The following is a 111,558-nucleotide window of genomic DNA, read 5'->3' as shown; positions in this document are numbered from 1 at the left end:
TCAAACTCTCCATAAAAGTTAAGTTTAAATCTTGTATTGCTCAAAAAACTAATAATTGACGTTTACTTCATGTTTTGTTTAGTTTTCAAAGTTCATTTTGTCGTCCGTATCTCTTGGCGACTTCTATATAATAACAAATCTAACAACCCTGGTCAATAGTTTTTATAAAATAATTTCAAAAAAAAAAATAAAACATTACACTTCATTAAAATTCCCTTCAACTCAAGCATTTATCCTCCTATCTAAAGTAGTACATAATGGAGATATACTAATCAAAATAGTAATAATAAAACCGTAATCTAATAGTAGAAAGTATTTCCGGTGCTTACTCCATTTAACTGGATTGTGTTATAAGTTAACTTAAAATCTTAATACTGTACCATAAGTGAAAATATCAACCAATTTGATTAGCTCCAAAATGATCTAATGCTAAGCCACATTAGGGCGATGGATATTTTGAAATCTCTTTTTTGTTTTTTAAATTAGGTGTACACTCAAGCACTCATTTTGTATATGAAAGGATCCATAATTCTTCCACCCGATTCTCAATGATTAACACATCAGTATACAATTTTAAAAAAAAAAGAGAGAACCTACTTGTTCTCTCTTTACTAGTCACTACTATATTATTCTTCTGTTGTTTCAATATCATCTTCGTTTTCTAGAGTCGTTAATTCAGCTTCATTTTCAGCTTCTTCATCAATTTCCTCTTCTTCTTTCGCAGCAATCGCTACAGTCGCAACATGACCTTCATGATCAAGTTTTATTAATTTAACACCTTGAGTAACTCGACCTAAGCGAGAAATTTGTTCAATTGGCATACGGATCATTACACCAGACTCAGTTATTAACATTAAATCTTGTTCGTCACTTACACATTTTAATGAAATCATTTTACCGTTTTTATCCGTAACATTAAGCGTTTTTAAACCTTTACCACCACGGCTTTGAATTCGGTATTCTTCCTGTGCAGTTCGCTTACCATAACCTAGTTCCGTAACAACAAGAATATCTAAGTGTTCTTCAACAACTTCCATTCCAACAACATAATCATCATCAGAAAGTGTAATTGCTTTAACACCCGTTGCCGTTCTTCCCATTGATCTAACATCATCTTCATTAAAACGGATCATCATACCTTTTGAAGTACCGACAACAATATCTTTTGTTCCGTCAGTTAAACGTACCGATATTACGTCATCATCTTCTTTTAAATTAATTGCAATTAATCCGTTAGTGCGAATGTTTGCAAAGGCAGATAAAGGTACACGTTTTGCGATTCCTTGTTTTGTTGTAAAGAATAGGTACCAATTCTCTAAAAATTCACTTACTGGAATAATAGCATTAATATTTTCATCTCGATCGATTTCTAGTAAGTTTACGATAGGTAATCCTTTAGCTGTACGACTATACTCTGGAATCTCGTAACCTTTTGAACGGTATACTTTTCCCTTATTCGTAAAGAATAAAATTGTATCATGTGTTGAAGGTGTTAGTAAGTGTTCTAAGAAGTCATCATTATTAGTACCCATCCCTTGAATACCACGTCCACCTCTACGTTGTGATCGATAAGTAGAAACTGGAAGACGTTTAATATATCCATTATGAGTTAAACTTACAATGATATTCTCCACTGGTATTAAGTCTTCATCTTCAATGATTTCAAGTCCACCAGGAACAATTGCTGTTCTTCGTTTATCATTATACTGCTCTTTTAGCTGAGTTAATTCTTCTCGAATTATTTCAAGAACTCTTTCCTCATCCGCAAGAATTGCTCTTAATTCTGCAATTAACTTGATTAGCTCTTGGTATTCTTCTTCAATTTTTTCGCGCTCTAAACCTGTTAAACGTTGTAACCTCATATCTAAAATTGCTTGTGCTTGCTTTTCAGATAAATTAAAAGTTTCCATTAAACCATTTTTAGCGATTTCTCCTGTTTGAGAAGCTCTAATTAAGCTAATTACCTCATCTAAATGGTCTAAAGCAACCTTCAAACCTTCTAAAATATGTGCACGCGCTTCTGCTTTTTCTAACTCAAACTTTGTTCTACGTTTAATAACAACAATTTGATGGTCTAAATAGTGTTTTAAACAGCTCTTTAGGGATAGAACTTTTGGTTCACCATTTACAAGTGCTAATAAATTAATACCAAAACTTGTTTGAAGTGCAGTTTGTTTATATAGATTATTTAAAAGTACATTTGCGTTCGCGTCTCTTCTAACTTCAATGACAACACGCATACCATTTCGATCAGATTCATCGCGTAAATCAGTAATACCTTCTATTTTCTTATCTCGAACTAGTTCAGCAATTCGTTCAACAAGCTTAGCTTTATTTACTTGATATGGTAACTCTGTAACAATAATTGTTTGTCTACCATTTGCTTTTTCTTCAATTTCAACTTTTGCCCTAATAATGATAGAGCCTTTACCAGTTTCATAGGCCTTGCGGATACCGCTTTTACCTAGAATCATACCTGATGTAGGAAAATCTGGCCCCTGAATATATTCCATTAATTCTTGTGTAGTGATTTCTGGCTCTTTACTTAATGCAAGAACACCATCAATTATTTCACCTAATTGGTGCGGAGGAATATTTGTGGCCATACCAACCGCTATACCCGTTGCTCCGTTTACTAACAAGTTAGGGAATCGTGCAGGAAGAACGATTGGCTCTCTTTCTGAACCATCGTAGTTATCTTGAAAATCAATCGTGTTTTTATTAATATCACGAATCAATTCCATCGAAATTTTAGACATTCTAGCTTCTGTATAACGCATTGCCGCCGCCGCGTCTCCATCAACTGATCCAAAATTCCCATGGCCATCTACTAACATATATCTGAAGTTAAAGTCCTGAGCCATACGTACCATTGTTTCATATACAGCAGAGTCACCATGCGGGTGATACTTACCAATTACTTCACCAACGATACGCGCTGACTTTTTATAGGCTTTATCAGCTGTCATACCTAAATCATTCATTGCATATAAAATTCTTCTATGTACAGGCTTAAGGCCGTCTCGTACATCTGGTAACGCTCGAGAAACAATTACACTCATTGCATAATCTAGGAAGGAATTACGCATTTCATGACTAATATTTATTTCTTTAATTTGTTGATTTTCACTCAACATCGGCACCTCCCTTTAGTTTCCGTATCTACCTGAGAAAAGGAGCATAAAGCTCCTTACAAATACTTATTAAATATCTAAATTCTTTACATACTTAGCGTTATCTTGAATAAAGTTACGTCTTGGCTCTACTTTTTCACCCATTAATGTTTCAAACGTTTCATCCGCTTCGATCGCATCTTGAAGGTTAACTTGTAGTAACGTTCTAGTTTCTGGATTCATTGTAGTTTCCCATAACTGTTCAGGGTTCATTTCACCTAGACCTTTATATCGTTGGATAACAGGTTTTGGTACTGCATTTAAAGTCGACATAATTTCATCCATTTGTCGATCATTATAAGCATATTGTATTTTTTTCCCTTGCTGGATCTTATATAAAGGTGGTTGAGCAATATAAATATAACCACTTTCAATGATTTGACGCATATAACGATATAAGAACGTTAACAATAATGTACGGATGTGGGCACCATCTACATCAGCATCCGTCATCAATATAATTTTATGATATCGTGCTTTCTCGATATCGAAATCATCACCGATTCCAGTACCAAAAGCAGTAATCATTGAACGAACCTCGTTATTTGATAAAATTTTATCAAGTCGAGCCTTTTCTACATTAATAATTTTTCCACGTAAAGGAAGAATTGCTTGGAAGTGACGGTCTCGTCCTTGTTTAGCACTTCCACCCGCTGAATCACCCTCAACGATATAAATTTCGCTAATAGAAGAATCTTTTGAAGAACAATCAGCTAATTTCCCAGGTAAACTTGATACTTCTAAAGCACTTTTTCTTCTTGTTAATTCACGAGCCTTTTTAGCAGCAACTCGAGCCCTAGCCGCCATTAAACCTTTTTCAACTATTTTTTTAGCCTCTGTCGGATTCTCTAATAAAAACTTTTCAAGCTTTTCTCCAAAAACTTGCTCTGTAATCGTACGAACTTCACTATTACCCAACTTAGTTTTTGTTTGTCCCTCAAACTGTGGATCTGGATGTTTAATAGAAACGATCGCCGTTAATCCCTCACGTACATCCTCACCCGATAAGTTGCTATCTTGATCCTTAATTAAACCATTCTTACGACCATAATCATTAATAACACGAGTTAAAGCTGTTTTAAACCCAACCTCGTGCGTACCACCTTCGTGTGTATTAATATTATTCGTGAATGAGTAAATATTACTTGTATAGCTTTCGTTATATTGAAGTGCAATTTCTACACTAATTCCATCTTTTTCACCAATAACAAAAATTGGTTCGTCATGTATTACTTCTTTAGAACGATTTAAATGTTCAACGTAAGATTTAATTCCACCTTCATAATGGAATTCTTTCTTTTGTTTATTTTCTCTAAGGTCTTCAATTGTTAAGCGAATACCTCTATTAAGGAACGCTAATTCTCTTAAACGGTTTGCTAATGTATCAAAGTCATAAACTGTCGTTTCAGTGAAAATTTCTGCATCAGGTTTGAAATGAGTAATTGTACCCGTAACATCAGTTTCACCAACGATACTCATATCTGCAACAGGTATACCTTTAGAAAATTGTTGATAATAAATAGTACCTTCACGATGTACATGAACTTCTAGCAAAGTAGACAAAGCATTTACTACTGATGCACCTACCCCGTGTAATCCACCAGATACCTTGTATCCACCACCGCCAAATTTTCCACCCGCATGAAGTACCGTCATAATTACTTCTAGTGCAGGTCTACCCATTTTTTCATGGATACCTACTGGAATCCCACGGCCATTATCTTTAACTGTAATACTATTATCTTCTTCAATTATTAAATTAATCTCATCACAGTATCCAGCCAATGCCTCATCTATACTGTTATCAACGATTTCCCATACTAAGTGATGTAATCCTTTTCCGCTCGTAGAACCGATATACATACCCGGTCTTTTACGTACGGCTTCTAAACCTTCAAGAACTTGAATCTGATTTTCATCATAATTATGTTCTTGCATTTTTTGATCCATTGTCATGAACACTCACCTACTTTTTTTATTTTACATAAAAGAATTAGTAAATTTCAGCTATGCTTATTAGGCGGCGTAGTAGAAATTTCATAAATTATTTATCGAGAAGTACTTATAATTGTTCCATGTGAAACATTTATAATATTAGCCTGTTTTATCGTTTCGTGCTGAATTCCGTCTACACTTGTTGTTGTGACAAAAGTCTGTACTTTATTTTGAATTGCATTTAATAAATGTGTTTGACGATAGTCATCTAGCTCTGAAAGAACATCATCTAATAAAAGAATAGGATATTCTCCAACTTCCTCTTTAATCAGTTCAATTTCTGCTAGTTTTAATGAAAGAGCTGTTGTCCGCTGCTGTCCTTGCGATCCAAAAGTTTGAACGTTTTTATCATTTACCATAAAAACCAAATCATCTCTATGCGGACCCAGCAATGTAGTACCTCTTGATACTTCACGCTCTTTTTCAGCTTCGAATAGTTTTATGTACTCATCTTCCATTTTCGTCAAATCTGTTAAATCTGATACATTAATGCTTGGTTTATATATAATTTCTAGCTTTTCGGTCTCTCTAGAAATTTGACTATGAATAGGCGATGCCCAATCCTGTAGTAATTTGATGAACGAAATTCGTTTTTCAATTATTTTTATGGCATGTTTTACAAGCTGAGATGTTAGGACTTCAAGCATTAAATAGTTCCGTTCTCGGCTAGTTTGTAATGTTTTTAGTAGTGAATTTCGCTGTTGGAGGATTCTTTGGTACTGACTCAGTTCATGTAGGTAAACAGGCGAAACTTGTCCTAGTTCCATATCTAGGAATTTACGACGCACTTGCGGACTACCTTTTACTAAATGTAAATCCTCCGGTGCAAACATAACGACATTCATCACGCCTATATATTGACTTAACTTCATCTGTTCAAGATGGTTCAGCTTTGCTTTCTTACCTTTCTTTGAGAGGATTAGCTGTAGTGTTACTTGCTGATTTTTTTTCTGTAACGTACCCTTTATTGTACCATATTCTTCATCCCAACGTATCATTTCTTTGTCATTACTTGTTCGATGGGACTTTGTTAAAGCTAGCACATAAATGGATTCCATTAAATTTGTTTTACCTTGAGCATTCTCACCAATAATGACATTTACATTATTTTGAAAATTTAATTCAAGGTTTTCATAATTACGGTATTGTTTTAGTTGTAAATCTTTAATATACAATGGGATTCCCCCAAAACTTATGAAGTTATAATATATGAACCTTTTCCAGTTATAGAAATTGTATCATTTAAAACTAATTTTTTTCCTCTTCTATTCTCAGGTTCATTGTTCACAAAGATTTCATGCTCCGATAGAAACCATTTAGCCATTCCACCTGTATCAATTACACCCGCAAGCTTTAAAAATTGACCTAATGTAATATACTCTGTATTTATTTTAACTTTTTCTGTTTTCATTTTTATCACCCTCATTTATCCATTCCTTAATTGTACTAAACTTCTGTAAGAAAAAAAACACTTAACCCTTATTTTGTCTATTAAGTACAAAAAGACTGACCTAAATGTACTATGCACTCCCCAAACAAATTTGTAGAATAAATTCTTTATTCATTCTGCTCGTTGGAGATTGCTAGTGCATTCTATTAGGTCAGCCCCTTTCGATAGAATTTACTAACTAGTATGTGCGAACTGGTAAAATTAATTGCAATGTTCTTGAATCATTTACAGTACGAATTAAAAACGGTCTCATAGCTCCTGTAAATTGAATATAAATTTCTGGGCTTTCAATTGCTTTTAATGCATCCATAACATACTTCGCACTAAAAGAGATTTTTAACTCTTCACCTTTAATATCCTCGCAAACAATTTCGTCTACTACTTTACCGATTTCAGGAGAATAAGAAGAAACATTGACCACTGAGCCACCAACTGTTTCTAAGTGAACAACATTATTTCTACCTTCTCTTGCTAATAAAGAAGCACGATCAATTGCTTGTAGGAATTCTTTAGTCATTACAGTTAGTTCCGTTTTACTTTCACTTGGAATTAACTTTGAGGTATCCGGATAATTACCTTCTAATAATCGAGTAAAGAACAATAGATGTTTTGTCTTAAATAAAGCTTGATGTTCTGTTAAGACGATTTCTACTTTTTCATCATTGTCATCTAGAATTTTACTTAATTCATTAAGACTTTTCCCAGGAATTACTACGCTAGCTTTAAATTCACTTGTTATAAAACTTTCGTCGATTTTTGCTTGCCTTAAAGCTAGTCGATGGCTATCTGTCGCTATACACGTTAAATCACCATTTTCGATCTTCCAGTTTACACCGGTTAAAATTGGTCTAGTCTCTGAAGTTGATACTGCAAATACTGTTTGACGAATCATAAATTTTAATAAATCTGCAGAAATAGAAATTGTTTCATGTTCTTCAATTTGAGGAAGTAGTGGATATTCCTCAGAGTCAAAACCATTTAAACTAAATTCGGTTTTTCCCGCTCTTATTGTTGTTACATAATTATTATCAGACTCCAATTCGACAAAATCTGAAGGTAATTTTTTTACAATATCACTAAAATATCGAGCATTTAATACAATGCTTCCAGATCGCTTTACATCAACTAGTTGTTGATCATCTAATACTGTTGGTAAATAAGATTCTATAGATATATCTGAATCACTACCTGTGAAAGTTAGACCTTCATTTGTAACGACTAATTTAATTCCAGTTAAGATTGGAATAGTTGTTCTTGATGAAACAGCTCTCATAACTTCTTGTACAGCTTTAACAAGATGATCTTTTTGTACAGTAAATTTCATTGTTTGTACTCCTTATATAATTTATAAAATAATATAGTAATAGTAGTAGGGCCTGTGAATTTGTGGATAACTATATTTTAGTAAAGAAAAATAAGTCTATCAACATGTGGATAGACTGTGTAAAAAAAATAGAAAGTTATGCACAGGTAAATAACTCTACTGATTTAATTTTTCATTGATTTCTTTAATTTGTGATTGCAACTGTGAGTCAGTTTCAACTAATTTTGAAATTTTTTCATGCGCATGAATAACTGTTGTATGATCTCGGCCCCCAAACTCTTCTCCTATTTTAGGTAAAGAATGGTCTGTAAGCTCTCTTGAAAGATACATTGCAATCTGTCTTGGAAAGGCTACAGATTTTGTGCGTTTCTTTGCTTTAAAATCCTCTAATTTAATACTAAAAAATTCTCCAACTGTTCGTTGAATGTCATGTATTGATACTATTTTAGGCTTCGTCGCTGTAATTAAATTCTTTAAGGCTTCAGCGGCCACACTAGCGTTTATATCCTTGTTAATTAACGATGAATAAGCGACTACTCGAATAAGAGCTCCTTCTAATTCACGTATATTCGTATCAATTTGATTTGCAATATATAACATTACCTCATTTGGAATATCTAACCCCTCAGCCTTAGCCTTTTTACGTAAAATCGCGATCCTTGTTTCTAAATCTGGTGGTGTGATATCCGTAATAAGGCCCCATTCAAATCGTGAACGAAGTCGATCTTCTAATGTAGGAATTTCTTTAGGTGGTCGGTCACTTGAGATAATGATTTGTTTACTTTCTTCATGAAGTGTATTAAACGTATGGAAAAATTCTTCCTGTGTTTGTTCTTTTCCAGCTAAGAACTGAATATCATCTATAAGTAGTACGTCTACATTACGATACTTATTTCTAAATTCAATTGCTTTATTATCACGAATTGAATTAATGAACTCATTTGTAAATTTTTCTGATGATAAATAAACGACTTTGGCATTTGGATTATGCTCAAGTACATAGTGTCCAATTGCGTGCATTAAGTGGGTTTTTCCTAACCCAACGCCCCCATATATAAATAATGGGTTATAGGCTTTTGCAGGTGCCTCAGCAACAGCTAATGATGCTGCATGGGCAAAACGGTTACCTGAACCAATTACGAAAGTATCAAAAGTATATTTAGGGTTTAACATACTTTGATTGAACTCTACTGGTTCCTCAAATTTTACTTTGGCTTTAACTGCCGGTATATTCATCTCTATTTCTTCTACATGATTTTGAGGAAGGATAAATTTAATTTCTAATTCCGCTCCAGTTATTTCTAAAACTGTATCCATTATCAATGATGAATACTTTGACTCAAGCCAATCACGGGCGAATTCATTTGGGGCAATAATTGTTAAAGTATCATTCTTTAAAGAAAATGCCTTTGTTGATTTTAGCCATGTTTCAAAGCTTGGTTTACTTATTTTTTTTTCTATTTCTGCTAGAACCCTGGACCACAGATCCCCTATATTCTCCAAACAATAATCCCTCCTTACAAAGCTTGTTCAACTTTTGTACAAGCATATAAATTAAGTATTTATTTTTATTCATGTCTTTGAATATGCGTTATTTTATAAAACTGCAAAAATCCACTTTATTTGACAGTATTCACCCATGTGGATAACTTTAAAATGGTACAAGTGTAAAACCTGTCCACAAGTTATTAACATCTGTGGACAAATAAAAATAAAAAACAAGTTGTCCAAAGTGGAAAACAAATTAATAATATCAAAAATCTTTAGCTATTTCAATGAGTAGTTAATGTTATCCACATGCTAATCCACTTGTTTAAAAAAATTGTCCACAGAAAAAGAACTTGTGTAAAAATTGTCAGTAACTGCTGTGGGTAAAAAATGTGTAGAAAAATATTATCCACAGAGCACTTAACAATTTTAAGAAATGAGGAAGTAGTATTTTTTTATAGATTTTTTTATTCACTTAAAAGTCCGTTTAAAAAAATCTTTCGACACCATATTTTTTGCTCTGATTAATCGTTTATAAATTTATTGGAGGGAAATGATAGGAGTAAATCGCATTTCTTTTATTAAATAAGTGAATTTATTTTATTTTTTTCTTACTAAAACTTACTGGATCAACCATTCTTCATAAATTGGAAATAATTATTCAACATGATTTAACATCTTACATTGACATTAATAGTAGTTATTCTTTATAATTTATAGGACTGTCTATTACAGTAATTCCTCAGGGAGGTGTCATATAATGAAAAGAACATTTCAACCAAACAAACGTAAACGTAGCAAAGTACATGGTTTCCGTAGCCGTATGAGCACTGCAAATGGACGTAAAGTTCTAGCTGCTCGTCGTCGTAAAGGAAGAAAAGTATTATCTGCGTAGGCCACTGTCAACAGTGGTCTTTTTCACTAATAAGAAGGCCTTTTTTGCTTTTATGTCACAATTTGTAAGTAAAAAAGGCCTCATTTTTTATAAAAAAATTGTTATGATAATTGAAGGAATCATTTGAGGTGTCAGTGGAACATGAACAAGAAAAACAGAATAAAAAAGAATGCAGATTTTAGTCGCGTTTTTCAAGAGGGATTGTCAACTGCGAATCGACAATTTGTAATCTATACATTAAAAAAGGAAGATCAAAAGCAATTTCGTATAGGATTATCTGTTAGTAAGAAGTTAGGTAATGCTGTAGTGAGAAATCATATTAAGCGGTATATAAGACAAGCTCTTACCGAATTAAGTGATGATCTTCGTGTGAATATGGATTATGTTGTAATCGCAAGAAAGCCCTGTACTGAACTACCTTTTAATGAATTTAAAAAAAGTTTAATTCATGTGTTGAAAAGGGCGGAAGCGCTTAAAATACGTGATTCAAAACATAAATTAGATAAAAATCAAATTAAGTAATTACATAATTTAAATGTAACTTCTTAAAGGAGGAACTAGTTTGAAGACTAAGAAGTACCAATTGCTAGTTACAGTTCTTTTATTAGTAGTCGTGTTAGCTGGATGTTCGCAAACCAACCAACCGATTACATCTGAAAGTACGGGGATTTGGAATGAGTATTTCGTTTATCCACTATCATGGTTAATCACGGCCGTATCTAAAATTTTTGGCGGAAGTTATGGAATGTCGATTATCGTCGTAACACTTTTAATCCGTTTAGCATTACTACCATTAATGATTAAACAAATTAAAAGTACGAAAGCGATGCAATCAATCCAGCCTGAAATGGCCAAACTTAAAGAAAAGTATTCTTCTAAGGATCAAAAAACTGTCCAAAAATTAAATGAAGAAACAATGAAGTTGTACCAACAATATGGTGTAAATCCACTATCTGGATGTTTACCAATTTTTATTCAAATGCCAATCTTAATTGCTTTCTATCATGCAATTATGAGAACAATGGAAATTAAAGCACATGACTTCCTATGGTTCCAATTAGGACACCCGGATCCAATTTATGCTTTACCAATCATCGCTGGTATTACAACTTTCATTCAACAAAAAGTATCAATGAGTACTGGTTCAATGACAGGACCTGCTGCTCAACAAATGAAAATCATGCTTTATGTTATGCCAATCATGATTTTAATATTTGCTGTTAGACTTCCATCTGCTTTAGCTTTATATTGGGTAGTTGGTAATACATTTATGATTCTTCAAACATTATTTGTTAATAGAGGTAATACTACCGTAAAAAATAAAAATGTAGGAGGGGCTAGTAAGTGAGAGAAGTAACTGCTACTGGTCAAACAATCGAACAAGCAGTTCAAATAGCACTTCAGCAACTTAGTTCAACAGAAGAAGACGTAGACATCACAGTAATCGAAGACGGTAAAAAAGGATTTTTAGGATTTGGTGCTAAACCTGCTAAAGTATTAGTTGTTAAAAAGAAGACTTTGATCGAAAAAGCATACGACTACCTTTTAAATATTGTTAAAAGTCTTGATGAAACTGCAGATGTAAATTTCGAATTGCAAGGTACTAAGGAACAAACCTTCTTATTTACAGTAAAGGGTGATAAGGTTGCTCTTATTATTGGAAAAAGAGGTAATACTTTAAATGCTCTTCAATTCTTAGTTCAAACATTTGTAAATCGTCATTCAAAACAATTGATTCATGTTGTCGTTGACGCTGAGAATTATCGATTAAAACGTAAGGAATCGCTTGAGATTCTTGCAAAAAAGACTGCTCAAACAGTTTTAAAAACAAGAAAAGCGGTCTCTTTAGAGCCAATGCCTTCTTTCGAAAGAAAAATTATACATCATATGCTGACAGATATGCCGAATATCTCTACGAAGTCTGTAGGCCAAGATCCGCATCGTCAATTAGTTATAGATTTAAAAAAACCAATTAAGGGTTAAGCCTTAATTGGTTTTTTAATGTACTTCATTCAAGTCATATAAGTTTACTTGTACTTTCGTACGGTTATAATATAAAAACATTCAATTATAAAATTCTTTATGCTATGCTATAGATTTAGAAGTAACATGTTAACTTGTGTTTAACATGCTCCGAGGTGATTTTTGATGGAATTCGATACAATTACAGCGATATCGACGCCAAAAGGCGAAGGCGCAATTGCCATCGTTCGTTTAAGTGGCGATGAAGCTGTTCAAATAGCGAATAAATTATTTAAAGAAAAAGATTTAAATATAGTAGATTCACACACAATTCATTACGGACATTTAGTCGATCCAAGTTCCGGGAATACTGTTGAGGAAGTTATGGTCTCGATCTTAAGAGCACCAAAAACATTTACACGTGAAGATGTTGTCGAAATAAATTGTCATGGTGGAATTTTTTCAGTTAACAAAGTACTTGAATTAGTCCTATCACAAGGGGCTAGATTAGCGGAGCCTGGTGAATTTACGAAAAGAGCATTTCTTAATGGACGAATCGACCTATCACAGGCCGAAGCAGTAATGGATTTAATTCGTTCAAAGACTGACAGAGCAATGGCTATCGCAATGAATCAAGTAGAAGGTCGATTGTCAAAGCTAGTTAATAGCCTAAGACAAACATTACTTGAGATTTTGGCTCATATTGAAGTAAATATTGATTACCCTGAATATGATGATGTTGAAGAAATGACCAATACTGTTTTAATTGAAAAAGCAAAAATAGTTCGAGTTGAAATACAAAAACTGCTAGAAACATCAAAACAAGGTAAGATTTTACGTGAAGGACTATCTACTGTCATTATAGGTAGACCAAATGTCGGAAAATCTTCTCTTTTAAACACGCTTGTCCAGGAAAGCAAAGCGATTGTCACTGATATTCCAGGTACAACGCGCGACGTTATTGAAGAATACGTAAATGTAAAAGGTGTACCATTACGACTAATTGATACAGCCGGTATTCGCGAAACTAAGGATGTTGTAGAAGCAATTGGTGTTGAAAGATCTAAAAAAGTATTGAATTTGGCTGACTTAGTTTTATTTGTTTTAAATAATAATGAGCAATTAAGTGAAGAAGACCGTAAATTATTTGGAGAAATGAGCGGTAAAGATGTAATTGTGATCATTAACAAAACAGATTTGACACAAAAGCTTGATATGAATGAGGTAAAAGCGTTAGTTGGTAATGCTACAATTGTTACGACTTCCTTAAAAGAAGAAAAAGGAATTGATGATTTAGAAAAAGCAATTGCCAACTTATATTTTGAAGGGCAAATTGAGGCACAAGATTTAACTTATTTATCTAATGCTAGACATATTGCGCTTTTAAAACAATCAGAACAGACAATTAATGACGCAATTGAGGCAATGAAGAATGGTATGCCGATTGACTTAGTACAGATTGACTTAACAAGAGCATGGGAATTGTTAGGTGAAATCATTGGAGATACAGTTCAGGAAAGTTTAATCAACCAGCTATTTTCTCAATTCTGTTTAGGAAAATAAAATGGTTAGGAGGAGAAAAGATGAGTTTTGAAGCAGGCAATTATGATGTAATCGTTATTGGAGCTGGTCATGCTGGATGTGAAGCCGGTTTGTCATCTGCTCGAATGGGTGCAAAAACATTAATGCTAACAATCAATCTTGATATGGTAGCATTTATGCCTTGTAACCCATCTGTAGGTGGTCCCGCCAAGGGGATTGTTGTACGTGAAATTGATGCACTTGGCGGTGAAATGGGTCGAAATATCGATAAAACACATATTCAAATGAGAATGTTAAATACAGGTAAAGGTCCTGCAGTACGCGCATTGCGTGCTCAAGCGGATAAATTTGCATATCAACATGAATTAAAGAAAACCATTGAAAATACAGAGAATCTAACACTAAAGCAAGGTTTAGTAGAAAGATTAATTGTAGAAGATGGACAATGCACAGGTGTAATTACACAAACATGTGCAATTTATCGTTCAAAGACAGTTGTCATTACAACTGGTACTTTCTTACGCGGAGAAATTATTGTAGGAGAATTAAAATACTCAAGTGGTCCTAATAACCAACAACCAGCAATTAAGCTTTCTGAGCACTTAGAGGAATTAGGAATAGAACTTGTTCGTTTTAAAACAGGTACGCCTCCTCGTGTAAATAGTCATAGTATTGATTATTCAAAAACAGAAATACAACCTGGTGATGATGTCCCTCGTGCATTTTCATTCGAAACAGAACCAGTTGAAACAGAACAAATTCCTTGTTGGTTAACTTATACAAGTGAAACTACACATCAAATCATCGACGATAACTTACACCGTTCGCCTATGTACTCTGGTATGATTAAAGGTACTGGGCCACGCTATTGTCCTTCTATTGAGGATAAAGTTGTCCGATTTAATGATAAGCCGAGACATCAAATTTTCTTAGAGCCAGAAGGAAGAAATACCCAAGAAGTTTATGTACAGGGATTATCAACTAGTTTACCTGAAGATGTACAGGAAAAAATGCTGCGTTCGATTGCAGGTCTTGAAAATGTTCAAATGATGAGAACTGGATATGCAATTGAGTATGACGCGATTGTACCTACTCAATTATGGCCAACATTGGAACTTAAGCAAATTAAGAATCTGTATACTGCTGGTCAAATTAACGGAACTTCCGGATATGAAGAAGCAGCGGGTCAAGGTTTAATGGCAGGAATTAACGCTGCATGTCGTTCTTTAGATAAAGAAGAGTTAATTTTAGATCGCTCTGAAGCTTACATTGGTGTTTTAATAGATGATCTAGTAACTAAAGGGACAAATGAACCGTACCGTCTTCTTACCTCTAGAGCAGAATATCGATTATTATTACGCCACGATAATGCCGATTTACGTTTAACTAAAATTGGTCAAAGACTTGGTTTAATAAATGATGAAAGATATGCAGAGTTTGAACAAAAGAAAATGTTAATTGAAGAAGAAATAGAGCGTTTAAAAGCAACTCAATTAAGACCGACAAAAGAAGTACAGGAATTAATTGTACAAAATGGTGGTAGCGAACTGAAAGATGGCATTCGTGCAGCAGATCTTTTACGTCGCCCTGAAATGCTTTATGAACATATCCATCTTCTTACTCCATCAGAAAAAGACTTACATTCAGATGTTAAAGAGCAAGTTGAAATACAAATTAAGTATGAAGGTTATATTGAAAAATCATTAAATCAAGTAGAACGCATGAAAAGAATGGATTTAAAGAAAATTCCTGAAAATATCGATTATCAAGCTATTCACGGCCTTGCTACTGAGGCAAGACAAAAGCTTGAGCAAGTGCGCCCTCTATCAGTAGGTCAAGCTTCTCGTATATCTGGTGTTAATCCAGCAGATATTTCAATTCTACTTGTTTATTTAGAACAAGGAAAAATTGCAAGAATATCGAACTAATAATAGATAGGGGTATTACTAGTGAATAAAGAACAATTTATCGCTGCTCTTAAAGATAAAGGAATCCATTTGTCTGATTTCCAATTAAAACAATTTGATATATATTTCCACACATTAGTTGAGTGGAACAATAAAATGAACTTAACTGCTATTACAGAAGAAGACGAAGTATATTTAAAGCATTTTTATGATTCAATTAGCGCTGCCTTTTATTTCGACTTCGCTAATGAAATTACTTTATGTGATATTGGTGCAGGAGCGGGCTTCCCCTCTATCCCAATTAAAATATGCTTCCCATCTATCAAATTAACGATCGTAGACTCCCTACAAAAAAGGATTACATTTCTAAACCATTTAGCGAAGGAATTACAATTAGAGAATGTATCATTTATTCATGATCGAGCAGAAACTTTTGCTAAAAGAACTGGTATGAGAGAATCTTTCAATGTTGTAACTGCTAGAGCGGTTGCTAGAATGTCTGTGTTAACTGAATTATGCTTACCACTTGTTAAACAAAATGGCCACTTTGTTGCACTTAAAGGCGCTGCTGGTCAAGAAGAGTTGGATAAAGCAAATTATGCTATAAAAACACTTGGTGGAGAAGTTAAATCAATTAATCACTTCACACTGCCAAGTGAAGACAGTGATCGAAATATTGTTATAGTAGAAAAGAAACGTAAAACGCCTACTAAGTACCCTCGTAAACCGGGTACTCCTGGTAAAGAACCATTAGAGATTTAATATGATAAACTAACAAATGTTTCACGTGAAACATTTGTTATGTTTATTCTATTGTGAACGAAATTCTAAAAGGGTGGGAATCACATTGAAAAGCACATTATCTAGGTTATTTGGCTTATCAGAAAAAGAAATTAGTGATGATGTTCAAAATTCGGTTTCGAGTAATGAAGTTATTCGCCAAATTCCAGTATCGGACATAGTACCGAATCAGTATCAGCCTAGAACATTCTTTGATGATGAAAAAATTAAAGAACTAGCGCTAACGATTCGAACTCATGGTATTATTCAACCAATTGTTGTTAGGGAAATTAGACCAAACTTTTATGAAATAATTGCCGGGGAAAGAAGATTCAGAGCTGTTTCATCTTTAGGTTGGGATACAATTCCTGCAATTGTGAAAACGTTTAACGATACAGAGACTGCCTCCGTCGCTCTGATTGAAAATTTACAACGTGAAGAACTATCTCCTTTTGAAGAAGCCGTAGCTTACCAAAAACTAATTGATTTACATAACTTAACTCAAGAGGCACTAGCTCAGCGACTAGGTAAAGGTCAATCGACTGTTGCAAATAAATTGAGATTGTTGAAACTTCCTGGGGAAATACAACAATCATTATTGGATAAGTCGATTACAGAACGTCATGCACGAGCACTTATTCCATTAAAGTTGCCTCAACTACAAATAACTCTTCTTCATGAGATAATTGAAAAGCAATTGAATGTTAAACAAACAGAAGAACGAGTAGTAACATTACTTACAGAGAAAAAACCAAAGGCTAAACGTAAATTTAAGGCCATAAGTAAAGATATAAGAATTGCGATGAATACGATCCGTGAATCTTTACAAATGGTTACTAAAACAGGTATGAGTATTGACAGTCAAGAAGAAGAACATGATGACTATTACCAAATAACAATTAAAATACCAAAGAAATAAACATTAAATTCACCTCTTTTCAGTGGTGAATTTTTTTGTTCATTTTTAAATCTAGACACAATGATGAATCTATTCATGGTAAAATAGGAAATAAGAATTGTTTGTTGTGGAAGGAGTAGATTACATAGTGGTTAAAGTAATCTCTATAGCGAATCAAAAAGGTGGTGTTGGTAAGACTACAACATCGGTTAATTTAAGTGCTTGTTTAGCTCACTTAGGAAAAAAAGTATTACTAGTCGATATAGATCCTCAAGGTAATGCAACTAGTGGTATTGGAATTGAAAAAGCTGATGTAAATCAGTGTGTTTACAATGTATTAGTTGATGATGTTGAGGCGAAAAATGTCATTTTAAATACTGCTATTCCAAATTTCGATATTATCCCGGCAACAATTCAACTTGCTGGAGCTGAAATTGAATTAGTACCTACTATTTCTAGAGAAGTACGATTAAAGCGTGCTTTAGATACAGTAAAAGGTAACTATGATTATATTTTAATAGATTGTCCTCCATCATTAGGTTTATTAACTTTAAACTCACTAACTGCTTCTGATTCAATTATTATTCCAGTTCAGTGTGAGTATTACGCACTCGAAGGTTTAAGTCAGCTATTAAGTACCGTACGTTTAGTACAAAAACATTTAAATAAAAATTTAGCAATTGAAGGCGTATTGTTAACGATGCTAGATGCTCGTACAAATTTAGGGCTTCAAGTTATAGAAGAAGTAAAAAAATATTTTCAAGATCGCGTCTATAAATCAATTATTCCAAGAAATGTACGTTTAAGTGAAGCACCAAGTCATGGTAAACCGATCATTACATATGATCCAAAGTCAAGAGGTGCAGAAGTATATCTCGATCTAGCAAAGGAAGTGATTGATAATGGCTAAAGGTTTAGGAAAAGGTATTGGAGCATTTTTTCAAGATATTAATCAGCAAGAAGAGTTAGTCCAGGAAATTGATCTTAAAGAACTTAGACCTAATCCATACCAACCTCGCAAAGTGTTTGATGAGACTGCAATGTTAGAATTAACTCAATCAGTGATTGAACATGGGATTCTTCAACCAATCATTGCAAGAAAAAGCATAAAAGGTTTCCAAATCGTTGCTGGAGAAAGACGATATCGCGCTGCAAAAAATGCGGGTTTAAATACAGTTCCGGTTATTGTAAGAGACCTGACTGAAGAGCAAATGATGGAGTTAGCTGTGTTAGAAAATTTACAGCGAGATGATTTAAATCCTCTTGAAGAAGCTGAAGCATATCAAACTTTAATTGAACAATTACACTTAACACAAGAACAACTGGCAAAGAAACTTGGGAAAAGTCGTCCACATATTGCTAACTATTTAAGAATTTTAACTTTACCTAATTCTGTTCAAAAAATGGTCGAAGAAGGCTCGCTCTCAATGGGACACGGAAGAGCACTTTTAGGACTAAAACGAAAAGGATTAATTGAGGGTACCGCACTAAAAGTAATTGAAAAAAACTTAAGTGTTCGTGAGGTTGAAACGTTAGTCAATGATCTAAATGAAAATGTTTCACGTGAAACATCAAAGAAAAATCCAACTAAAAACATATTTTTTAGTGAATATGAGGATCTTTTACAAGAAAAATTCGGAACTTCAGTTAAAATTAAATCGGCTAAAGATAAAGGGAAAATAGAAATCCAATTCTTTAACAAAGAGGATTTGGAAAGAATTCTTTCAATTATAAAATGAGTTACTCATAGGGAATATTAAATGTGTTGTCTTCCAATGCAGTTAATACTCCCTTTTTGTTTTTAACTGACCTTTTTATAATTGAAAGTTAGGAAACTATTACGTTAAAAATCTAATTGGCAGGTAAATTTTCTTTCAGTTTCTTTAATTGAATTCGCAATAAACTTAGCCATTTTCATTACAAGGCTTAATCTAGTATTTTGTAGAACGTAGAATTCCATAAAGCCACTAACGTTTACAACACCGGTTAAGTTAATCTCGCCTACTAAAGGTAATTCTTTTTTCATTGCAGCCCCAGGTTTTAACGGACCATTGGATAAGCGCACGCTACCAATGCTTTTTACTCTGCCTAAACATGCATCTACAGCAATGATAAAAGGGTTGTTATACTTGCCTTTAATTCTTTCAAGTTGTTCTGAAAGATTTAACGCATGAATTGGCTCATCAAGAGTACCATAATAATGAAACCTACTTAAGTTTAATTCTCCTAACATGGTTCCCACTAAAGGACCTAAAGAGTCTCCCGTAGAACGGTCAGTTCCAATACATACAAAAACAATTTCTTTAGTGTGTACACTTGGAAGCGACTTACATAAACGATCTGCAAATCTGTTAATAGCGTTTTCGTCATCTAGAAATACAGAATAATCATCCTTGAATAGGTTACGCAAAGGATTTGCTGAAAATTGCATAATATCGCCTACTTTTCATTTAAGAGAGTAGTATCAGTTTATGCAAAATTTAAACAATTTATACTTTCGTCAAGCGATCTTCGATATTAAATTAAACTATTATTACATTTATTCATATTTGTAGTTTTAAGGTGATAATTCGTTTAGTATTACGTTTAAAGTCATTTGAAAATAGATAGGGGGAAAAATACAGTATGAATAATGCAGCAGATAAAATAGAAAATGCTGAGAAAGTAATAAAAAAAAGCATGCTAACTCCAGAACAATGGGACACAATTTTAAATTCATCAATAAAAATAGCTCTAATTATTATCGTTTCAGTATTGGCTGTAAAACTCGGAAGAAAGTTAATCCGTAATCTTTTAAAAGTCAATGCTAGAGGACCGTTACAAGTATCAGAAAGAAGATCAGTAACACTTATTAAATTGATGGAAAATGTACTTGCATATGTAATATTCTTTATTGCTGTTTTGACGATTCTCCCGATATTTGGTGTGGAAATAAAAGGACTTTTAGTTGGAGCAGGAATAGGTGGTGTAGCAATTGGTTTTGGTGCACAAAGCTTAGTAAAAGATATCATTTCTGGATTTTTTATTTTGTTTGAAGATCAATTTTCAGTTGGTGACTACATTAGAGTTCAATCTTTCGAAGGAACAGTATTATCAATCGGTTTAAAAACAACTAAAATTAGAAGCGGAACTGGTGAGCTTCATATCATTCAGAATGGAATGATTACTGAAGTAACCAATTTTTCATTACATAATGCTGTGGCAATGGTAGATGTTAGTATTTCATATGAGGGCGATATTGAACATGCACAAAATGTAATTGAAGAGCATTTAAAAACTATGCCAGATAGATATGAAGAAATGGTAAAACCTCCAGAGTTTCTTGGGATACAAAACCTAGGTCCATCTGAAGTAACATTGCGAATCTCTTCAGAAGTTAGAGCAATGACACAGTTTAAAATTTCTAGAGCAATTCGAAAAGAAATTAAGGAAGTACTTGAAAGAAATAACATAGAAATTTCGTATCCAAAGATGGTATTATATAAACAACCAGAAACTAAAAATGAAAATGCGAATGTATAGTTTGTATGCTACTATTTTAAGGAAGTGAAGTTTTTACATGGAAGAAAAAGAATTTAACCTAAATGATATAGTAGAAATGAAAAAACCTCATCCTTGTGGAGTGAACAGATGGAAAATTATTCGAATGGGTATGGACATTCGATTAAAATGTGAGGGGTGTGAGCATAGCGTATTAATACCGCGCAGAGAGTTCACACGAAAATTAAAAAAGGTTTTAGTTCGATCTGAAGAGTAGGAAGATTTTTAAATCAATGGGTATCTAGTAGAGCAATCTGAAGGATCGCTCGTATTAGATACCTTTCGTATGTTTAGAATTAATATTCAGATTTTCTTGTTATTTTTTTTTGAAATCAATATAATTGTGAAAGATTAACTAAGTTCGTATAGGAGTGGAAAATATGGCATTAACAGCAGGAATCGTAGGATTACCAAACGTAGGAAAGTCGACATTATTTAATGCAATTACACAAGCGGGGGCAGAATCAGCAAACTATCCGTTTTGTACAATTGATCCAAACGTAGGTGTGGTAGAAGTACCAGATTACCGTTTAGTAAAATTAACTGAATTAGTTCAACCTAAAAAAACTGTTCCAACAACTTTTGAATTTACTGATATCGCAGGGATCGTTAAAGGTGCAAGTAAAGGTGAAGGGTTAGGAAATAAGTTTTTATCTCATATTCGTGAAGTAGACGCAATTTGCCAAGTAGTACGTTGCTTTGTAGATGATAATATTACTCACGTATCTGGAAAAGTAGATCCAATTGCAGATATTGAAACAATTAACTTAGAACTAATTCTTGCAGACTTAGAATCAGTTGAAAAACGTATTGATCGTGTAGCTAAATTAGCGAAACAAAAAGATAAAGATGCATCTTATGAACATGAAATTTTAGTGAAATTAAGAGAAGCATTTGAAAATGACAAGCCAGCTCGTTCAGTAGAGTTTACGGAAGAGCAAATGAAAGTAGTAAAAGGGTTACACTTATTAACGACTAAGCCAATGCTTTACATCACTAATGTCGGCGAAGACGAAATCGCAGATGCTTCATCAAACGAATACGTTGAAAAAGTAAGAGAATTTGCAGCTGAGGAAGGTTCTCAAGTAATTGTAATTAGTGCAAAAATTGAAGAAGAAATTGCGGAGTTAGATGATGAAGAGAAACGTACATTCCTTCAAGAACTTGGAATTGAAGAATCAGGTTTAGATCAATTAATTCGTGCAGCTTATTCTTTATTAGGATTGGCAACTTATTTCACTGCAGGTGTACAAGAAGTAAGAGCTTGGACATTTAAAAAAGGCATGAAAGCTCCACAATGTGCTGGCGTAATTCATAGTGACTTCGAACGTGGCTTTATTCGCGCAGAAACAGTTTCTTTTGAAGATTTAGCGACTTATGGTAACATGACAGCATCAAAAGAAGCAGGTAAAGTACGTCTTGAAGGTAAAGAGTACATCGTACAAGATGGAGATGTAATGCATTTCCGATTTAATGTTTAATGAAATAGCAACTGAATTATTGATTTGCTATCTTAAAAAAACTATGCTATAATTTTAACTCGTGAGTGATTAATTAAATTGCTCCTTGCCCTTAAGTGGGCCGTTAGACCAAAAGGAGGTGACATTGTGATGAATAAATACGAAATCATGTACATCGTTCGTCCAAACATGGAAGACGAAGCACAAAAAGCATTAGTTGAGCGTTTCAACGGCGTTTTAACTGAACAAGGTGCTGAAATCACAAACGTTAAAGAGTGGGGTAAACGTCGTTTAGCTTATGAAATTAACGATTTCCGTGATGGACACTACATGCTTGTAAACGTTTCTGCTAAGCCAGAAGCAGTACAAGAATTCGATCGTTTAGCGAAAATCAGCGAAGATATCATCCGCCATATCGTTATCCGTGAAGAAGAAAAATAAGATTTTTTAAATGCTTTAGGGAGGTAGGAATCAGATGATCAATCGTGTTGTACTTGTAGGTCGCTTAACAAAGGATCCGGACTTACGTTATACACCAAGTGGGGTTGCCGTAGCAACATTTACTCTAGCGGTGAATCGTGCCTACTCAAATCAGCAAGGTGAAAGAGAAGCGGATTTTATTAACTGCGTTATCTGGAGAAAGCCTGCTGAAAACGTAGCAAATTTCTTGAAAAAAGGAAGCTTAGCTGGCGTTGAGGGTCGTATTCAAACTAGAAGTTTTGATGGTCAAGATGGTAAGAGAGTATATGTAACTGAAGTTGTAGCCGACTCTGTTCAATTCTTAGAACCAAGAAATGCATCAGGTAACCAAGGTGGTTCAGTCGGTATGAACCAACAAAATCAAGGTTTTAACGCTGGAAATCCTTTCGAAGCACCATCTCAAAAGCCTAGCTTTAATGATGATCCATTTGGTGGGACAAGCAAAACGATTGATATTACTGATGACGATCTTCCTTTCTAATAATAAAAACAGTGTAATGCTGAACGGTTAACATTACTAAAAAACTAATTTTTAAGTAGAGGAGGGAAATAACAATGGCAATGGGTGGACGCAAAGGTGGACGTGCTAAACGTCGTAAAGTTTGTTACTTTACTTCAAACGGCATCACTACAATCGACTTCAAAGATACTGAGTTATTAAAACGTTTCGTTTCTGAGCGTGGTAAAATTTTACCTCGTCGTGTAACTGGTACTTCTGCGAAATACCAACGTAAATTAACGATTGCAATCAAACGCTCTCGTCAAATGGCTTTATTACCATACGTGGCTGAATAAGCTAAGTAATAAAAAGTACAGCATTCTCGTGCTGTACTTTTTTTGTATTTATGAAAAAATAAGTTTTATGGTAAAATAAGAAATAGTATGCTTATCGCGAAATAAGTAGAGGTAGTTGAAAGGAGCTTTATTTTGAAATCGACTCGCTTTATTACCGAGGGTGCAGTACTTTTAGCTATTTACTCAGTACTACTGTTAATATTTAGATTTGTACCGTTTCTCTCAATTTTTATGGCATTCCTTATGCCGCTGCCGTTTATTATTCTAAGTATTAAATACTCAATTAAGGAATCACTTTTACTTTGCTGTGTGGCGCTGGGATTAACAATTGTGATTACCTCATTTAATTTACTTCCAGTTACTTTAATGTACTCAACAGTTGGTATAGCATTTGGGTATCTGTTGAAAAATGAGCGAAGTAAAGGCGAGATTTTACTTACTAGTACTTTTTTATATTTAATACATACAGTACTATCGTACATACTATTTAAAGCTGTTTTTCATATTGATTTCGTTAAAGAGAATATAGACTTGGCAACGGAAGCTATAGAAAAAAGTAAGGAACTTAGTGCTAGTCTCGGTACAAACGCCAATGAAAAAGCTTTAGATAGTCTTACAAATGCTATTAAATTAATCCCTACATTAATTCCTTCGTTACTGTTAATGGTTAGTTTTATACTTGCTTTTTTAACACAACTAGTAACTTTTCCATTAATAAGAAGATTAGGTTATAAAACACCGAAATTTAAGCCATTTAGAGAGTTTAGACTCCCAGTAGGATTCATGTGGTTCTTTTTAATTGTAATGATTTTTTCGTTCTTCAATTTGAAACAAAGTAGTTTCCTCAGTACAGCAGTGATTAACTTAACATATGTACTTCAAATTTTACTACTTGTTCAAGGTTATGCATCGATCTTTTATTTTAGTTACTTAAAAAAGTTTTCTAAAGCGGTACCAATTATTATATTGATCGCAAGTTTTATCATTCAACCGTTAATTTATATTGTTTTACTAATTGGAATCGTCTCAATTGGAATCTTTAATAGAAGAAAAATTTAAACTTAATAACATATTTGTTACTAATTTGTTGTGCAAAAGTGAATAAACTTTAATATGTAAGTTAGATTTTATTTGGCTTAGGGGTTGAACATATGCAAGATTTTCATAAGAAACAAATGTTTCTTATACCCGTCTATCTTTTAACTGCTCTTTCAGTGTTTTTGATCGGAACTGTGGTCTATATTCAACCTAAAATAGGGATAATTTTTATTGTTATCTTTTTATGCGTTATTTTTCTAGTTGTAAAGTTAGAAATTAAGTATCGCTACGTTTTAGATATGTATATAGAATCAGTTATGTCGAGAGTGAAAAATTTAAGTAATGAAGCAATTACAGAAATGCCAATTGGAGTATTACTTTATGATAGAGAGTACCATATTGAATGGGGCAATCAATATATTTTAAATATTTTAGACGATCGTTCATTAATTGGTAAACACATATATGATCTATCTGAAGGGTTAATGGCTTTAATATCGAAAAAAGAGAAAAAAGAAGATGTATTGATTATTAGTAAAAGAACATATCGCGTAGTAATTAAAAGAGAAGAGCGATACATTTATTTATTTGACGTGACAGAACAGGCACAATTAGAGAAGTTATACGAAGATCAAAGAACAGTAATCGGAATTATTTTATTAGATAATTACGATGAAATGACACAGGGATTAGATGATCAGGAACGTTCTAGTGTAAATGGTGCAGTAACAACTATGTTAAATAGTTGGGCTAATAGCCATGGTATTTTCTTGAAACGTGTTTCATCTGATCGTTATAGTGTAGTTTTAAATGAAGGAATTCTGGCAGCATTAGAAAATAATAAGTTCTCTATATTAGACCAAGTAAGGGAAGAAACTACAAAACGTAATTTGCCTCTTACTCTAAGCGTCGGTGTCGGAGTAGGCAGTTTAAATTTAACCGAACTTGGTCAACTAGCTCAATCAGGCTTAGATTTAGCGCTAGGGCGCGGGGGAGATCAAGTAACTGTTAAAAACATTAACGGTAAAGTAAAGTTTTTTGGTGGAAAAACAAACCCTGTAGAAAAGAGAACGAGAGTTAGAGCGAGGGTAATCTCGCATGCATTAAGAGATTTAATGAAGAGTAGCACCAATGTTATGATAATGGGTCATAAGTTACCTGACATGGATGCTCTTGGTTCAGCAGTTGGGATCTTAAAAATGGTAATGCATAATGAAGTGGATGGTTATGTAGTAATTGATAAAGGTGAAGTAGATAAAAGTGTTAATCGGTTGATGAGGGAAATGTCTAAAAATGAACAATTTATGTCTTGTTTTATTTCACCTGAAAAAGCAAAAGAACTTATTACTGAAGATACATTAATAATCGTAGTAGATACCCATAGACCAACAATGGTTGAAGAAGAATCACTTTTAAATGAGACAGATAAAATTGTTGTTATAGACCATCATCGACGAGGAGAGGACTTCATTAAGGATGCAATTCTAGTTTATATGGAGCCGTACGCTTCCTCTACCGCAGAATTAGTTACAGAGTTATTGGAGTACCAGCCTAAGAAAATAAAATTAAGCATGCTTGAGGCAACAGCCTTACTTGCAGGAATTATTGTTGATACAAAGAGTTTTACTTTCCGAACAGGGGCACGAACTTTTGACGCAGCATCATACTTGCGTTCGAATGGCGCGGATACAATACTCGTTCAAAATTTATTAAAACAAGATATGAATGAATATATTCGCAAAGCAGAATTAATAGAGGAAGCCTATATGTACAAAGAGGGCTTTGCGATTAGCTTTGGAAAAGACAATGTAAACTATGATCAAGTTTTAATCGCAAAGGCTGCAGATACATTATTAACGATGACTGATGTCATTGCATCTTTTGTTATTGCGAAAAGGTCAGATAATCTTGTTAGCATCAGCAGTCGTTCATTAGGGAATATAAATGTTCAATTAATAATGGAAGAGCTTGGCGGTGGCGGTCACTTAACAAATGCTGCTTCACAAATTGAATCTTCTTCAATCAGAGAAGTTGAACAACATTTATTGAGAATAATCGATGAATATATTGAAGGGAGAACAAACAAATGAAAGTAATTTTCTTAAAAGATGTAAAAGGAAAAGGTAAAAAAGGGGAAACTAAAAATATCGCAGATGGCTATGCAAGCTTCTTAATCAAAAATGGGGATGCTATTGAAGCTACTGCAGGTAATATGAAAACTCTTGAAGCGAAAAAAAATAAAGAATTAAAAGATGCACAAAACGAATTAGAAAATTGTAAAAAGCTAAAAGAAACAATTGAAACTCTAACAGTAGAACTAAAAGCTAAATCAGGTGAAGGCGGTCGTCTTTTCGGATCAATCACTAGCAAACAAATTGCTGATGAGCTTCAAAAAGTACATGGTATTAAACTAGATAAACGTAAATTCGAAATGAATGATGCGATTAGAGGCTTAGGTGTAACAAATATTAAAGTAAAATTGCATCCTGAAGTAAGTGCAACTTTAAAAGTACACGTTAAGGAACAATAAGAAAAACAAGCATCTGGAGGACTAGAAATGAGTGATTTGCTAAATGATCGTACTCCACCACAGAATATAGAAGCTGAACAGGCTGTATTAGGAGCCATACTGTTAGATTCAGAGGCGCTAATATCAACTTCAGAACGGCTTTTACCAGATGACTTTTATCGAGCTGCCCATCAAAAAATATTTGAAGCAATGCTTAAGATTGCTTCAAGGAATGAGCCTCTAGATGTTATCACGCTAACTTCTGAACTAGCTAATCAAGGAGTGTTAGAAGAAGTAGGAGGAGTATCATACTTAAATGATATGCTGGCTTCGGTACCAACGGCATCTAACGTTGAATACTATGCAAAGAGCGTTGAAGAAAAATCTACTTTAAGAAGATTAATAAGAACCGCTACAAATATTGTAGCGGAAAGCTATGCGCCAGATAATCCGGTAGATGTTGTACTAAACGAGGCTGAAAAAAGTATTTTAAAAGTAGCTCAGCGCACGAACGTTTCCGGTTTTCAAAGTATTAAAGATGTAGTATTTACTACATTTAGTAAAATTGAGACTTTATTTAATCAACGTGGCGATATCACAGGTGTACCGACAGGGTTTACTGATTTAGATCGTATGACAGCGGGATTTCAGCCGAATGACTTAATTATAGTAGCAGCCCGTCCTTCTGTAGGTAAAACAGCTTTTGCGTTGAATATCGCACAAAACGTAGCGACTAAAACAGATGAAAACGTAGCAATTTTCAGTCTCGAGATGGGAGCAGATCAGCTTGTAATGCGTATGCTTTGTGCGGAAGGGAATATTAATGCACAGGCACTGCGTACAGGTAATCTTGAACAAGAGGATTGGAATAAGCTTACGATGGCTGCTAGTAGCCTAGCTGGTACAGGCATATATATCGATGATACACCTGGTATTAGAGTAAATGATATACGCGCTAAGTGTAGAAGACTGAAGCAAGAGCATGGCTTAGGAATGATCCTAATTGATTATATGCAGCTTATTCAAGGTAACGGCAAAGGTGGAGAAAATCGTCAACAAGAAGTATCAGAAATTTCACGTTCTCTTAAAGGACTGGCGAGGGAATTAAAAGTACCTCTAATAGCCTTATCTCAGCTATCACGTAGCGTAGAATCAAGACAAGATAAACGCCCAATGATGTCTGATATTCGTGAATCAGGAAGTATTGAGCAAGATGCGGATATCGTTGCGTTCTTATACCGAGATGATTACTACGATAAAGAATCGGAGAATAAAAATATTATTGAAATCATTATTGCTAAACAAAGGAATGGTCCAGTAGGTACTGTTTCATTAGCGTTCGTAAAAGAATATAACAAGTTCGTAAACTTAGAACGAAGGTTTGACGAGCAAGCACCAGGTGCCTAAAAAGTTTGTAATCAGACAGTCATAAATATGTTTAATCAGTCTGCTCTCTACTACTTTGGATTTCATCTAAAAATAATCGCATAGTGAATCTATGTGATTATTTTTTTTTGTTAGGGTAAACTATTTTTATCAAATTCTTTAGTTTGTATTTACGAACAAAAAAAACTTAGAACAGAATTATTCAAAGAGATTTATTGACAAATTCCGTAAGTTTGATATACTAGTTTTGGTTTTAGTTCGGAAATAGCGTATTTTAATCGGAGGTGCAGTACATTGTCATCAGTAGTAGTAGTTGGTTCTCAATGGGGAGACGAAGGAAAAGGAAAAATTACCGACTTTTTATCACAACAGGCAGAAGTAGTTGCAAGATATCAAGGTGGTAACAACGCAGGTCATACAATCGTATTTAATGGTGTAAAGTACAAACTTCATTTAATTCCATCAGGTATTTTCTTCTCAGATAAAATTTGTGTTATTGGAAATGGTATGGTTGTAGATCCTAAAGCTTTAGTTCAAGAGCTAGCATACCTACATGATAAAGGTGTTTCAACTGACAACTTACGTATTAGTAACCGTGCTCATGTTATCTTACCTTATCATTTAAAACAAGATGAGTTAGAAGAAGAGCGTAAAGGTGATAATAAGATTGGTACTACTAAAAAAGGTATTGGACCAGCTTATATGGACAAAGCTGCACGTGTGGGAATCCGTATGGCAGACCTTTTAGATAAAGAAGAGTTTTACGAAAAATTAAAACGCAATCTTGAAGAGAAAAATAATTTATTTGAAAAAATGTATGATTCAAATTCATTAAATATCGAAGAGATTTTTGAAGAATATTATGAGTTCGGACAACAAATTAAAAAATATGTGTGTGATACTTCTGTTGTATTAAATGATGCAATTGATGGTGGAAAGCGCGTATTATTTGAAGGCGCACAAGGTGTAATGTTAGATATCGACCAAGGTACATACCCATTCGTTACTTCTTCTAACCCTGTTGCAGGTGGAGTAACAATTGGATCTGGTGTTGGTCCAACCAAAATTAATCACGTTGTTGGTGTATGTAAAGCTTACACTACTCGTGTTGGTGAAGGTGCATTCCCAACTGAGCTTTTCGATGAAATTGGAAATACAATTCGTGAAGTAGGTCGTGAGTACGGTACAACTACTGGAAGACCAAGACGTGTTGGTTGGTTTGATAGTGTAGTAGTTCGCCACGCTCGTCGCGTTAGCGGTATTACTGATTTATCACTTAACTCAATTGACGTATTAACAGGACTAGAGACTGTTAAAATTTGCGTTGCTTATAAATTCCGTGGAGAAACAATTACTGAGTTCCCTGCTAGCTTAAAACAACTTGCAGAATGTGAGCCAGTTTTTGAAGAACTTCCAGGTTGGACAGAAGATATTACAGGAGTGAAAACTCTTAATGAACTACCAGTTAATGCAAGACATTATGTAGAACGTGTGTCTCAATTAGTAGGTATTCCATTATCTGTATTCTCAGTAGGTCCAGACCGTAACCAAACAAATATCGTACGTAACGTTTTCGGAGCTTAATATAATAAAAAGCCCTTAAATAAAAATTTAGGGGCTTTTATTAATTTTTTAAAAAAACTATTGCAAATTTATTAGAAAGTATGATAAGATAAATCTTGTCGTCATAACTAGTATATAGTTTATGAAGTTAATCATTTTATGAGCCATTAGCTCAGTAGGTAGAGCATCTGACTTTTAATCAGAGGGTCGAAGGTTCGAATCCTTCATGGCTCATCTTTTCTTAAATTAATGTGGCCCGTTGGTCAAGCGGTTAAGACACCGCCCTTTCACGGCGGTAACACGGGTTCGAGTCCCGTACGGGTCATCCTTTTTTATAAACTTATCTTGGTCCCGTGGTGTAGCGGTTAACATGCCTGCCTGTCACGCAGGAGATCGCCGGTTCGATCCCGGTCGGGACCGCCATATAATGGCTCGGTAGCTCAGTCGGTAGAGCAGAGGACTGAAAATCCTCGTGTCGGCGGTTCGATTCCGTCCCGAGCCATCATAAAAACTACTGTATATACAGTAGTTTTTTATTTTATATCAACCTAATAGAAAATAGATTCTAGTTTGATTAAAACGGTTCGATTTTACAAAAAAACATACTTAATTTAAAATAGAAGTAAGTGGAGTAGACCTCTAGCAACAAGCTAGAGGTTTTTTTCAAAAATCTAGTGTTTATATATAAAAAGAATAACACGTATGATCGTAGTCGTATTATATTTAGAGAGATAGTCCACAAAACGAAATTGCTATGAAAAGTTCATTTGTTGCCTAATTTAATACTAAATTGCAAAAGATATGTATAGAATTGATGGCAGCAAAAACTGACTAGAAAAGGAGTGCGGGGAATGAATAAAAAAATATTAATAGTCGATGATGAAAAACCAATTGCTGATATATTGAAGTTTAATTTAGAAAAAGAAGGTTTTGAAATTGTTTGCGCGTATGATGGAGAGGAAGCATTACAAAAAGTAGATGAGTTTCTTCCTGATCTAGTTTTATTAGATATTATGTTGCCAATTAGAGATGGTTTAGAAGTTTGTAGAGAAATTAGAAAGAATCATGATATGCCGATCATTATGATTACAGCAAAAGATTCTGAATTAGATAAAGTACTAGGTTTAGAAATGGGAGCAGATGACTACGTAACAAAACCATTTAGTACACGTGAGTTGCTTGCTAGAGTTAAAGCAAATTTACGTAGACACCAAACAGGAGCTACATCTGAAAAAGAGGAATCAGTTGAAGTTATTATTGGTTCGCTTGTTATCAATCCAAACGCTTATATCGTAACAAAACGTGGCGAGAAGATCGAATTAACTCACCGCGAATTTGAATTACTATATTACTTAGCAAAGCATATCGGACAGGTTATGACGAGAGAACACTTACTTCAAACCGTTTGGGGTTATGATTATTTTGGAGATGTACGAACTGTCGATGTAACAATTCGAAGACTTCGTGAAAAAATTGAGGACAATCCAAGTTATCCACTTTTCATTGTAACAAGAAGAGGAGTAGGATATTACCTGCGTGATCCGGAGCAAGATTAATGGCAGCTTATAATAAAGTTGGTTTATTTAAATCAATTGTATTTAAATTTGTACTTGTTTATATTTTACTCATACTGGTGGCTATGCAAATTATTAGCGTTTATTTTTCGAGAGAGCTTGAAAAGCAACTCGTAAATAGTTTTACAGTTGCGATAAACGAACGAGCTAAGCTACTGGCTTATAATATAAAAATCGAGTATGAAAAAAAGAAAACTCTGGACGATCCAGAGGTAAAAGCTAATATCCGAAAAATAGTTTCTGACTTTGGAAAGAATATTGGAATATCAGACGTAAGAGTTATTAACCAAAATAGTGAAGTCATTGCTACTTCGGATTCTAGTAATCGGTCTATTGTTGGTAAAAGGACAACTGATATTTTAGTTAAAAGAGCACTTTTAGTAGGTACTAGAACTGAAAAAGTGTTAATTGATCCTAAAAATGGTCATCGAATGAAAACGATTGTTACCCCAGTAATGGAAGGCGACGAAATTGTTTCAGCCATTTACACGAGTGCTTCAATGGAAAGCACTTATGAAAGAATGGAATTAATTAACCGTATTTTTTCAACGGGTACAATTATAGCAGTCGCGATTACATCCATTTTAGGGATATTATTGGCTAAAGCAATTACGAAGCCAATCTCTGAAATAAGAAGACAGGCCCAAGAAATGGCGAAAGGAAATTTCTCTCGCAAATTAAAGGCTTATAGTGAAGATGAGATTGGTGAATTAACGATATCATTTAATAATCTATCACGTAATTTACAGCAAGCTAGAGCTTCAACAGATGGAGAAAGAAGAAAGCTTCAATCAGTATTAGAGCATATGTCAGACGGGGTTATTGCAACTGACCGTAGAGGAAAAATTATTCTCTTAAATGATCCAGCTGAAACGATGCTAAATGTTTCACGTGAAACAGTATTAAATAAATCTATCTTAGAGGTATTGGGAATCGAAAAGATTAATACTTTAGATGATTTATACGATGAGCCAGATTCAATTATGTTAGATTATAGCGATAATAAGAGACCAATGATTATACGATCTAGCTTTTCAACTATTCAAAAAGAATCTGGTAAAGTTAATGGTCTAATCGCTGTACTTTATGATGTAACTGAACAGGAAAAGATAGAGCAAGAACGTAGAGATTTTGTTTCCAATGTGTCGCATGAATTAAGAACACCGTTAACAACGATGAGAAGCTATTTAGAAGCATTGTCAGATGGAGCTTGGGAGAATAAAGAAATTGCACCTAAGTTTTTACAAGTAACTCAAGATGAAACGGAACGAATGATTCGATTAGTAAATGACTTATTACAATTATCTAAGTTAGATAGTACTGAATATCGTTTAATGAAAGATTGGGTAAACTTTACAGAATTATTTAATCGTATAATTGATCGACATGAAATGAGTAAGTCTCAAGAAGTATCGTTCAAACGTGAGTTTATAAGTAAGACAAGATTTGTATTTATAGATGAAGATAAAATTACACAAGTGTTAGATAATATTATTTCCAATGCACTAAAGTATTCACCGGAGGGTGGGACTGTAACTTATCGTATTAAGGAGTCTAGAGATCAAATATTAGTTAGTATTACTGACGAAGGTATGGGAATTCCAAAAGAAAATCTATCAAAGATATTTGATCGTTTCTATCGAGTAGATAAAGCTAGATCAAGACAAGTTGGGGGCACTGGCCTAGGGCTTGCTTTGGCAAAAGAAATGATTTACGCGCACGATGGTCATATATGGGCTAAAAGTGAAGAAGGAAAGGGTACAACAGTCTATTTCACACTTCCAGTGGCTGATGACCAAGAGGATGAGTGGGAATGAGAAGAGAACATATAAAATCAGTTATTTTAACTACTCTTGTTATAGTAAGCTTAGTTCTTTCATATAGCTTATGGTCATATCAACCAACATACGATGTACTTCAAAATCAAGACTATGTCCAAAAAGTTTCAATTGGTGCCAAAAGAGACTTTAAGGACATAGTAATTCCGAACTTATTAGTTGTTCATGAATCGAATAAAAATTATGAAACAACTAAACAGAGTAATATATCACCGATTTATAGATCATTGCAGAAATCCGAAATCACAAATTTTGAAAACCTGACAAATAGAACATCTGAAGTTGCCTACCAATCAATAACAAAAGGAAAAAATAAACTAGAAATTATTTTTCCAACTGTAGTGCCAATTGAGACATTAGGTAAAGTTCTTAATCTAGACGCAAAACGATTACAAAATGTTTTATTTGATCGAATAATCATCAATTTATCTACTAAACAAGATTCTTCAGCAAGGATCTATTTTTCGAATGAAGCACAAAACATTCTTTATGGAGCAACATTTGATAACTCTTCAATTATTGCATCAGTTGAAAAGATAAGAGACAATTACGAAAGCTTTACTGAAAGCTTAGGATATAAGTTAGATTCAGGTAAAATAATTTATTTACCTAAAAAACCAATCAAATTAACAACGATGGAGTTCCTTACAACGGATATCGATGTTGATAAATTAAAAGATGCTATATTTAGTGATCCATCAAATGTCCGAAAAGAAAGTACCGATTCAGGAGATACATTCACAGACGGTACTAGATTAATGTCAGTTTCACCATTAAATCGGTCGATTTCATTTGTTAACCCGACAACACCTGAAAACAATAATAATCAAAGTCCTAATTTATTAGTCCAAAGAAGTGTTGATTTTATTAATGCTCACGGTGGCTGGACTGATGGATATATTTTGTCTGGCGTTAAACCTGAAAATAATGAAGTTTCATTTAGACTTTTTGTAAATAATTTACCTGTGTATAATAATTCAACAATTACGACGAGCTGGGGAGTAGACGATATAGAAACCTTTAAACGTCCATTGTATAAATTTACTAGAATCCAGGTGGACAAGAAGGAAAGTGAAATGGAGTTAATGGCTGGTTCTCAAATTATGGAGATCATATCTAAAAATAAGTCTATTAACAAATCCCTTATTAAGGATATTAGCTTAGGGTACGAGACGATATTTGATGAAGAGAAATCAACTATCAATCAACCGTACTATAATAGAGCAATTCAGTTAAAACCTGTTTGGATTATAAATTACGATGACACATATAAGAAGATTGATCAAGATTTGCTAAGTAGAACTGGGGTGAATATTGTTGGATTGGAGTAGAATCAAAACAATATTTATTTTAACTTTCTTAGTATTAGATTTATTTTTAGCGATTCAATATTATCAAAAGCGAAGTAGCGACCAGTTTGATACGATGGCGGAATCGAGTATTGAGGAGCAATTAAAGGAAAATGATATCACATATGTGACATTACCTAAAAATTCTTTAAAGGAATCTTATATATCGGGTAATAGTAAGGATTTCTCGAAGAAAAATTTTGCTGATCGAAAAGGACAGAATATACAAATCTACAAAGATGTATTACAAAGTCAATTGAAAAAACCAGTTCCAATTGCAGAGACAAATAAAATACTCTTCTTAGAAAACTTTGTGAAGGAGTATGTTTGGAATGGTGGTAACTATCGTTATTGTCAAATAGATCAAACGTCAAAAACGATATACTTCTGTCAAACCTATAAAGATCGCCTAATTTATAATATCGAAAGCTCAGTAGTTGAAATAAAGTATAACGATAATAATGAGATTTACGGGTATCGCCAAAGATATTTAGAAAACTTAAAGGAAATGATCGATAAAAAGAATGTGCAAGAAGCGTTACCGGCAATTAAAGCCATTGAAAATTTATTTGTTAAAGATGAATTAAAACCGAGTGATCGAATTACAAAGGTTGACTTTGGCTATTATACAGTAATCCCGTTATCGAATGGAGTTAAATTCATAGCACCAGCATGGCATATCATTGCCAATGAACAGCAGGATTACTTTGTAAATGCTATTGAGGGACAAATAATTAAGATAGATAAAGAACAATGGAGTGAATAGCGATGAGTCTGCATTTTAGTGTACTTGCAAGTGGAAGTACCGGAAATGCGTTATACGTTGGGACGGAGAAAACTAAGCTTTTAGTTGATACAGGACTAAGCGGTAAAGCGATGGAGTCTTTATTTAAAGAAATCAACAAGGATATAAAAGAAGTTTCCGGCATTCTAGTCACGCATGAGCATAGTGATCACATTAAAGGACTTGGAGTTCTTGCCAGAAGATATCAAATCCCAATTTACGCGAATGAAAAAACATGGAAAGCAATGAACCATTTAATTGGAGAAATTCCAACAGAGCAAAAGTTCATTTTTAACATGGAAACGACGATTCAGTTTGGGGATATTGAAGTTGAATCATTTGGTGTATCACATGACGCTGCTGAACCAATGTTTTACGTATTTCATCATAACGAGAAAAAATTTGTTACAATTACGGATACAGGCTATGTAAGTGATCGAATGAAGGGAATCATTTCTAACGCAGATATGTACATTTTTGAAAGTAACCATGATGTTGAAATGCTACGCATGGGTAGATATCCTTGGAGCATTAAACGCCGTATATTAAGCGATGTTGGTCACGTATCAAATGAGGATGCTGCACTTGCAATGGCTGATGTAATTGGAGATAAAACAAAACGTATTTATCTTGCGCATTTAAGCCAAGATAATAATATGAAAGAGCTTGCCAGAATGTCTGTTACACAAACATTAGAGGGAAAAGGATTTGAAGTTGGGATGCAATTTGAAATTCATGATACGGATCCTCAAAAACCAACAGATATAGTGTATGTATAAAACAAAGCGCATACTTAAGGGGAGAGTTTACTTTTCCTCTTTTTTTTACGTTAAAACACTATAAATTGGGCAGCAGGGAGTGGTACTCGACGTAGTCGCCAATTTTAGGAATTAAGTATAAGTGCAACTACGCCTCTGACTTCGCCTAAAAGGCTCGTCAATCGACGAGTTTTCTTTATGTGCTATAAAAAAGGAGCTGTGTATAAGTGAAAAAAACAATTTTAAGCTGTGATGAGCATGTAGAATGGGCTCTTGACGATTTTGTGGATAAGTATAGTGAAACACCTCTGTTGAATAAAGTCGAAAAAACGCATAATATATCCACAACCTGTGAATATTGTCAAAATGATGCCATATATATTGTATCGAACATAGATTCCCCCACTAAATGTGGATAGAAATTGTGGGTATGTGGATAACTTTTGTGTATAACTTGTTCGTAAAGTGAGGATATAGTGTGAATATCTCAATTATCAGTGTTGGAAAGTTAAAAGAGAAGTATTTAAAGATGGGGATAGATGAATACATAAAACGATTATCTAGTTATGCAAAAATGGATATGATCGAAGTCCCGGATGAAAAAGCACCAGAGAATTTAAGCGATGCAGACATGCTAATCGTCAAGGAAAAAGAAGGCGAAAGAATTTTAAGTAAAATAGCAGAAGATGCATATGTAATTGCATTAGCAATTAAGGGGAAGGAACATACGTCTGAATCACTAGCAAAAAAAATAGATCAACTTGCCACATATGGAAACAGCAAAGTAGCATTCGTAATTGGTGGATCGTTAGGTCTAAGTGATGCTGTGATGAAAAGAGCGGATGATACATTGTCATTTTCAAAAATGACTTTTCCGCATCAATTAATGAAGTTGGTTTTAGTCGAGCAGATTTATCGAGCTTTTCGGATTAATAGAAATGAGCCTTATCATAAGTAAATGAGATATTAGATGATTTAGTTGAAGCTAATAAAAAGTACTGGCCAGAGTTAGAATAAATGGAACATCATAAGTAAAATAGAAAAGGGAATGTGCTACCAATAGTTTTTTGGATCACATTCCCTTTTCTATGTATTTAGTCTAATTTCCCATCAAAAGAAGAAACTATCCCATTGACTTAATTTGTAAGTCCATTGTCAACGCTAGCTTCGACTGCACTTTGAACGTTAGCCGGCACCGAGGATAGGAAGTCATAACCAGTCATAGACTCAATTGAATCTACACTTACCCTATAGTAGCTCCAAGGATGGCTAGAAGTTGTTTGATCATTTGGCAGCACTACAGCTATTACCCTCGTAGAAGTTGTAACACGATTTAAATCATTATTCCCGTTTGGTAATACAACAATCACTTTCCATGTTTTTGCTGGCACGACAACGCCATTTCCAACAGTAGTCTTATATCCGTTAGACCCAGTGCCTCCGGATCCATAGCCACCAGATAGTACATATAATTCGTTTCCGGCTGATACAAGTGAACGACTATACTCTTCTAAATTTGCCCAAGTAATCTCGTTGTTATTTGGAGCTTGAGGAATCATATTGCTCATTAGAAAAGTTGCTGAATTATTAGCAACAGTAGATGTACGGTCAGCAGATGGACACATATGACCTCGATCAAACCCACTTCCTGAAAATTCACTAGCAGTAACTTGATACCACCCTGATGGCAATGTTGTATCAGCACGGAAGTCATCCTGACGAGCCGCACTTCCGAGATCAGATGAACCTATGTGCCAGCTAATCCAGTTAGGCTCATGTTTGCTATTGTTGTAAGATAGATCATACTGAGGCTTAACCATTAAATAATTATTAGAATTAGATACATTACTTGTAGCACCACTTGGATTCCCTAATCCGATATGATCATTATCAGTGCCCGTTTGAGTTTGTGTAGAAGGCTCAGCCGTAGAAGACGAATTTTGAGGAACTAGGCTGCTCGTAATCACAAAGTCATTAGCATTATTATTTGTGTCCCAACCATTTCCTTGACCTTGGACGGTTCCACCATTGTTGTCTTTACGTTCTACACTTGTCGTGGCAGAAATAGTACCTACTGGTGTAGTTTCTGAATCATTTGCAGAGCCGAAACCAACAAAATCGACCATATTTAAATCCGTTGAACCTGATACCGCTGTTGTAACTTTTGCTAGCGCAACTTTTCCGCTGCTTGCACTTAAATTGATTGTACCTGTAACATCTGCAGTCGGTAGATCAACAGTTCCGCCACCACCACTTGCTTCTTTAATTAAATAATACTGATATGAACCAATACTACCTGTCAAATTTGTAATGCTACTGAATGTACCAGTTGAAGAAGCGTATTGGACAGACCATCCAGACAAGCTAATACTTGAATCTGAAGGATTATAAAGTTCAATATAATCATTTTTGTAGGAAGTACCGCTATTACCTCCACCACCATAAACTTCGCTGATAACGACATGAGATCCAACAGCAGCCTGTGCAGGTTTCGTAAATAAGTTCCCTAAAGCAGAACTAAAAAAAACTAAACTAGAACAAACGATGAAGGCTGTCTTTCTTTTGAAATTTTTCTTAATTTTTTTAGATAACATAGTCTTTTGTACCGTTCGACTTTCTGACATAAAATAAAAACCTCCTACTAAGTTTTGAAAAAATACTGATAGTAATTGAAACAACCCAAGAATAAGAACTCGATCCATTCATTGTGTATGCTTGGGGGGGAATAAAATAGTAGGTGTCCTAAAGATGGTGTTCTGGTTGAGGGTTCTTGAGGTACCATGGACCCTGGTTATAGAGAAAATGTGCTAATATGATAATTTGCACAAGAAAAATAAAAAAATATGTTTAATAGGGCAAAAAAAACTATTACTTAATCTAGAGCAGATTGTTTACATACAGATACCTTAAAAAAACGTTTTAGCACCTCCTTATAGTATTTTTTTGTGATCTCAATTTTTGCTCACTAATAGGTTAAGAACAATAGAAAATGGCTTTAAAATGCAGGTGCATTAATTTTTTTATATTCACTTAAAACACCATGAATGACCTAAATATGTATTATATTTCCATTGCCTAATTCCACAATACCATAGTTTTTTTTAGGGAAATTTAAATTATTTGTAAATAAATAGCCAACTTTTATTAAGGAGATTTAAGTGTATACTCATTTAATCCAATAAATAATTAAAGGGTTAACTACTTACGAGCCGTCAACATTATAAAAGAAGACAAAGTCTATACTTTTTAATAATCCTAAGAAAATCTTAAGATTTACATTGAGAGGTTATTAAGATTTTACTGTTATCATCCTCTTAACATGAAAAATAAAGAGGTGATACAATTTTGAAAAAGGTAAATAGGAGAGAGATACATGAACATATTAGTTTGTGATGATGATCAGTCTATTGTTGAGGCAATTTGTATTTATCTAGAAAATGAAGGATATAGCATGTTCAAGACCTATAACGGAGTAGAGGCCTTGGAGACCATCGAAAACAAAGAAATCCATCTCATTATTATGGATATTATGATGCCTAAATTAGATGGAATTCGGACTACGATGAAGATTAGAGAAAATTATGGTGTGCCTGTCATTATGCTGTCTGCGAAGTCCGAGGATTCTGATAAAATTTTAGGCTTAAATTTAGGAGCAGATGATTACATAACAAAGCCATTCAATCCCTTAGAGCTCATTGCACGAGTTAAATCACAACTGCGAAGATATACAAGCTTAGGAAGTCTTGAAACAAAGAATAGTTTATATCGAAGTGGAGGGCTTGTAATCGATGATGAAAGCAAAATCATTACAGTTGATGGGGAAGTTGTTCATCTTACTCCAGTTCAGTATAAGATTGTAAAGCTCTTGACTGAAAATGCAGGTAGGGTATTTTCAATTGAAGAAATTTATGAAAGAGTATGGAATGAAACAGCTTTTAATCCCGAAAATACAGTATCTGTTCATATTCGAAAAATTAGAGAGAAGATCGAAATAAATCCTAAAGAACCAAAATATTTGAAGGTGGTGTGGGGAGTTGGATATAAGGTCGAGAAAATATAGTCATTCGATAACAACAAAAGTAATTGTTTTTACAATAGTCGTTTTATTTTTTTCAGGCATACTTAAGTCTATTGCGAATATGGAAGCTTTAACTGATGATGATTTTGGAATAGTCTTTGAAGATAATTACTTTCTAAGCAAATCCTATATGTTGGAAGTTGAGCCTATTTTAAGTAGCCTGACTCAATTAGTAAGTGAGTATAAAAGTGAAGAGAATATTTCAAAGGGTGGAACAATTAGTACAGAGGATCTGAAAACAATTGAAGAATCTTTATATCCTGATTTTGAGGCGCGGTCCAAAATATATAATCCAAGCTTAAGCGAAGAAGAAAACTTTAAAAATTTTAAAAAGGCTTATGCAAAAGAAATTAATCAAGCAAAGAATCAGATGATAACGGATGATCTAAAAACATATCAAGGGTTGATGCAGGTAGTAGCTGGAAATAAAGATCTATTATATTATGCCAATGATGGTGTTAATGAGTTTACGAATAATACTTTCAAAGGTCAATTTAAAGGAAATCCTTCTTATGTAATATACAAAGATTATAAAAGAGAAATTTATCCAGCAACAATTGAAAAGAATAAGCGTTTTAATTGGATTACTGAAGATTTAGATCCGTTGAATGCAAAGAATATGGAAGTTTCTATTGCATTCAAGCAAGATGCTTTGGATCAAAAAATAAAAGAATGGAAAGAAAATAAGTCAATTGCAACGAAGGCATTCATTCTTTTCATAACCTGTTCAGTAGGGTTTTTACTATCTTTTGCTTACTTAGCATTCATTATTGGTAGAAAATCATTTAAAGCTCAAGAATTACATTTAAATGCCACTGATAAATTATTTAATGATATTAATATAGTACTGTTAATAGCTCTAATTTCCTCTTGGATAGCTTTAGTAGAAATGCTGACAATTGAAGTCATTAATAAGTTAGTTTTCTTCCTTACGATACCGTTTTTAATTGTAGCATTAGTGCTGATTCTATCATTAATAAAAAATATTAAAAATAGAACACTGATAAAACATACTTTAATCTATCTTTTATTAAGTAGGCTTTTTACATTTATTAAAAATGTATATAAGAGCGGCAATATTGGCGTGAAAACTGTATTACTCGTAGTTGGTTATCCAGTATTAATTGCATTAACGTTTTATATATTCCCAATCACGATCGGTTTTGCAGCATGGTTTGCGTATAAACAAGTAAAAAAATTCAATGCGATTAAAGAAGGGGTCGAGCAAATAAAAGCAGGCGATTTCCATCACCGTATAGAGGTAGATGGGAAAGGTGAGTTTGCAAGTCTTGCTAATAATATAAATACCATTACAGATGGTTTGAAAACAGCCGTTAATCGTGAACTAAAAAGTGAGAGAATGAAAACGGAGCTCATCACTAATGTATCACACGATATAAGGACACCACTGACTTCAATCATTACGTATGTCGATTTATTAAAAAGGGAAGAGAACCCTCTTAAAATACAAGAATATGTAGAAGTTTTGGATCAAAAATCGCAAAGATTAAAGCTATTAACGGATGATTTATTTGAAGCAGCAAAAGCATCTAGCGGAACAATACCAGTTCACCTTGAACGGATCGATATTTTATCGTTAATTACCCAAGGCTTAGGTGAAGTTAATGCAAAAATTGAAGCTTTAGATTTAGCATTTAAAATAAATCAACCTCAAGATAAACTCTATGTTGCAGCGGATGGAAAACTATTATGGAGGTCTGTGGAGAATTTATTATCAAATATATTTAAATATGCACTTAGAGGATCAAGGGTATATATTGATATTGAAGATATGGGTCATGATATACTTCTAACCTTCAAAAACATTTCAGCTTATGAGTTAAATATTTCAGCTGATGAACTAATGGAACGATTTAAAAGAGGCGATGAATCGAGAACTAGCCAAGGAAGCGGTTTAGGTCTTTCGATAGCAAAAAGTCTAATTGAAATTCAAAAAGGACAGTTTTCAATTCAAGTTGATGGTGATTTATTTAAGGCGATGATTCGAATACCTAAACATAATAGTTTAATTTCTTAATCTAAAATAATTCAGATTTAGCACTCCTATTCAAATTGGGGTGCTTTTTTATTTAATGAGGCTAGACGGTCAATCACGGGTCATGCAGAAATCTATGAAAACAAAGTATACTTAGAATGGATGAATAGAACGACAAATTCAATTAGGGGGGATCTATAGATTGAGGGGAAATGTAAAAAGAATACTTAAATCATTATTAACAAATCCGATTTTCTTAATTGGATACTGGATTTTTGGAATAAAGTTAGCTTCAATATGCAAGTATGGAAGTATCGATAAAAATCTACCTATTTTATTAGTAAGCGTAGCCCTATTAATATTGGTCATTTTATTTACCATAATAATAGTTATAAAAAGTAGCGAGCGTAAACCGAATAAACTAACGGATTTAAAAGCATGGAAAATCATTTCGATTGTCTTGTTTGTTGCAATTACATTATTTTACGGAGCGAACATATATAAAAGTGCGACAAATTTTGGCGGTAAACTTGCGTGGTATATAGAACGACTAAAAAATCAAAGATCAATTAAATTTCAGCATAACAATATATATCAATATGGCGTTGAGGGCATTTTTGAAGATATAAATAATAAGTATACATTGCCCCAAAAACTATATATGGAAAAAAATTTCTCCCTTAAATTTAATTCAGATGGAACGATTACATCCTTTGATACATTTGTTTATGGGAAGAATAACAATGGAAAAGAAGAAAGCTTTCTAATAACTTATGATAAAAATAAGTCAGAAAATATTACATTATATTTACACGGGTATGCCGCTCCTAATTATAATGACGATAAACTGTTAGAACCTTTAATTGAAACCGTTAATGTGGTTCCAATTAAAAAAGCAGTTAGCAAATGGAATGGAAATCAGTATGGATTGATCTATTACGGTAAAAGAAATTGGGGTTACAATACAAATGGAATCATTAATATTGATAAGGATGGAAGAGAATATAGTCCTGAAACAGCAAGTACTGAAATAATTGGCTATACAGTATCCTTATTTGTCCATGGAATGGATAAAGTAATCACTCCGGCTAGATATAACTTAATAGGTGATCCAAATTGGAGCAAACCATCTACTACTCCAAATCAAGCTACTTCAGATGAGAAGAAAAACGAGCAAACTAATACAAAGGAACAATTCTTTCTATCTAAAGAAGTAGGTTATAAACTAAATGTTGCAGATAAAGCATTAGGAAGCACATTTTATTCATTAAGCAAAACTACTGATGGTGGAAATACATGGACGGTCATAAATGATGACCCGTACAGCGGAACAGTTGGTGGAGCTTCAGGTATCGTCTTTTTGGACGACAAACTCGGATTTTTAGGAGCAGTTAACCCTTCAGGTAATGAAGGAGCCTTATACCGCACAGATGACGGGGGCAAAACTTTTAAAAAAGTAAACTATACACCTCACGAAGTAAAGTTGAATAATGGACAGATTATTAAACCTTTTGATACTCCGAGTATGCCTTATGAGATGGATGGAGTTTTAAGTATGTTGGTTGGTCAAGGTTCAGATGGCGATTATAATGGTAATAGTAGCGAACTTTATCAGTCAAATGATAAAGGACAAACTTGGAAATTTATCCAGGAAATTAAAAAATAGATCGGATTAGATTGTAGAAAGGGTCTCTCAAAGAATTGAGAGGTCTTTTTTTATGTTCTTAAGTAGATATGGAATCACTAAAAAAGGATTAAGAATTACTAATTTATCCCAAAAATTTAAAATTGCCAAAATTTGTAGAATGACAAGTTGCAAATTCCCCCAAATCCATTTCTATAAAATATGCATATAAAACAATGAAAAAAGAATATTGCTCCAAATATTTAACAAAATATGACAAAAATTTTTCTTCATCTTACGCTAAAATTCCCCAATTTACTGTTCCTACAACCCAACTTATAATGAAGAATGGCGGTTAAATTGTCGCAAAATTTTAAAGACTATTAAAATTCTGTCATTAAAGGGGGAAAATGGTTAGGGGGAAATAGGCTTTTGCTCTATTTATTAAATTAAAGAAGGGAAATGAGAAAGGTATGAGCCATCGTAAAATGAAAAAGATGGTCATGTCAACGTTTCTTGCAACTTCAACACTGCTAGGCTACACAGCTCAGGCTTATGCCATGTCAGGTGGAACATCTGCAAGTAATGGCCAAACTGTTCAGTTAGACAGTAATAGCAAACTTGACTTGACTCAAGCACAACAATTGCAAAATTTATATTTAGAGAAGCTTCAATTTGATCCGAAGCTATTAAATTCTTCGGACCAACTAGATTTAATTATTCAATTCAATGTTGATCCAGCCCCAATTCAAATGCAAAATCAACAGAAGAGTGCATCTTCTGGAAAACTGTCTGTTAATCAAGAAAGCACGCCGGCTGTTACGTTAGAAAGTGCTCAAACAGAAGTAAATCAAACACACAGTGACTTTAAGAGCTTCGTTAGCAACGAATCTAAAAAATTGAAAGCTACAGGCGAATCCTCTAGCGCTATTCATATAGGAAGAGAGTATACTCAAGTATTTAACGGGTTAGCTGTCAAAATTCCTAAAAGTTCACTTAATGATCTATTGGCATTACCTTACGTAAAGAGTGTCTATCAAAATGTCAAATATGCTCCAATTCCAGCTTCTCAGTCAAACGATATTCCAGCGAGCGTAACAGGTGACGGAAAGGTTTCTGATCAAAAAACAAATCCAAATGTATTACCTGTTATTCGTTCAAATCGTTCTAACATACAATCAGCAAGTAGTACTTCAGAGAACTCTTCCGTTTCAGAAAAAACAGTTAATACGCAGTCTGGGACTGTTCCACCTCCAGGTCCAGAAGGCCCACAATCTGGTGAAACGGCAGTTCTTGATTGGTTGAAAATACATGATCTACAAAATGAAAACATCACAGGGAAAGGCGTAAAAGTCGGTGTTATTGACACAGGTCTTGACTATAATCATCCAGATATTGCTGGTGAATATCAAGGTGGTAAGGATTTTGTAGACAATGACAACGACCCGATGGAAACGGTATATTCTGACTGGTTGGCTGCAAAAAATGCCAATGATTCACTTCCATCTAATCAACAAGATCCAAACTTTCCAACAGATTACCATGGATATATTACATCTCATGGAACTCACGTAGCTGGAACAATTGCAGGTCAATCAAGAAATAGTTCTCCTTATGCAGTTAGAGGAGTTGCTCCTGAAGTTCAGTTATATGCTTACCGTGTATTAGGTCCTCACGGTGGTACAGATGAGGCAGTTATGGCAGGGATTGAGCAATCTTATAAGGATGGGTGTAAAGTAATTAACTTATCACTTGGTGCATCTTATAATGATTCATTGTCTCCTAATGCTGTTGCAATTAACAATATTTCTGACCTTGGAGTAACTGCGGTTATCGCTGCTGGTAATTCTGGTCCGGGTGCTGGAACAGTGGGAACTCCGGGGGCTGCAGCAAAGGCAATAACTGTCGGCGCAATTGCTACACCTACCCAAGTTCCAACGTTTGACATCCATTCATTTGGAGCATCGGGGGAAGATTCATTTGCGATTACAAATACTCGTTTAATCGGAAAGGATTTCACGGAATCGGATTCAAAGCTTAGTGGAACGACTCAGTATGATATCGTAGACGCCGGATACGGCACACCTGCTTGGTACGATGATCTTCGTAATAAAAATATTGATGTGAAAGATAAGGTTGTTATTGTTAAGCGCGGTGCTGCATCTATGGACCAGTTAATGATGTACGCGACTAATGAACATGCTAAGGCCATGATTTTGTGGAATCCATCAGACAATCCTAATCTTCTATTTGATGATCAAGGGTATTATCCATTTTATTTTGGTTCTAAGGGTAGTACGGTTTACACTTTGCAAATAGGCAAGAACGATGGAACAAAATTCTATAATGCTTTTAAGGCCGGTACGATTAAGAAAATATCTGTATCGAATGCTGGAAATTACACAATGCCAGGGAATTCACTTGCTAGTTTTAGTTCTACCGGTCCTGTTACAGGCTCATTAGCAATTAAACCTGATGTTGTTGCCCCAGGTGTAGATATTTTCTCAACAGCTCCTTATGATATATGGGAACCAGCTAACAAAGATTATTCTTATACTTATCAATCAATGTCAGGTACATCAATGGCTACTCCTCATGTTGCTGGTATGGCAGCATTGATTTTATCAGCTCATCCAAACTATAAGCCTGAGGACGTCAAAGTAGCATTGATGCAAACTGCTGATGCAATAGACTCACAAAAAAGTTTATTCCAAATCGGCTCTGGTAAAGCCGATCCATATCAGGCAGTGCATTCTGATATGCAATTTAAGGTAAAGGATTTTATTCAATCACGCTCATCAACTGACGATTCATCAAGTTCAAATATTATTAACATAGCAAATACAACAGGTTCATTCTCGTTTGGTTATACAGCTCGTTCAGTAGATGGTTCTATTACGAAAACAGGCGATTTGTATATTACGAATAACGGGAATGCTGCTAAGACCTTCGACGGATCGAGCGCTTTCTTTAAGGATGCGTTTATGACAAATGGACAAGATGGGGTAGAACAAGGTGCTAAAATTAGCATAAGTAATGCAGCATCCCCTGAGACTGAATTAAAGTCAATTACAGTTCCAGCAGGAGGAACAATTCATCTAACAGTAAAATTTACTGCTCCTACTTCAGCTGCAAGTGGATATTACGAGGCATATATTAACTTTGTTAATCCAGCTAATCCTAATGAAACTTACCGTATGCCTCTTGCTATTAACGTTCAAAGTAGAGGACTAGATTTTAGAATCCAAAGAAAAGCTTTTACGCTAAGTGGTGATAAAAACTTTAATCCTAATACATTTGCTGTTACTCCTCAATCTTGGGCAGAGGTTCGAGTGAAAAGCACACTGGATCCTTCATTTGGCTTTAAGCTTTATCTTATGGATCTAACAGGAAGTAAATATATAGGATATATTGCTACATTTAATCTTTCTGCTTTTACTCTTGGTAATTTGGTTTATGCACCGTTATTAATTAATGGTAGTTATTACCCTTATAAAGATCCAATTTCCAAGGATGATCCTAATTTATCAGTTAAACTGACACAACAACAATCAACTCAAAAGCAAGTTGGAGAAGGTGGTTATACAATACAAGCTCGTGCTTTAGACGCTTCTAATGGTCAGTTATATGAAAAAAACGGCACAGTTTATGTTGATAACACTGCACCAACAGTACAAATGGATAAAGGTAGTGAACCAGGGATTTATGAGATTGATCCAAACGCTCCTATGACTGATGGAGCTCTAAAATGGTTCTCAGGAAAAGCTTACGATTCAAATGTTGATTATATGAAAAACGTAGGGCATGAAACGCAAGTTCCTGCACCGCCGAACTATGATACTGATACAAATGTAAGTCAATCTTTAGGTAGAATTGACGGAATGCTTGGTGATTCAAACTCAGCACCGTACGTCAACTACTTCCTTACCCCTAGTGGTGATGGACAATTTAGATTTGGAATTAGCAAAGAAGACCTTGTGAATACTGATGCTGACCCATTAAAAGAAAATTACGGTACACAGTTCAGAATTTATCCTGAAGATTACTCGTTTGCAGGTAATCTTGAAACGCAAGGGCAATTTTATTATTTTGTTAAAAAAGGTAATGAGTATGTAGTAAATCGATTTGCACGACTTGATTCACCTGGTTCAACTACATTAAATGGAGTAGACCCTAACTTCCTTGTTGATAAAACATTAGTCTCTAAAGGAGATAATTTTAAATCAACATTATCTATTAAGTATCCGAAAAAGCTTGTAGGAGCAAAGTTTTATATTGATAGCCTTTATTTTGCTGATATTAAGGATATCGATTTCAGTCCAGAATATAAAGCCTTTTTAGCAACAAAGGGTATTACAGCTGACAAGTCTTGGATTCATCAAGACACAGATGTAAATGGAGATTTTATATTCAATTTCAATCTTCCAAAAGATTTACAAGCTCAAGGTGTATTAAATACAGCAGACACAATGAGCGGAGGTGTTGCCCAAGAAATGCCTCTTCTTGATATTAAATACAAAGTGACAAATGATGCTGGATTAGATACATTATGGCTTCAAGGATCTGCGAATATCCCGGAAATCACAACATATGACGGTGGGGAAAATGGGATGGATCGAGTCCCTACATTCCTTGATAAAAAACTTTATATTAAAGGCTCAGCAAATATTAGTGGAAGTATTAGACCGGAAGGATTCCAAAACTATGCGACCTCTAATACATTCGGTAGATCAACGCCAATAACAGCTGATGGTTCGGGTGTTGAAGTTAAGTTTGAAGATCCTAATGCGGGTGGTATTACTTCTAAATTGTCAATAGTTCAGGATACTACAGCCGGCGCTTCAAGTGCAAATCCAGGGATTATTCAGTCTGGTTTATTCACAACTGACCTTCCTATGCAAGCAGGAGATAAACCATATAACTTTACAATGAAAATGCCAGGTCATTTAACATATTATGGTACATTAGCTGTTAATTCTGCAGGACAATATAATTACGCAGCAGGAGGAAATTATTCTGTTCCGAATGCAATCATGCTTGCAGGTGACGTGAATGGTGACGATGTAATCGATATGAGAGACATTGAAGCTGAAAGCGCAGCTTACAATAGCTTTGTTGACACATCATCAGCTTACACAAGAAATGCTGATTTAAACTTCGACGGTACAATTGATTATAACGACTTTGAATACATCATCAAAAACTTTGGAAAATACAATACGACTGCACCAAATGCATCAACTTTAGACGGAAAAATCGTTTTAACTACAAGTAAAGCAATAACAATTACTGGATTTGGCACTTTACCAAGCGGTTCAGATCTTACTGCTTTTAACACTGTTGTAAAACCAGTGCCATATATTAAAACAAGTGATAGCAACGCTTTTGTATATTATGGAAAAGTTAATCCGTTTCAACTATTTTCTGTTGGCTACAAAACACCAGACGTTGTAACTGGGGCTACGACACTTACGCAAATTGAAGATACAGCTTGGAGAGCTGCTATAGACGGTGCAGGTGGACAAATTCTAATTGATGGAGTCGACCGAAAAGCAACTACGAATGTATATAATGGTGTTTCATCAAATTCAATTATCGGAAAAGTTGTAAATGGAAAAGGACAATATGAATTTGATCCATCATTGTTCAAAAAAGCAGGAGTCCACACAATCGTGTTCAAGGCTCCGGGTTATATGGATCGCTCTTTAAAATTTAAAATGCAAAATGGTGGAGGAACTAGCTTTTCACTTTTATCACCAAACAACGTTGCAACAATTGGAAAAGCGTTGACATACACTCGATCAGATACGACAGGTTCAACAGCTGCGCACTATCGTGATATTTGGCAGCCAAATATTAATTCAATAACAGTAACTGCCCCAAATAATAATGTTGTTAAAAACTATACAGGAACTGAATTGGCAGGACTATTTAACCAATTGACGCCAGCAAACGCAACAACATTTAACTTTACGATCCCGGCAGGTGTTTTCTCGACGCCATCGTCGGGTAGTGCAGATTGGAAGATTACAATCGCAGCTGACAATTATGATTCGTATTCATTCACACAAAGAATTAATGCGTTCTCAGCACCAACGTTGACTGCCGAAGCAAATCGATATTTTAATGATAGCAATTCAAATCCAATTTCGATTGGAGTTGGAGCTACAAACGATACACAAGCGTGGAGAGATGCGATTACAGCCATTCAAATTGGCGGTACTACAATTAATAGAGCAGATTTTGAAGCGAATAAAATTACAGTAGGTGCTCCTGGAACACCAATTAAGATTGATGAAGCGCTAATCACTGCTCCAGGTAGTATAAAAATCAATATTATCGCATCAAATTACCAAACTGCGTCTGTTGATCAACCTTTATACAAACAAGGGGTAACACTTACAAGTCCGGCAGGAACGATTTATGCTGGCAAAGACCTTGTAATGAAATTTAACCCAGGTGCAACTGCATCTGATTGGATAGCTGTTATGAAGGCTAGCGGCGATATTAAATTTAGCGGAAATTCGATTAAAACTAAGGCTGTGATTGATGAAACAGCAGGAACTTTAACGATTCCATATGATTTAGTAAGAACAAATGGTGGCGCAGCAGTTTCAAGGAGCTTAGTTGTTTCAGCTCCGGGTTATGCTGACGTTAATGTAAATACAACTGTTACACCACAAACTGCACCTGTCATTACACTTTCGTCAACTACAGGAACACCTCAGTTTGGTGATACCATTTCTTACTCTATTAATGGGGATGATAATCCGTTATGGAGAAGTTCAATTTTACTTGCACCAACGTCAGATCAATCGGTAGATAACGGTGATGTCACTATTCAGTTATCATCGGTTACATCAGTAAAACCTTATGTCACAACATCTGTAAAAAATGGTACAGGATCAGTAACGATTGATGGAAATGCAACACAATCTAATACTGTTGCAGGTAATAAGAACGTTAAGTTCATATCACCTTACTTTACGCCAATCACAATCGCTCAACCATTTGCTCAAAGAACGGCACCAACACCGAGCGTGACGCTAAGTGGCGTTAATAAACCAGTGATTATGACAGTACCTAATAATACTGAAAATATGAGATGGGCAAATGCAGCTAAAGCAGTTTCTGGTGATATTACAGTAGAAGGAGTATCAGTAAAATCTGATGCGACAATCTCATCAGATAAGAGCAATATCACAATTACACTTCCTGGAACAGCATTTACAACGACAGGTAATAAAGAAATTAAGTTTACGGCGTATTGCTACCCAGACATGAAGGTTACTCAAGTTGTTAAGAGCAATGCACCAGTGTTTGTATCAAAAATTGCTTATATTCAAGAAGATACACCAATCACTACTAGCTACAATCAGGATTCAGATTGGCTTGCAGCATCACCTGTTGTTTCACTGAATGGCAAAGTGGTTGATTCTAGCAAGTACACGCTTACAGCTAAGGAACTGACATTTGTTGATCGATCTTTATTTAAAGACCTAGGTGATTATGAGTTTACAATTTCTGCGCCTGGATATTTGGACACTTCATTTACTATTATCATCAGTGATGATTTGTCACACTTGATTTCGGCAACATCGGACAGCAATGGAAAAATTGATCCGGACGGCTTCGTTTCGGTAAAACATGGTTCTAATCAGACGTATAAAATCACGCCGAATACCGGTTTTGAGATTGGAAGCGTTAAAGTTGACGGACAAGAAGTAACAGTAACAAATGGTGAGTACACATTTACAAACGTAACGAAGAATCATTCGATCAATGTAACGTTCAAACAAATCGTTCACATCATCACGGCAACAGCTGGAACTAACGGAACGATTAGTCCGAACGGCAGAATTACAGCAAATCACGGAACAAACCAAACATTTACGATCACACCTTATGACGGTTTTGAAGTTGCAACATTTAAAGTAGATGGTGTAGATGCACAGTTAACAAACAATACGTACACATTTACGAATGTAACAAAAGATCACACGATTAATGTAACGTTTAAACAAATAGTACACACAATAACAGCAACAACTGGAAGCAATGGAACGATCAGTCCAAGCGGTAATGTTTCTGTAAATCATGGAAAAGATCAAACATTTACGGTTACACCGAATAAAGGCTATGAGGTTGCTACATTTACTGTTGATGGTGTGAATGCAAATCTTACAAATAACTCTTATACATTTACAAATGTAACGAAGGATCACATGATTAACGTAACGTTCAAAAAGATCGTTTACACTATCATAGTATCAGCTGAAGGGAATGGAACGATCAGCCCTGTTGGTATACTTAATGTAGATGAAGGAGCAAATCAAACATTCAAAATTACACCTGATAAGGGTAGTTATGAGGTTGATACGTTTAAAGTAGACGGAGTGGAAACAAAGCTAACAAATAATACGTATACATTAACGAATATAACAAAGAACCATACAATCGGTGTTACGTTTAAACATAAGGGTAACAGTGGAAAGTAATGGAACAACTAGTATAATCGTCAATCTTTCAAGAAAAAATAAGTACCGTTAAATAATTAGAAAATATATTTTTTCGAATGAGGAATTAAAGTGCTTGTTTGGAGTCGCACTAGGCTGTCGGGATCTTCTCGGCAGTCTCTTTTTTTGTGTATAAATCATTTAAGTCGGAGTAAATTTAGACTAAAATTTGGTTCAATTAAATAATTTTAAAATAATAAGCAAATCTTTCCTTCAGTTATTTTATATTGCACACGAGACAAACTTAAAATAAGCGCTTACTATATAGAGGTAGGGTTCACTAAGTAATAGCGAGTCAGAATTTATTTTTCTAAAATAAGAACCTTAATGATAGATTTTTAACTTTTGTACATTGTTTAAATAGTTTATAATTATCAGATAAAGAAAAAATTTTTTTAGGGCAGTTAATAATAGAAATATACTATTAATTAGATATAACTAAATAGTGATATACTATTATTAAAATGTAGCTTAAATGTGTTATACTATTAATAAGATATAATTGAGACAGAAAAGGTGTGTTCCTAGGTGGTGCCTTGCTTTTTGTGACACCTAAGCAGGAAAACCTACTTTTTTGCAAATAAAGGGGAAAAGGAAGGTTATTATGAGCAACAGACAAACTAGAACAGACATTATCTTAATTGGTGCCGGAGTCATGAGCGCGACTTTGGGATCATTACTAAAAGAATTAGCACCGGAATTGGAAATTAAAGTATTTGAGAAATTAGAAAAAGCAGGAGAAGAAAGCTCTAATGAGTGGAATAATGCAGGTACGGGACATGCTGCATTATGTGAGCTTAACTATACATCAGAAAAAGCTGATGGATCGATTGATATTAGCAAAGCAATAAAAATTAATGAACAGTTTCAACTTTCAAGACAATTTTGGTCTTATCTTGTAAACAACGACCTAATTCGTAATCCACAAGACTTTATCATGCCAATTCCTCATATGAGTTTAGTGCAAGGTAAAGAAGATGTGGAATTTTTAAACAAACGATTTGAAGCGCTTTCTAACAATCCTCTATTTAAAGGAATGGAATACTCAGAGGACGCTGAAAAGCTGAAAGAATGGATTCCGCTAATCATGGAAGGGCGCACATCTAATGAACCAATAGCGGCAACAAAAATAGACTCAGGAACGGATGTAAACTTTGGAGCTTTAACACGTATGATGTTTGAGCACTTAGAGAGAAATAATGTAGAGATAAACTATCGACATAGTGTTGAGGACATTAAACGCACTAGTGACGGCGGGTGGGAAGTAAAAGTGTATAATATGAGTACTGGCAATATTGATTCCCACATTGCAAAATTCGTATTTATCGGAAGCGGAGGAGCTAGTCTACCTTTACTACAAAAAACTGGTATCCCTGAGTCAAAACATATTGGGGGGTTCCCTGTAAGTGGACTATTCTTAGTATGTAAAAATCCGGAAGTTGCAAAACAACACCATGCAAAAGTCTACGGAAAAGCTAAAGTTGGTGCACCACCAATGTCTGTTCCGCATCTTGATACAAGATATATCGATAACCAAAAGTCATTATTATTTGGACCTTTTGCTGGGTTTTCACCAAAGTTCTTAAAAACAGGTTCAAATATGGATCTGATTAGTTCTGTAAAACCTAATAACGTCATGACTATGTTAGCGGCAGGCGTAAAAGAGATGGCATTAACTAAATATTTAATTCAACAAGTCTTATTATCGAATGAAAAACGTATGGAAGAATTACGTGAATTTATTCCGAATGCTAAGAGTGAGGATTGGGATATCGTAGTTGCTGGTCAACGTGTACAAGTTATTAAAGACACGCCAGCTGGAAAAGGAACGCTTCAATTTGGTACTGAAGTAGTTAGTGCAGCTGATGGATCGATCGCGGCATTACTTGGAGCATCTCCAGGTGCTTCAACAGCTGTTCATGTAATGCTTGAAGTATTAGAAAAATGCTTCCCTGGGCATATGATGGAGTGGGCTCCAAAGATTAGAGAAATGATTCCTTCATTTGGTTTATCTTTAGAAGAACATCCAGAACTTTTAGAGGAAATTCAAGCTTCAACTTCAAAAACGCTTGGATTAAATGAAAAAGAGCTAGCTTATAGTTGATTTTTATAAATAACATAATAAAGTATAGAACCTTCAAATTGACGTTTTATTGAAGGTTCTTTTTGCTGTGACAGGGAATAAGTGGATAAGAGCTGAATAATGAATAATTTGAGGAATCATGTCGATTTAAATTTTTTGAAAAATTGAAAAAAAGTGTTCAGGATTTAAAAAAGAGGTGATATACTACTTACAACTGGTAATGACATCATTACTAAATGGTTTTTTGAAAGTGAAATAGGGGTGATGAAACTTTTATATTAGAAAATTAAACATTTTTTGTAAGCCTTTACATGTTAACTGGTAATAACATCATGACAACAACTAGATTAAACCACTCGATTGAAAGGCTATTATACTTTTAAGAGAAAGAAGGGGAATGGGATGAAAAAGTGGCTTGTTTTGCTACTAACCTTGGCTTTAGGCTTACTAGGATTAGCTGGATGTGGTAGTAATGACACATCGGGGGATGCAAAAGATGGAAAGGTTGAAATTACTTACGGTTTTTGGGATAAGAAGCAAGTTCCCGCGGTTGATGAAATTATAAAATTATTTAATGAAAAGTACCCTAATATTAAAGTAAAAACGGAGCTTACTCCATATGCACAGTATTTCCAAAAGCTAGAAACAGCTGCAACAGGAGGAGCGTTACCGGACGTTTTATGGATGAATGGACCACATGTAGTCCAATATGCGGAAGGTAAAGTAATTGTCCCACTTAGTGACTTAGCATCAAAGGACAACTATAGTCTAGACAATTATCCTAAGTCTTTAGTCGATCTTTATACGGTAGACGGAAAGCTTTATGGTATTCCAAAAGACTTTGATACAACTGGACTTTGGTATAACAAAAAGATTTTTGATGATGCAGGTATACCTTACCCAGATAATACTTGGGATTGGAATAAGTTAAAAGAAGTAGCAAAGAAGCTTACAAATAAAGAAAAAGGTATTTATGGTTTCGCAGCTTTAATGGGTAACCAAGGCGGATACTATGACTTCATTTGGCAAAATGGTGGACATATTATTTCCGATGATGGCAAGTCAGTCGGATTTGATCAACCTGAAGCAATTGAAGCACTTAAATATAATATTAGTTTTATAAAAGAAGGCTTGTCTCCAACACAAGCTCAAATGACGGAAACAGCACCATCAGAGTTATTCTCTTCAGGAAAAATTGCAATGATGTTTGATGGACCTTGGATGGTTCCTGAGTATAAGAAAAATCCAAATTTAAATGTAGCTGTCGTACCAAAAGGAAAACAACGTGCAGTTTCTATTCATGGATTAGCAAATGTAATTGCGGCAAATACGAAGCATAAAGATGCTGCTTGGAAGTTTGTTCAATTCCTAGGTTCTAAAGAAGTAGCAGAAGTATACGCGAAAACTGGTACAGTAATCCCTGCTTACAATGGTACACAAGATGCTTGGCTAAAGGCTGTTCCAAATTTAAATCTTCAAGCCTTTATTGATGGAGTTGACTATTCAGTTCCATTACCTAGTGTTAAAAATACAGGAGAAATTTGGCAGTATGAAACAGATATCTTGAAAAAGGCATGGAGTAATGAAGAAAGTGTTGAAGATGCTGCAAAAGAATTAACGAAAAAAGCAGACGAGGCACTAGCTAAGAACTAAAAAAATAAAGAGAAGAAGCTCTCTAAAGTCATAAATCACTTCTTCTCTTTATTTCTCTTAAAAGGAGTGAATACAGTGAAGGAAATGCCTCTACAAGTTGAAATAAAATCAAAAAGTAAATTAAAGATACCAAGCTTAGCAAAGACAAGAAAACGATCAGATTATCTTTGGGCATATTTTATGATTGCACCAACAATGATTGGTTTAACAATTTTCTACTTATGGCCAATTATCCAAACGGTTTACTTCAGTTTTACGGAATGGGGAGCATTTGGGCAATATGAGTGGACAGGATTGGATAATTATAGACGCATGCTAGAAGACACTAATCTGTTGCAGTCATTTAAAAATACAGGGATTTATATCATTTTTACAGTTCCAATCGGTATCTTCTTATCGATTCTGATAGCAGTTCTCTTAAACCAAAAAATTAAGGGTAAATCTGTTTATCGAACATTGTATTTTTTACCTGTTATTACCATGCCAGCAGCAATCGCTATGGTTTGGAGATGGCTATATAATTCTGATTATGGGCTCCTAAATTATCTTTTATCCATCTTTGGAATTAAAGGTCCACAGTGGGTAAGTGATCCGAAAGTTGCACTGTATTCAATAATTGTCGTAGCAATTTGGAGTGGTCTCGGTTACAACATGGTTATTTTTCTTTCAGGGCTTCAAGGAATCCCAAAAACATATTACGAAGCAGCGGAAATAGATGGTGCTGGGCCAATCAGGGTCTTCTTTAAAATAACACTACCTTTACTTTCCCCAGTTATATTCTTCGTAACAATCATGTCCTTTATTGGGGCATTCCAAGTGTTTGATTTAATTTTTATGATGATTGGGAAAAGCAGTACAGCACTGGAAAGTACTCAATCAATCGTATATTTGTTTTACCAGCACGCATTCGTGTTAAATGACAAAGGTTATGCTGCCGCAATTGCAGTTTTACTATTAATCATTATTTTAATCATTACAGCGATTCAAATGGTTTTACAAAAGAAATGGGTTCATTATGATTGAAGGAGGAGTAACCATTGGAGAAAGCAAGACATCAGATCACAAGTAAAACCATCTTAATTCATTTAATTCTAATTGTCGGCGCCTTGGCGATGGTCTTCCCTTTTATATGGATGTTACTAACTTCATTAAAAACTTATGCTGAGTCGATTCATGTTCCACCTGTTATTGTTCCAAAGCATTTTCAGTGGGTGAATTATAAAGATGTTTTTGATTTACTACCATTCTTTAAATTTATGTTTAACACGCTAATCATTACAGTGATTCGTACTATTGGCCAATTATTATTATGTTCTTTAGCTGCATACGCATTTGCGAGAATTGAATTTCCGGGAAGAAATATTCTTTTTTTAATAGCTTTATCGGTTTTAATGGTACCAGGACAAGTCTTTTTGTTGCCACAATATATGATCATGGTGAAATTAGGCTGGTTAAATACTTTACAAGCAGTAGTAGTTCCAGGTCTATTTAGCGCATTTGGTACATTCCTTTTAAGACAGTTTTTTATGGGGTTACCAAAGGAATTAGAAGAAGCAGCTAGATTAGATGGCTGTAATCATTTCCAAATTTATTGGAAAATCATGCTTCCTTTAGCAAAGCCAGGTTTAGTTGCTTTAGGTATATTTACAACGCTATGGAGCTGGAATGAATTAATGTGGCCAATGATTGTTAATAGCTCACCAGAATCAATGACATTGTCCGTCGGTTTGTCTTCATTGCAAGGACAATATTTAACCAATTATCCAGTATTAATGGCAGGATCATTTTTAGCAATTTTACCAATGCTTATTTTATTTATGATTTTGCAAAAACAATTTATTGAAGGAATTGCAGTTACAGGAAATAAATAAAAATCTTACAAAGCTTGGAGGAAACTGATTATGAAAGCAGCTTTAATAGGAGCGGGAAGTAGAGGATTTTATGCATATGGATCATATGCACTACAGTATCCACGTGAAATTCAATTCATTGCAGTAGCGGAGCCAAATAAAGAAAAAAGAGAAAAGTTTGCGGAGTCTCACAATATCCCTGAGAATATGAGATTTGAAGACTGGACTGAGCTATTAGAAAAAGAACAGCTGTGTGAGGCTCTATTAATTTGTAGTCCAGACCGTAATCACTATAAGCCCGTTATGAAGGCAATTGAAAAAGGATATAGTATTTTATTAGAAAAACCGATGTCACCAGAACCAATTGAGACGCTAGAAATAGCAGAAGCAGCAGAAAGGCATGATACATTATTAACGGTTTGTCACGTTATGAGATATGCACCATTTTACCAAGCATTAAAAGAAGTTGTTGATCGAAAAGTAATTGGCGACATCGTATCAATCCAGTGGAATGAGAATGTAGGCTACTTTCACCAAGCTCATAGTTTTGTACGTGGTAACTGGCGTAATTCTTCTGAGTCTAGCTCAATGCTCTTACAAAAAAGCTGCCATGATATGGATATGCTTGCGTGGCTGATTGGTACAGAGTGCAAGAGTGTATCTTCATATGGAAGTTTAACTTACTTTAAAAAGGAAAACGCACCAGAAGGTTCAACATATCGCTGTTTGGATGGTTGTAAGGTGGAAAAGGAATGTCCTTATTCAGCAGCTAAATGGTATTTACATGACCGTGATGTTTGGCCAGCAAATGTTATTTCAGCAAGTTCTAGTCTTGATAGTAGACTAAAGGCAATTCAAGAAGGACCATATGGTCGCTGCGTATATCACTGTGACAATGATGTTGTTGACCATCAAGTAGTTAATTTATTATTTGAAAATGACGTAACAGTTGCATTTACTATGACTGCATTTACAAATGAAACATTCCGTAACTTTAAAATTATGGGAACAAAAGGCGAAATAGTTGGAAATGATGCTAAAAATGAAATTGAAGTTAATTACTTTTCGGGTAAGAAGGAGTTAATTAAGCCTTCAACTGTAGATGGTGGCCATATGGGAGCCGATACAAGTATTATGGCTGATTTCATTCAACGCGTAACTACGAAGGACAAAGGCAGCTTAACATCAGCTATCGTATCAGCTAAAAGTCATATGATCGCTTATGCAGTAGAGGAATCAAGAATTTCAGGAACAATGATTTCAGTAGGTGATTATATGAAAAAATTAAAAGTGACAGAAGAGGGAGTTTTGTAGAAATTTCTGTTGCGACAAAAGGTGGTATCTTTTTCAATATTATGTATAATAGATGTATATTTAACTGGTTATGACAAAGATACCACCTAAAGGAGCTAATCATGGTAGAAAAGGATTCCCGACTTCCGCTTTATTATCAATTAATGGATATTTTATTAGAAAAAATCGAATCAGGTGAACTTGCTGAGAACGATCAGCTACCATCTGAACGAGAATTATGTGAAACGTATCAAGTTAGCCGAACAACGGTGAGGCAGACGATGCAAGAGCTTGAAAAACAAAGCTATATTTATAAAGTTCATGGAAAGGGGACATATGTTTCTCCAAGAACTTATAACCAAAGTCTTGTAAAATTTTATAGTTTTACAGAAGAAATGAAAAAGGCAGGGAAAATCCCAACGACAACGGTTGTTTCTTTTGAAAAAATCAATTGCGATAGTAAAGTAGCAAAGGTCATGGATATACCGGTAGAAGAAGAGGTATTTAAGATCGTTCGGTTAAGACTTGCTGACCAGGAACCGATGTTATACGAAACATCTTATGTACCCGTAAAGGATTTTAAAAATCTTTCGAGTGAAGAATTGCAACATACGCCGATGTATGAAATCTTCAGAACCCAATATAATGTGAATATTTCTAGCGCTTTAGAAAGCTTTATGGCTGTTAGTGCAAATAAAGTGGAGTCAGAAATGCTAAATATAATCGAGGGTGCACCATGTCTAATGCTTAAACGAGTAACTTATGATCAAAGCAAAGTAATCGAGTATACAATTTCTATTGCAAGAGGAGATAAATTTACTTATACAGTAGAATTGAAGTAGATACAGAAGTATCTATTTAACTCAACTGGTAATGATGACATTAACAGTAAAACAGGAGGGAATAGTATGGAGCTATTAAAATCGAGTGAATATGAAAGAATGAATGTTGGCGCGAGCCATACAGCAAAAGAAATAGCCCAGCAACCTAGATTATGGAACGAAACAAAGGATATTCTTTTATTTAATAGAGACCGAGTTCTTACATTTTTAAAGAGCATTGAAAATAAACACGATCAGTTACGAATTATTTTAACCGGTGCGGGTACATCTGCATTTGTTGGCGATACAGTTCTTCCATACTTAAAACAAATCGTTAACAACAAAAAAATAGTGGTAGAGAGTATTGCTACGACAAATATTGTGTCAAATCCATATTCTTATTTAGACAAGGACCTTCCAACAATCATGATTTCATTTGCTCGTTCAGGAAATAGTCCAGAGAGTTTGGCTGCTATTCATTTAGGAGAGCAAGTTATAGATGATTTTTATGGAATCGTTTTTACATGTAACCAAGATGGACTACTGGCTCAAAAGAAGAAAAATGATCATAATCATTTGGTCATCTATATGCCAGAAGAGGCAAATGACCAAGGATTTGCGATGACGAGTAGTTTTACGACTATGCTTTTCTCAGCTTTACTTCTTTTCAATATTGATCAGATTCATACGTGGGAGAAGAAAGTTGATGAACTTATACATGCTGGTCATTCAATTATTAGCGGGAGCGAGCAAAGTATTAAACAACTGGCAAATTCGTCTTTTCAAAAAGTTGTTTATTTAGGCTCAGGGGTTTTTGAAGGATTAGCAAGAGAAGCCTCATTAAAATTATTAGAATTAACGGGTGGGGCAATTCCTTCTACTTTTGATACCTCATTAGGTTTTAGACACGGCCCTAAATCCATTTTAGATAAAGATACCGTTGTATTTGTATTTTTATCTTGTAACCCTTATACAAGGCAGTACGATCTTGACATTTTAGAAGAGATATATAAAGAAACGAATCGAGGAAAAGTAGTGGCGATTTCATCTTTAAAAGATCAGGTGGCGGAAGAATATAGTGATCTTTTCTATCATGTAGATCTTCCTAAAATTAATGAGGATATTTTTCTAACTTTCCCTTTTATCTTATACGCACAAACTTTTGCTATGTATAAATCTATTAATCTCGGCTTTTCTCCAGATAACCCTTCTCCATTAGGAGTAGTCAACAGAGTAGTTAAAGGAGTTACGATTCACCCTTTTACAAATGACATGAAGAATGGAGGAGATTTATCTTGATTACATCAAGAAGTACGATTCTTTTAGAAGCACAATCTAAAGGCTACGCAGTTCCGGCATTTAATATTCATAACTTAGAAACAATGAAAACAGTTTTAGAAACAGCCCAAGAGCTACGTTCACCAGTTATGATCGCAGCTACACCTAGTACAGTTAGTTATATGGGGGAAGAATTTCTAATTAGTATGATGGAGGCCACAAAAAAAAGATACGATATTCCAATTTGTTTTCATTTAGATCACCATGAAAAAGTTATAGATATTAAAGCTTTAATTGATAGTGGAATTCACTCAGTCATGATTGATGCCTCTCACCATGACTTTGAAGAAAATATTCGAATCGTTCGTGAAGTAGTCAATTATGCCTCTTCTTTTGGAGTTGCTGTGGAGGCAGAGCTTGGCCGCCTAAGTGGGGTAGAAGATGACCTTGAAGTGGATGAAAAGGATCAAATTTATACAAACCCAGCACAAGCTAAAGAATTCGTCTCTAGAACAGGAATTGATTCATTAGCGGTTGCCATTGGGACGGCCCACGGTTTATATAAAGGAGAACCTAAATTAGATATTGAACGATTAAGTGCAATCCAAAGAGAAGTTGATATTCCACTAGTTCTACATGGAGCTTCGGGCTTACCAGATGAATTAGTACAAAAAACGATTAAAAGTGGAATATGTAAAGTAAATATTGCTACTGAATTAAAAATAGCTTTTGCTAATGGATTACGTGGTTACTTAAAAGAACATCCAGATGCCAATGACCCTAGATATTATTTTAAAGATGCAGTAAGAGAAATGAAAATAGTCGTTGCTGATAAAATTAAAATGTGCGGTAGTATGAATCGGGGTTAGAAATATGATTGCTACAATTACATTAAACCCGGCTATTGATATTCGGTATAATCTTCCCGTCTTTTATTTAGATGGAGTAAATCGTGTTACAGATGTCGATAAAACAGCCGGTGGAAAAGGACTTAACGTTTCACGTGTTTTATCTCAGCTAGGGGCTAAAGTTACTTGTACCGGGTTTTTAGGCGGAAAAGGCGGCGATTGGATAGCAGATCAACTCCCAATTTACAATTTAATTAATCGTTTTGTAGGAATAAAGGGAGAGTCAAGATTTTGTTTAGCAATTGAATCTAAAGAAGGTCATACAGAAATTCTTGAACAAGGTCCCGAGATATTGGAAAATGAAAGAGAAGAATTTTTGAAAAATTTTGATACTATTCTAGAATCGAATAACTATATTATAGGTTCTGGTAGCTTGCCATACGGAATCAACTCTGATTTTTATAGATACCTAATAGAAAAAACAAAGCAAAAAGGGAAGTATTTTCTTTTAGATTCAAGTGGAGAATCACTAGCACATGGCATAAAGGGAAAGCCATTTTTAATAAAGCCTAACAGAGAAGAGTTTTGCAAGTTAATCGGGTTAAACCAATTATCAATAGAGGAAATGATTTGGCATGCCCGGGATATATGCCAAAAGGGTATCCAATACGTATTACTTTCTTTAGGAAAAGAAGGTGCACTTTTAATTAGCAAAAACGTCACACTGCAGGCAATAGTTCCAACTTTGACAGATGTGCACCAAGTTGGATCAGGAGATAGCATGCTTGCAGGCTTTACCTTTGCGCATTCGAAAGGTTATTCAATTGAAGATGTTTTAAAGTGGTCATGTGCCTGCGGGATAGCCAATGCTGCCTCAGAGCGGACTGGATCAGTTGAATTAACAAAAGTTCAACATTACTTTAATCTCATTAAGGTGAAGGAGTTAACAGGGGGCGATTAAGGTGGAAAATATAGTTTGTTTTGATATCGGGGGTACATTTATCAAATTTGGACTAATAAATCGCGATGGGCAAATGGTCTACAAAGATAAATTACCAACACCTAAAAATAATATACAAAAGCTGCTTCCTGAACTTTTAGTGGAGAAAATAAAAAAACTTCAAAATGATTTTTTAATAGCAGGAATCGGAATCTCCTCGTGTGGTCTTGTAAATCATGAAACAGGTGAAATTTTATTTTCCAACAATATACCCGACTATTCAGGAATGAAGTTGGGCGAAATACTTTTCAATTTATTAAAATTACCCGTTAGTGTTGAAAATGATGTGAAAAGTGCCTGCTTCGGTGAAAAGTGGAAGGGTGCAATTCAAGGGAAGAAAAATGTAGTTTTTTTGACATTAGGAACAGGTATTGGAAGCACCATTATTATAGATGGGAATATTGTAAGCGGATCCCGTCATTTAGCAGGAGAACTAGGTCATACCGTCATTGTTAATAACGGACGTTCTTGTGGATGTGGACGGAAAGGGTGCTTTGAAAGATATGCTGCTACTTCAGCCTTAGTAAGTGACTTTATTGATGAAAAGAACAAAAATGGTGAAGTGATAGAGAAAATCTCTGGAGAAGAAATCTTGTCTTTAGTAGAAGAAGGAGATTCAACTGCTACTGGCGTATATAAAAATTTTATCCATTATATAAGCATAGGTCTTTCAAATATAGTTCACCTTCTGAACCCAGAGGCAATTATTATTGGGGGAGGAATTGCTGAGCAGGGAGAGCAGTTTATTCAGGACATCAACTCTGAGATTAAAAAGGAAACCATGCCGATTTATCATCGAGAAACAATCGTATTTCCTTCGATACTTGGGAATGACGCCGGGCTGTATGGAGCATGTTACTTAACTTTAAAAAAATTAAACTACTTACCTGTATAAGTATTAAGCAAACAGGCAGCATCCTATTTTGGTGTTGCCTATTGTTCTTTTTGAAAAAGTATTCCTGTGAATAATAGAGGGGGAAGTGTTATGAAAGCAATTAAAGTAAAAAAGGTTTATACACCCGATAAAGTAATTGAAGCTGGCTATATAATAATTCAAAACGGAAAAATAAATGGAGTAACAACTGATAGACCTTCCTGTGAAATTTTGGATTATTCTAGTTTTGTAGCCATGCCAGGCATGATTGATATACATGTTCATGGGATTGCTGGGAATGACACGATGGATGGTAGTATTCATTCATTACAAGAAATGTCTATGTCACTTGCACGTCATGGAGTTACGGGATTTTTACCAACTACACTGACTCATGATTTCGTAAAAATTAAAAAAGCTGTAAAGATCGTAAGTGAGGCGATGGGACAGACAGAAGGAGCGGAAATCATTGGATCGTATGTAGAAGGCCCATACATTACAACTGAGCATCGTGGTGCACATCCGGTCAAGTATATTCGTGAACTAAATACTGATGAGTTAGTTGAACTTATAAAAATTTCCAATAATACAGTTAAAGTAATCACAATAGCTCCAGAAAAAGAGTATGCAGAGGAAGCTATTAAATTGATAACAGATAAAGGAATTCACGTGTCTATGGGTCATACAAATGCAGACTACGACACAACGAATAACGCAATTGAACATGGGGCAAGAATTTCTGTTCACACTTTTAATGGCATGAGGGGATTTAATCATCGTGATCCTGGGTGTCTTGGTGCCGTTCTAACAAATGATCAATGTTATTGTGAATGTATAGCAGATTTACAGCATGTCCACCCTGGAGCAATTAAGCTTTTATACAAAGCAAAAGGGACAGAACGTATTTTTTTAATAAGTGATTCAATGGCAGCTGCTGATTTACCAGATGGATCCTATAATCTTGGTACATTAGACGTTAAAGTGGAAAATAAAATTGCTCGAACAGTAGAAACAGGTTCATTAGCAGGAAGCACGACTAATTTAATGGAGTGTTTAAAAAATGTTAATGACATTTTAGAGGTGCCTTTAGAAACTATTTTACCGATGGTCAGCCTTAACCAAGCAAAACTACTTAAAATTGATCATGAAGTTGGAAGCATAGAGTGTGGTAAAAAAGCAAATATCGTCTTAACTGATTGTAAGTTTAATGTTCAGGCTACTATTGTGAATGGAGAATTTGTATTTAGGAATAATCATAAATAATATGGCGGATTTTAATAAAGATGTAAAATTTAGCTGATTGAAGTATGTACAGAAGAAATTAATAAATAATAAGGATGACCTTACTATAAGTGATTAAATGATCATTTTTGGGTGGGTCATTTTGATTTTTGAGTGTACGAAAATTAATAATTGAGATGAAATAATAATGATTTCAAACGAAGACTATTGCCTAAAAGGTAAAAACGTGGTAGATTAATACAGTATATATAATAGGATTAACATAGAGGTCATATTTTCCCTACTTTAATTTTACTATACAAATCCTCTTGAGTCAACCCCCATTTTTATCTTTTAAAGGAGTGCATGAAATGAACAACGAACTTCAAAAAGAACAAGTAAGAGTAAATGCTGTATTAGATCTAATCACGGACAAAATTAGTAAATTAACAGACGAAACAGCCCAACGTAGAAACGAAGTAATCAATGTTCGTAAAAATTTCTGGGATGAGGTTAAAGTTAACACAGATAGTTTTGATGACTATCTAGAGACGGTTATTAGTTTAAGACAACAATCTCAACTTTTGGCGATTGGCCAAATTAATCATAAGCAATCTTCCAACCGACTATCAGCACTTCGTCGGATGAAAGAGGTTCCTTATTTTGGTCGCATTAACTTTACAGAAGAAGCTATGTCTGAAACGGAGCGTATTTATATTGGTGTTTCAACGCTAATGGACGAAACTGGAGAGAATATTTTAGTTTATGATTGGAGGGCCCCAGTATCGAGTGTTTACTATGATTATCCACCTGGTCCTGCTGAGTATGATACACCTGGGGGAAAAGTGAATGGCGTATTAGACCAAAAATGGCAATACATTATACGTAACGGTGTAATTGAATCAATGTTCGATACAAGTCTCACTATAGGAGATGAGATTTTGCAGCATGTGCTTGGCAAAGGAACAAACAAGCATATGAGAAGCATAGTAGCCAGCATTCAAAAAGAACAAAATCAGATCATTCGTTATGACAAAGGTAGATTACTGATTGTTCAAGGGGCGGCTGGTAGTGGAAAGACATCTGCAGCTTTACAAAGGATTGCATATTTGCTCTATAAATATAGAAATTGGATAAAAGCAGATCAAATTATCTTATTTTCTCCTAATGCAATGTTTAATAACTACGTATCGAGAGTCTTGCCTGAACTAGGCGAAGAAAATATGCAACAAGTTACATTCCAAGAATATTTAGTTCATAGGCTAAGTGATGCGTTCCAAGTTGAGGATAATTATGAGCAATTAGAATATGTGCTAACTGCTATCGAGGATCCTTCCTATAAGACTAGGACTTCAAGCATTCAATTTAAAGCTTCAACTCGTTTCTTTGAGACAATAAAGGCATATAGACAATCACTAGAATTATCCGGAATGGTCTTTAGGGGATTTAAATTTAGAGGTAAACCAGTTGTTACAGCTAAACAAATATATGAAAGATTTTATAGCACCGATCCTTCTTTAAAATTTAACAACCGATTAGAGAAGTTGACGGAATGGTTAAACAAGCAAATCAATGAAACGGAAAAGCTAGAATTGAAAAAAACATGGGTACAAGATGAAATCGAGTTACTCAGCAAAGATGATTATCAAAAAGCATATAAGTACTTACAGAAAAAAAAATTTAAAGATAATTCATTCGATGATTACGAACAAGAAACTAAGGTATTAGGTCGAATGGTTGTGCGTAAAAAACTAAAGCCACTACGTGAATGGGTTCGAGGATTGCGCTTCATTGACATAAAAGGAGTCTATAAACAGTTATTTTCTGATCCAACTCAAATTGAACAATGGATTGAAGGGGATACCCCTGAGAATTGGGAAGACATATGTCAGTTAACATTAAATATGTTAGATGAAGGCAAATTGTTTTACGAGGATGCTACACCGTATTTACTTTTAAAAGAATTGGTTCAAGGCTTCCAATCAAATGTTTCGATTAAATTTGTACTTGTAGATGAAGCTCAAGATTATTCACCTTTCCAATTTGAATTTTTGAAGAGATTGTTTCCTTCTGCAAAAATGACTGTACTAGGTGACTTTAATCAAGCTATATTTGCGCATGCCAGTGAGATGGGAGATTTTAATGTTCTTAAAGGCTTATATGGGCCAGATGAAACAAAAGTGATCAATCTGAGTCAAAGTTACAGATCAACTAAACCAATTGTAGAATTCACACGTAGACTCATTCCTGGGGGCAATCTAATTACGCCTTTTGAACGAGTTGGGGAGAAGCCTGTGTTAACACAGTTATCGAATCGAGAAGATTTGCACAGTCATATTGCCAATAAAATCGAGGACTTAAAGAAAAGCAAACTTAATACGATTGCTGTCATATGTAAATCTGCTGAAGAGAGCTTAGATGCATATGAAGCATTAAAAGATGTAGAAGGAATCAAGCACGTGAAGAGAAACTCAGTTGAATATGAGCAAGGAGTAGTCATTATTCCTGCATATTTGGCAAAAGGAATTGAATTCGATGCAGTGATTATTTACGATGCATCAGCTCAAGTTTATGGAGATGAGCGTCTCCGAAGACTATTCTATACGGCATGTACACGAGCAATGCATCAGTTACATCTATATAGCTTAGGTGAAGTGACTCCCTTTTTACATGATATAAATTCAGAGTTCTTACTACTAAACCAGACCATAGTACATGACTAAATTTCAGACTGCCCGCCAAGCGCTTGCAATCAGTCTGAAAATCAGTGTAAAAAAACTTCCCTTAAATTAGATAAGGGAAGTTTTTTTACATTGAACATTGTATCCCTTAGCTTGTAACTATTCGTAAAGAAAAATTTTATTTAAAGTTCATACTTAATTCATAATTAGTCGATATATTCATCTTGTAATAAGTCGTAAAGGAGGAAATGAATTGGAATATTTAAATAAAAAAATAATTACCCCAAATAATGGAGATTTGGCAGTAGAAGCGAGTGGTTTAGTTAAAACATTTGGTGATAATCGTGCGGTTGATGGAGTGGATTTAAACGTTCGTGCAGGAAGTATTTACGGTGTACTTGGACCAAATGGTGCAGGGAAAACAACCACAATTAGAATGTTGGCTACACTACTTAGACAAGACGCAGGTACTGCACGCATATTCGGACATGATGTATTAAAAGAGGCTCAAATTGTACGTCAATTAATTGGGGTTACTGGTCAGTATGCCTCAGTTGATGATTCACTAAGTGCTACAGAGAATCTTATAATTTTCTCAAGATTACTAGGTCTAGGTAGAGCGGAAGCGCGAAAGAAATCAGCGGATTTATTAGAGGAATTTGGTTTAACAGAAGCAGCAAAACGTCCACTAAAAAATTTCTCAGGTGGAATGCGTCGTAGATTAGATTTGGCTGCAAGTTTAATTGCTCAGCCACCTCTTATCTTCTTAGATGAGCCGACAACTGGTTTAGACCCTCGCACAAGAAATCAAATGTGGGATACTATTCGTCGTTTAGTAAAAGAAGGTTCAACAGTTCTATTAACAACACAATATCTTCAAGAGGCGGATGAACTAGCAGATCGAATTGCAGTAATAGATCGTGGTCATGTAGTCGCGGAAGGTACTGTTGATGAATTGAAAGCTTCGGTTGGTAGTTCATCGTTACAACTAAAAGTTCAAGATTTAAGGGATGTTCAAAAGGCGCGTCAGACAGTAGAACATGTACTAAAAGTAAAATCCAATATCGCATTAGTAGAAGGAAAGATTACTGCCCCTATGGCGGATGCTGACCGAGTAACCGACCTTCTAATTGCCTTACGTGATGAAGGCATCCATTTAGCCGAAATGAGTGTACAAAAGCCGACTCTTGATGAAGTATTCCTTACGATTACTGGTAACAGCGTTGATAATGATGGATCAAAGGTGTCAGATAAAACAAAAGAAATGGAGGGAGTAAGGGTATGAGCACATCAATAAAACCAGCTGCTTATCGTGAATTAAAAAATAAAACTAGCTTTAGTCAATCAGTAAAAAATTCATTTACGATGGCTTATCGTGGTCTACTAAAAATTAAGCGTACACCAGAACAATTATTTGACGTTACGTTACAACCTATTATTTTTACACTTATGTTTACTTATATCTTTGGCGGAGCAATCTCTGGGGATGTTAAGAGTTATTTACCAGTAATCATACCAGGAATCTTAGTACAAACGGTCATTACTACTTCGATTGTTACAGGTGTACAATTGCGTGAAGATATGGATAAAGGTGTATTCGATCGATTCAAGTCGCTGCCAATTGCACGTATTGCACCACTGGCCGGAGCTTTATTGGCGGATACGATTCGTTATACAATCGCTACAGTTCTTACCTTCACTATGGGATATATAATGGGATATCGCCCTGAAGGTGGCTTGGGCTATGTAGTTTTAGCTGGGCTACTTGTAATTGTATGTTCATGGGCGATTAGTTGGATTTTTGCGTTTTTTGGAGTAATTGCACGTACAGCGTCAAGTGTACAAGGGATTTCTATGCTAGCACTTTTTCCATTAACATTCCTTTCAAATGCCTTTGTACCAGTTGATACAATGCCAAATTGGCTTCAATGGTTTGTAAAAATAAACCCAATTTCACATCTGATTACTGCTGTAAGAAATCTTACAAACGCTGGAACTGCAGGTTCAGATCTAATCATTTCGCTTATTGGAGCTGCTGTAATAGTAGCAATTTTTGCACCACTAACTGTAAAGGCTTATATGCGTAGAACATAATAGAAGGTGTTCCATTAGTTTTTTTCTAATGGAACACCTTTTCTTTGCATTTTCTACTTGAAAATATTGAATAGCATGTGTAACATAATCAAGGTACAAATATATAAATAACTCATATAATCATGGGGATATGGCCCATAAGTTTCTACCGGACGACCAATATAATCGACCGACTATGAGTGAAAGCACATCTAGGGTTCCGCATTATTGTAAGTAAAATGGCTGGTCCGAGCGATGTGGGCACTATTCGTGCTACACCATTAGGGATAAAAACCCAGAAGGACAGGTTTCACTTGAGAGAAACATACTCAAGTGGAACCTGTCCTTTTTTGTTTTATAAAGAGTAATAACTGTACGCCAAACAATATAGATCAATTCAGCAATGACAAGGGAGAGAATCAGATTGTTAAGTAAACAAAAAGCATTTACATTAGGTTTTCAACACGTCATGGCTATGTATGCAGGTGCAGTTGTTGTACCTCTTATAATAGGTGGCGCGCTTAAACTTACGCCAACTCAGATCGCTTATCTGATTGCAGCAGATTTATTTACTTGCGGTATAGCAACAATCCTGCAAAGCATGGGGACTAAATACATTGGTAGCAGATTGCCGGTCGTTTTAGGATGTACCTTTACGGCAGTAGGTCCAATTATTGCAATTGCATCCACTTCAAATTTGCCGACAGCATACGGTGCAATAATTATTTCTGGAATCTTTGTTGTATTAGCTGCTCCTTTTTATGGCAAGCTTTTAAAATTTTTTCCTACAATTGTAACAGGATCAGTTGTAACGATTATTGGACTTTCTCTAATTCCAGTGGCTATGAATAATGCAGCAGGAGGACAAGGGAGTCCAGACTTCGGTCAAGTACACAATTTATTACTTGCCCTTCTTACACTTATCGTAATTTTAGTCATTAACAGATGGGCTAAAGGATTTTTACGTACAATTTCCGTACTTGTTGGTTTGGTTGTAGGAACAATTGCTGGCTATGCAATGGGAATCGTTCATTTTTCAAGCGTATCAGAAGCATCGTGGTTTAGTATCGCTCAACCATTCTATTTTGGAGCACCAAAAATCAGTATTACAGCTATTATCACAATGATTATCGTATGTATTGTTAGCATGGTGGAATCAACTGGAGTCTATTTCGCAGTTGGAAAAGCGACTGACCAAAAGGTGAAACAAGATCAGATCGTAAATGGATTGCGTTCAGAAGGTCTTGCAATTATGCTCGGTGGTATTTTTAATGCATTTCCGTACACAGCTTTTTCACAAAATGTTGGTTTAATCTCACTTACAAAAGTTAAATCTAGGGAAGTTATTTATGCTGCTGGAAGTATCATGGTAGTTCTTGGATTATTACCTAAACTAGCAGCTTTAACGACAGTTATTCCAAATGCCGTTCTTGGTGGCGCTATGATTGTTATGTTTGGATCTGTCGCGGCTGCTGGTATATCAATTCTTTCAGAAGTTGATTTAGGTAAAGGAGAAAACCTATTAATCGCAGCTTGTAGTATAGCAGTAGGGTTAGGCTCAGCAACACTTCCACAAATGTTCGACCAACTACCTGACTTTTTAAAAATGTTAATGCAAAATGGAATTGTGACAGGTTCATTAACAGCAATTATTTTAAATTTATTCTTAACAAAACGAAATGTGGCAGTAGAAGTACAAGTTACGAAAAAAATATCATAAACTATTCAAAGAAATGAGACCCCTCTAATCGTAGGGGTCTTTTTAGTACTTGTTACTAATAAACTTCGATTTTAAATAATGAAAAATCATGTACGAACTAACAACTAACCTAGCCGTACTCCCATAAACGCTAATAAATTTACCTTGAATGGCTGAAATCTCGATATTAAATTGCATACGTTTTGAATAGCGATCCCAACACCCAAGCATTATGACCGACAGGAAACCGATTTGTGGAGAGAACACGGGCTCATCAAATACCCCTGTAAACAAAATAATTGGTAGACCGAGTAAAAAACTGTTAAAAAAACATTGTTTACTGCGCTCAAAAAAGAATAAGTGAATGCATTTTACAATATTTATACTAATTAGTGTTATAAAAGCCAATCCTCCCAATGTTCCGTATTCCGCAAACATACCCAGCATTAAATTATGTGCATGGGGGATGAAATGACCATATTGTATTGCGTATTCTTGACCAAATCCGATCGGTGTCACACCAAAGAATGGGTGGTTTTTCCATATAGTATATGCGTTTTTCCAAATGTCCAACCTTTTATGCCCTGCTTGAATAACTGAATCGGCTCTTGGCATTATATAGAGCAACCATTTCGAAAAGAATAGTCCGATGATTGTACAAACAAAGAAAAAGATTCGATTAAGTCGGAAGATAAAAAGTAAATAAATTAGAATCATTGTCGCAAAGCCAGCTCTTGAACCTGTAAGATAAATTCCATAACTAAGTAGTAGTTGGATCGGAAGCTGCCACGCTAAGTTAATGTAGTGTTTTCTCTCAAAACTGGAAAGTAAGCTGGCAAAGAGAAAAGAAATAGCGATTAATAAAATAAAAACAGTAAAATTGGGATTATATGCACAACCAATTAGACGGTTAAAATTCTTAGGTTCAACTTCCCCAAAAAGTACTGTCCCTAATAAATAACCAACAATTTTAGGAAATACAAACCATTTGGATATCCATCCGATTACACAACTATATACGCCTCCAAAGATTATAATCATGCGAAATCTCTGAAATAATTGACCTTTCTCAGTTACTAAAATCCTACAATATATTCCCCAGTAACCAAGAATCATGATACTGACCAATAAAAATAATATATTTCTAAATAAAAGGGCAGCACCAATAGTAGATATAAATAGGCATAAGAAAAAGTACGAACTAAACGAATAAATAAAACGTTTATTAATAAACCATTGAGTATAGAGTGTACGAAGCCCGATGATCAATAGCAGTGAAATACCTACTGGAGGTAAGAGGAAGCAGAGAAGTGCGCTTTTCTCCACTAACGAGAAATTTTTAAAAAACTGTATAAACTTTTTCATTGTATACCCCTAGTTAAGTGACATAAATATCCTTAATCATATGGAGGATGCCGCTTTTTCATCTATAAAATGAAATGTATTTAAGTTAAGTTGTCATCAGATTAACAAACATATTTTAAATACATAGGTTTAAAATACCACAATAGTTTATTAATTATGTTTTGAAATTGTAAATTGAGACTAAACTTTTTTGCTAGACAAATTAATGTACAACTTATAGATTTATGCATCTTTTAAAAGAAAAATTTATGTAGTAATTTTTATAAATATGAATTTATTTGAACAAAATTTGAATAAAAAATATGAAATTTATTCCTAATGAACTTTTAGTATTGAAATTTTGTTTCAAAAATAGTTATAATAAATATGAAATTAAATTTAGTTATAAAAAAATCACTTGAGGTGAAGTAAATATGCTTGAAAATTTAACAACTGAAACAAGAAATGAAAAAACAATGAATTTAGATGAAATGTCTATAGAAGAATTTTTAACCGTAATGAACGAAGAGGATGCTAAGGTTGCCGCTGCCGTTCGAAATGAAATCCCTAATATTTCTAAAGCTGTTGAAAAAATTGTAACTGCTTTCAAAAGTGGGGGTCGCCTGATTTATATAGGTGCAGGCACAAGTGGTCGCATCGGACTTTTAGACGCAGTTGAATGTCCTCCTACATTTGGGACAAGTCCAGAAGAGGTAGTTGGGTTAATTGCAGGTGGAGAAAAAGCTTTTATAAAAGCAGTTGAAGGCGCTGAGGATAGCGAAGAACTTGCAATTGAAGATTTAAAGGAAATTAAGTTAAGTAAAAATGATATTGTAGTTGGAATTGCAGCAAGTGGTCGCACTCCTTATGTTATTGGTGGTTTAAAATATGCCAAAGAAATTGGTGCTTCTACTGTAGCGGTTAGTTGTAACAAGGGCTCAAAGATTGGTCAAGAAGCAGAAATAGCAATCGAAGTTGTTAATGGACCTGAGGTATTAACTGGTTCAACTAGATTAAAGGCCGGTACTTCTCAAAAGTTAGTGTGCAATATGTTATCTACAGCATCAATGGTTGGTATTGGAAAAGTATACGGTAACCTAATGGTTGATGTTCAATCAACGAATGAAAAATTAGTTGAGCGTTCAAAGCGTATTGTAATGGAAGCAACTTCTTGTACGTATGAAATTGCAGAAGAATATTTAACGAAGTCGAATCAAAGTCCAAAAGTAGCAATCGTTATGATTCTTACTGGATTTAGTTATGAGCAAGCAATTGAGCAATTGAAAAAGTCAGAAGGATTTGTTCGAAAAGCGATACAAAAATAAATTTTTGGGGGAGTAGAAGATGGATAAATATCAAAGATTAGCTTCTGAAATCGCTGATGCAATCGGCGGTACTGAAAATGTAGTTTCATTTACAAACTGTATGACAAGACTTCGTGTTAATGTTGCTGATCGTAGTTTAATCAATGAAGATCAAGTTAAAAAAATTAACGGGGTTTTGGGAACTGTTGATGATGAGACTTACCAAATTATTTTAGGTCCTGGTACAGTAACTAAAGTTGCAGAACAATTTGGTCATCTAAAAAATAGCTCATCAGGAAAACAAGCAACTTCATCAGCGGCTTTAAAAGAAAAGGGCTCAGATCTTAAAGCTGAATTAAAAAAGAAAAATAACACACCTTTTAAAAATTTCTTACGAAAAGTCGGTAATATCTTTATTCCATTAATTCCAGCATTCGTTGGTGCAGGTTTAATTGCTGGTATTGCTTCGATTCTATCAAACAATATTACTGCTCAAAACCTTGATGCGGCAACTTGGTCGCAATATGTGACAGTTTTAAATGTAATAAAAAACGCAATTTTTGCTTATCTATCAATTTACGTTGGTATCAATGCAGCGAAGGAATTCGGGGCGACACCATCCCTTGGTGGAGTAATTGGTGGGGTAACACTTTTAACAGGTATGCTTCCTGATCAACCAATTAAAAATATTTTTAATGGTGATCCATTAGCTCCAGGTCAAGGTGGTATTATTGGTGTACTACTTGCAGTATATTTATTATCAATTCTAGAAAAACAATTACGTAAAGTTATTCCAGATTCTTTAGATATCATTATTACACCTATGATTGCTTTATTAGTAGTAGGTTTGCTAACAATTTTCTTCATCATGCCATTCGCAGGATTTATTTCTGATAACTTAATTGGCTCAATTAACTGGATTATTGCAAAAGGCGGTATTTTTGCAGGATTTATATTAGGTATGGGATTCTTACCATTAGTAATGTTAGGTTTACATCAAGTATTAACACCGATTCATATCGAATTAATTAATACAACTGGTGCAACAGAATTATTACCAATTCTAGCAATGGCAGGTGCTGGACAAGTTGGAGCAGCATTAGCATTATGGTTACGTTGCAAAAAGAATAAATCATTATCAAATATGATTAAAGGTGCTCTTCCAGTAGGTATTTTAGGTATTGGTGAACCACTAATCTATGGTGTTACATTACCTCTTGGTCGTCCATTTATCACTGCATGTATCGGTGGTGGTATTGGAGGTGCAGTAATTGGAATGTTTGGTAATGTTGGAGCAATTGCAATTGGTCCTTCAGGCGTAGCGTTAGTTCCACTTATTGCGCACGGAATGTGGCTACAATATGTAATCGGATTACTTGCTGGTTATGCTGGCGGTTTCGTCCTTACGTATTTATTCGGCACTCCAAAGGATGCAATGGCTGAACAAGAATAAATAACAAATAAAACCCGAATAATTAGACCTCAAAAGTCTACTATTCGGGTTTTTTATTTACTATTCATTGGAATCAATATATTGAACGATTCTTTCGCAAATTTCATGAGTGATTAAGGAATCATTTATTGAAGGGTCCGGTGTTTTATTCTGTTCTATACAGTCAAGAAAGTGATCAACTATTTGGAAAAACCCACGTTTATATAAGGTTGGTTCCCAATCACCGAATTTCTTAATATTGATTTCTTTATTATGATAATGGGTTGTTTCGACTAAACTACTCACTACATATTTATTTTGTGGTGTCATATATTCAATAATTTCTTCCGTAACACCATTGTTTCTGTTCATGATTCCAATAGCCGTGCATCCTTCACCTATAAGATGAATGACTAGGTGTTCGAGCAGATTATCTTTTTTTAAGAAATTGATTTTTAAATCAACTACATTAGTGGACATTAAATACCTAAGTGTATCGACCACATGAATATAATCCTCTACAACAAATCTTCTAGTATGTTCAGGAAAGTTAAACCTATTTTTTTGCATGATTACTAAGCTAGCCTTTCCATGCATAGTAAGCTCTCTTACTCTAGGGATAAATCGTCTATTGAATCCAACCATGGCTATTTTTCCTTGTTCTCTGGCTAGATTTACAATTTGTTCAGTTTCTTTAAAGTTCAACGAAATAGGTTTATCAATATATACGTTTATACCATTTAATAATAACTTTTTAGTGATCATATAATGAGCTTCCGTAGCTGTACTAACAAACGCTGCATCAATATTCTTTTCTAACAATTCATCTACTGTATTAACAGTTTCATTGATTCGATATTTGTTGGATAAATGGTCTAGTTTTTCATTACTTCTTGTACAAAGCACCAACTCGATCTTTTCTTTTTCAGAAAGAACCGGTAGATAGGCTTTCGTAGCTATATCTCCTAAACCGATTATTCCTATTCTCATATGCTAACACCTCGCTTGTTATTATTGAAACAAGTAATTGTATGTAATTTTCCTTAAAAAATTTTGGATACTCAAATCAGTATGTCGGTTAAACTAAAATATTTTTTAAATTTTCAAAAAACTATTTATTCATTTAAGCTTTTCCATTATAATAAGGTCTAAAGTTGATATTGATAATGATTTACTATTCAATTTTCCATTCTATTTTTCCTTTCCACACTAAACTTAGCAATTACCTCATTTACAATTTACTTTCAAATAATTTAAAAAATCCTATTAAAAGCTAATGTTTTGTAAGCGTTTTCTAATTGAACGATTGTATATGAATAATTACCCTGAATTTTTTTGTTAATGACTAAAATTTCATACATACAAGAAAGTGCTGTCAGTATTAAAACAAATATAAAAAAGGTAAATAAGCGGAGGGAAAAATTATGAGTACTTCACATTTTGCATATTGGCCAAAAAGGGTTTCTAAATCTTTAACTTTACCTGAGACAACGCTTTATGATAATTTAGTCGTTTCGGCAAAAAGGTATCCAAATAAAACTGCAATAGAGTATTATGGTGCTTCAAAAACGTATAAGCAGCTTCTTGAAGAGGTTGATTATTTAGCAGGGTATCTTGAGCATAGGTTAGAAATTTCCCCAGGTGAACGTGTAATGCTTTATATGCAAAACTCACCTCAATATGTCATCGCCTTTTATGCAATATTAAGAGTAAGAGGAATTGTAGTACCAATTAACCCAATGAACACCACTGATGAACTTGAATTTTACATAAATGATTGTGAAATTAAAACCGCAATCATTGGACAAGAACTCTCCCCTCAAATTGAATCTTTACAAGCTACAACTGGATTAGAGAATTTAGTCGTTGCAGTTTACTCTGAGTACTTACCAACAATTCCTTTAGTTTTTGACTTAACGGCTGAAATAACTCAATCAAAGAAAATTTATCAAAGCGAAAATATATTTTATTGGGAAGATGCTATACAAACACAGCTCACTCCATCACTATATGAAGGCAATTCAGAGGATGTTGCAGTTCTTCCATATACTTCAGGAACAACGGGTTTACCAAAAGGCTGTATACACACACATAAAACGGTACAAGCAAATGTAGTAGGATCTGCCGTTTGGATGAATATTTCTGCAAATGCCGTTAGCTTTTCAACTTTACCTCTATTCCACGTTACAGGAATGGTTCATGGAATGCATACACCGATTCTCACTGGTTCAAGTATGGTATTGCTAACAAGATGGAATCGAAACCATGCATGTAAACTGATTGAAAACTATCAATGTACCCATTGGGTAAATATTAGTACAATGCTAATCGACTTTTTAGCAAATCCCATTTTATATACAGATGACATCAAGTCTCTTGTAAATATTGCCGGTGGTGGGGCTCCTCTTCCAGAAGCAGTAGGTGAACAGCTATTCCAATTAACAGGTTTAAAGTTCGTAGAAGGCTATGGATTATCAGAAACAATTGCTCAGACCCATTTTAATCCGCCAGATCGACCAAAACTTCAATGTCTTGGAATTCCATCATTTGATGTAGATGCCAGAATTATTGAGCCAGTAACACTGAAACAGTTAGGTGTTGGTGAGGTTGGTGAGATCGTTGTTAATGGACCACAAGTATTTAAAGGCTACTTTAACCGACCAGAAGAAACAAATGACGCCTTTATTGAAATAGACGGAAAACTATTTTTCCGTACAGGAGATATCGGTCGATTTGATGATGAAGGGTATTATTTTATCGTTGATCGTGTTAAAAGGATGATTAACGCGTCAGGCTTTAAAGTGTGGCCAACCGAAGTGGAAAACCTACTATACAAACATCCAGCAATTCAACAAGCTTGTGTTGTTAGTAAGCCTGATGAAAAAAGGGGCGAAACAGTAAAGGCATATGTGATCCTAAATCCAATTTATTTAGGCAAAGTAAGTGAGGAGGACATTATCGCTTGGTCAAAAGAGCATATGGCTAACTATAAATATCCACGTTATGTCGAATTTATTGATAAATTACCAACTACTGCAAGTGGGAAAATTTTATGGAGGACACTTCAGGAAGCTGAATGGAGTAAAGTTGAACAAGTTAATGAATAGTAAATAAGAAAATGAAAAGGGGAGCCTAAAGCATCATATGTTTAGGTTCCCTTTTTTCGTGTTGATTTTTATTTAACTAATTACCATTATCCAAACCTTGCCCTTAAGTGATCTGGTAGTTATTACTAGAAAGTTGTTTTTAATATTCAGACTAATACTAAATATAGTATGATAAATTTTAAAGAAAACCCTTACATTAACTTACTACTGAAAAGGTGATTACAATCGTCAAAATTAGATTACAGTTAAGAAAATTAAACACTTTACGAAATCAAATATTGGCTGTCTTCTTGATTGTTATGGTGATTGTTTTATCCATTGTATCCATTATGGTATATAACCAAGTTGGAACTTTAATGGAAGATACAACAGAGAAGCAAATCAAACAAACGGCTGTTGAAGCAAATGGAAGAATGGAAACCTTGTATAAGCAAATTGACACTTTATCAAATCAATTAATGACCAACGAGACCATTCAACAAATATTACTCGGGTTGAAAAACGGAGAAAGTGTTGATTTTGCAAAAAGACAATCATTAATTAGAGTAATAAATAACTTTTTAGCTTACTCAAATGGAATCTCTTCTTTTGAGCTATATTCTTCGGAAGGTAATCGTATATTTCCATTCGGTGAAAAAAATATATCTAGTGTAATCGATGAGAAATGGGTAAAGGAAGCAGAAGCTGAAAAAGGAAGATTAGTGTGGGTAGGGAAAGATCCTAAAAATAGTAACTATTCTTATGCAATAAGAAGGGTAAGTTTAATGGATCGATGGTTTTCAAATGGAGGCTACCTAGTAGTAAGAATTCTTAATAGTTACTTTCAGGTTGAAGAAAGTAATTTATCTCCTGGGGAGAAGGACTATATGATGCTTCTTGATAGGGATTTAACTCCGATAACGGATAATTACGGCATTGATATTCAAAAGTTTCTATTAGAAGGATACGAATCGATAAAGGTAAATAAAAAACAATATATGATTGTTACACAACCATCTACAAAAACAGGCTGGACCCTTGTAATTTTAAAACCTACAAGCTTTTTAAACGAGGCGGTAACACCGGTAAGGAAAGCGACTCTTTTATCTGGTGCGATTGGATTTATTATTTTTGTCGTATCTTCGATTATTCTAGCAACAATGATCACAAGACCGATAAAAAAACTTACAAATACAATGAAGAATGCGAAAATGGACGAGTTGAAAATTAACAAGGAAAGCGCAGCTTCATTAGAAATAATTGAATTAAATAGAACGTATAACCAGATGGTAGAAAATACGAATCATTTAATACAAGTCGTTTATGAAAAAGAATTACTACGTAGTCAAACTGAGTTGAAGGCGCTACAAGCCCAAATAGATCCGCATTTCCTTTATAATACGCTAAATGCACTTTACTGGTCTTTAGATGATAGGGGTGAGGAGGATTTAGCCGAAATAGTGATTGCGATGTCAGGTTTATTTCGCTATACAATCGGCAATGCAAACAGTAGTGAATGGGTAACTATACAAGCTGCTCTCGACCAAATTGAACGCTATTTACAGATTATGAAAATGAGATTAGGAGAACGTTTGTTATGGGAGATATCTGTTGAGCCAAGTCTACTAACTATTAAAATCCCTAAACTACTAATCCAACCTTTAGTTGAGAACGCCATTATGCATGGTATTGAAAGTAGTCGGGAACAAGGAATTGTTTTAGTGAAGATTAAAAGGATTAATAACTCATCTAATTTATTAGTGACTGTTCAGGACAATGGACCGGGGATTAATAAAGAAGCTCTTAATGCCCTTAATCTAGCAATTAAAAATGATAATGTATCATCCTTTAAAGGGATGGGTATGGCGCTTACTAATGTAAATAAAAGAATTAAATTATATTACGAAGGATCTGACTTAAGCGGTCTTCGTTTAGAAAGTGAGATCGGTAAAGGTACAACTGTATTATTCGAAGTTCCAGACAAAGGTGGGGAATAATTTGGATACAAAAACTATTTTAATTGTTGATGATGAACAAGCGACTAGACAAGGATTAAAAAAAACATTAGAGAAATGGTCAAATGGTAAATTTGAAATTCTTAGTGCGGAAAATAGTCAAGAAACATTTGAACAGATGAGCAGAACAAAAATTCATCTATTAGTAACCGATATTTGTATGCCTGAAATGAATGGTTTAGAGCTTTTAAAAAACCTAAAGGATAAAGGCCATAAGTTTGTTTCAATTATTATTTCTGGGCACCCTGACTTTGAATATGCCCAGGAGGCTATTCGTCTAGGCGTTGTAAATTATTTATTAAAACCGGTAAGTAAACAAAAGTTAATTGAGGCTATTGAGCAAGCGCTTGAAAAGGAAGCAAATATTGAACGTATTAAATATATGGAAAAAGTGACTGATCAGAAATTATTAAAACTAGATCAGGTTACTAACCGCTCTAACTCAATTAAAGGAGCAAAGACCTTTATTAATGAAAATATTAGCAACCAAATTACATTAAAAGAAGTTGCAGACGCGGTACATCTAAATGCAAGCTATTTTAGTGTGTTATTTAAAGAGCAAGTAGGGTTAACATTTAGTGAGTATATGACTAGAAAGAGGTTGCAAATTGCAAAAAATCGTCTACTGACAACAGATTTGCAAATTGAAGAAATTGCACTAGAAGTAGGCTATCAGACAGCTAAATATTTCATTAAGATCTTTAAGGATTATGAGGGCATTACCCCTAGTAAATTTAGAAAAGTGTCAGAACTTGATGATTCCCTAATCCAAAAATAGTGGAATTTTATCCAATCGTGGTTACCTTACCGCGGTTTTTTTTTAGTGCTAGAATTTACTTGTAACGAAAAATTCAAAAAAATGGGGGTTTGACATGTTTAAGAAAGCGTCTTCATTAATGTTAGCACTAGTTCTTATACTGATGGTTGCTTTAACTGGCTGTGGTAAATCTAATAATGCGTCAACTGAAAGCGGTTCCAAAAAGGTTATTAAGTTTATGCATCTTTGGCCAGCTGGGAGTTCTAAGCAACAAAACATAATTGTATCTGACATTATTAAGCAATATGAGGCTGAGCATAAGGATGTAAAAATCGAAGTAGAAGTTCTTGAAAATGAGCAATACAAGAATAAAATCAAAGTTCTTTCTTCTTCTAACGAACTTCCTGATGTTGGGTTTACATGGGCAGCAGGGTATATGAAACCATTTGTAAAAGGTGGACTTTTTGCTGATTTAGATGATGTGTTAAATAACGGATTAAAAGATTCTTTTGTAAGCGGAACAACAGAAGCATATGCAATTGATGGTAAAACATATGGATTACCTCTAGAACTAAACATCGCTCCAATTTATTACAATAAAGCAATTTTTGAAAAATATAACCTTCAAGTACCACAAACTTATAGTGAATTCCAAAATGTTGTTAAAACACTTGCTAAAAATGGAGTTGCTCCAATCGCTTTAGGAAATAAAGATCGTTGGACAGGTTCACTTTGGTATATGTATTTAGCAGACAGAATTGGTGGAGCTGATGTATTAAATAAAGCAATTAATCGTACAGGAACATTCGAAGATCCTGCACTTGTTTCAGCGGCATCAGAGGTTCAAAACCTAGTTAAAGAAAAAGCATTTAATAAAGGCTTTAATGGATTATCGAATGACGAGGGTAAATCTGAATTCTTAAATGGAAATGCAGCTATGTACTTAATGGGAACATGGGAGCTTCCAAACTTTACGACAAACGAAGAAATTCCAAAAGATTTCCGAGACAATGTAGGTTTCTTTAAATTCCCTACATATGAAGGTGGAAAAGGAAATATTAATAGCTGGGTTGGTGGTCCCGGAGTAGGTTTATTCGTAGCAGAACATTCAAAAGTTAAAGCTGAAGCTAAAGACTTTGTTAAATTCTTTGTAGAGAAGTGGGGAGAGCAATCTGTTGAAAAGGCGGGTGTAATTCCAGCTACTAAGGTAGATACTTCAAAAGTAAATTTACCACCGTTATATATTGACGTGTTAAATGAATTAAATAAAGCTAGCAGCTTAACACTGTTTGCTGACGTTCAAATGAGTGCTTCTGTAGCAGAAACTCACTTAAATTTAATCCAATCACTATTTGGAAATGAAGTAAAACCAAAAGATTTTGCTAAACAACATGAGGAAGCTTTAAAGGCAGAAGATAAATAAATTTTGATGTACTAAAGAAAAGGGCATATGGATTCATTAAAATATGCCCTTGATTTTAAAATATAGGGGAAGGAGTTGAATCGAAGTGAATAAAGCTATGTCAAATAAAAAAATAATTGCCTTGTATATTACACCAGCTCTCTTTCTGATCCTTGCTTTGATTTACGTTCCAATCGTACAAACTGGATACTTTGGCTTAATGAAATGGAATGGAATTGGGGAAAAGGAATTCATAGGTTTAAAGAATTACTCCCACTTATTACATGATCCTCTATTTTGGAAAAGTGCTTTCCACTCCTTTTTATTAGCAGTATTTTCGGCAGTTAGTTTAATTGGTTACTTGTTCATCTCATTTATACTTGCCGGAAAAATTAAAGGTGCAGACCTTCTTAGAAAAATATATCTTATTCCAATGCTGCTTGCTTCTGTTGCAATTGCCCAGCTTTGGCTAAAAATTTATCATCCTACTAACGGTATTCTAAACAGCTTACTTGTAGCATTAGGAGTTAATAATCCACCAGCCTGGTTAGCAGAAACTAACTTAGCATTATATGCGATTATTATTCCGATTATTTGGCAGTACGCCGGTTTTTATATTCTGATTTACTATGCAGCTCTTAAAAATATTCCAGACTCACTAATCGAGGCTGCAAGAATAGACGGGGCAACACCAATTCAAATCGCACTAAAAATAAAATTACCATTAATAATGAATGTTGTTAAAGTAACGATTGTTCTTGCTGTCGTTGGATCACTTAAATATTTTGACTTAATTTATGTAATGACAGGTGGGGGCCCTAATGGTTCAAGTGAAGTAATGGCGTCCTATATGTATCAGAAAGCATTCAAAGGTTTCGACTTTGGCTATGCAAGTGCAATTGGATTTTTCTTATTAGTTATTTGTTTAGTAGTTACTTGGATTATTCGTAAGTTTACTGAATCAAATAATGACATTTACTAAAAGAAAGGGGGATTTTAGGTGGATACGGTAAGGGCTACAGGATCTCAAGCTATTGTAACTGAAAAGAAAACTGACCGTAGCAAAAATAGTATTTTTAGTAAAATTGCTTACGGATTTATGTATCTTTTCCTTATAATCGTAGCGATTTTTCAAATATTTCCGATCATATGGCTATTTCTTTTTTCATTAAAAAATAACCAAGAAGTTTTCAATATGTCACCTTTTTCTTTACCTGAAAGCCCAAAGTGGGAAAATTACACGAAAGTTTGGACTGAGGGAAACATTAGTCAGTATTTCTTTAACAGTGTAACTTATACAATCGCTGCCGTTATTTTAACGGTTGTATTAGCAAGTATGGTAACCTTCGCAATTACAAGAATGAATTGGAAAGCAAGTAAGTGGGTATTGGGATTATTTATGGTAGGTTTAATGATTCCAGTCCATTCAACACTGATTCCTTTATTTAATACTTTTACAAAAATAAATTTAATTGATAATCCACTTTCGGTAATCCTTGCGTACACAGCTTTTAACTTGCCAATTACGATTATGATTTTAATTGGTTTTTATGAAGCTCTACCTAGAGAGGTAGAAGAAGCAGCGATTATGGATGGGGCATCAATTAACCATATCTTTTTTAAGATTACTTTACCAATGACATCACCAGTAATTGCTACAGCAGCAATTATTAATATGATTTACAACTGGAACGAGTTTGTCTTCGTTAATACATTTATTAGTTCAGATCAATTTAAAACACTCACAGTTGGTATTCAAAACTTTATTGGCCAGTATACGACTGATTGGGGAGCAATCGGAGCTACGTTAGTTATTAGTATTCTACCAATCCTAATTGCCTTTCTTATATTAAGTAATCGAATTGTAGAAGGAATTGCTTCTGGGTCAGTAAAAGGTTAAGTACATTAGATAAAGCTATAGATGAATTCGTAAAGGAGGGTGATTAAATGATACTCGGAAAAACAATGGGAAAATTGTTTACGCTATGTGAGTGGGTTATGAAATTAGCATATGTCAATCTACTTTGGTTCCTCTTTACAATTGCAGGACTAGTCATATTTGGTTTTTTCCCTGCTACGGTAGCCCTTTTTACAATTGTTCGTAAATGGATCGTAAAAGAAACGGATCTTCCGATTTGGAGAACATTTCTAACTGTCTTCCTAAAGGAATTTAAAAGTTCCAACAAACTTGGTTTGGTATTCATTTTTAGTGGAATCTTCCTAGCGTTTGATGTATTTTACATTCGAACGATTGAAGGGGTGTTCCAGTTCATATTCATCATCCCTTTATTAATCATTGCGGCAGTTTATTTAATGGTTTTCCTTTATATATTCCCACTATATGTACATTACGAATTTAAACTAAAAGACTATCTAAAAAATGCATTCTTTTTAAGTGTATTTCATTTTCACATTACTTTACTAATGCTTGTTAGTCTAATCGCTATCCTATTTTTGTTGCTGTATCAGCCAGGACTAATTCCATTCTTTAGTGCCGTATCAATTGCTTGGATTTTCATGTTCTGTGGTATGTATAGCTTTAATCGAATAGACCAAAGGCAAGGTAAGATTAGTAAAATCTAAATGCAGAAATAATGACAGAACGGGGAATCTAGATGAATACTTATGCCGAGGAATTCTCTTTTTTAGATAAACCAGCGATAAAAGCAGGTAATAGTGAATTGGAGATTATCATTATTCCAGGTTGGGGATCAAACTTGATTTCCATGGTTCATAAAAAATCAAATACTGAGCTTTTAAGAGTACCTAACTCAACCGAGGAGTATTTGAATAATCCAGTTCTTTACGGTACTCCAATCCTGTTCCCTCCAAATCGAATCGATCAAGGTAAGTTTAGATTTGGCAAACGAACGTATCAATTTGAAATTAATGAAATGGACAAGCAGAATCATATTCATGGTTTTGTTCACACAAGAAAGTGGAATATCTCAAGTGTAGAAATTAATGAGCAAACCGTGAAAATTATTACTGAGTTTGATTCAAGTAAGCACGAAGATGTAATAGCTCAATTCCCGCATCATTTTGTGATAAGGATGAGCTTTATTCTGAATGATAATTTATTCGCTAAAAGAGCCGAAATTATTAATAAAAGTAATGAAGTTTTACCGTTTGGCTTTGGATATCATACTAGTTTCATATTCCCAGAAGAAACTTCAATCTTCAAGCTTCCAGTCGATAAACGTTGGAAACTAAATAATCGACTTTTACCAACAGGAGAATTAGAAGATATTGAGTACAAGGATGAGTTGGGTGAAGGAATGAGCTTGTACGGGCTAGAGTTAGATGATGTCTTTCTATCTAACCCCAATAACAGTGGCCTACAAACGGCACAAATAACGAACAAATCAACAGGAATTGAGATTAATTATACTGTTGACCAAAGTTTTAAGCACTGGGTTGTTTATAACAAAGATGGGAGAAGCGGCTTTTTATGCCCAGAGCCCTACACGTGGGTAACTAACGCTCCTAATCTTGAAATAAATAGAGAATTGACTGGCTTACAAGGAATTGAGCCAGATGATATGAAAGTTTTGCGTACATGGATTGTCATTTCACATAAGTCATAAAACTTAAAACTACTATTTTAGGAGGAATTAAACATGAGTTACTTTACTAATATTAACAAAATTAAATTCGAAGGTCCTAAATCAAAAAATCCATTTTCATTTAAATATTATGATCCTCAAAGAATAATTAATGGCCAAAAAATGGAGGATTTACTTCGTTTTTCAGTTGCTTACTGGCATACATTCACTGCAGATGGTTCAGATCCATTTGGAGCAGGTACAATGCAACGTCCTTGGAACCATTTAACGGGAATGGATCTTGCTAAAGCACGTGTAGAAGCATCATTTGAGTTTTATGACAAGTTAGATGTACCTTTCTTCTGTTTCCATGATTCAGATGTTGCCCCTGAAGGAAATACATTAGGTGAAACTTATAAAAACTTAGATGTCATTGTAGAAATGATAAAGGAATATATGAAAACAAGCAAAACAAAATTGCTTTGGAATACGGCAAATATGTTTACTCATCCTCGTTATGTAAATGGGGCCGCTACTTCTAACAACGCGGACGTATTTGCATATTCAGCTGCAAAAGTGAAAAAAGGCTTAGAAGTTGCAAAAGAGCTTGGTGCAATTAACTATGTATTCTGGGGTGGGCGTGAAGGTTATGACACGCTTCTGAATACAGATATGAAGCTTGAGCAAGACAATCTTGCGCGTTTCTTCCATATGGCTGTAGATTACGCAAAAGAAATTGGATTCGAAGGTCAGTTCTTAATCGAACCAAAACCAAAAGAACCAACGAAGCATCAATATGACTTTGATGTGGCAACTGGACTGGCTTTCTTACAAGCTAATGGTTTAGAGAAACAGTTTAAATTCAATATTGAAGCGAATCATGCAACACTTGCTGGTCATACATTTGAGCATGAATTACGCGTTGCTCGAATGAATGGGATGCTTGGTTCAGTTGATGCAAACCAAGGTGATAAGTTAATTGGTTGGGATACAGATGAATTCCCCACAGATCTTTACTCTACTACATTAGCAATGTATGAAATCTTAAAAAATGGTGGCTTAGGAAAAGGCGGCCTGAACTTTGATGCAAAAGTAAGAAGAGGATCATTTGATGTAGAAGACTTATTCCATGCACATATAGCTGGAATGGATAGCTTTGCAATTGGCACATTAGTAGCTAATAAACTAATTGAAGATAAAGTATTTGAAAGCTTTATTGAAGATCGTTATAGCAGCTTTACTTATGGCATTGGCAAAGAAATCGTAGAGAATAAAGCAAGTTTCCAAACTCTTGAAGCATATGCGTTAAATTTAGGTGATATCCAAAATAAATCTGGTCGTGAAGAACGTCTTAAATCAGTGCTAAACCAATATTTATTAGAAGCGATTTCTGAATTCGCAACAGTTTAAAAATCTTTTGACCATAAAATGTGCTGGGAAAATCATTATTTCCAGCACATTTTTCTCATACGATACGATCAAAAACAATAAAAGGATGATTGTTATGAAATATGTAGTAGGTATTGATTTAGGTACAAGTTCCGTAAAAATTTTGTTAGTTAATCAGTCTGGAGAGGTATGCCAAGAAGTATCTCGCTCCTATCCATTAATACAAGAGAAATCCGGATATAGTGAACAAAATCCAGAAGAATGGGTTGAAAAAACAATTGATGGACTTGCTGAACTAGTCAGAGACTTTAATGGTAATCAAAATGATATACAAGGGATTAGTTTCTCAGGACAAATGCATGGGCTAGTGCTATTGAATAAAGAAAATGAAATCCTTCGTAATGTAATTTTATGGAATGACACAAGAACGACTAAGCAATGTGAATTTATCAATGAAAAAGTAGGCAAAGAACGTTTACTTGAAATAACGAAAAATCCAGCACTTGAAGGCTTTACTTTACCAAAGCTTTTATGGGTAAAGGAATTTGAACCGGAGATCTATCATCAGGCAGCAGTATTTTTATTACCTAAAGATTATCTTCGTTATCGTCTGACTGGTGAAATTCATACTGAATACTCGGATGCTGCTGGAACATTGCTTTTAAACGTAAAAGAAAAGCAGTGGAGTGAAGAATTATGTACAAAACTCGGGATTCCTTTCCATCTTTGCCCACCAATTATTGAGTCTCATGATTGTGTTGGAACAATTACAAAAGAGGTTTCTGATTTGACGGGACTTAGTCGTGAAGTGAAGGTATTTGCAGGCGGAGCCGATAATGCATGTGGCGCAGTTGGCTCAGGTATTTTAAAAGAAGGCAATACGCTTTGTAGTATTGGTACCTCAGGAGTTGTCCTTTCTTATGAAGGGCATGGGGAACATGACTTCAAAGGTAAAGTTCATTATTTTAACCATAGTAAAGAAGATGCTTTCTATTCAATGGGTGTAACGCTAGCCGCAGGATATTCATTAAGCTGGTTTAAAGATACTTTTGCTGAGAGTGTGAATTTTGAACAACTATTAGAGGATGTTGATCGCGTTTCAATTGGATCAAATGGTTTAATGTTTACTCCGTATTTGGTTGGTGAAAGAACGCCACATGCGGATTCAGTTATTAGAGGGTGTTTTATCGGTATGGATGCAGCACATAAGAGAAGTGATTTTGCGAGGGCCGTCATGGAAGGTATTACCTTTTCATTGAACGAGTCAATTGAAATTTTCCGAAATAACGGTAAAAAGATTGATTCGATTATTTCAATTGGTGGTGGTGCAAAAAATCCTATATGGCTTCAAATGCAAGCAGATATTTTTAATGCGACAATTAGTAAGCTTTCAAGCGAGCAAGGTCCAGGGATGGGTGCGGCGATGCTTGCTGCTTATGGATGTAATTGGTTTGAATCATTAGAGGTTTGTGCAGAAGAGTTCATTAAGCCAATTGCTTCATATAAACCAGTTAGTGAAAACGTTAAGCAATATGAGAAGCTTTATTCAATTTATAAGGAAGTTTATTCTAACACGAAGGAATTAAATAGAATGTTATCTGAATTTAGAAAGTAGCATAAGACGCTATAAATAGCACTAGAGGAGGCGTTTTACTTGAATTATCGAGAACTTGGTAATACAGGTTTAATGATTAGCGAGGTAAGTTTTGGAACTTGGGCAATTGGTGGAGCATGGGGAAAGACAGATGATACTGAAGCATTAAAATCATTACAACACGCAATCGATCAAGGTGTGAATTTTTTTGATACTGCAGATGTTTATGGTGATGGTCATAGCGAAGAACTACTTGCTAAAGCGACAAAAGGACTTGAAGACAAAATTTATATCGGAACAAAGTTTTGCCGAAAAGGTGATATCCATTCACCAGAAAATTTCTCATTTGAAGCAGTTAAGTCTTATTGCGAGGATAGTCTAAAACGCTTAAATCGAGATGTAATTGATTTATATCAAGTACATTGCCCAGCAACTGAAATTTTAAAGGATGGACAAGTATTTGATGTACTTGACCGTTTAAAAAGTGAAGGGAAAATCCGCCATTACGGGGTTAGCGTTGAATCGGTTGAAGAAGGAATGATTTGTTTAGAAAACCCAAATGTGAAAAGCTTACAGGTTATCTTTAATATTTTTAGACAAAAGCCATTAGAAGTATTACTGCCCGAAGCTTATAAGCGTGGGGTTGGAGTTCTTGTAAGATTACCGCTAGCAAGTGGACTCTTGTCTGGAAAGTATAAGGCTGATCATATTTTTGAAAAAGATGATCACCGAAACTTTAATGAAAATGGAGCGGCCTTTAATATTGGAGAAACATTTGCAGGCTTGGGCTTTAAAAAAGGAGTAGATTTGGCAAATCGGATTAACTGGATTGCTGAAGGAAGATCATCAATGGCAAGTGCAGCACTTAGATGGATTTTAGATCAAAAGGAAATTACATGTGTCATTCCAGGATTTAGAAACCAAAGCCAAGTGAATGCCAACTTAGAAGCAATGAATATACAATCTTTTTCGAAAGCTGAATTAGATCAATTAGAGCTTTTCTATCAAAAGAATGTTTCTGACTTTATCAAAGGTGCTTACTAAAAAAGTAATGTATTGAACTATATAGATGCATATGGAGGAGTTTAAAATGGCCAAAATTAGTAATCCAATTTTACCGGGATTTAACCCGGATCCAGGTATTTGCCGAGTAGGGGAAGATTATTATATTGCAGTTTCGACTTTTGAATGGTTTCCAGGAGTAGGAATCTATCACTCAAAGGATTTAAAGAATTGGCGCTTAGCATCAAGACCATTGAATCGTTTAAGTCAATTAAACATGACAGGTAATCCAGATTCGGGCGGAATATGGGCTCCCGCATTATCTTATCGTGACGGACAATTTTGGTTAATTTACACTGATGTAAAGGTAGTTGAAGGTCAATGGAAAGATTGTCACAACTACCTCGCAACATGTGAAACGATTGACGGAGAATGGTCGGATCCAATTTACTTAAATAGTACTGGATTTGATCCCTCGTTATTCCACGATGAGGATGGAAAAAAATATTTAGTTAATATGGTTTGGGATCATCGCGTAGGAAATCATCATTTTTATGGCATTTCACTACAAGAATACAGTGTAGAAGAACAGAAACTGATCGGAAAAGCAGAGGTTATCTTTAAAGGAACCGATATTAAACTGACAGAAGCACCACATTTATATAAAATAAATGATTACTATTACTTATTAACGGCAGAAGGTGGTACGAAATATGATCACCAAGCTACAATTGCTAGGTCAAAACAGTTAAAGGGCCCATATGAAGTACACCCAGAAAATCCGTTAATTTCGTCATTCCATGCGCCAAGAATTCCCCTTCAAAAAGCAGGACATGCATCAATTGTTCAAACACATACAGATGAATGGTTCCTTGTGCATTTAACAGGAAGACCATTACCAAGAGAAGGCCAACCGTTGTTAGACCCAAGAGGTTTCTGTCCATTAGGAAGAGAAACAGCTATACAAAGGCTTGAGTGGAAAAATGATTGGCCGTATGTCGTAGGAGGGAATAGTCCTTCACTTGAAATAGAGGGCCCAAAAATAGATGAAGTAAAATGGGAAAGTGATTACCCTGTGATGGATGACTTTAACTCAGAAATTTTAAACCCTCACTTTCAAAACTTGAGAATTCCATTAGGTGAGAAGATCGTTTCACTAAAAGACAATCCAGGGCATCTACGTCTTTACGGAAGAGAATCCCTAACATCTAAGTTTACTCAGTCATTTATAGCAAGACGTTGGCAACATTTTAACTTTACTGCAGAAACAAAAGTAGCATTTAATCCAAATACATTCCATCAATCAGCTGGTTTAGTAAATTATTACAACACTCAAAACTGGACTTCATGTCAAATTACTTGGAATGAAGAAAAGGGCAGAATTCTTGAATTAGCAACATGTGATAATTTTAATTTCGATCAACCTCTTCAAGGCAAAGAAATTATCATACCAGAACATGTTGAGTATGTGTATCTTCGAGTAGATGTGAAAACGAATGTTTACGAGTACTCTTACTCATTTGATGGAGAAGAATGGACAGTAATACCAGTAACACTTTATTCATATAAACTGTCTGATGATTATATTCAAGGCGGTGGATTCTTTACAGGTGCATTCGTTGGAATGCAATGTCAGGATACGACCGGTCAAGGGCTTCATGCGGATTTCGATTATTTTATTTATAAAAACTAATAAAAAAGTTCAACCAGTCAATTATGGTTGAACTTTTTTTGTTCGGGACTTACTTTCTTAGTTCTCTGCTAACTTTTTCTTAAAGTTATTACTAGTATTAGAATTTTCTTTCACTACAGGTTCCTCTGCAACTGTTGAACGTTTGATAAAGAATGCAAGAACTAGTGCTACTGCGGCAACGAATACCGTCACATAAAATGAGAAGTTAATTCCCTCTAACATTGCCTTCATTGAGATCTCTTGCTTAATTTGAGCAAGCATTTCAGGTGTAGGTTTACTAGTCACATGCTTCATCGCTTCAGCAGCAAGTTCTTTCGCTTTTGATTCTGTACGATTCGACATTACTGTTACTAGTAAAGCAGTACCAATCGCACCAGATACTTGCTGTAAAGTATTATTCATCGCAGTACCATGTGGATAGAATCGTTTTGGTAATTGATTTAAACCATTTGTCGAAACTGGCATCATTACCATCGACATACCGAACATACGTAATGAGTATAAAATAATAATATGTGTATAAGTTGTATCCATTGTTAATTTACTTAAAAAATAAGTAGTAACAGTCATAATCGCTAAACCAGTTACTGCAAGTATTCTTCCGCCAATTTTATCAAATAATTTACCCGTAATTGGCGACATAATTGCCATTAATAAAGCACCTGGTAACAGCATTAAGCCTGCATCAAAAGGTTTAATGCCTCGAAGCGTTTGAGTATAAATCGGTAAAAGCATCATTGCTGAGAACATAGCCATTGTAACTACAACTGAAATCGCTGATGATAAAGCAAACATAGGGTAGCGATAAATTCTAAAGTTTAACATTGGCGTATCAAGTTTTAATTGACGTAAAATAAATAGTACTAATGAAATAACCCCTACAATTAAAGTACCGTAAGCTTCTGGACTATCCCATCCTTTTGTTCCTGCAGTACTAAAACCGTATAATAATCCACCAAAACCTATACTTGATAAAAGAACAGAGAAAAGGTCGATCGTACTGTTTGATTTCTCTTTTTTATCTTTAAGTAAGAAAAAGCCAATAATTAAAATCGTTAATGCAATCGGTGAAACAACATGGAAAAGCATTCTCCAGTCATAATGTTCAATAATCCAACCAGATAATGTTGGTCCGATTGCTGGTGCACCCATCATTACTAAACCAAAGAAGCCCATTGCAGTTCCTCGTTTTTCAACAGGGAAGCTAGTAAGCATAACATTCATTAATAATGGCATTAAAATAGCCGAACCAGAAGCTTGAATCATACGGCCTGCTAATAATAAAGGAAATACATGTGCAAATCCTGCGGTTAAAGTACCGATATTAAATAAAAGTAGTGCAGTTATAAATAAATGTCTAACAGAATATTTTTGGATCAAAAAAGCAGTAGTCGGAATTAAAATTCCATTAACTAGCATATATCCAGTAGAAAGCCATTGAACAGTCGAAGGCTCAACGTCCAAATCCTTCATAATAGAAGGTAAAGCAATATTAAGTAAAGTATTGTTTAAGAACGCAATAAAAGCCCCAATCATTAGGATTGTAATAATCCCATATGGTGGGCGAACCGATTTATTCATGGAATGATCCATGATTTCCCCTCCTTTGTACATCTAGTTCAATTTTTTGAACTGTGTTTCCATCTTCTATATAAGATAATATGATATACCATTCATTCATTAGATGCAATTATAATAACCATTAGAAATCCTTAATAATCTAAACAGATATTTACTAGTTAAAAATGTTAAAATAATGTACTATGTTTTTTAAGCACTAATTAACTAGAACCAAGGTGATTATATGAATGATCGTAAACAGCATGTTGTAAAAATAGCTCATGAATTGTTTATTGAAAAAGGATTTCAAGCAACGTCAATTCAAGACATATTAGACTATAGCGGTATATCTAAAGGTACATTTTATAATTATTTTTCGTCTAAAAGTGATTTAGTAGTCGCATTATTTAATATGATTTATAAAAAACTTGAGCATGAAAGAAATGAGTTGTTGATCGGACAGAGCCCTTCGAATATTGAAATTTTCATTAAGCAAATAACTTTATTAATGGAGGCAAATAGAGATAATAAATTAATTTCTCTATTTGAAGAAGTAATTTATATAAATGACTTAGATATTAAACAGTTCATAAGAGAAGGTAATTTTAAGACATTAAATTGGGTGTATACACGTTTTTTAGACATTTTTGGTAGTGAGAAGAAAGATTTTTTATTAGATAGTGCCATTATGTTTTTAGGAATAATACACCATAATGTGAGATACTATGACCTCGCCAAAGATATGAAAATTAGTATGGATCATGTTGTCCGATATAGTGTAAAACGTATGATTAAGATTGTTGAGGATGTTGAGGAATCTGGTGAGCAATTATTCAATTTAGAGCTATTAGATAGATGGTTACCAGTAAGAAAGACAGAAGAAAATCTTCAGCAAAAGCTTTGTAGTATTATTTGTAAAATGAAAAAATCAGCATTAAATAGTAACGAACAACAAAAGTACAACGAGTTACTAGATTTTTTACAGAATGAACTATTACAGTCAAAAACGCCGCGAAAATATTTAATTGAGAGTGCTCTAGTATCCTTAAACGAAGGGAAAACGTTACTAGGAGAAAAAGAACTACAAAGGCTGAATGAACTGATCGACATTAATTTTATTCAACACGTTAAACAACCTATTAAATGAAAGAAAACCATCCTTTAGCAATTAAGCTTAGGATGGTTTTCTTTTGTTTAAAAAGATTAGATCAAATGTTACGATAGCTAAAGTTGTTTTTTCCCTTGAAATTCTTCAATTAAATAAGTTCAATACAACTTTCGTCTACTTTTATGAAGAAAAACTAGCTTAAAATCAGTATAAATGTCGTTATTATACTTTTTTTACCATTAATTGACAAAAAATTCTGAATTGGTGATATACTTTCTTTTATAAATGAAAGAGGAGGTAACTTGGTTGTGAAATCTTTAAAATCAATGATAGTTTGGGGATTAATTTCAATACTTGGAGCTTTCTGTTTTTCTGTATTAGCTTTAAAAAGAGGGGAAACAATAAATGCAATTTGGCTCCTCACAGCGGCGGTTTGTACATATGCAGTGGCTTATCGTTTTTATAGTAAGTTTATTGCAGAAAAAGTATTTAAACTTGATGAAGCTCGTAAAACACCTGCCGAAATTAATAACGACGGTAAAGACTTTGTACCGACGAATAAGTGGGTATTATTTGGTCATCATTTTGCAGCGATTGCAGGGGCTGGACCTCTAGTTGGACCAATTTTAGCTGCGCAAATGGGTTATTTACCCGGTACGATTTGGATTATTGTAGGAGTTGTATTTGCTGGCGCAGTACAGGATTTTGTCATATTAGCTGCTTCGACACGTAGAAATGGTAAATCACTAGGTGAAATGATTAAAGAAGAGATAGGTCCTATAACAGGGGTTATCGCTTTAATAGGTATTTTAGGAATTATGGTTATTTTATTAGCTGTTTTAGCACTTGTTGTAGTTAAAGCACTTGCAGGAAGTCCGTGGGGAATGTTTACGATCGCGGCAACTATTCCAATCGCGATTTTTATGGGTATTTATATGCGATACATACGACCAGGCCGAGTAGGAGAAGGATCTTTTATTGGCGTGATTTTATTACTACTTTCATTATTTGCAGGACAATATGTAGCAGAAAGTCCAACATTAGCGGCAATGTTTACGTTTAAGGGAGAAACGATTGCTCTTATGTTAATTGGTTATGGATTTATAGCATCCGTACTTCCAGTTTGGCTTTTATTAGCTCCACGTGATTATTTAAGTACATTTTTAAAAGTTGGAACAATTTTAGCTTTAGCAATTGGCATTATTATTGTAGCACCGGATTTACAAATGCCGGCCGTTACGAAATTTATTGACGGAACAGGACCAGTATTTGCCGGAAATCTATTTCCATTTTTATTTATAACAATTGCTTGTGGATCTGTTTCTGGATTCCACGCATTAGTTGCTTCAGGCACTACCCCTAAAATGATCGAACGTGAAACGCATGCACGTGCCATTGGTTATGGTGCTATGTTAACGGAGTCTTTTGTAGCAGTAATGGCTATGATTGCCGCTTGTTTATTAACTCCAGGAGCATATTTTGCGATAAATAGCCCACCTGCCATAATTGGAACTGACGTAAATCAAGTGGCTCAAGTAGTTTCAAGCTGGGGGTTTACAATAGCTCCAAATGATTTGAGCACGTTAGCCAAAGACGTAGGTGAACAAACAATTCTTTCTCGTACTGGTGGGGCACCAACTTTAGCAATCGGCATGGCGGCACTTTTCTCTAAAGTAATCGGTGGTAAGGCATTAATGGCTTTTTGGTATCATTTTGCTATTTTATTTGAAGCGTTATTTATTTTAACAACGATTGATGCTGGAACTAGGATTGGGCGTTATATGACGCAGGATATTTTAGGCAATGTGTATAAGCCATTTGGAAAGACGGATTCACTTCCTGCGAATTTAATTGCGACAGCCATTTGCGTTTTCGGCTGGGGATATTTCCTTTATCAAGGAGTTATTGATCCACTTGGAGGCATTAATACTTTATGGCCACTATTCGGTATTGCAAATCAAATGCTTGCCGCGATTGCATTATTACTAGGCACAACTATTTTGCTGAAAATGGGGAAAAAGGCATATGCATGGATTACATTAGTGCCAACGATTTGGATCTTAATCGTCACAATGACTGCTGGTTGGCAAAAGCTGTTTCATGCATTACCAAAAATAGGCTTTTTAGCGCATGCTAAAATTTTTAAAGATGGTTTAGATGCTGGCAAAATCCTTGCACCGGCAGCTAGTAAAGCACAAATGAATCAAATTATTTTAAATGATTATATTGACTCAACGATTTGTGGCGTATTTATGGTGATTGTGCTTTTAGTTCTAATTGCTTCGATTCGAAATTGGATAAATATATTGTCTAATAAACCGATAAAATTACATGAAACTCCGTACATTAAACGGGAAGAAAGTGAACCGAAAAATTATGCACTATAAAGTGAAGGAGTTCAAAAAATATTATAAACAGTTTATTAGTTTATTAGTAGGTGTACCAAGCTATGAGAAATATGTAGAACACATGAAAACACAACACCCAGATCAACCAATTCAATCTAGAAAAGAGTTCTTTATCGAAGCGCAAGAATCACGCTTTAACTCTAAAGGTGGTAAAGTTACTCGATGCTGTTAAGGGTGTAGATCGTAAAAGTTCTTAGATAATAAGAAAATCCACAAGGTCCTTGTGGATTTTTATGTTTTTTTATTATATTGGAATTAATCTTATTTTTGATCTCTTCGATATAAATCCAGCGTTTTATATCCAGCACCTAAGACCATTTTCATTTCTTCACGTCTTTTTGCTTTCGTTGCTTCTTGCTTAGCGCTGTAGACGTGTCGAGCCCAATCTTTACGATACCCAGGAGTTAGAGACTGATAGATCGTAAGTAATTCAGGAGAATCTTCTAAATCCTTCTCAACGTTTGGAATCATTTCGATATAATCATCTACACATTGACTTGCTTTCGCTGAGTTCGCAGCTTTTGTTTTTGATTCGTCCTTTAATCCAACAACTGTAAAGACGTCATCCAATCCAACCATGCGAGCAAATTTAATTGTACTTGAACCAATATAGCCGCTCTCATCTGCACCTAATCCTTCGAATAAATCATCACGATGAATATAAGTCGGATATACTTTGTTTCCTTTTTTAGGGTAGGCAATAAAAATATAGCCATTTTTATCTAAATAATGATTTCGGGTAATCTTTGTGACTAGTTCTTTAAGCGAGTCCATATCAAGAACAAAAGCAAATATTAGATCATAAGGATGGTTTAATAGATCCGTATCAAAATGTGGTAAATCTGCAAAATAATTTGCATCACTTGGCTGATTTAAAACGGTAGCTTTTTTATACTTTTTTAAGTTTAGTTTTTCAACAATCGTTTTCGTCATCCTGATCCACCTTTAAAGTAGTATGTATAAGGATATTATAAATCAAAATAAGTAAAAAAAATAATAGAAGCTAAAGAGAGAGCTTCTATTACTTATGAGACAGGAAGAGTAGGGAATAGAGATTATAAAGTTTAAAGAGCTTCTTTAATCACTTTTTTGTAATAAAGAACGGATAAAAGACCAAACACAGAGTATAAAATAGCATATAAAACCATCACGATAATCATAGGTGTCCAGACTTCAGTACCGAATATGAACCATCCAGATTGGACAGCAAAATAGCTATGAACCAGTCCGATTACTAATGGGATACCGAAATTAAACAATTGCTTAGAACGTATGCCTCTTAATAAGTCTCTACGGGAGAAACCTAGTTTACGTAAAATTGTATAATTTGGTTTTTCGTCTACACTTTCATCCATTTGTTTAAAGTACAAAATACATCCCGATGTCATTAAGAACGTTAGTCCTAAAAATCCGACGATGAACATAATAAGTCCCATATTTGCTTTCTGACTTTTAACGATTTCAAGTCGAGAAGCATTAGGATAATTCTTATCAAATTGATGGTCCATATAAATAGTATTTGCTTTTTCGATTAGTTTTTCATCACTTATATTAATTCCATTGTAGACAGTAGAATCTTTTTGAATTGATGAATCAAGATTCTGTTTTAACGTTTTAAACACTTGATCGTCTACTATGACAGTAGGAAATCCTCCATTTGTGAAGTAGGAAGGTATAATCTTTTCACGTTTTAATCCTAAATAGTTTAGTTTAAACTTTTTCTTGCTGCTAGTTAATTCAATATGCCCTGAATCCTTTAAGGTCATAAATTTTTGAAGCATATCATCGTATCCAGTAAATAACGCTTCATTTGAAGCAAGGTTTACTTTAACTGACTTTTCACTTACAACAGCAAGTGGAAACTTGTCTGCATCCTTCATCATGCCTTCTAACTCTTTATCGAGTATATTCTTTATATTTGCATTAACTTGAATAACCTCGGTGTGTGTTACTGTATATTTAATACCATTTTCATCTAGCGCAGATTTGAAAGTTTGTAAATCCTTCTTATTATTTAAGAAAAAATTAGCAGGGACGTGGCTCTCAGCTGTCTTTTCTGCAGAATAATAAGATATATAGCTTAAAGATAATAAGCCAATCGCTAGTGCTGAAACAGTTGTAATAATGGTTAGTAATAGAGCATTAGACTTCATTCTAAACATAATTGAAGATAAAGAGAGAACATCATTAATATTTAAATAGCCATTTTTCTTTTTACGAACTATATTTAAAATAAAACGAACAGAGCTTTTATATACTAAATAAGTTCCAATAATGACAGACGCTAAAATATAGATCATTGCTGAAAATAGTTGAATCATAGTAGTAAAATCACCATCAAATAGTTTTGATGATAAAAAATAACCTGAGATAATTAGTAAAATACCAAAAATTCCTATAGAAATTTCAAAAATAGACATTTTTTTAAGCTTTCCTTCAGTCGATGAGACTACTCGGAATAAAGATAAAATAGTTTGTCTTTTAATAAAAACGTAATTCATTAACATAATGAACGCGTAAATGACGACAAATACAATTAATGTCTGTACTAATGCTTGTGAAGAAAAATGTAAACTAGCAATTGCTTTAACTCCTACGATTTTATATAAAATCATAATGATCAGCCTTGAAATAGAAAAACCAACTAAGATACCAAGAACCAATGAACTAAAATAAAGAATACAATTTTCAACTGTTAAAATACCGAAGATCCTGTTTTTAGTCATTCCGATTAATTGAAACAAACCAATTTCTTTACTTCTTCTTTTTATAAAAATCATATTTGCATATAAAAGGAAAATCGAAACGATTGCGACAAGTAAAATCGACGCTGAGCGAATTGCAGCAGCTCCTTTGATTGAACCCTTTGTCGCTTCCATTGACGGGTCATACTGCAATGTAACAAATGAGAAGTATAAGGCAGCACTAAATATTAAAGCAAAAACATATAGATAATAGTTTTTTAAATTCTTTTTTAAATTTCGGAATATCAAATGATTAATGCTCATAGTGAACACCGCCTAATACACCTTGGGTCTTCATGATATCTTTAAAGAAATTCTGTCTCGTTTCATCGCCTTTGTGTAGTTGTGAATAGATTTGCCCATCTTTAATAAAGACAACTCGATTGCAAAAGCTTGCTGCTACCGGATCATGGGTAACCATTACAATTGTCGCGTTTCTTTTCTCATTTAGTTCGCTTAGTTTATTTAATAAATCTGAAGCAGATTTTGAATCTAATGCACCTGTAGGTTCATCTGCGAAAATAATACTAGGTTCATGAATAAATGCTCTAGCGGCTGAAGTACGCTGTTTTTGTCCCCCAGAGATTTCGTTAGGATACTTATCTTTTAATTCGTAAATACCAAGCTCTTTAGCAATTACATCAAACTTTTGATTGGCTTCACTTGGTGACGTTTTTGTTATTGATAAAGGTAGAAGAATATTTTCTTTTACAGTTAATGTGTCTAGTAAGTTGTATTCCTGGAAAATAAAGCCTAAATAGTATTTACGAAATTCTGCTAATTGTTTTTCTCGCATATCCGTTATATCTTTACCTTCAATTGCAATCGTTCCACTATTAATCTTATCGATCGAGGAAAGAACGTTTAGTAAAGTTGTTTTACCAGATCCAGATGGACCCATGATACTAACAAATTCACCTTTTTCGATGTTTATATTAATGCCACTTAACACTTCTTGTTTATTAAATTTATTTCCATAACTTTTATGAATTTTATTTGCTTCTAAAATAGTCAATTCATACACTCCCTTATTTTCATTCGATAAAATTAGTATAAATGGTTACCTAGACCGTTTCCTTTGATTAACCGAACAATAAACAAAAGCATGTGACAATTTTGTCACATGCTTGTTATTTTTACAAATTCATTTCGTTTAGGGAAAGCTAGCGTGAAAATTGAACCTTTATCTAACTCAGACTTTACTTGGAAAGTAATATGTAGGGACTGGGCAGCCTTCTTTGCTAAATATAACCCCATCCCAGTAGACGCATTGTCTTGATGCTGAATCGTAGAAGTAAATCCTTTTTCGAAAATTCGTGGCAAATCTTTTGAATGAATACCACGACCAAAGTCTTCAACTTCAAGAATCACTTGCTCATTAATTTGCTTACTTATAATTCGAATGTCTGAGGATGTACTATATTTCACTGCGTTTGTTAAAAGCTGTCGTAGTATATATGATAGCCATTTAGCATCACTGAATACTTCTAGCTCCTCTAATTCAATATCAAATCCAATCCCTTTATGTATACACCATGATTGCAAAGTTTTAATCTCTGGATAGATGACATCTTCAAGCTGAATTTTTTCTATATAAAGATCATTTTCAATAAAAGGTATTCTTTTTTGGTGAAGCTGTTGATCTAATAATAGGTGAATGCGTAGCCATTCATATGTTAAATTTGATTTCAACTTTTCATCCTTCATACGATCAATCATTAAGTGCATTGCTGTTAAAGGTGTTTTTACTTCATGGATCCATGATAGGAGCTCATCTTTTTCTTGCTCTAAATAAGTTTGATTTTGAATAGCTATTTTTTTTAATAAGCTTGTTTGATTCGTTAAGCTGTTTTCAACAATTTCTTCAAATGGACTATTTGAATCCTCAATTCCAGTCAAATCAAGGTTATCTTCACGTTCAACTAGACTTTTATAAAATTTTATTTCTTTAGGATATCGAATGACTAAAAAAATGATAAACAATAATAGTGATAGAAAGACAATGTAAAGTAGTGATTTTAAAGGAATTGACGAATCAATAAATGAAACAAATACAACGAGTACTTGTATTAGTAGAAAAAAAATTATCCAACTAAATCGCTCAATTAGAAATGTCTTAATCATTAGATCGCCTCTTCTAAAGCAATATATCCTTGACCAACCTTTGTTTCAATAAATTGTCCTAAGCCTATTTCATCTAGTCTTTTACGCAATCGATTTACGTTTACTGTTAAGGTGTTATCACTAATAAATCGCTTATCATCCCAAAGGGCATTTATTAATTCCTCACGACTTACGATTTTATTTTTTTGTTCAATTAGCAGTTTTAAAATATAGATTTCATTCTTTGTAAGTTCAATTGCACCATTTTCATTCGATACAGTATTTTTTTCATAGTCGACGGTTGCACCACACCAAGTTTTAAGAGCAATTTTTTCGGTATTATAATTATATACGCGTCTAAGAGTCGCCTGGATTTTCGCAATTAGCACATCAAAATGGAATGGCTTTTGAATAAAATCATCTGCTCCAAGCTGCATCGACATAACTATATCTGAAGGATGATCTCTTGAAGATAGAAAGATAATTGGTACATTTGAATGTGAACGAATCATACGACACCAGTGAAAACCATCGTATTTTGGTAGTTGTATATCAATGATGACTAAATCTGGTTTTATCTCTGTAAATTCTTGAATTACCTTACTAAAGTCTGTTATCCCATAAACCTCATAGGACCATCCTGATAGCCGATCTTTAATCTCAGTGAATAGAGAAGAATCATCTTCAATGAGTAATAGTTTAAACAAATGGTTGCACCACACTTCTTATTTACTTTCCATTAATTGTAAAATAAAAACAAATTAAGTGCCATAAACGAATATAGTATTTACCTGAATAAAAAAAAGTACACTGTATTTTATACAGTGCACTTTAAAGTGATTTTTTATCGATTATCTATCTTCTCAGGATATAAATCATGGTTCATCATACGATGTTCAGCCATTTTTTCGTATTTTGTACCTGGGCGACCATAGTTGCAATATGGGTCAATTGAAATTCCACCACGTGGAGTGAATTTTCCCCAAACTTCAATATATCGAGGATCCATTAATTTAATTAGATCATCCATAATAATATTCATACAATCTTCATGGAAGTCACCATGATTACGGAAGCTAAAGAAGTATAGTTTTAATGATTTACTTTCAACCATTTTCTTCTCAGGAATATAGCTTATATAAATTGTCGCAAAATCAGGTTGACCAGTTTTTGGACAAAGTGAAGTAAATTCAGGGAAATTAAATTTTACGAAATAATCACGATTTGGGTGAGTATTATCAAATGTTTCTAAGATTCCTGGATCATATTCAAATAAATATTTTGTGTTGTTGCTACCAAGTAATGATACTTCTTCTAGTGAACCTTTTGATCTGCCTACCATTTTGGTTAAACTCCTCTCTTATTTCCCCAAACAAATGCATGTAATTGAGGTAAAACTTTTACATTTTTAAAGACTTTTGATTTCATTGCTTCATCTATAAGCCATTCGTAACGATTTAACATGTATTGTAATAAAGTACCATCATCCGCATTTAGCCAACTATTTCCGACTTGTAAAAAGAACGGAACATGTGGGAATTTTTGATGAACAGTTTCCGCATAAGCTAAATCTTTTTCATCAAAAATAACAACTTTTAAGCAAAACTTTGGGTGGTTTTCTAAATTTTGAATAATGCTTCCTAGCATATCAAAATCAGTATTCATGCCGCTGCTAGGCGGTTTAGGCGATAAAGTAACTTCATCAATAGAAGGTAACCATGGTTGCCACTTACTACCTTGAGTTTCAAGAGCTAAAGTCATATTCTTTTCCTTTAAAAACTCAACTACAGGGCCTAAAGATGGAAGTAGGGCAGGGTTTCCACCAGAAATCGTAATATGAGAGAATGTATCGCCACCTAAATTCAATAAATTTTCCCAAACTTCTTCTGCGGTCATCCATTTTATATTTTCTTTTTCACTACCATCCCAAGTGAACGAAGAATCGCACCAACTACAAGAGTAATCACAACCTGCAGTACGAATAAACATTGTTTTTTGACCGATTGCCATACCTTCACCTTGTACAGTAGGTCCGAATATTTCAAGTACAGGAATTTTACTCATTGGTCATCCACTCCCTACGAGCTTCTGCATAGCTTGTAGGCGTTTCAAATAAACGGACAAACTCTACTCGAATATCTTGTGCAGGATTTGTTTCATTTTTAAGCGCATTTTCCATTTGCTCAAAAATCCAAACAACCATATTCTCTGCTGTTGTATTCATCAGAGGTAACATCTCATTTAGATAACGGTGATCTAAATAGATTTCAATTTTTTCTTTCCAAATCTGCTTAATATCACCAAAATCGATCACTAAGCCGATCTCATCAACAAAACCACTAATTCCAAAAATAACTTTATATGTGTGGCCATGTAAATTCTTGCATTTACCTTCATAGCAGTGTAAGTGATGTGCAGCATCAAATGTAAATTCTTTATTAACAAGAACTCGTTTATGGTGATATTTTAAGTCTTCTTTTTTAATATGCTCATCAATTTTGTGAAGTCTTTCTACGATGCGAAAATCAAACATGCTTTGCGGCTCCCTTCGATTGTAGGTAACGATCTAAACCAGCCTGACGAAGCTCACATGCCGGACATTCTCCACAACCATCAGAAATAATGCCGTTATAGCAAGTTAATGTTTTATTTTTAACATATTCAAATGCGCCTAAATCATCGGCTAATTTCCATGTGTCAGCTTTATCAATCCACATAAGTGGAGTATGAATAACAAATGGATAATCCATTGATAGATTAAGAGTGACATTTAATGATTTAACAAAGATATCTCGGCAGTCAGGGTATCCGCTAAAGTCTGTTTCACAAACACCAGTAATAATGTGCTTTGCGCCTTTTTGTTTAGCAAGTACTGCTGCAAAAGATAGGAATAATAAGTTACGTCCATCAACAAATGTAGAAGGAAGTTCGCCTTCTTCGTGCGTTATATCAATATCTGATCTTGTTAAAGCATTTGGTGCAAGCTGATTTAACAAGGACATATCAAGGATATGGTGAGGAATATTTAATTCCTTACAAATATCTGCAGCTACATCTAATTCTAGTTTATGGCGCTGATTGTAATTAAACGTAACAGCTTCAACTTCACCAAATTGTTGCATAGCCCAGAATAAACAAGTAGTACTGTCTTGGCCACCGCTAAATACAACGATTGCTTTTTCATTTTTCATATTTCTTCTCTCCTTTACTTGATTAAAAAGAAGAGGGCATCCCGAATAACAAAAATAAAAACAATACGACAAATATTGTTTTTCGCCTTATTTTTTTGTAGAGGGGAGTTTGCGACCTCTACCATAAGTAATAAAACTTATGGATTTTTTATTAAATTTTCTATCTATTAAATTGTACTAGAGAAGTACAATCATAATTCCCATTATAATCGTTTCATGTTAAAAGAACAAAAACTTTTGTAAGAAAGTAAAAAATTACATATATGATCGTGTCATCGTTGTATTTATTATTTTTTCGTTAGTTTAGATTGCAAGATTGGCTCTTTTTTTTTCAATACCTAGAAAAAGGAGAAGAAGTAAATTTTTAAAGGATTGATAGGACATTAATTGGCACACTGATATCACTTGAAGTGATAATTGAATATTAAGTAGAACTAGATTATTTCATTAATGAAAATAGAGGGGGGGCAAAAGTTCTACATATTACTTGCTATGCAATAGGAGTATGTAGTTTGTATTGATTTAGATGTTACTTTAGCGACTGAATCTGCACAGTAACTTATTTATTATTTTCTACATAGAGGGGTAGGATTGACGCCGTAACCTGAAATCCAAGAATTAGAAATTACTATACTACTTAGTAGATTATTCTTCTATTACTTGAGGCTATATAAGGAATCCAACAGAATGCTGGGAAAATTTATGACTGACCAGTCGTAGTCATGGCATTTCAGAAAAAAGCACTTGTCGATGTAGGATTAAGGGATCTAAAAGGAATTTAGAATCAGGGAATTTGATGGGAGGTGAAAAAGAGATAATTAAATGATATTGGCAATTATTAATGAACAATCAACATAGAGGAAATTTGCCAATCTATTATTAGTGGCTTGGAAGTATTGCATAATTGTAATAGCTTTTTTTAAGAGTTCGCTAATAAATTACAATAATCGATATATAAATATAGTAAAATCCAGCTTCAAAATGACAGATCATAACATACATTTTTTATTTTATTAGTAATCCTTTTTTGTGGGGGTCTTATTTAATAATTTACAACAAAAGGGGACCTATTCTATTTAAAGCTTATGCATAAAGAGGATTACAATAAATTACAGGATTCAAAAGGGATAATCTTTGAAGATAATCCTATTCAAGAGTTTGTAATCATAATAAAAATAAGTAATCCACATGTGGATATTTTTAATTAAGAGACTTATCCACATACTGACAGGTAGAAGCCATCTGCCTGTTTTTTAATTTTCTGAGGAAAACTGATCTAAAGGGAGTTGTACACATATTTGTACACAAGAATACATTTTGTAAACAGTTGTACACGATAAAGTTTACTTGTACACAAAACGTAAACCTTTTATTTACAGGTAGGAAACAGTTGTCCTGAAATTAATTCTAGAATGAAAAAGGGAATGTATACACTTTCGTATACAAGTACACGTTTTTGTAAACATTTGTATACATTTTTGTACACATGTATACAGAATTGTGTACATGTGTATGTGTTTACATTTTTGTATACAAGATGACAATTCAGTTACATTTTTATAATAGTTCAGTATGGGACATTGACCGGATGGATAAAGTTAGATAATCTTAAATCAGAATTATCTATTAATATGTAAACCTATTAACGAAAGGGATGATTTAGGTGGTAAATGCTCGTATAGCTGCTATTGATGTAGGAAACGATTCACTCAAAGGAATTTTTGGGAAGATGGAATCTGAGATTAATATTCCTAATATTATTGCAAGGGATACAGAAGATCGTCCAATCATTGGGATTGAAGAATTAGACAACCAAGATCCAGTTGATGGAATACATATTCGCGTTCACTCTCCTACTTTAAAAGAGAATAATACAGTTTATCGTGTAGGAAATTTAGCAACTAAAAGTGGAAATGCAACAGAACTAGATCCTGGGAGTAATAAGTCTGAAGAGGATCAAACACTTATTATGTTATTTGCAGCTTTAGCGTTAGATGCAGCTAGAGAAGATAATAAACAAATTGTAAAGAACTCTAATAATGTAATTGAGGCAACATACGTATTAGGAACTGGTCTTCCACTTAGAGAAGTAAAAGAAGGAAAAGACGTTGGTTATCGTTCACGATTACTAGGCTCAGTTCACCAAGTAGAGTTTTTAGTAACACCTAGACATCAAGGATTAAAAGTTAATATTAAATTTGAAGAAGTTAAAGTTTATCCTGAAGGATTTGCTGCTTTTATTAACTTAGTTATGGACAATCATTTAAACATAATTAATAAAGACCTTATAGATAAAAAAATCCTTATTCAAGACATCGGAGGATTATCAACTGATATTGCGGTCATTAGGAATCGAAAGGTAGATGACGATAAAGCTCAAGGTTTTAATCTTGGCGTGGCAGAGTCCCTAGAAGCAATTCGTGAAGAGATTCGTTCTAGACATGGAGTTGAACTTGATAGCCGAAGAGATGTTGTAGAGATCATTACAAAGAAAAGTGATCGAAATCATATTATGGTTAAGGGTAGTCGGACAAGCGTTCATGATATTGTAGACCGAATTCTGTTAGAATTAGCAAAAAAACAATATCGCCATTTAAGAAATATTTGGCAGAAGAACTCACAAACTGAAATATGCTATTTCATTGGTGGAGGATCGCTAATCTTAAAAGAATATCTTAAGACACTTAATAATAACCTAGATGGTTATAATATTGATTTCTTTGAGGATGAGAAGGAAAGTATCTGGATGATGGCGAATGCTTATTATAAGCTAATTGCTGATTTTGAATTAAAAAGAGTAAGAGAATCTAGAAGAGAAATACAACAAGCTGAAAAAGAAGAACAAAAAATGTCTAAAGCAAAATAAGGTGATTCCATGAAGGAGAAAGAATTGACGAGGGGACAACCTATTACATTTCGTATCCCTTCTGATACGCCTGATCAAATCATAAAACATTTGCAGCAGCTTAAACAAAGCGAAAGGCGGAACTTTTCAAGTAAGATTGCTGAGTACGTATTAAGCGGAGTTAATGACTCATTATCAAAGCAAAGGCAAACAATAACGATTCCACTTCCGAAAAGCCTAGATAAAGCTCAAAGAGATTGGTTAAAACATGAACATTCTGAGGCACTATTAGGTAGTATTGTGTATCAACTATTATCCAACCCAATTCGAACTGCTTCTCTTATTACATCGCTAAATAGTAATAGTCTAGCAATTGAAGAAGCTCTATATCTTCAAGAAGAAATGAATGAGCTAGAGCCAGAATTGGAACCTGTTCATTCAGAAATTCGTACAAGCGAACGGAATGTAACCAACTTAGATAATAGAGGAAAAATAGCTGATCTTGATGATGATTTAGAAAACTTTAACTGGGAAGTTGCAAGCAAAAGCGAAATCTCTGCAGCTAAAGAAGAAATTGAAGAGGAAGATATGGATAGTCTACTCGGAGATTTTCTTGCACAAATGAATAAATAAGAATGCATAGAAGGGACCGAATAATAACACGGTCCCTTTGTTCATTTTAAAATAATTTTATGCTGATTGAAGTGACTTTCTTTTAAGGAATTCAGGTAAAATGATACCGATTAAAATTAAAATGATACCAAAATATTGTGGAGCTCCAACCGTTTCATTTAATACAATCGCTGACATTAACGTAGCTGTCGGTAACTCTGCTGCCCCTAAAATAGAGGCAAGACCAGAACCGGTTAAAGGAACGCCTTTTGAAAACATTAAAGTAGAGAAAAATGGACCTAGAAAGCCAAGGATCAGCCCGTACTTTAATGAAAGTTCTGCAAATAAGTGCCAATTTGTGAAAAATGTAGGTGGGAGGAAGATAGCACAAATTATAAAACCACCTGTTATCATTAATGCCGTTTTTGTGATAGGGTTGGCTTTTAAAGCGATTCTACCACTAAGTAAGATAAAAGTACTGTATGAAACTGCGGACAACGCCCCAAATAAAACTCCTAACAAATTCAATGAACCAAGTCCATCTGTTAAAGCATTTGTTGCAAAGATTGTTCCAATAACAAGTGGAATCAATGAAAGTAATTTACTTTTTTCTGGAAGTTTTCGATTGACTATCGATTCTAATAAAACGCCAATCCAGGTGAACTGGAACAACAGCACAATCGCTAATGATGCAGTAATATATTGTAACGCCAAATAATAAAACATTCCCGTTAAGCCAGTGGTAGACCCTAATACTACAAGCAATAAAACATCCTTCTTTGTAGGTTTTAAATATTGTTGTTTATTTGACTTAGCGGATCTACTTTTATTAAAAAGTACAATGGACCATAACAATATAGCCCCAACAAACATTTGAATACCGACTACATCATTTACAATAAAACCATCACCATAAGCCAATTTTACAAAGGTAGACAAAACGCCATAACAAACAGAACCGATAATGATATATAGTATGCCTTTCAAAATAACACCCCGTTTAATAAAAAGAAGTAAAGAGGGAAAACCTCTTTACTTATATCTAATTTCATATTTTGTTACTGACTAGTTGAGCGAGATATTTCTCCGGTAATACTCTTTCCAGAGCCACTCAAAAGCTTTCCCATTGTCTAGCTCCAGGCGTTAGCCCCTCGAGGTCATAAGCCGAAGCTCAATAAAGGTAAAAACCAACCTTTATCGTTCTTCGTCTTATGCTTGTCGGGGCTGATCAAACGCCTTCCGCATTTCGAATTATATTTCTTCTAAAATGCCCTTAACTAAGTTAACGAATTTTGTTCTAACCATGCTTGCTACTTCGATTACTTCTTCGTGGTTTAATGGTTGGTCCAGGATGCCACAAGCCATGTTTGTTAGGCAAGAGATACCTAAAACTTTCATGCTTCCGTGAACAGCTACGATTGCTTCAGGAACCGTTGACATTCCTACAGAATCAGCACCAAGTGTACGGATCATACGGATTTCAGCAGGTGTTTCGTATGAAGGGCCACTCCACCAAGCATATACACCTTGTTGTAATTTAAGATCTTGTTTCGCAGCAATATTTAATGCAAGGCTACGTAATTTTTTGTTATATACTTCAGAAACATCAGGGAAGCGAGTTCCTAGTTCTGGGTTATTTGGTCCAATTAAAGGATTTGTTCCTACTAAATTAATATGATCAGTAATTAACATTAAATCACCAGGATTAAAGCTAGTGTTAACAGCGCCACAAGCATTTGTTACGATTAATTTTTCTACTCCAAGTGCTTTCATTACACGCACAGGGAATGTTACTTCATCTAAAGTAAAGCCTTCATAATAATGGAAACGGCCTTTCATTGCTACGACAGCTTGGCCTTTTAATTCACCGATTACTAATTCATTTGCATGTCCAACTGCTTCAGACTTTGCAAAGTGAGGAATTTCACTGTAAGGAATTACAACAGAGTTTTCGATTTCATCTGCAAGAGTACCTAAGCCAGAACCTAATATTAATCCAACTGTTGGACGGTAGTTTGTTTTACTTAATATAAAATCTCTTGTTTCTAAAATATGTTCAGTTTTATGCATTTATTTTTCCTCCTAAAATGACCGATAGGGATTGTAATAAGAATTCTACTAAATAATAATGCTTTCACCATAAGTCTAATGGATAATTCCTTACTTGTAAACAGACTAAAAATCATTTTGGTAAAAAGTTTATTCCTTTTTACTAAAAACGCTGTAAATATAGCGTATAAATAGCTATACTTAATTCATAAAATATAAAAAGATAAATGAATGTAAAATAAGATTAGCGTTTTGGAGGAGTCAATGATCAGGCAATTTATAGGCCATCAGTCGCCTAA

89 protein-coding genes, 4 tRNA genes and 1 riboswitch (1 of these 94 only partly in view) are annotated in these 111,558 nt (G+C 34.4%); of the genes, 71 read left to right on the top strand and 22 right to left on the bottom strand.

The window, feature by feature from the left end:
* Nucleotides 1–626: 626 nt before the first annotated feature.
* The 6 genes from gyrA to dnaA form a co-directional block, all read right to left on the bottom strand.
* Complete coding sequence (gene gyrA, locus ACFVR2_RS14500; RefSeq protein WP_387362764.1) at nt 627–3,134, bottom strand: DNA gyrase subunit A; 2,508 nt, start codon at nt 3,132–3,134, stop codon at nt 627–629.
* 69 nt (nt 3,135–3,203) lie between these two features.
* Complete coding sequence (gene gyrB / locus ACFVR2_RS14495) at nt 3,204–5,123, bottom strand: DNA topoisomerase (ATP-hydrolyzing) subunit B (RefSeq protein ID WP_387362825.1); 1,920 nt, start codon at nt 5,121–5,123, stop codon at nt 3,204–3,206.
* A 98-nt stretch (nt 5,124–5,221) separates the two neighbouring features.
* Complete coding sequence (recF, locus tag ACFVR2_RS14490) at nt 5,222–6,343, bottom strand: DNA replication/repair protein RecF (protein WP_387362762.1); 1,122 nt, start codon at nt 6,341–6,343, stop codon at nt 5,222–5,224.
* Nucleotides 6,344–6,360: 17 nt separating this feature from the next.
* Nucleotides 6,361–6,579, bottom strand: a complete 219-nt coding sequence (gene yaaA / locus ACFVR2_RS14485; protein WP_069033635.1) for a S4 domain-containing protein YaaA — start codon at nt 6,577–6,579, stop codon at nt 6,361–6,363.
* A gap of 217 nt (nt 6,580–6,796) precedes the next feature.
* Nucleotides 6,797–7,942: a DNA polymerase III subunit beta gene (gene dnaN, locus ACFVR2_RS14480; RefSeq protein ID WP_387362759.1), complete on the bottom strand. Its 1,146-nt coding sequence runs from the start codon at nt 7,940–7,942 to the stop codon at nt 6,797–6,799.
* A gap of 156 nt (nt 7,943–8,098) precedes the next feature.
* Nucleotides 8,099–9,445, bottom strand: a complete 1,347-nt coding sequence (dnaA, locus tag ACFVR2_RS14475) for a chromosomal replication initiator protein DnaA (RefSeq protein ID WP_098429559.1) — start codon at nt 9,443–9,445, stop codon at nt 8,099–8,101.
* Between the two features lie 745 nt (nt 9,446–10,190).
* Between dnaA and rpmH the strand changes: the two genes are divergently transcribed.
* The 10 genes from rpmH (at nt 10,191) to ACFVR2_RS14425 (ending at nt 19,153) form a co-directional block, all read left to right on the top strand.
* The gene (gene rpmH / locus ACFVR2_RS14470) at nt 10,191–10,325 is read left to right on the top strand and encodes a 50S ribosomal protein L34 (protein WP_056467137.1); all 135 of its coding nucleotides are present in this window, start codon (nt 10,191–10,193) and stop codon (nt 10,323–10,325) included.
* A 141-nt stretch (nt 10,326–10,466) separates the two neighbouring features.
* The gene (gene rnpA / locus ACFVR2_RS14465) at nt 10,467–10,847 is read left to right on the top strand and encodes a ribonuclease P protein component (protein WP_387362757.1); all 381 of its coding nucleotides are present in this window, start codon (nt 10,467–10,469) and stop codon (nt 10,845–10,847) included.
* Between the two features lie 40 nt (nt 10,848–10,887).
* Nucleotides 10,888–11,673, top strand: coding sequence for a YidC family membrane integrase SpoIIIJ (gene spoIIIJ / locus ACFVR2_RS14460; RefSeq protein WP_387362755.1), 786 nt, complete (start codon nt 10,888–10,890; stop codon nt 11,671–11,673).
* On the top strand, nt 11,670–12,308 hold the full coding sequence (jag, locus tag ACFVR2_RS14455) for an RNA-binding cell elongation regulator Jag/EloR (protein WP_387362753.1): 639 nt from the start codon (nt 11,670–11,672) through the stop codon (nt 12,306–12,308). The genes spoIIIJ and jag overlap by 4 nt, the downstream gene beginning before the upstream one ends.
* Before the next feature lie 165 nt (nt 12,309–12,473).
* Nucleotides 12,474–13,850 carry a tRNA uridine-5-carboxymethylaminomethyl(34) synthesis GTPase MnmE gene (gene mnmE, locus ACFVR2_RS14450; RefSeq protein ID WP_335409268.1) on the top strand — a complete coding sequence of 459 codons (1,377 nt, stop codon included), beginning with the start codon at nt 12,474–12,476 and terminating at the stop codon, nt 13,848–13,850.
* A 20-nt stretch (nt 13,851–13,870) separates the two neighbouring features.
* Nucleotides 13,871–15,757: a tRNA uridine-5-carboxymethylaminomethyl(34) synthesis enzyme MnmG gene (gene mnmG / locus ACFVR2_RS14445; protein WP_387362750.1), complete on the top strand. Its 1,887-nt coding sequence runs from the start codon at nt 13,871–13,873 to the stop codon at nt 15,755–15,757.
* A gap of 21 nt (nt 15,758–15,778) precedes the next feature.
* Entirely contained in the window at nt 15,779–16,498 is a 720-nt protein-coding gene (gene rsmG, locus ACFVR2_RS14440) for a 16S rRNA (guanine(527)-N(7))-methyltransferase RsmG (protein WP_387362748.1), read from the top strand.
* Nucleotides 16,499–16,583: 85 nt separating this feature from the next.
* Entirely contained in the window at nt 16,584–17,435 is an 852-nt protein-coding gene (gene noc, locus ACFVR2_RS14435; RefSeq protein WP_387362745.1) for a nucleoid occlusion protein, read from the top strand.
* 127 nt (nt 17,436–17,562) lie between these two features.
* Nucleotides 17,563–18,324 carry a ParA family protein gene (locus ACFVR2_RS14430; protein ID WP_025568951.1) on the top strand — a complete coding sequence of 254 codons (762 nt, stop codon included), beginning with the start codon at nt 17,563–17,565 and terminating at the stop codon, nt 18,322–18,324.
* Entirely contained in the window at nt 18,317–19,153 is an 837-nt protein-coding gene (locus ACFVR2_RS14425) for a ParB/RepB/Spo0J family partition protein (protein WP_387362743.1), read from the top strand. The genes ACFVR2_RS14430 and ACFVR2_RS14425 overlap by 8 nt, the downstream gene beginning before the upstream one ends.
* 104 nt (nt 19,154–19,257) lie before the next feature.
* On the opposite strand, the gene yyaC is transcribed toward ACFVR2_RS14425, so the two are convergent.
* The gene (yyaC, locus tag ACFVR2_RS14420; RefSeq protein WP_049813552.1) at nt 19,258–19,845 is read right to left on the bottom strand and encodes a spore protease YyaC; all 588 of its coding nucleotides are present in this window, start codon (nt 19,843–19,845) and stop codon (nt 19,258–19,260) included.
* A gap of 194 nt (nt 19,846–20,039) precedes the next feature.
* Here yyaC and ACFVR2_RS14415 point away from each other — a divergent pair, with 194 nt between their 5' ends.
* From ACFVR2_RS14415 to rlmH, 22 genes are all read left to right on the top strand, one after another.
* A complete protein-coding gene (locus tag ACFVR2_RS14415) occupies nt 20,040–20,936 on the top strand; it encodes a mechanosensitive ion channel family protein (RefSeq protein WP_387362741.1) in 897 nt (298 codons plus the stop codon).
* Between the two features lie 37 nt (nt 20,937–20,973).
* Nucleotides 20,974–21,171 carry a DUF951 domain-containing protein gene (locus ACFVR2_RS14410; protein ID WP_098232427.1) on the top strand — a complete coding sequence of 66 codons (198 nt, stop codon included), beginning with the start codon at nt 20,974–20,976 and terminating at the stop codon, nt 21,169–21,171.
* A 163-nt stretch (nt 21,172–21,334) separates the two neighbouring features.
* The gene (gene ychF / locus ACFVR2_RS14405) at nt 21,335–22,435 is read left to right on the top strand and encodes a redox-regulated ATPase YchF (protein ID WP_335409250.1); all 1,101 of its coding nucleotides are present in this window, start codon (nt 21,335–21,337) and stop codon (nt 22,433–22,435) included.
* 129 nt (nt 22,436–22,564) lie between these two features.
* Complete coding sequence (rpsF, locus tag ACFVR2_RS14400; protein WP_025568958.1) at nt 22,565–22,855, top strand: 30S ribosomal protein S6; 291 nt, start codon at nt 22,565–22,567, stop codon at nt 22,853–22,855.
* 34 nt (nt 22,856–22,889) lie between these two features.
* On the top strand, nt 22,890–23,375 hold the full coding sequence (ssb, locus tag ACFVR2_RS14395; protein WP_335409248.1) for a single-stranded DNA-binding protein: 486 nt from the start codon (nt 22,890–22,892) through the stop codon (nt 23,373–23,375).
* An 80-nt stretch (nt 23,376–23,455) separates the two neighbouring features.
* Nucleotides 23,456–23,689, top strand: coding sequence for a 30S ribosomal protein S18 (rpsR, locus tag ACFVR2_RS14390; protein ID WP_056467298.1), 234 nt, complete (start codon nt 23,456–23,458; stop codon nt 23,687–23,689).
* Between the two features lie 132 nt (nt 23,690–23,821).
* Nucleotides 23,822–24,748, top strand: a complete 927-nt coding sequence (locus tag ACFVR2_RS14385; protein ID WP_387362738.1) for a YybS family protein — start codon at nt 23,822–23,824, stop codon at nt 24,746–24,748.
* Between the two features lie 92 nt (nt 24,749–24,840).
* Entirely contained in the window at nt 24,841–26,817 is a 1,977-nt protein-coding gene (locus ACFVR2_RS14380; RefSeq protein ID WP_387362736.1) for a DHH family phosphoesterase, read from the top strand.
* The gene (rplI, locus tag ACFVR2_RS14375) at nt 26,814–27,257 is read left to right on the top strand and encodes a 50S ribosomal protein L9 (RefSeq protein WP_387362734.1); all 444 of its coding nucleotides are present in this window, start codon (nt 26,814–26,816) and stop codon (nt 27,255–27,257) included. Before ACFVR2_RS14380 ends, rplI begins: the two co-directional genes overlap by 4 nt.
* A 27-nt stretch (nt 27,258–27,284) precedes the next feature.
* Nucleotides 27,285–28,643, top strand: coding sequence for a replicative DNA helicase (gene dnaB, locus ACFVR2_RS14370; protein ID WP_387362732.1), 1,359 nt, complete (start codon nt 27,285–27,287; stop codon nt 28,641–28,643).
* Between the two features lie 273 nt (nt 28,644–28,916).
* Nucleotides 28,917–30,206, top strand: coding sequence for an adenylosuccinate synthase (locus ACFVR2_RS14365; protein ID WP_387362730.1), 1,290 nt, complete (start codon nt 28,917–28,919; stop codon nt 30,204–30,206).
* A gap of 140 nt (nt 30,207–30,346) precedes the next feature.
* Nucleotides 30,347–30,419: transfer RNA gene (locus ACFVR2_RS14360), tRNA-Lys, on the top strand.
* Between the two features lie 19 nt (nt 30,420–30,438).
* Nucleotides 30,439–30,510, top strand: a tRNA-Glu gene (locus tag ACFVR2_RS14355).
* 22 nt (nt 30,511–30,532) lie between these two features.
* A tRNA-Asp gene (locus tag ACFVR2_RS14350) sits at nt 30,533–30,608 on the top strand.
* 6 nt (nt 30,609–30,614) lie between these two features.
* Nucleotides 30,615–30,687: transfer RNA gene (locus ACFVR2_RS14345), tRNA-Phe, on the top strand.
* A 349-nt stretch (nt 30,688–31,036) separates the two neighbouring features.
* A complete protein-coding gene (yycF, locus tag ACFVR2_RS14340) occupies nt 31,037–31,741 on the top strand; it encodes a response regulator YycF (protein WP_387362728.1) in 705 nt (234 codons plus the stop codon).
* On the top strand, nt 31,741–33,576 hold the full coding sequence (gene walK / locus ACFVR2_RS14335) for a cell wall metabolism sensor histidine kinase WalK (RefSeq protein ID WP_387362726.1): 1,836 nt from the start codon (nt 31,741–31,743) through the stop codon (nt 33,574–33,576). The genes yycF and walK overlap by 1 nt, the downstream gene beginning before the upstream one ends.
* Nucleotides 33,573–34,928, top strand: coding sequence for a YycH family regulatory protein (locus tag ACFVR2_RS14330; protein WP_387362724.1), 1,356 nt, complete (start codon nt 33,573–33,575; stop codon nt 34,926–34,928). Before walK ends, ACFVR2_RS14330 begins: the two co-directional genes overlap by 4 nt.
* Nucleotides 34,915–35,712, top strand: a complete 798-nt coding sequence (locus ACFVR2_RS14325) for a two-component system regulatory protein YycI (RefSeq protein ID WP_387362722.1) — start codon at nt 34,915–34,917, stop codon at nt 35,710–35,712. The genes ACFVR2_RS14330 and ACFVR2_RS14325 overlap by 14 nt, the downstream gene beginning before the upstream one ends.
* 2 nt (nt 35,713–35,714) lie before the next feature.
* Nucleotides 35,715–36,509 carry an MBL fold metallo-hydrolase gene (locus ACFVR2_RS14320; RefSeq protein WP_387362720.1) on the top strand — a complete coding sequence of 265 codons (795 nt, stop codon included), beginning with the start codon at nt 35,715–35,717 and terminating at the stop codon, nt 36,507–36,509.
* A gap of 206 nt (nt 36,510–36,715) precedes the next feature.
* Nucleotides 36,716–36,907: a CxxH/CxxC protein gene (locus ACFVR2_RS14315; RefSeq protein WP_387362718.1), complete on the top strand. Its 192-nt coding sequence runs from the start codon at nt 36,716–36,718 to the stop codon at nt 36,905–36,907.
* Between the two features lie 59 nt (nt 36,908–36,966).
* Entirely contained in the window at nt 36,967–37,446 is a 480-nt protein-coding gene (rlmH, locus tag ACFVR2_RS14310; RefSeq protein WP_387362716.1) for a 23S rRNA (pseudouridine(1915)-N(3))-methyltransferase RlmH, read from the top strand.
* Between the two features lie 178 nt (nt 37,447–37,624).
* On the opposite strand, the gene ACFVR2_RS14305 is transcribed toward rlmH, so the two are convergent.
* The gene (locus ACFVR2_RS14305) at nt 37,625–39,112 is read right to left on the bottom strand and encodes a DNA/RNA non-specific endonuclease (RefSeq protein ID WP_387362714.1); all 1,488 of its coding nucleotides are present in this window, start codon (nt 39,110–39,112) and stop codon (nt 37,625–37,627) included.
* A gap of 749 nt (nt 39,113–39,861) precedes the next feature.
* Between ACFVR2_RS14305 and ACFVR2_RS14300 the strand changes: the two genes are divergently transcribed.
* The 19 genes from ACFVR2_RS14300 to ACFVR2_RS14210 all read left to right on the top strand — a co-directional run bounded on the left by ACFVR2_RS14300 (nt 39,862) and on the right by ACFVR2_RS14210 (nt 72,097).
* Nucleotides 39,862–40,548 (top strand): response regulator transcription factor, encoded by a 687-nt coding sequence (locus tag ACFVR2_RS14300; protein ID WP_387362711.1) that lies wholly within the window; start codon nt 39,862–39,864, stop codon nt 40,546–40,548.
* A complete protein-coding gene (locus tag ACFVR2_RS14295; RefSeq protein WP_387362709.1) occupies nt 40,523–42,604 on the top strand; it encodes a HAMP domain-containing sensor histidine kinase in 2,082 nt (693 codons plus the stop codon). The genes ACFVR2_RS14300 and ACFVR2_RS14295 overlap by 26 nt, the downstream gene beginning before the upstream one ends.
* 136 nt (nt 42,605–42,740) lie before the next feature.
* Nucleotides 42,741–44,228 carry a WD40/YVTN/BNR-like repeat-containing protein gene (locus ACFVR2_RS14290; protein WP_387362823.1) on the top strand — a complete coding sequence of 496 codons (1,488 nt, stop codon included), beginning with the start codon at nt 42,741–42,743 and terminating at the stop codon, nt 44,226–44,228.
* A gap of 431 nt (nt 44,229–44,659) precedes the next feature.
* Nucleotides 44,660–52,684 (top strand): S8 family serine peptidase, encoded by an 8,025-nt coding sequence (locus ACFVR2_RS14285; RefSeq protein WP_387362707.1) that lies wholly within the window; start codon nt 44,660–44,662, stop codon nt 52,682–52,684.
* 622 nt (nt 52,685–53,306) lie between these two features.
* Nucleotides 53,307–54,806, top strand: a complete 1,500-nt coding sequence (locus ACFVR2_RS14280) for a malate:quinone oxidoreductase (RefSeq protein ID WP_387362705.1) — start codon at nt 53,307–53,309, stop codon at nt 54,804–54,806.
* A 381-nt stretch (nt 54,807–55,187) separates the two neighbouring features.
* The gene (locus ACFVR2_RS14275) at nt 55,188–56,438 is read left to right on the top strand and encodes an ABC transporter substrate-binding protein (RefSeq protein ID WP_387362703.1); all 1,251 of its coding nucleotides are present in this window, start codon (nt 55,188–55,190) and stop codon (nt 56,436–56,438) included.
* An 84-nt stretch (nt 56,439–56,522) separates the two neighbouring features.
* Nucleotides 56,523–57,461 (top strand): carbohydrate ABC transporter permease, encoded by a 939-nt coding sequence (locus ACFVR2_RS14270; RefSeq protein ID WP_387362821.1) that lies wholly within the window; start codon nt 56,523–56,525, stop codon nt 57,459–57,461.
* 89 nt (nt 57,462–57,550) lie between these two features.
* Nucleotides 57,551–58,309 (top strand): carbohydrate ABC transporter permease, encoded by a 759-nt coding sequence (locus ACFVR2_RS14265; RefSeq protein ID WP_082459363.1) that lies wholly within the window; start codon nt 57,551–57,553, stop codon nt 58,307–58,309.
* Between the two features lie 27 nt (nt 58,310–58,336).
* Nucleotides 58,337–59,602: a Gfo/Idh/MocA family protein gene (locus tag ACFVR2_RS14260; RefSeq protein WP_387362818.1), complete on the top strand. Its 1,266-nt coding sequence runs from the start codon at nt 58,337–58,339 to the stop codon at nt 59,600–59,602.
* A gap of 101 nt (nt 59,603–59,703) precedes the next feature.
* Nucleotides 59,704–60,423 (top strand): GntR family transcriptional regulator, encoded by a 720-nt coding sequence (locus tag ACFVR2_RS14255; RefSeq protein WP_387362701.1) that lies wholly within the window; start codon nt 59,704–59,706, stop codon nt 60,421–60,423.
* A 66-nt stretch (nt 60,424–60,489) separates the two neighbouring features.
* Nucleotides 60,490–61,701 (top strand): SIS domain-containing protein, encoded by a 1,212-nt coding sequence (locus ACFVR2_RS14250; protein ID WP_387362699.1) that lies wholly within the window; start codon nt 60,490–60,492, stop codon nt 61,699–61,701.
* Nucleotides 61,698–62,549, top strand: a complete 852-nt coding sequence (gene gatY, locus ACFVR2_RS14245; protein ID WP_387362697.1) for a tagatose-bisphosphate aldolase subunit GatY — start codon at nt 61,698–61,700, stop codon at nt 62,547–62,549. The genes ACFVR2_RS14250 and gatY overlap by 4 nt, the downstream gene beginning before the upstream one ends.
* Before the next feature lie 4 nt (nt 62,550–62,553).
* A complete protein-coding gene (locus ACFVR2_RS14240) occupies nt 62,554–63,489 on the top strand; it encodes a 1-phosphofructokinase family hexose kinase (RefSeq protein WP_387362695.1) in 936 nt (311 codons plus the stop codon).
* Between the two features lies 1 nt (nt 63,490).
* Nucleotides 63,491–64,423 carry an ROK family protein gene (locus ACFVR2_RS14235; RefSeq protein WP_387362693.1) on the top strand — a complete coding sequence of 311 codons (933 nt, stop codon included), beginning with the start codon at nt 63,491–63,493 and terminating at the stop codon, nt 64,421–64,423.
* 90 nt (nt 64,424–64,513) lie between these two features.
* Complete coding sequence (nagA, locus tag ACFVR2_RS14230; RefSeq protein ID WP_387362691.1) at nt 64,514–65,665, top strand: N-acetylglucosamine-6-phosphate deacetylase; 1,152 nt, start codon at nt 64,514–64,516, stop codon at nt 65,663–65,665.
* A gap of 329 nt (nt 65,666–65,994) precedes the next feature.
* Entirely contained in the window at nt 65,995–68,346 is a 2,352-nt protein-coding gene (helD, locus tag ACFVR2_RS14225; protein WP_387362689.1) for an RNA polymerase recycling motor HelD, read from the top strand.
* A 211-nt stretch (nt 68,347–68,557) separates the two neighbouring features.
* Nucleotides 68,558–69,589: an ATP-binding cassette domain-containing protein gene (locus ACFVR2_RS14220; protein WP_387362687.1), complete on the top strand. Its 1,032-nt coding sequence runs from the start codon at nt 68,558–68,560 to the stop codon at nt 69,587–69,589.
* A complete protein-coding gene (locus tag ACFVR2_RS14215; protein WP_387362685.1) occupies nt 69,586–70,398 on the top strand; it encodes an ABC transporter permease in 813 nt (270 codons plus the stop codon). The genes ACFVR2_RS14220 and ACFVR2_RS14215 overlap by 4 nt, the downstream gene beginning before the upstream one ends.
* A 92-nt stretch (nt 70,399–70,490) precedes the next feature.
* Nucleotides 70,491–70,594, top strand: a riboswitch (purine riboswitch).
* A gap of 207 nt (nt 70,595–70,801) precedes the next feature.
* A complete protein-coding gene (locus ACFVR2_RS14210) occupies nt 70,802–72,097 on the top strand; it encodes a nucleobase:cation symporter-2 family protein (RefSeq protein WP_387362683.1) in 1,296 nt (431 codons plus the stop codon).
* Nucleotides 72,098–72,139: 42 nt separating this feature from the next.
* Here the strand turns inward: ACFVR2_RS14210 and ACFVR2_RS14205 are convergent, their stop codons facing one another.
* Nucleotides 72,140–73,441: an O-antigen ligase family protein gene (locus ACFVR2_RS14205; RefSeq protein WP_387362681.1), complete on the bottom strand. Its 1,302-nt coding sequence runs from the start codon at nt 73,439–73,441 to the stop codon at nt 72,140–72,142.
* Between the two features lie 413 nt (nt 73,442–73,854).
* Here ACFVR2_RS14205 and murQ point away from each other — a divergent pair, with 413 nt between their 5' ends.
* Together murQ and ACFVR2_RS14195 are read left to right on the top strand one after the other, a co-directional pair.
* Complete coding sequence (gene murQ, locus ACFVR2_RS14200) at nt 73,855–74,745, top strand: N-acetylmuramic acid 6-phosphate etherase (RefSeq protein ID WP_098565828.1); 891 nt, start codon at nt 73,855–73,857, stop codon at nt 74,743–74,745.
* Nucleotides 74,746–74,764: 19 nt separating this feature from the next.
* Nucleotides 74,765–76,177: a PTS transporter subunit EIIC gene (locus ACFVR2_RS14195; RefSeq protein WP_387362678.1), complete on the top strand. Its 1,413-nt coding sequence runs from the start codon at nt 74,765–74,767 to the stop codon at nt 76,175–76,177.
* Nucleotides 76,178–76,237: 60 nt separating this feature from the next.
* Here ACFVR2_RS14195 and ACFVR2_RS14190 read toward each other — a convergent pair whose 3' ends face one another.
* The gene (locus ACFVR2_RS14190) at nt 76,238–77,146 is read right to left on the bottom strand and encodes a Gfo/Idh/MocA family protein (RefSeq protein ID WP_387362676.1); all 909 of its coding nucleotides are present in this window, start codon (nt 77,144–77,146) and stop codon (nt 76,238–76,240) included.
* Nucleotides 77,147–77,580: 434 nt separating this feature from the next.
* Here ACFVR2_RS14190 and ACFVR2_RS14185 point away from each other — a divergent pair, with 434 nt between their 5' ends.
* The 12 genes from ACFVR2_RS14185 (at nt 77,581) to ACFVR2_RS14130 (ending at nt 92,639) form a co-directional block, all read left to right on the top strand.
* Nucleotides 77,581–79,263, top strand: coding sequence for a long-chain fatty acid--CoA ligase (locus ACFVR2_RS14185; protein WP_387362674.1), 1,683 nt, complete (start codon nt 77,581–77,583; stop codon nt 79,261–79,263).
* A 356-nt stretch (nt 79,264–79,619) separates the two neighbouring features.
* Nucleotides 79,620–81,239, top strand: a complete 1,620-nt coding sequence (locus ACFVR2_RS14180; protein ID WP_387362672.1) for a sensor histidine kinase — start codon at nt 79,620–79,622, stop codon at nt 81,237–81,239.
* Nucleotide 81,240: 1 nt separating this feature from the next.
* Nucleotides 81,241–82,035, top strand: a complete 795-nt coding sequence (locus tag ACFVR2_RS14175; protein ID WP_387362670.1) for a response regulator transcription factor — start codon at nt 81,241–81,243, stop codon at nt 82,033–82,035.
* Nucleotides 82,036–82,129: 94 nt separating this feature from the next.
* The gene (locus tag ACFVR2_RS14170; protein ID WP_387362668.1) at nt 82,130–83,437 is read left to right on the top strand and encodes an extracellular solute-binding protein; all 1,308 of its coding nucleotides are present in this window, start codon (nt 82,130–82,132) and stop codon (nt 83,435–83,437) included.
* An 85-nt stretch (nt 83,438–83,522) separates the two neighbouring features.
* Complete coding sequence (locus tag ACFVR2_RS14165) at nt 83,523–84,398, top strand: carbohydrate ABC transporter permease (protein WP_387362666.1); 876 nt, start codon at nt 83,523–83,525, stop codon at nt 84,396–84,398.
* A 90-nt stretch (nt 84,399–84,488) separates the two neighbouring features.
* Nucleotides 84,489–85,316, top strand: coding sequence for a carbohydrate ABC transporter permease (locus ACFVR2_RS14160; RefSeq protein WP_387362816.1), 828 nt, complete (start codon nt 84,489–84,491; stop codon nt 85,314–85,316).
* 47 nt (nt 85,317–85,363) lie between these two features.
* A complete protein-coding gene (locus ACFVR2_RS14155; RefSeq protein WP_387362664.1) occupies nt 85,364–85,999 on the top strand; it encodes a YesL family protein in 636 nt (211 codons plus the stop codon).
* Nucleotides 86,000–86,031: 32 nt separating this feature from the next.
* Nucleotides 86,032–87,003, top strand: coding sequence for an aldose 1-epimerase (locus ACFVR2_RS14150; RefSeq protein WP_387362662.1), 972 nt, complete (start codon nt 86,032–86,034; stop codon nt 87,001–87,003).
* Between the two features lie 33 nt (nt 87,004–87,036).
* A complete protein-coding gene (gene xylA / locus ACFVR2_RS14145) occupies nt 87,037–88,371 on the top strand; it encodes a xylose isomerase (RefSeq protein WP_387362660.1) in 1,335 nt (444 codons plus the stop codon).
* Between the two features lie 94 nt (nt 88,372–88,465).
* On the top strand, nt 88,466–89,965 hold the full coding sequence (xylB, locus tag ACFVR2_RS14140) for a xylulokinase (RefSeq protein ID WP_387362658.1): 1,500 nt from the start codon (nt 88,466–88,468) through the stop codon (nt 89,963–89,965).
* A gap of 39 nt (nt 89,966–90,004) precedes the next feature.
* Nucleotides 90,005–90,988 (top strand): aldo/keto reductase, encoded by a 984-nt coding sequence (locus ACFVR2_RS14135; RefSeq protein ID WP_387362656.1) that lies wholly within the window; start codon nt 90,005–90,007, stop codon nt 90,986–90,988.
* Nucleotides 90,989–91,034: 46 nt separating this feature from the next.
* A complete protein-coding gene (locus ACFVR2_RS14130) occupies nt 91,035–92,639 on the top strand; it encodes a glycoside hydrolase family 43 protein (protein WP_387362654.1) in 1,605 nt (534 codons plus the stop codon).
* A 57-nt stretch (nt 92,640–92,696) separates the two neighbouring features.
* Here the strand turns inward: ACFVR2_RS14130 and ACFVR2_RS14125 are convergent, their stop codons facing one another.
* Complete coding sequence (locus ACFVR2_RS14125) at nt 92,697–94,232, bottom strand: DHA2 family efflux MFS transporter permease subunit (protein WP_387362652.1); 1,536 nt, start codon at nt 94,230–94,232, stop codon at nt 92,697–92,699.
* A gap of 211 nt (nt 94,233–94,443) precedes the next feature.
* On the opposite strand from ACFVR2_RS14125, the gene ACFVR2_RS14120 reads away from it, so the two are divergent.
* The 3 genes from ACFVR2_RS14120 to ACFVR2_RS14110 all read left to right on the top strand — a co-directional run bounded on the left by ACFVR2_RS14120 (nt 94,444) and on the right by ACFVR2_RS14110 (nt 97,887).
* Nucleotides 94,444–95,346: a TetR/AcrR family transcriptional regulator gene (locus ACFVR2_RS14120; protein WP_387362650.1), complete on the top strand. Its 903-nt coding sequence runs from the start codon at nt 94,444–94,446 to the stop codon at nt 95,344–95,346.
* A 287-nt stretch (nt 95,347–95,633) separates the two neighbouring features.
* Entirely contained in the window at nt 95,634–97,694 is a 2,061-nt protein-coding gene (locus ACFVR2_RS14115; RefSeq protein ID WP_387362814.1) for a carbon starvation CstA family protein, read from the top strand.
* Entirely contained in the window at nt 97,684–97,887 is a 204-nt protein-coding gene (locus ACFVR2_RS14110) for a YbdD/YjiX family protein (RefSeq protein ID WP_056469068.1), read from the top strand. Before ACFVR2_RS14115 ends, ACFVR2_RS14110 begins: the two co-directional genes overlap by 11 nt.
* A gap of 89 nt (nt 97,888–97,976) precedes the next feature.
* On the opposite strand, the gene ACFVR2_RS14105 is transcribed toward ACFVR2_RS14110, so the two are convergent.
* The 9 genes from ACFVR2_RS14105 to queC all read right to left on the bottom strand — a co-directional run bounded on the left by ACFVR2_RS14105 (nt 97,977) and on the right by queC (nt 105,753).
* Nucleotides 97,977–98,648, bottom strand: coding sequence for a YdeI/OmpD-associated family protein (locus tag ACFVR2_RS14105; protein ID WP_387362648.1), 672 nt, complete (start codon nt 98,646–98,648; stop codon nt 97,977–97,979).
* Nucleotides 98,649–98,779: 131 nt separating this feature from the next.
* On the bottom strand, nt 98,780–100,723 hold the full coding sequence (locus tag ACFVR2_RS14100; protein WP_387362646.1) for an FtsX-like permease family protein: 1,944 nt from the start codon (nt 100,721–100,723) through the stop codon (nt 98,780–98,782).
* The gene (locus ACFVR2_RS14095) at nt 100,713–101,474 is read right to left on the bottom strand and encodes an ABC transporter ATP-binding protein (RefSeq protein ID WP_387362644.1); all 762 of its coding nucleotides are present in this window, start codon (nt 101,472–101,474) and stop codon (nt 100,713–100,715) included. The genes ACFVR2_RS14100 and ACFVR2_RS14095 overlap by 11 nt, the downstream gene beginning before the upstream one ends.
* A gap of 104 nt (nt 101,475–101,578) precedes the next feature.
* Complete coding sequence (locus ACFVR2_RS14090; RefSeq protein WP_387362642.1) at nt 101,579–102,583, bottom strand: sensor histidine kinase; 1,005 nt, start codon at nt 102,581–102,583, stop codon at nt 101,579–101,581.
* Nucleotides 102,583–103,269, bottom strand: coding sequence for a response regulator transcription factor (locus ACFVR2_RS14085; RefSeq protein WP_387362640.1), 687 nt, complete (start codon nt 103,267–103,269; stop codon nt 102,583–102,585). The genes ACFVR2_RS14090 and ACFVR2_RS14085 overlap by 1 nt, the downstream gene beginning before the upstream one ends.
* 137 nt (nt 103,270–103,406) lie before the next feature.
* Nucleotides 103,407–103,904 (bottom strand): preQ(1) synthase, encoded by a 498-nt coding sequence (gene queF, locus ACFVR2_RS14080; protein WP_056469085.1) that lies wholly within the window; start codon nt 103,902–103,904, stop codon nt 103,407–103,409.
* Between the two features lie 5 nt (nt 103,905–103,909).
* Nucleotides 103,910–104,626 (bottom strand): 7-carboxy-7-deazaguanine synthase QueE, encoded by a 717-nt coding sequence (gene queE / locus ACFVR2_RS14075; protein WP_387362638.1) that lies wholly within the window; start codon nt 104,624–104,626, stop codon nt 103,910–103,912.
* Nucleotides 104,619–105,095: a 6-carboxytetrahydropterin synthase QueD gene (queD, locus tag ACFVR2_RS14070; RefSeq protein WP_387362636.1), complete on the bottom strand. Its 477-nt coding sequence runs from the start codon at nt 105,093–105,095 to the stop codon at nt 104,619–104,621. The genes queE and queD overlap by 8 nt, the downstream gene beginning before the upstream one ends.
* Complete coding sequence (gene queC, locus ACFVR2_RS14065; RefSeq protein WP_331224284.1) at nt 105,088–105,753, bottom strand: 7-cyano-7-deazaguanine synthase QueC; 666 nt, start codon at nt 105,751–105,753, stop codon at nt 105,088–105,090. The genes queD and queC overlap by 8 nt, the downstream gene beginning before the upstream one ends.
* A gap of 1,663 nt (nt 105,754–107,416) precedes the next feature.
* Between queC and ACFVR2_RS14060 the strand changes: the two genes are divergently transcribed.
* Together ACFVR2_RS14060 and ACFVR2_RS14055 are read left to right on the top strand one after the other, a co-directional pair.
* On the top strand, nt 107,417–108,619 hold the full coding sequence (locus ACFVR2_RS14060; protein WP_387362634.1) for an Alp7A family actin-like protein: 1,203 nt from the start codon (nt 107,417–107,419) through the stop codon (nt 108,617–108,619).
* Between the two features lie 9 nt (nt 108,620–108,628).
* Nucleotides 108,629–109,231, top strand: coding sequence for a hypothetical protein (locus tag ACFVR2_RS14055; protein ID WP_387362632.1), 603 nt, complete (start codon nt 108,629–108,631; stop codon nt 109,229–109,231).
* Nucleotides 109,232–109,288: 57 nt separating this feature from the next.
* On the opposite strand, the gene ACFVR2_RS14050 is transcribed toward ACFVR2_RS14055, so the two are convergent.
* Both ACFVR2_RS14050 and ACFVR2_RS14045 read right to left on the bottom strand, forming a co-directional pair.
* Entirely contained in the window at nt 109,289–110,197 is a 909-nt protein-coding gene (locus tag ACFVR2_RS14050) for an EamA family transporter (protein ID WP_387362630.1), read from the bottom strand.
* 264 nt (nt 110,198–110,461) lie between these two features.
* The gene (locus ACFVR2_RS14045; protein WP_387362628.1) at nt 110,462–111,280 is read right to left on the bottom strand and encodes a purine-nucleoside phosphorylase; all 819 of its coding nucleotides are present in this window, start codon (nt 111,278–111,280) and stop codon (nt 110,462–110,464) included.
* 243 nt (nt 111,281–111,523) lie between these two features.
* Here ACFVR2_RS14045 and ACFVR2_RS14040 point away from each other — a divergent pair, with 243 nt between their 5' ends.
* Nucleotides 111,524–111,558: the beginning of an ROK family protein gene (locus ACFVR2_RS14040; RefSeq protein WP_387362626.1), read on the top strand. It continues 1,180 nt past the right edge of the window; the window shows 35 of its 1,215 coding nt (coding positions 1–35); the start codon lies at nt 111,524–111,526; its stop codon lies beyond the right edge, outside the window.

Source organism: Gottfriedia sp. NPDC057991, from assembly GCF_042886615.1.
Classification (GTDB): Bacteria; Bacillota; Bacilli; order Bacillales; family Bacillaceae_G; genus Gottfriedia.
The sequence above is the reverse complement of the archived record's forward strand: the minus strand, read 5'-3'. Positions and strand labels throughout refer to the sequence as shown.

Excerpts from the sequence above, each read along its gene's own strand:
- dnaN (WP_387362759.1), bottom strand. The coding sequence starts at position 7,942 with ATGAAATTTACTGTACAAAAAGATCATCTTGTTAAAGCTGTACAAGAA.
- rpmH (WP_056467137.1), top strand. The coding sequence starts at position 10,191 with ATGAAAAGAACATTTCAACCAAACAAACGTAAACGTAGCAAAGTACAT.
- ACFVR2_RS14120 (WP_387362650.1), top strand. The coding sequence starts at position 94,444 with ATGAATGATCGTAAACAGCATGTTGTAAAAATAGCTCATGAATTGTTT.
- queF (WP_056469085.1), bottom strand. The coding sequence starts at position 103,904 with ATGGTAGGCAGATCAAAAGGTTCACTAGAAGAAGTATCATTACTTGGT.
- ACFVR2_RS14180 (WP_387362672.1), top strand. The coding sequence starts at position 79,620 with ATGGAAGATACAACAGAGAAGCAAATCAAACAAACGGCTGTTGAAGCA.
- xylB (WP_387362658.1), top strand. The coding sequence starts at position 88,466 with ATGAAATATGTAGTAGGTATTGATTTAGGTACAAGTTCCGTAAAAATT.
- ACFVR2_RS14055 (WP_387362632.1), top strand. The coding sequence starts at position 108,629 with ATGAAGGAGAAAGAATTGACGAGGGGACAACCTATTACATTTCGTATC.
- ACFVR2_RS14240 (WP_387362695.1), top strand. The coding sequence starts at position 62,554 with ATGATTGCTACAATTACATTAAACCCGGCTATTGATATTCGGTATAAT.
- ACFVR2_RS14330 (WP_387362724.1), top strand. The coding sequence starts at position 33,573 with ATGAGAAGAGAACATATAAAATCAGTTATTTTAACTACTCTTGTTATA.
- yaaA (WP_069033635.1), bottom strand. The coding sequence starts at position 6,579 with ATGAAAACAGAAAAAGTTAAAATAAATACAGAGTATATTACATTAGGT.
- ACFVR2_RS14155 (WP_387362664.1), top strand. The coding sequence starts at position 85,364 with ATGATACTCGGAAAAACAATGGGAAAATTGTTTACGCTATGTGAGTGG.
- rpsF (WP_025568958.1), top strand. The coding sequence starts at position 22,565 with ATGAATAAATACGAAATCATGTACATCGTTCGTCCAAACATGGAAGAC.
- ACFVR2_RS14265 (WP_082459363.1), top strand. The coding sequence starts at position 57,551 with ATGGTCTTCCCTTTTATATGGATGTTACTAACTTCATTAAAAACTTAT.
- yyaC (WP_049813552.1), bottom strand. The coding sequence starts at position 19,845 with ATGCAATTTTCAGCAAATCCTTTGCGTAACCTATTCAAGGATGATTAT.
- ACFVR2_RS14250 (WP_387362699.1), top strand. The coding sequence starts at position 60,490 with ATGGAGCTATTAAAATCGAGTGAATATGAAAGAATGAATGTTGGCGCG.
- ACFVR2_RS14300 (WP_387362711.1), top strand. The coding sequence starts at position 39,862 with ATGAACATATTAGTTTGTGATGATGATCAGTCTATTGTTGAGGCAATT.
- ACFVR2_RS14150 (WP_387362662.1), top strand. The coding sequence starts at position 86,032 with ATGAATACTTATGCCGAGGAATTCTCTTTTTTAGATAAACCAGCGATA.
- ACFVR2_RS14280 (WP_387362705.1), top strand. The coding sequence starts at position 53,307 with ATGAGCAACAGACAAACTAGAACAGACATTATCTTAATTGGTGCCGGA.
- ACFVR2_RS14320 (WP_387362720.1), top strand. The coding sequence starts at position 35,715 with ATGAGTCTGCATTTTAGTGTACTTGCAAGTGGAAGTACCGGAAATGCG.
- rpsR (WP_056467298.1), top strand. The coding sequence starts at position 23,456 with ATGGGTGGACGCAAAGGTGGACGTGCTAAACGTCGTAAAGTTTGTTAC.
- ACFVR2_RS14425 (WP_387362743.1), top strand. The coding sequence starts at position 18,317 with ATGGCTAAAGGTTTAGGAAAAGGTATTGGAGCATTTTTTCAAGATATT.
- ACFVR2_RS14270 (WP_387362821.1), top strand. The coding sequence starts at position 56,523 with ATGCCTCTACAAGTTGAAATAAAATCAAAAAGTAAATTAAAGATACCA.
- ACFVR2_RS14130 (WP_387362654.1), top strand. The coding sequence starts at position 91,035 with ATGGCCAAAATTAGTAATCCAATTTTACCGGGATTTAACCCGGATCCA.
- ACFVR2_RS14205 (WP_387362681.1), bottom strand. The coding sequence starts at position 73,441 with ATGAAAAAGTTTATACAGTTTTTTAAAAATTTCTCGTTAGTGGAGAAA.
- ACFVR2_RS14045 (WP_387362628.1), bottom strand. The coding sequence starts at position 111,280 with ATGCATAAAACTGAACATATTTTAGAAACAAGAGATTTTATATTAAGT.
- ACFVR2_RS14100 (WP_387362646.1), bottom strand. The coding sequence starts at position 100,723 with ATGAGCATTAATCATTTGATATTCCGAAATTTAAAAAAGAATTTAAAA.
- murQ (WP_098565828.1), top strand. The coding sequence starts at position 73,855 with ATGCTTGAAAATTTAACAACTGAAACAAGAAATGAAAAAACAATGAAT.
- ACFVR2_RS14190 (WP_387362676.1), bottom strand. The coding sequence starts at position 77,146 with ATGAGAATAGGAATAATCGGTTTAGGAGATATAGCTACGAAAGCCTAT.
- rnpA (WP_387362757.1), top strand. The coding sequence starts at position 10,467 with ATGAACAAGAAAAACAGAATAAAAAAGAATGCAGATTTTAGTCGCGTT.
- ssb (WP_335409248.1), top strand. The coding sequence starts at position 22,890 with ATGATCAATCGTGTTGTACTTGTAGGTCGCTTAACAAAGGATCCGGAC.
- mnmG (WP_387362750.1), top strand. The coding sequence starts at position 13,871 with ATGAGTTTTGAAGCAGGCAATTATGATGTAATCGTTATTGGAGCTGGT.
- ychF (WP_335409250.1), top strand. The coding sequence starts at position 21,335 with ATGGCATTAACAGCAGGAATCGTAGGATTACCAAACGTAGGAAAGTCG.
- yycF (WP_387362728.1), top strand. The coding sequence starts at position 31,037 with ATGAATAAAAAAATATTAATAGTCGATGATGAAAAACCAATTGCTGAT.
- ACFVR2_RS14415 (WP_387362741.1), top strand. The coding sequence starts at position 20,040 with ATGAATAATGCAGCAGATAAAATAGAAAATGCTGAGAAAGTAATAAAA.
- xylA (WP_387362660.1), top strand. The coding sequence starts at position 87,037 with ATGAGTTACTTTACTAATATTAACAAAATTAAATTCGAAGGTCCTAAA.
- ACFVR2_RS14185 (WP_387362674.1), top strand. The coding sequence starts at position 77,581 with ATGAGTACTTCACATTTTGCATATTGGCCAAAAAGGGTTTCTAAATCT.
- ACFVR2_RS14380 (WP_387362736.1), top strand. The coding sequence starts at position 24,841 with ATGCAAGATTTTCATAAGAAACAAATGTTTCTTATACCCGTCTATCTT.
- ACFVR2_RS14215 (WP_387362685.1), top strand. The coding sequence starts at position 69,586 with ATGAGCACATCAATAAAACCAGCTGCTTATCGTGAATTAAAAAATAAA.
- nagA (WP_387362691.1), top strand. The coding sequence starts at position 64,514 with ATGAAAGCAATTAAAGTAAAAAAGGTTTATACACCCGATAAAGTAATT.
- walK (WP_387362726.1), top strand. The coding sequence starts at position 31,741 with ATGGCAGCTTATAATAAAGTTGGTTTATTTAAATCAATTGTATTTAAA.
- ACFVR2_RS14090 (WP_387362642.1), bottom strand. The coding sequence starts at position 102,583 with ATGATTAAGACATTTCTAATTGAGCGATTTAGTTGGATAATTTTTTTT.
- queC (WP_331224284.1), bottom strand. The coding sequence starts at position 105,753 with ATGAAAAATGAAAAAGCAATCGTTGTATTTAGCGGTGGCCAAGACAGT.
- ACFVR2_RS14255 (WP_387362701.1), top strand. The coding sequence starts at position 59,704 with ATGGTAGAAAAGGATTCCCGACTTCCGCTTTATTATCAATTAATGGAT.
- ACFVR2_RS14410 (WP_098232427.1), top strand. The coding sequence starts at position 20,974 with ATGGAAGAAAAAGAATTTAACCTAAATGATATAGTAGAAATGAAAAAA.
- dnaB (WP_387362732.1), top strand. The coding sequence starts at position 27,285 with ATGAGTGATTTGCTAAATGATCGTACTCCACCACAGAATATAGAAGCT.
- ACFVR2_RS14105 (WP_387362648.1), bottom strand. The coding sequence starts at position 98,648 with ATGACGAAAACGATTGTTGAAAAACTAAACTTAAAAAAGTATAAAAAA.
- mnmE (WP_335409268.1), top strand. The coding sequence starts at position 12,474 with ATGGAATTCGATACAATTACAGCGATATCGACGCCAAAAGGCGAAGGC.
- gyrB (WP_387362825.1), bottom strand. The coding sequence starts at position 5,123 with ATGGATCAAAAAATGCAAGAACATAATTATGATGAAAATCAGATTCAA.
- ACFVR2_RS14195 (WP_387362678.1), top strand. The coding sequence starts at position 74,765 with ATGGATAAATATCAAAGATTAGCTTCTGAAATCGCTGATGCAATCGGC.
- queE (WP_387362638.1), bottom strand. The coding sequence starts at position 104,626 with ATGAGTAAAATTCCTGTACTTGAAATATTCGGACCTACTGTACAAGGT.
- ACFVR2_RS14170 (WP_387362668.1), top strand. The coding sequence starts at position 82,130 with ATGTTTAAGAAAGCGTCTTCATTAATGTTAGCACTAGTTCTTATACTG.
- ACFVR2_RS14275 (WP_387362703.1), top strand. The coding sequence starts at position 55,188 with ATGAAAAAGTGGCTTGTTTTGCTACTAACCTTGGCTTTAGGCTTACTA.
- rplI (WP_387362734.1), top strand. The coding sequence starts at position 26,814 with ATGAAAGTAATTTTCTTAAAAGATGTAAAAGGAAAAGGTAAAAAAGGG.
- ACFVR2_RS14115 (WP_387362814.1), top strand. The coding sequence starts at position 95,634 with ATGATAGTTTGGGGATTAATTTCAATACTTGGAGCTTTCTGTTTTTCT.
- ACFVR2_RS14305 (WP_387362714.1), bottom strand. The coding sequence starts at position 39,112 with ATGTCAGAAAGTCGAACGGTACAAAAGACTATGTTATCTAAAAAAATT.
- ACFVR2_RS14125 (WP_387362652.1), bottom strand. The coding sequence starts at position 94,232 with ATGGATCATTCCATGAATAAATCGGTTCGCCCACCATATGGGATTATT.
- ACFVR2_RS14110 (WP_056469068.1), top strand. The coding sequence starts at position 97,684 with ATGCACTATAAAGTGAAGGAGTTCAAAAAATATTATAAACAGTTTATT.
- ACFVR2_RS14285 (WP_387362707.1), top strand. The coding sequence starts at position 44,660 with ATGAGCCATCGTAAAATGAAAAAGATGGTCATGTCAACGTTTCTTGCA.
- queD (WP_387362636.1), bottom strand. The coding sequence starts at position 105,095 with ATGTTTGATTTTCGCATCGTAGAAAGACTTCACAAAATTGATGAGCAT.
- helD (WP_387362689.1), top strand. The coding sequence starts at position 65,995 with ATGAACAACGAACTTCAAAAAGAACAAGTAAGAGTAAATGCTGTATTA.